Annotated in this window: 108 protein-coding genes, 1 tRNA gene and 1 riboswitch (2 of these 110 only partly in view); of the genes, 39 read left to right on the top strand and 70 right to left on the bottom strand. The window is 73.1% G+C overall.

Features of this window, described 5'->3' with window-relative positions; genetic code table 11:
- From gltB to pyk, 3 genes are all read left to right on the top strand, one after another.
- Positions 1-264, top strand: the 3' end of a protein-coding gene (gene gltB / locus CTE05_RS05270) for a glutamate synthase large subunit (RefSeq protein ID WP_146845060.1). The gene continues 4,302 nt to the left of window position 1, outside the view; 264 of the gene's 4,566 nt are visible here — the last part of the coding sequence; its start codon lies off the left edge, out of view; the stop codon is at positions 262-264.
- The gene (locus CTE05_RS05265; protein ID WP_146845059.1) at positions 257-1,723 is read left to right on the top strand and encodes a glutamate synthase subunit beta; all 1,467 of its coding nucleotides are present in this window, start codon (positions 257-259) and stop codon (positions 1,721-1,723) included. Before gltB ends, CTE05_RS05265 begins: the two co-directional genes overlap by 8 nt.
- A gap of 95 nt (positions 1,724-1,818) precedes the next feature.
- Complete coding sequence (gene pyk / locus CTE05_RS05260) at positions 1,819-3,255, top strand: pyruvate kinase (protein ID WP_146845058.1); 1,437 nt, start codon at positions 1,819-1,821, stop codon at positions 3,253-3,255.
- Positions 3,256-3,324: 69 nt separating this feature from the next.
- On the opposite strand, the gene CTE05_RS05255 is transcribed toward pyk, so the two are convergent.
- The gene (locus CTE05_RS05255) at positions 3,325-4,014 is read right to left on the bottom strand and encodes a hypothetical protein (protein ID WP_146845057.1); all 690 of its coding nucleotides are present in this window, start codon (positions 4,012-4,014) and stop codon (positions 3,325-3,327) included.
- Between the two features lie 130 nt (positions 4,015-4,144).
- Here CTE05_RS05255 and CTE05_RS05250 point away from each other — a divergent pair, with 130 nt between their 5' ends.
- Positions 4,145-5,830, top strand: coding sequence for an MFS transporter (locus CTE05_RS05250; protein WP_146845056.1), 1,686 nt, complete (start codon positions 4,145-4,147; stop codon positions 5,828-5,830).
- On the opposite strand, the gene CTE05_RS05245 is transcribed toward CTE05_RS05250, so the two are convergent.
- Both CTE05_RS05245 and CTE05_RS05240 read right to left on the bottom strand, forming a co-directional pair.
- On the bottom strand, positions 5,756-6,859 hold the full coding sequence (locus tag CTE05_RS05245) for a class I SAM-dependent methyltransferase (RefSeq protein ID WP_146845055.1): 1,104 nt from the start codon (positions 6,857-6,859) through the stop codon (positions 5,756-5,758). The two genes, CTE05_RS05250 and CTE05_RS05245, sit on opposite strands and share 75 nt — an antisense overlap.
- Before the next feature lie 57 nt (positions 6,860-6,916).
- On the bottom strand, positions 6,917-7,663 hold the full coding sequence (locus CTE05_RS05240) for an alpha/beta hydrolase family protein (protein ID WP_222595412.1): 747 nt from the start codon (positions 7,661-7,663) through the stop codon (positions 6,917-6,919).
- Positions 7,664-7,701: 38 nt separating this feature from the next.
- Between CTE05_RS05240 and CTE05_RS05235 the strand changes: the two genes are divergently transcribed.
- Positions 7,702-8,286, top strand: coding sequence for a DinB family protein (locus CTE05_RS05235; RefSeq protein ID WP_146845053.1), 585 nt, complete (start codon positions 7,702-7,704; stop codon positions 8,284-8,286).
- Here CTE05_RS05235 and CTE05_RS05230 read toward each other — a convergent pair.
- The 5 genes from CTE05_RS05230 to CTE05_RS05210 form a co-directional block, all read right to left on the bottom strand.
- On the bottom strand, positions 8,273-8,599 hold the full coding sequence (locus tag CTE05_RS05230; protein WP_146845052.1) for a hypothetical protein: 327 nt from the start codon (positions 8,597-8,599) through the stop codon (positions 8,273-8,275). The two genes, CTE05_RS05235 and CTE05_RS05230, sit on opposite strands and share 14 nt — an antisense overlap.
- Before the next feature lie 101 nt (positions 8,600-8,700).
- Positions 8,701-9,363, bottom strand: coding sequence for a hypothetical protein (locus CTE05_RS05225; protein WP_146845051.1), 663 nt, complete (start codon positions 9,361-9,363; stop codon positions 8,701-8,703).
- A gap of 23 nt (positions 9,364-9,386) precedes the next feature.
- Positions 9,387-10,703, bottom strand: a complete 1,317-nt coding sequence (locus tag CTE05_RS05220; RefSeq protein ID WP_146845050.1) for an NAD(P)/FAD-dependent oxidoreductase — start codon at positions 10,701-10,703, stop codon at positions 9,387-9,389.
- A 48-nt stretch (positions 10,704-10,751) separates the two neighbouring features.
- On the bottom strand, positions 10,752-11,678 hold the full coding sequence (gene sigJ / locus CTE05_RS05215) for an RNA polymerase sigma factor SigJ (RefSeq protein WP_246123274.1): 927 nt from the start codon (positions 11,676-11,678) through the stop codon (positions 10,752-10,754).
- A gap of 16 nt (positions 11,679-11,694) precedes the next feature.
- Positions 11,695-12,435, bottom strand: a complete 741-nt coding sequence (locus tag CTE05_RS05210) for an SDR family oxidoreductase (protein WP_146845049.1) — start codon at positions 12,433-12,435, stop codon at positions 11,695-11,697.
- 151 nt (positions 12,436-12,586) lie between these two features.
- On the opposite strand from CTE05_RS05210, the gene CTE05_RS05205 reads away from it, so the two are divergent.
- On the top strand, positions 12,587-13,771 hold the full coding sequence (locus tag CTE05_RS05205) for a YibE/F family protein (protein WP_146845048.1): 1,185 nt from the start codon (positions 12,587-12,589) through the stop codon (positions 13,769-13,771).
- Here CTE05_RS05205 and CTE05_RS05200 read toward each other — a convergent pair.
- The 3 genes from CTE05_RS05200 to CTE05_RS05195 all read right to left on the bottom strand — a co-directional run bounded on the left by CTE05_RS05200 (position 13,748) and on the right by CTE05_RS05195 (position 16,031).
- The gene (locus CTE05_RS05200) at positions 13,748-15,004 is read right to left on the bottom strand and encodes a YibE/F family protein (RefSeq protein WP_246123272.1); all 1,257 of its coding nucleotides are present in this window, start codon (positions 15,002-15,004) and stop codon (positions 13,748-13,750) included. The two genes, CTE05_RS05205 and CTE05_RS05200, sit on opposite strands and share 24 nt — an antisense overlap.
- 63 nt (positions 15,005-15,067) lie before the next feature.
- A complete protein-coding gene (locus CTE05_RS20150; protein WP_186814742.1) occupies positions 15,068-15,214 on the bottom strand; it encodes a hypothetical protein in 147 nt (48 codons plus the stop codon).
- Between the two features lie 88 nt (positions 15,215-15,302).
- Positions 15,303-16,031 (bottom strand): DUF72 domain-containing protein, encoded by a 729-nt coding sequence (locus CTE05_RS05195; protein ID WP_146845047.1) that lies wholly within the window; start codon positions 16,029-16,031, stop codon positions 15,303-15,305.
- 101 nt (positions 16,032-16,132) lie between these two features.
- Between CTE05_RS05195 and CTE05_RS05190 the strand changes: the two genes are divergently transcribed.
- The 3 genes from CTE05_RS05190 to CTE05_RS05180 all read left to right on the top strand — a co-directional run bounded on the left by CTE05_RS05190 (position 16,133) and on the right by CTE05_RS05180 (position 17,640).
- Positions 16,133-16,396, top strand: a complete 264-nt coding sequence (locus CTE05_RS05190; RefSeq protein WP_146845046.1) for a GlsB/YeaQ/YmgE family stress response membrane protein — start codon at positions 16,133-16,135, stop codon at positions 16,394-16,396.
- Positions 16,397-16,601: 205 nt separating this feature from the next.
- Entirely contained in the window at positions 16,602-17,402 is an 801-nt protein-coding gene (locus tag CTE05_RS05185; protein WP_146845121.1) for an SDR family oxidoreductase, read from the top strand.
- A gap of 43 nt (positions 17,403-17,445) precedes the next feature.
- Positions 17,446-17,640 (top strand): hypothetical protein, encoded by a 195-nt coding sequence (locus CTE05_RS05180; protein ID WP_146845045.1) that lies wholly within the window; start codon positions 17,446-17,448, stop codon positions 17,638-17,640.
- Positions 17,641-17,650: 10 nt separating this feature from the next.
- Here the strand turns inward: CTE05_RS05180 and CTE05_RS05175 are convergent, their stop codons facing one another.
- Positions 17,651-18,325 (bottom strand): AIM24 family protein, encoded by a 675-nt coding sequence (locus CTE05_RS05175; RefSeq protein WP_146845044.1) that lies wholly within the window; start codon positions 18,323-18,325, stop codon positions 17,651-17,653.
- 35 nt (positions 18,326-18,360) lie between these two features.
- Between CTE05_RS05175 and CTE05_RS05170 the strand changes: the two genes are divergently transcribed.
- A complete protein-coding gene (locus CTE05_RS05170) occupies positions 18,361-19,494 on the top strand; it encodes an alpha/beta hydrolase (RefSeq protein WP_146845043.1) in 1,134 nt (377 codons plus the stop codon).
- Here CTE05_RS05170 and CTE05_RS05165 read toward each other — a convergent pair.
- The 10 genes from CTE05_RS05165 to CTE05_RS05120 all read right to left on the bottom strand — a co-directional run bounded on the left by CTE05_RS05165 (position 19,491) and on the right by CTE05_RS05120 (position 28,269).
- Positions 19,491-20,390 (bottom strand): ABC transporter permease, encoded by a 900-nt coding sequence (locus CTE05_RS05165; RefSeq protein ID WP_146845042.1) that lies wholly within the window; start codon positions 20,388-20,390, stop codon positions 19,491-19,493. The genes CTE05_RS05170 and CTE05_RS05165 overlap by 4 nt on opposite strands.
- Positions 20,380-21,171, bottom strand: a complete 792-nt coding sequence (locus CTE05_RS05160; protein ID WP_146845041.1) for an ABC transporter ATP-binding protein — start codon at positions 21,169-21,171, stop codon at positions 20,380-20,382. The genes CTE05_RS05165 and CTE05_RS05160 overlap by 11 nt, the downstream gene beginning before the upstream one ends.
- Positions 21,168-22,280 carry an ABC transporter substrate-binding protein gene (locus CTE05_RS05155; protein ID WP_146845040.1) on the bottom strand — a complete coding sequence of 371 codons (1,113 nt, stop codon included), beginning with the start codon at positions 22,278-22,280 and terminating at the stop codon, positions 21,168-21,170. The genes CTE05_RS05160 and CTE05_RS05155 overlap by 4 nt, the downstream gene beginning before the upstream one ends.
- A 420-nt stretch (positions 22,281-22,700) precedes the next feature.
- Complete coding sequence (locus CTE05_RS05150) at positions 22,701-23,684, bottom strand: manganese catalase family protein (RefSeq protein ID WP_146845039.1); 984 nt, start codon at positions 23,682-23,684, stop codon at positions 22,701-22,703.
- A gap of 14 nt (positions 23,685-23,698) precedes the next feature.
- Entirely contained in the window at positions 23,699-24,781 is a 1,083-nt protein-coding gene (locus tag CTE05_RS05145; protein ID WP_146845038.1) for a YihY/virulence factor BrkB family protein, read from the bottom strand.
- Positions 24,782-24,857: 76 nt separating this feature from the next.
- The gene (locus tag CTE05_RS05140; protein WP_146845037.1) at positions 24,858-25,463 is read right to left on the bottom strand and encodes a DUF3618 domain-containing protein; all 606 of its coding nucleotides are present in this window, start codon (positions 25,461-25,463) and stop codon (positions 24,858-24,860) included.
- On the bottom strand, positions 25,460-25,870 hold the full coding sequence (locus tag CTE05_RS05135; protein WP_146845036.1) for a phage holin family protein: 411 nt from the start codon (positions 25,868-25,870) through the stop codon (positions 25,460-25,462). The genes CTE05_RS05140 and CTE05_RS05135 overlap by 4 nt, the downstream gene beginning before the upstream one ends.
- Complete coding sequence (locus CTE05_RS05130) at positions 25,867-26,532, bottom strand: hypothetical protein (RefSeq protein ID WP_146845035.1); 666 nt, start codon at positions 26,530-26,532, stop codon at positions 25,867-25,869. Before CTE05_RS05130 ends, CTE05_RS05135 begins: the two co-directional genes overlap by 4 nt.
- A gap of 305 nt (positions 26,533-26,837) precedes the next feature.
- Complete coding sequence (locus CTE05_RS05125; protein ID WP_146845034.1) at positions 26,838-27,572, bottom strand: GAF and ANTAR domain-containing protein; 735 nt, start codon at positions 27,570-27,572, stop codon at positions 26,838-26,840.
- 16 nt (positions 27,573-27,588) lie between these two features.
- A complete protein-coding gene (locus CTE05_RS05120) occupies positions 27,589-28,269 on the bottom strand; it encodes a GAF and ANTAR domain-containing protein (RefSeq protein ID WP_146845033.1) in 681 nt (226 codons plus the stop codon).
- A 133-nt stretch (positions 28,270-28,402) separates the two neighbouring features.
- On the opposite strand from CTE05_RS05120, the gene CTE05_RS05115 reads away from it, so the two are divergent.
- On the top strand, positions 28,403-28,915 hold the full coding sequence (locus tag CTE05_RS05115) for a metallophosphoesterase family protein (protein ID WP_146845032.1): 513 nt from the start codon (positions 28,403-28,405) through the stop codon (positions 28,913-28,915).
- Here CTE05_RS05115 and CTE05_RS05110 read toward each other — a convergent pair.
- The 3 genes from CTE05_RS05110 to CTE05_RS05100 are packed head-to-tail and all read right to left on the bottom strand — an operon-like array spanning position 28,910 to position 30,653.
- Complete coding sequence (locus tag CTE05_RS05110; RefSeq protein ID WP_146845031.1) at positions 28,910-29,650, bottom strand: GAF and ANTAR domain-containing protein; 741 nt, start codon at positions 29,648-29,650, stop codon at positions 28,910-28,912. The genes CTE05_RS05115 and CTE05_RS05110 overlap by 6 nt on opposite strands.
- Before the next feature lie 53 nt (positions 29,651-29,703).
- The gene (locus CTE05_RS05105) at positions 29,704-30,375 is read right to left on the bottom strand and encodes a GAF domain-containing protein (protein WP_146845030.1); all 672 of its coding nucleotides are present in this window, start codon (positions 30,373-30,375) and stop codon (positions 29,704-29,706) included.
- Positions 30,372-30,653 (bottom strand): hypothetical protein, encoded by a 282-nt coding sequence (locus tag CTE05_RS05100; RefSeq protein WP_146845029.1) that lies wholly within the window; start codon positions 30,651-30,653, stop codon positions 30,372-30,374. Before CTE05_RS05100 ends, CTE05_RS05105 begins: the two co-directional genes overlap by 4 nt.
- Positions 30,654-30,814: 161 nt before the next feature.
- Here CTE05_RS05100 and CTE05_RS05095 point away from each other — a divergent pair, with 161 nt between their 5' ends.
- From CTE05_RS05095 to CTE05_RS05070, 6 genes are all read left to right on the top strand, one after another.
- On the top strand, positions 30,815-31,888 hold the full coding sequence (locus CTE05_RS05095; RefSeq protein WP_246123270.1) for a fatty acid desaturase family protein: 1,074 nt from the start codon (positions 30,815-30,817) through the stop codon (positions 31,886-31,888).
- Between the two features lie 89 nt (positions 31,889-31,977).
- The gene (locus tag CTE05_RS05090; RefSeq protein WP_146845027.1) at positions 31,978-33,174 is read left to right on the top strand and encodes a zinc-dependent alcohol dehydrogenase; all 1,197 of its coding nucleotides are present in this window, start codon (positions 31,978-31,980) and stop codon (positions 33,172-33,174) included.
- Positions 33,175-33,274: 100 nt separating this feature from the next.
- The gene (locus CTE05_RS05085) at positions 33,275-34,294 is read left to right on the top strand and encodes an iron-containing redox enzyme family protein (RefSeq protein ID WP_146845026.1); all 1,020 of its coding nucleotides are present in this window, start codon (positions 33,275-33,277) and stop codon (positions 34,292-34,294) included.
- Positions 34,291-34,500, top strand: a complete 210-nt coding sequence (locus CTE05_RS05080; protein WP_146845025.1) for a CDGSH iron-sulfur domain-containing protein — start codon at positions 34,291-34,293, stop codon at positions 34,498-34,500. Before CTE05_RS05085 ends, CTE05_RS05080 begins: the two co-directional genes overlap by 4 nt.
- Positions 34,497-35,036 (top strand): DUF2238 domain-containing protein, encoded by a 540-nt coding sequence (locus CTE05_RS05075; protein ID WP_146845024.1) that lies wholly within the window; start codon positions 34,497-34,499, stop codon positions 35,034-35,036. Before CTE05_RS05080 ends, CTE05_RS05075 begins: the two co-directional genes overlap by 4 nt.
- On the top strand, positions 35,033-35,773 hold the full coding sequence (locus CTE05_RS05070; RefSeq protein ID WP_146845023.1) for a glycosyltransferase family 2 protein: 741 nt from the start codon (positions 35,033-35,035) through the stop codon (positions 35,771-35,773). Before CTE05_RS05075 ends, CTE05_RS05070 begins: the two co-directional genes overlap by 4 nt.
- Here CTE05_RS05070 and CTE05_RS05065 read toward each other — a convergent pair.
- Complete coding sequence (locus tag CTE05_RS05065) at positions 35,718-36,227, bottom strand: GNAT family N-acetyltransferase (protein WP_371863349.1); 510 nt, start codon at positions 36,225-36,227, stop codon at positions 35,718-35,720. The genes CTE05_RS05070 and CTE05_RS05065 overlap by 56 nt on opposite strands.
- Positions 36,228-36,339: 112 nt before the next feature.
- A riboswitch (SAM riboswitch) is annotated at positions 36,340-36,459 on the top strand.
- 269 nt (positions 36,460-36,728) lie between these two features.
- Here CTE05_RS05065 and CTE05_RS05060 point away from each other — a divergent pair.
- Positions 36,729-37,883 (top strand): LLM class flavin-dependent oxidoreductase, encoded by a 1,155-nt coding sequence (locus tag CTE05_RS05060; protein WP_146845021.1) that lies wholly within the window; start codon positions 36,729-36,731, stop codon positions 37,881-37,883.
- Between the two features lie 120 nt (positions 37,884-38,003).
- Here CTE05_RS05060 and CTE05_RS05055 read toward each other — a convergent pair whose 3' ends face one another.
- The 11 genes from CTE05_RS05055 to CTE05_RS05005 all read right to left on the bottom strand — a co-directional run bounded on the left by CTE05_RS05055 (position 38,004) and on the right by CTE05_RS05005 (position 49,890).
- A complete protein-coding gene (locus CTE05_RS05055; RefSeq protein ID WP_146845020.1) occupies positions 38,004-38,546 on the bottom strand; it encodes a flavin reductase family protein in 543 nt (180 codons plus the stop codon).
- Positions 38,543-39,109, bottom strand: coding sequence for an NADPH-dependent FMN reductase (locus CTE05_RS05050; RefSeq protein WP_146845019.1), 567 nt, complete (start codon positions 39,107-39,109; stop codon positions 38,543-38,545). The genes CTE05_RS05055 and CTE05_RS05050 overlap by 4 nt, the downstream gene beginning before the upstream one ends.
- Positions 39,110-39,318: 209 nt before the next feature.
- Positions 39,319-40,707 (bottom strand): UDP-glucose dehydrogenase family protein, encoded by a 1,389-nt coding sequence (locus CTE05_RS05045; RefSeq protein WP_146845018.1) that lies wholly within the window; start codon positions 40,705-40,707, stop codon positions 39,319-39,321.
- Entirely contained in the window at positions 40,707-42,257 is a 1,551-nt protein-coding gene (locus CTE05_RS05040; RefSeq protein WP_146845017.1) for a glycoside hydrolase family 26 protein, read from the bottom strand. Before CTE05_RS05040 ends, CTE05_RS05045 begins: the two co-directional genes overlap by 1 nt.
- Positions 42,250-43,773 (bottom strand): glycosyltransferase, encoded by a 1,524-nt coding sequence (locus tag CTE05_RS05035; protein WP_146845016.1) that lies wholly within the window; start codon positions 43,771-43,773, stop codon positions 42,250-42,252. The genes CTE05_RS05040 and CTE05_RS05035 overlap by 8 nt, the downstream gene beginning before the upstream one ends.
- 423 nt (positions 43,774-44,196) lie before the next feature.
- On the bottom strand, positions 44,197-45,984 hold the full coding sequence (gene ggt / locus CTE05_RS05030) for a gamma-glutamyltransferase (protein ID WP_146845015.1): 1,788 nt from the start codon (positions 45,982-45,984) through the stop codon (positions 44,197-44,199).
- 69 nt (positions 45,985-46,053) lie between these two features.
- A complete protein-coding gene (locus CTE05_RS05025; protein WP_146845014.1) occupies positions 46,054-46,488 on the bottom strand; it encodes a rhodanese-like domain-containing protein in 435 nt (144 codons plus the stop codon).
- A complete protein-coding gene (locus tag CTE05_RS05020) occupies positions 46,485-46,982 on the bottom strand; it encodes a cysteine dioxygenase (RefSeq protein WP_146845013.1) in 498 nt (165 codons plus the stop codon). The genes CTE05_RS05025 and CTE05_RS05020 overlap by 4 nt, the downstream gene beginning before the upstream one ends.
- A gap of 275 nt (positions 46,983-47,257) precedes the next feature.
- On the bottom strand, positions 47,258-48,334 hold the full coding sequence (locus tag CTE05_RS05015) for a DNA polymerase IV (protein WP_146845012.1): 1,077 nt from the start codon (positions 48,332-48,334) through the stop codon (positions 47,258-47,260).
- 23 nt (positions 48,335-48,357) lie between these two features.
- Entirely contained in the window at positions 48,358-49,245 is an 888-nt protein-coding gene (locus tag CTE05_RS05010; protein WP_146845011.1) for a phosphotransferase family protein, read from the bottom strand.
- 69 nt (positions 49,246-49,314) lie between these two features.
- The gene (locus CTE05_RS05005) at positions 49,315-49,890 is read right to left on the bottom strand and encodes a DJ-1/PfpI/YhbO family deglycase/protease (protein ID WP_146845010.1); all 576 of its coding nucleotides are present in this window, start codon (positions 49,888-49,890) and stop codon (positions 49,315-49,317) included.
- 260 nt (positions 49,891-50,150) lie between these two features.
- On the opposite strand from CTE05_RS05005, the gene CTE05_RS05000 reads away from it, so the two are divergent.
- Positions 50,151-50,591, top strand: coding sequence for an Hsp20/alpha crystallin family protein (locus tag CTE05_RS05000; protein WP_146845009.1), 441 nt, complete (start codon positions 50,151-50,153; stop codon positions 50,589-50,591).
- 107 nt (positions 50,592-50,698) lie between these two features.
- Here the strand turns inward: CTE05_RS05000 and CTE05_RS04995 are convergent, their stop codons facing one another.
- Positions 50,699-51,775 carry a DNA polymerase ligase N-terminal domain-containing protein gene (locus CTE05_RS04995; RefSeq protein ID WP_146845008.1) on the bottom strand — a complete coding sequence of 359 codons (1,077 nt, stop codon included), beginning with the start codon at positions 51,773-51,775 and terminating at the stop codon, positions 50,699-50,701.
- A gap of 79 nt (positions 51,776-51,854) precedes the next feature.
- On the opposite strand from CTE05_RS04995, the gene CTE05_RS04990 reads away from it, so the two are divergent.
- Both CTE05_RS04990 and CTE05_RS04985 read left to right on the top strand, forming a co-directional pair.
- A complete protein-coding gene (locus CTE05_RS04990) occupies positions 51,855-52,292 on the top strand; it encodes an SRPBCC family protein (protein ID WP_146845007.1) in 438 nt (145 codons plus the stop codon).
- 80 nt (positions 52,293-52,372) lie between these two features.
- Positions 52,373-52,561, top strand: a complete 189-nt coding sequence (locus CTE05_RS04985; RefSeq protein WP_146845006.1) for a hypothetical protein — start codon at positions 52,373-52,375, stop codon at positions 52,559-52,561.
- 86 nt (positions 52,562-52,647) lie between these two features.
- On the opposite strand, the gene CTE05_RS04980 is transcribed toward CTE05_RS04985, so the two are convergent.
- Positions 52,648-52,830 (bottom strand): DUF1918 domain-containing protein, encoded by a 183-nt coding sequence (locus tag CTE05_RS04980; RefSeq protein WP_146845005.1) that lies wholly within the window; start codon positions 52,828-52,830, stop codon positions 52,648-52,650.
- Between the two features lie 153 nt (positions 52,831-52,983).
- On the opposite strand from CTE05_RS04980, the gene CTE05_RS04975 reads away from it, so the two are divergent.
- Together CTE05_RS04975 and CTE05_RS04970 are read left to right on the top strand one after the other, a co-directional pair.
- Positions 52,984-53,169 carry a hypothetical protein gene (locus tag CTE05_RS04975; RefSeq protein ID WP_146845004.1) on the top strand — a complete coding sequence of 62 codons (186 nt, stop codon included), beginning with the start codon at positions 52,984-52,986 and terminating at the stop codon, positions 53,167-53,169.
- A gap of 71 nt (positions 53,170-53,240) precedes the next feature.
- Entirely contained in the window at positions 53,241-53,447 is a 207-nt protein-coding gene (locus CTE05_RS04970) for a dodecin family protein (RefSeq protein ID WP_056587849.1), read from the top strand.
- A gap of 8 nt (positions 53,448-53,455) precedes the next feature.
- On the opposite strand, the gene CTE05_RS04965 is transcribed toward CTE05_RS04970, so the two are convergent.
- On the bottom strand, positions 53,456-55,903 hold the full coding sequence (locus CTE05_RS04965; protein ID WP_146845003.1) for a lysylphosphatidylglycerol synthase transmembrane domain-containing protein: 2,448 nt from the start codon (positions 55,901-55,903) through the stop codon (positions 53,456-53,458).
- 249 nt (positions 55,904-56,152) lie between these two features.
- Here CTE05_RS04965 and CTE05_RS04960 point away from each other — a divergent pair, with 249 nt between their 5' ends.
- The gene (locus tag CTE05_RS04960; protein ID WP_146845002.1) at positions 56,153-56,725 is read left to right on the top strand and encodes an NADPH-dependent FMN reductase; all 573 of its coding nucleotides are present in this window, start codon (positions 56,153-56,155) and stop codon (positions 56,723-56,725) included.
- Positions 56,726-56,731: 6 nt separating this feature from the next.
- Here CTE05_RS04960 and CTE05_RS04955 read toward each other — a convergent pair whose 3' ends face one another.
- Entirely contained in the window at positions 56,732-57,172 is a 441-nt protein-coding gene (locus tag CTE05_RS04955; protein WP_146845001.1) for a DUF1579 family protein, read from the bottom strand.
- Between the two features lie 130 nt (positions 57,173-57,302).
- Here CTE05_RS04955 and CTE05_RS04950 point away from each other — a divergent pair, with 130 nt between their 5' ends.
- Genes CTE05_RS04950 through CTE05_RS04920 form a run of 7 tightly spaced genes read left to right on the top strand, consistent with a single transcriptional unit; the run spans position 57,303 to position 65,327 of the window.
- Positions 57,303-58,841, top strand: a complete 1,539-nt coding sequence (locus CTE05_RS04950) for a phage tail sheath family protein (protein WP_146845000.1) — start codon at positions 57,303-57,305, stop codon at positions 58,839-58,841.
- Between the two features lie 10 nt (positions 58,842-58,851).
- Positions 58,852-59,373: a phage tail protein gene (locus CTE05_RS04945; protein ID WP_056027931.1), complete on the top strand. Its 522-nt coding sequence runs from the start codon at positions 58,852-58,854 to the stop codon at positions 59,371-59,373.
- The gene (locus CTE05_RS04940; RefSeq protein ID WP_146844999.1) at positions 59,373-60,125 is read left to right on the top strand and encodes a hypothetical protein; all 753 of its coding nucleotides are present in this window, start codon (positions 59,373-59,375) and stop codon (positions 60,123-60,125) included. The genes CTE05_RS04945 and CTE05_RS04940 overlap by 1 nt, the downstream gene beginning before the upstream one ends.
- Before the next feature lie 6 nt (positions 60,126-60,131).
- Positions 60,132-61,079 carry a hypothetical protein gene (locus CTE05_RS04935; RefSeq protein ID WP_146844998.1) on the top strand — a complete coding sequence of 316 codons (948 nt, stop codon included), beginning with the start codon at positions 60,132-60,134 and terminating at the stop codon, positions 61,077-61,079.
- Entirely contained in the window at positions 61,076-62,350 is a 1,275-nt protein-coding gene (locus CTE05_RS04930) for a Pvc16 family protein (protein ID WP_186814741.1), read from the top strand. The genes CTE05_RS04935 and CTE05_RS04930 overlap by 4 nt, the downstream gene beginning before the upstream one ends.
- Positions 62,351-62,352: 2 nt before the next feature.
- A complete protein-coding gene (locus tag CTE05_RS04925; RefSeq protein WP_146844996.1) occupies positions 62,353-64,287 on the top strand; it encodes an ATP-binding protein in 1,935 nt (644 codons plus the stop codon).
- Positions 64,284-65,327, top strand: coding sequence for an eCIS core domain-containing protein (locus CTE05_RS04920; RefSeq protein WP_186814740.1), 1,044 nt, complete (start codon positions 64,284-64,286; stop codon positions 65,325-65,327). Before CTE05_RS04925 ends, CTE05_RS04920 begins: the two co-directional genes overlap by 4 nt.
- 10 nt (positions 65,328-65,337) lie before the next feature.
- Here the strand turns inward: CTE05_RS04920 and CTE05_RS04915 are convergent, their stop codons facing one another.
- From CTE05_RS04915 to CTE05_RS04865, 11 genes are read right to left on the bottom strand one after another with little or no spacing between them, the layout of a single operon-like run.
- Entirely contained in the window at positions 65,338-66,498 is a 1,161-nt protein-coding gene (locus CTE05_RS04915; protein WP_146844994.1) for an eCIS core domain-containing protein, read from the bottom strand.
- The gene (locus CTE05_RS04910; RefSeq protein ID WP_146844993.1) at positions 66,495-69,572 is read right to left on the bottom strand and encodes a DUF6519 domain-containing protein; all 3,078 of its coding nucleotides are present in this window, start codon (positions 69,570-69,572) and stop codon (positions 66,495-66,497) included. The genes CTE05_RS04915 and CTE05_RS04910 overlap by 4 nt, the downstream gene beginning before the upstream one ends.
- A 1-nt stretch (position 69,573) precedes the next feature.
- The gene (locus CTE05_RS04905; RefSeq protein WP_146844992.1) at positions 69,574-71,802 is read right to left on the bottom strand and encodes a phage tail protein; all 2,229 of its coding nucleotides are present in this window, start codon (positions 71,800-71,802) and stop codon (positions 69,574-69,576) included.
- Positions 71,799-74,315, bottom strand: a complete 2,517-nt coding sequence (locus tag CTE05_RS04900; protein WP_146844991.1) for a baseplate J/gp47 family protein — start codon at positions 74,313-74,315, stop codon at positions 71,799-71,801. Before CTE05_RS04900 ends, CTE05_RS04905 begins: the two co-directional genes overlap by 4 nt.
- Entirely contained in the window at positions 74,312-76,885 is a 2,574-nt protein-coding gene (locus tag CTE05_RS04895) for a baseplate J/gp47 family protein (RefSeq protein ID WP_146844990.1), read from the bottom strand. The genes CTE05_RS04900 and CTE05_RS04895 overlap by 4 nt, the downstream gene beginning before the upstream one ends.
- Complete coding sequence (locus CTE05_RS04890; protein ID WP_146844989.1) at positions 76,882-77,301, bottom strand: GPW/gp25 family protein; 420 nt, start codon at positions 77,299-77,301, stop codon at positions 76,882-76,884. The genes CTE05_RS04895 and CTE05_RS04890 overlap by 4 nt, the downstream gene beginning before the upstream one ends.
- The gene (locus CTE05_RS04885) at positions 77,298-77,615 is read right to left on the bottom strand and encodes a hypothetical protein (protein ID WP_146844988.1); all 318 of its coding nucleotides are present in this window, start codon (positions 77,613-77,615) and stop codon (positions 77,298-77,300) included. The genes CTE05_RS04890 and CTE05_RS04885 overlap by 4 nt, the downstream gene beginning before the upstream one ends.
- The gene (locus CTE05_RS04880; protein ID WP_146844987.1) at positions 77,615-78,136 is read right to left on the bottom strand and encodes a phage baseplate assembly protein V; all 522 of its coding nucleotides are present in this window, start codon (positions 78,134-78,136) and stop codon (positions 77,615-77,617) included. The genes CTE05_RS04885 and CTE05_RS04880 overlap by 1 nt, the downstream gene beginning before the upstream one ends.
- Before the next feature lie 10 nt (positions 78,137-78,146).
- Complete coding sequence (locus CTE05_RS04875) at positions 78,147-79,289, bottom strand: hypothetical protein (protein WP_146844986.1); 1,143 nt, start codon at positions 79,287-79,289, stop codon at positions 78,147-78,149.
- On the bottom strand, positions 79,286-79,591 hold the full coding sequence (locus tag CTE05_RS04870) for a LysM domain-containing protein (protein WP_146844985.1): 306 nt from the start codon (positions 79,589-79,591) through the stop codon (positions 79,286-79,288). The genes CTE05_RS04875 and CTE05_RS04870 overlap by 4 nt, the downstream gene beginning before the upstream one ends.
- A gap of 1 nt (position 79,592) precedes the next feature.
- A complete protein-coding gene (locus tag CTE05_RS04865; protein WP_146844984.1) occupies positions 79,593-80,264 on the bottom strand; it encodes a hypothetical protein in 672 nt (223 codons plus the stop codon).
- Between the two features lie 228 nt (positions 80,265-80,492).
- Between CTE05_RS04865 and CTE05_RS04860 the strand changes: the two genes are divergently transcribed.
- A complete protein-coding gene (locus CTE05_RS04860) occupies positions 80,493-81,215 on the top strand; it encodes an AfsR/SARP family transcriptional regulator (RefSeq protein WP_222595411.1) in 723 nt (240 codons plus the stop codon).
- Positions 81,216-81,223: 8 nt separating this feature from the next.
- Here CTE05_RS04860 and CTE05_RS04855 read toward each other — a convergent pair whose 3' ends face one another.
- From CTE05_RS04855 to CTE05_RS04815, 9 genes are read right to left on the bottom strand one after another with little or no spacing between them, the layout of a single operon-like run.
- Complete coding sequence (locus CTE05_RS04855; RefSeq protein ID WP_146844982.1) at positions 81,224-81,451, bottom strand: hypothetical protein; 228 nt, start codon at positions 81,449-81,451, stop codon at positions 81,224-81,226.
- A gap of 9 nt (positions 81,452-81,460) precedes the next feature.
- A complete protein-coding gene (locus tag CTE05_RS04850; protein WP_186814738.1) occupies positions 81,461-83,182 on the bottom strand; it encodes an eCIS core domain-containing protein in 1,722 nt (573 codons plus the stop codon).
- A gap of 45 nt (positions 83,183-83,227) precedes the next feature.
- Positions 83,228-84,019, bottom strand: coding sequence for an HpcH/HpaI aldolase family protein (locus tag CTE05_RS04845; protein ID WP_146844980.1), 792 nt, complete (start codon positions 84,017-84,019; stop codon positions 83,228-83,230).
- Entirely contained in the window at positions 84,004-84,789 is a 786-nt protein-coding gene (locus tag CTE05_RS04840) for a 2-keto-4-pentenoate hydratase (protein ID WP_146844979.1), read from the bottom strand. Before CTE05_RS04840 ends, CTE05_RS04845 begins: the two co-directional genes overlap by 16 nt.
- A complete protein-coding gene (gene hpaD / locus CTE05_RS04835) occupies positions 84,786-85,943 on the bottom strand; it encodes a 3,4-dihydroxyphenylacetate 2,3-dioxygenase (RefSeq protein WP_146844978.1) in 1,158 nt (385 codons plus the stop codon). Before hpaD ends, CTE05_RS04840 begins: the two co-directional genes overlap by 4 nt.
- A 1-nt stretch (position 85,944) precedes the next feature.
- Positions 85,945-87,429, bottom strand: coding sequence for a 5-carboxymethyl-2-hydroxymuconate semialdehyde dehydrogenase (gene hpaE / locus CTE05_RS04830; RefSeq protein WP_146844977.1), 1,485 nt, complete (start codon positions 87,427-87,429; stop codon positions 85,945-85,947).
- Positions 87,419-88,108 (bottom strand): GntR family transcriptional regulator, encoded by a 690-nt coding sequence (locus CTE05_RS04825; RefSeq protein ID WP_146844976.1) that lies wholly within the window; start codon positions 88,106-88,108, stop codon positions 87,419-87,421. The genes hpaE and CTE05_RS04825 overlap by 11 nt, the downstream gene beginning before the upstream one ends.
- Entirely contained in the window at positions 88,090-89,550 is a 1,461-nt protein-coding gene (locus tag CTE05_RS04820; RefSeq protein ID WP_146844975.1) for a fumarylacetoacetate hydrolase family protein, read from the bottom strand. The genes CTE05_RS04825 and CTE05_RS04820 overlap by 19 nt, the downstream gene beginning before the upstream one ends.
- A 34-nt stretch (positions 89,551-89,584) precedes the next feature.
- Positions 89,585-91,231, bottom strand: a complete 1,647-nt coding sequence (locus CTE05_RS04815) for a thiamine pyrophosphate-binding protein (RefSeq protein WP_146844974.1) — start codon at positions 91,229-91,231, stop codon at positions 89,585-89,587.
- Between the two features lie 101 nt (positions 91,232-91,332).
- Between CTE05_RS04815 and CTE05_RS04810 the strand changes: the two genes are divergently transcribed.
- Positions 91,333-93,156, top strand: coding sequence for an FAD-binding monooxygenase (locus CTE05_RS04810; protein WP_146844973.1), 1,824 nt, complete (start codon positions 91,333-91,335; stop codon positions 93,154-93,156).
- Here CTE05_RS04810 and CTE05_RS04805 read toward each other — a convergent pair.
- Together CTE05_RS04805 and CTE05_RS04800 are read right to left on the bottom strand one after the other, a co-directional pair.
- Positions 93,153-94,040 (bottom strand): phenylalanine 4-monooxygenase, encoded by an 888-nt coding sequence (locus CTE05_RS04805; RefSeq protein WP_146844972.1) that lies wholly within the window; start codon positions 94,038-94,040, stop codon positions 93,153-93,155. The two genes, CTE05_RS04810 and CTE05_RS04805, sit on opposite strands and share 4 nt — an antisense overlap.
- A 49-nt stretch (positions 94,041-94,089) precedes the next feature.
- Entirely contained in the window at positions 94,090-95,016 is a 927-nt protein-coding gene (locus tag CTE05_RS04800; RefSeq protein ID WP_146844971.1) for a hypothetical protein, read from the bottom strand.
- A 357-nt stretch (positions 95,017-95,373) separates the two neighbouring features.
- On the opposite strand from CTE05_RS04800, the gene CTE05_RS04795 reads away from it, so the two are divergent.
- Both CTE05_RS04795 and CTE05_RS04790 read left to right on the top strand, forming a co-directional pair.
- Entirely contained in the window at positions 95,374-97,026 is a 1,653-nt protein-coding gene (locus CTE05_RS04795; RefSeq protein WP_146844970.1) for a glycoside hydrolase family 27 protein, read from the top strand.
- The gene (locus CTE05_RS04790) at positions 97,023-98,819 is read left to right on the top strand and encodes a family 43 glycosylhydrolase (protein WP_246123268.1); all 1,797 of its coding nucleotides are present in this window, start codon (positions 97,023-97,025) and stop codon (positions 98,817-98,819) included. The genes CTE05_RS04795 and CTE05_RS04790 overlap by 4 nt, the downstream gene beginning before the upstream one ends.
- A gap of 57 nt (positions 98,820-98,876) precedes the next feature.
- On the opposite strand, the gene CTE05_RS04785 is transcribed toward CTE05_RS04790, so the two are convergent.
- The 5 genes from CTE05_RS04785 to CTE05_RS04765 all read right to left on the bottom strand — a co-directional run bounded on the left by CTE05_RS04785 (position 98,877) and on the right by CTE05_RS04765 (position 103,726).
- Positions 98,877-100,145, bottom strand: coding sequence for a glycoside hydrolase family 16 protein (locus tag CTE05_RS04785; RefSeq protein ID WP_146844969.1), 1,269 nt, complete (start codon positions 100,143-100,145; stop codon positions 98,877-98,879).
- A gap of 187 nt (positions 100,146-100,332) precedes the next feature.
- Complete coding sequence (locus tag CTE05_RS04780; protein ID WP_146844968.1) at positions 100,333-101,076, bottom strand: hypothetical protein; 744 nt, start codon at positions 101,074-101,076, stop codon at positions 100,333-100,335.
- An 83-nt stretch (positions 101,077-101,159) separates the two neighbouring features.
- Entirely contained in the window at positions 101,160-102,509 is a 1,350-nt protein-coding gene (locus CTE05_RS04775) for a permease prefix domain 1-containing protein (protein ID WP_146844967.1), read from the bottom strand.
- Complete coding sequence (locus CTE05_RS04770) at positions 102,509-102,871, bottom strand: PadR family transcriptional regulator (RefSeq protein ID WP_146844966.1); 363 nt, start codon at positions 102,869-102,871, stop codon at positions 102,509-102,511. Before CTE05_RS04770 ends, CTE05_RS04775 begins: the two co-directional genes overlap by 1 nt.
- 72 nt (positions 102,872-102,943) lie before the next feature.
- Positions 102,944-103,726 (bottom strand): DUF899 family protein, encoded by a 783-nt coding sequence (locus CTE05_RS04765; RefSeq protein WP_146844965.1) that lies wholly within the window; start codon positions 103,724-103,726, stop codon positions 102,944-102,946.
- Between the two features lie 421 nt (positions 103,727-104,147).
- Between CTE05_RS04765 and CTE05_RS04760 the strand changes: the two genes are divergently transcribed.
- The 3 genes from CTE05_RS04760 to CTE05_RS04750 are packed head-to-tail and all read left to right on the top strand — an operon-like array spanning position 104,148 to position 109,392.
- Positions 104,148-104,480, top strand: coding sequence for a CU044_2847 family protein (locus tag CTE05_RS04760; RefSeq protein ID WP_146844964.1), 333 nt, complete (start codon positions 104,148-104,150; stop codon positions 104,478-104,480).
- Positions 104,477-106,318, top strand: a complete 1,842-nt coding sequence (locus tag CTE05_RS04755; protein ID WP_146844963.1) for a trypsin-like peptidase domain-containing protein — start codon at positions 104,477-104,479, stop codon at positions 106,316-106,318. The genes CTE05_RS04760 and CTE05_RS04755 overlap by 4 nt, the downstream gene beginning before the upstream one ends.
- Positions 106,315-109,392, top strand: coding sequence for a hypothetical protein (locus CTE05_RS04750; protein ID WP_146844962.1), 3,078 nt, complete (start codon positions 106,315-106,317; stop codon positions 109,390-109,392). The genes CTE05_RS04755 and CTE05_RS04750 overlap by 4 nt, the downstream gene beginning before the upstream one ends.
- A gap of 181 nt (positions 109,393-109,573) precedes the next feature.
- Here the strand turns inward: CTE05_RS04750 and CTE05_RS04745 are convergent.
- Positions 109,574-109,647 (bottom strand) — tRNA-Leu (locus CTE05_RS04745).
- A gap of 28 nt (positions 109,648-109,675) precedes the next feature.
- Positions 109,676-110,638 carry an SMP-30/gluconolactonase/LRE family protein gene (locus CTE05_RS04740; RefSeq protein WP_146844961.1) on the bottom strand — a complete coding sequence of 321 codons (963 nt, stop codon included), beginning with the start codon at positions 110,636-110,638 and terminating at the stop codon, positions 109,676-109,678.
- Positions 110,639-110,750: 112 nt separating this feature from the next.
- On the opposite strand from CTE05_RS04740, the gene CTE05_RS04735 reads away from it, so the two are divergent.
- Positions 110,751-111,000: the beginning of an ANTAR domain-containing response regulator gene (locus CTE05_RS04735; RefSeq protein WP_146844960.1), read on the top strand. 440 nt of this gene lie beyond the right edge of the window; the window shows 250 of its 690 coding nt (coding positions 1-250); its start codon is at positions 110,751-110,753; its stop codon lies off the right edge, out of view.

The following is a 111,000-nucleotide window of genomic DNA, read 5'->3' as shown; positions in this document are numbered from 1 at the left end:
AGCAACGAGCTCGCGCTCGACCCGCTCGACGACGAGGACGCCGCGCTGGTGCAGAGCCTCCTGCGCGCGCACCTCGACGAGACCGGCTCGCCGGTCGCCGCCCAGCTCCTCGAGGACTTCCCCTCGACCCGGGCGCGCTTCACGCGCCTGCTGCCCACCGAGTACGCCCGCGTCCGCCGCGCGCTCGCGCAGGCCGAGGCCGACGGCCTCGACCCTGCCGCGCCCGGCGTGTGGGACCAGATCCTGGAGGTGGCCCGTGGCTGACCCCCGCGGCTTCCTGAAGGTGCGGGACCGTGAGCTCCCGCCCAACCGCCCTGTCGAGGTCCGGCTGCGCGACTGGAAGGACGTCCACGAGCACCTGCAGGACGGCCAGCCGTACCTCAAGGAGCAGGCCGGCCGCTGCATGGACTGCGGCATCCCGTTCTGCCACAACGGCTGCCCGCTCGGAAACCTCATCCCTGAGTGGAACGACCTGGTGTGGCGCGGCCAGTGGTCCGACGCGATCGACCGGCTGCACGCGACCAACAACTTCCCGGAGTTCACGGGGCGCATCTGCCCGGCGCCGTGCGAGTCGAGCTGCGTGCTGGGCATCAACCAGCCGCCGGTGACGATCAAGAACGTCGAGGTCTCGATCATCGACGAGGCGTTCGAGCGCGGCTACGTGACCCCGCAGGTCCCGCAGCGCCTCACCGGTCACACGGTCGCCGTCGTCGGCTCGGGACCGGCCGGGCTGGCGGCCGCGCAGCAGCTGACACGGGCAGGGCACACGGTCGCGGTGTACGAGCGGGACGACGCCATCGGTGGTCTCCTGCGGTACGGCGTGCCGGACTTCAAGCTCGAGAAGGTCCACATCGACCGCCGCCTCGCGCAGATGGAGGCCGAGGGCACGCGGTTCCGGCCGGGCGTCGAGGTCGGTCGCGACGTCACCTGGCCGCAGCTGCAGGCGCGGTACGACGCGATCGTGATCGCCACGGGAGCGACCGTGCCGCGCGAGCTGCGCGTGCCGGGCAAGGAGCTGGGCGGCGTCCACGTCGCCATGGAGTTCCTGCACCAGGCCAACGCCGTCGCGGCGGGCAAGCCGGTCGCGGACCAGATCACGGCCACCGGCAAGCACGTCATCATCATCGGCGGCGGCGACACCGGCTCGGACTGCCTCGGCACCGCGCTGCGGCAGGGGGCGGCCTCGGTGACGACGCTCGCCATCGGCAAGCGCCCGCCGCTGGAGCGTCCTGAGCACCAGCCCTGGCCGACGGACCCGATCCTGTTCGAGGTGTCGTCCTCGCACGCCGAGGGCGGCGACCGCGACTACCTGGCCTCGACCGTCGAGTTCCTCGGCGACGAGTCCGGCCGCGTGCGTGCGCTGACGCTGGCGACGACGGAGTACCTGTCCGACGGTCGCCGGGTGCCGACACCGGGTACGGAGCGCGAGATCCCGGCGGACCTGGTCCTCGTGGCGATGGGCTTCACCGGCCCCGAGGTGGACCCGCTCACGGAGCAGATCGGCATCGAGCTGACCTCCCGCGGTCTCGTCGCACGCTCCGACGACTACGCGACGACCGTCCCCGGCGTGTTCGTCGCGGGCGACGCCGGCCGCGGGCAGTCGCTCATCGTGTGGGCGATCGCCGAGGGCCGCGCCGCGGCGGCATCCGTCGACACGTACCTCTCGGGCAGCACGGAGCTGCCTGCCCCCGTCACCGCCAGCACCGTGGCGCTGCGCCCCTGAACCCCCCTGGCCACCGGTCCCGCACCGTCCGACCGTGCTGGTCGGACGGGACCTTCGGCCCGACCTTGATCCAACGGAAGGCATAGGCTCGCTTCATGCGTAGAGCAAAGATCGTCTGCACCATCGGCCCCGCTACGGAGTCCGCGGAGCAGATCCAGGCCCTCGTCGACGCCGGGATGGACGTGGCACGGCTCAACCGCAGCCACGGCGACACCGAGGTGCACAAGCGGGTGTACGACAACGTCCGAGCCGCCGCACAGGCGTCCGGGCGGTCCGTCGCGGTCCTCGTCGACCTGCAGGGCCCGAAGATCCGCCTCGGCCGGTTCGTCGACGGCAAGCACGACCTCGCCGTGGGTGACGTCTTCACCATCACCACGGACGACGTCGAGGGCACCAAGGAGCTCGTCTCGACGACCCACAAGGGTCTGACCAACGACGCGCGCGTCGGCGACCCGATCCTCATCGACGACGGCAAGGTCCTCGTCCGCGTGACGGCCGTCGAGGGCACGCGCGTCGTGACCCGCGTCGAGGTCCCGGGCCCGGTGTCGAACAACAAGGGCCTCAACCTGCCCGGCGTGGCCGTGTCGGTCCCCGCGATGAGCGACAAGGACGAGGAGGACCTGCGCTGGGCCCTCAACGTCGGCGCCGACATCATCGCGCTGTCGTTCGTGCGCTCCGCCGACGACTACACCGACGTGCGCCGGATCATGGAGGAGGAGAACCGGGTCGTCCCGGTCATCGCCAAGATCGAGAAGCCGCAGGCCGTCGAGAACCTCGCCGAGATCATCGCGGCGTTCGACGGCATCATGGTGGCCCGTGGCGACCTGGGCGTCGAGCTGCCGCTCGAGCAGGTGCCGCTGGTGCAGAAGCGCGCGGTCGAGCTGGCCCGTCGCAACGCCAAGCCGGTCATCGTGGCGACGCAGGTGCTCGAGTCCATGACGACCAACCCGCGCCCGACGCGCGCCGAGACCTCGGACTGCGCGAACGCGGTGCTCGACGGTGCCGACGCGGTCATGCTCTCGGGCGAGACGAGCGTGGGCGACTACCCGATCGAGACCGTGCGCACGATGGCGCGGATCATCGAGGCGACCGAGGAGCTGGGCCGCGAGCGCATCGCGCCCCTGGGCTCGACGCCGCACACCCGCGGTGGTGCCATCACCCGGGCGGCGGCGGAGATCGGCGAGACGCTCGACGTCAAGTACCTGGTGACGTTCACGCAGTCGGGTGACTCCGCGCGGCGCATGTCGCGGCTGCGCTCCGAGATCCCGCTCCTGGCGTTCACCCCGATCGACCAGGTCCGCAACATCCTGTCGCTCAGCTGGGGCGTCCAGACGTACCGCGTCCCGGCGGTCGAGAACACCGACGCGATGGTGAGCCAGGTCGACTCGACGCTGCGCGCCAACGGTCTGGCGGAGGTCGGCGACTACGTCGTCGTCGTCGCCGGGGCGCCGGTGGGCGTGGTCGGCTCGACGAACTCGATCGTCGTCCACAAGATCGGTGACGAGGAGAACGCGAGCGGCCGCGTCGCCTGACGCTCTCTGTCTCGTCGCACGACCCGTTCGGCCCCGCGCCCTGTACGCGGGGCCGAACGTCGTCCGCGGTCAGATCTGGACGGGGAACGTGAGCACGACGCCCACCGTCGTGAGCAGGACGACGCCCCCGATCGCGATCATCGTCGCGCGCCGGCGCGGGGAGCCCAGCTTCGACCCGATGCCGGAGAAGAAGAGCACCGACGCGCACAGGACGGTCGCCAGCACGTAGCGGTCCTTGCGCTCGATGGCGAGCCGGGCCTCGGCCGCGGACCGCTCGGACTCCTTCTCGAGCCGGACCGACTCGGTGGTCGATGCGAGCACGTACTCGTCCATCGCGAACGGGCTGGGAGGGGCGTCGGGGTCGGTCAGCGGGTCCTCGGCCAACCATGCGTGCACGGCGGGCTGGAACTCGGGCCGGAACCGTTCGAACAGGAACCCCGAGTACAGCGCGGGATCGGGCACGTACGGTTCGGGCAGGAGGGCGTCGCCCTCGTCGTGCAGCGCGGCGAGCCAGTCGGTGAAGAGCAGCACGTCGATGGTCGTCTGCTGGCCGGCGAGCGTCGCGGCCTGGTTGGACTGGGCGCGCTCGCGCGACGCGGCGCTGTACTCGATGGCCTGGACGCCGCCCCACTGGCTGCTCTGGAACGCCGACCAGGCGGTCAGCACCGTGGCGACGGCCAGCAGGATGGTGGCGATCAGGTCGAGATGGCGGTACCACCCGGACTCCGAGACCTGTGCAGGCCCAGCCGTCTCGCCCACTGCCCACCCCCGTCGCGTTTTCTCGGCAGCGTAGCGCCAGGTCCGTAGCGCGGACCGGGCCGGTGGTGGTACCTCTGAGGTCCAGTCGTCCGGGCACGGAGGACGTCCTGCAGACGGGGAGCGGTGCCCGATGACCCAGAAGGCCGGAGCGGCAGGGCTGGTCCTGTTCACCCTCGCCACGGCGCAGTTCCTCATGACCCTCGACAGCTCGGTCATGAACGTGTCGATCGCCCAGGTCGCCGCGGACGTCGGGACGACGGTCACGGGTATCCAGACGGCGATCACCCTCTACACCCTGGTCATGGCCAGCATGATGATCACGGGCGGGAAGATCGGGAGCCTCATCGGCCGTCGTCGTGCGTTCGCCATCGGGTGCGTGATCTACGCGTGCGGGTCGTTCGTCACGTCGATCGCGCAGAGCCTGACCGTGCTGATCATCGGCTGGTCGGTGCTCGAAGGCCTCGGGGCGGCGTTGATCATGCCGGCGATCGTCGCGCTGGTGGCCTCGAACTTCGCCTCGAAGGACCGGCCGCGCGCCTACGGCCTCGTGGCCTCCGCCGGGGCCATCGCGGTGGCGGCCGGACCGCTGATCGGCGGGTTCGTCACGACGTACTGGACCTGGCGGTACGTGTTCGCCGGCGAGGTCGTGCTCGTCATCGGGATCCTGCTGCTCACCCGCAGGCTGGCCGACGCCGAGCCGGAGGCGCGGTTCCGTCTCGACCACGTGGGCTCCGTCCTGTCCGCCGTGGGGCTCGGGCTGGCCGTGTTCGGTGTGCTGCGCTCGGGGGAGTGGGGGTGGGTGCTCACCCGTCCGGGCGGTCCGTCGTGGCTCGGGCTGTCCCCGACGATCTGGTTGATCCTGGCCGGCATGGTGGTGCTGCGGCTGTTCTTCTCGTGGGAGAACCGGATGGTCGCTGCGGGACGGGAACCGCTCGTGCGCCCGGCGATGCTCCGCAACGCCCGGCTGGCCGGTGGTCTGACGATGTTCTTCTTCCAGTTCATGATCCAGGCCGGGCTGTTCTTCGTCGTTCCGCTGTTCCTGTCGATCGCGCTGGGCCTCACGGCGCTGCAGACGGGCGTCCGGCTGCTCCCGTTGTCGGTCTCGCTGCTCATCGCTGCCGTGGGCGTCCCGCGGTTCTTCCCGAACGCCTCCCCCCGCGAGGTGGTCCGTTGGGGGCTGACGAGCATGCTGCTCGGCATCGTCGCGCTCATGGGTGCGCTCGAGGTGGGGGCGGGCGCGGAGATCGTCGCCGTCCCGCTGCTGCTGGCCGGGTTCGGGGTCGGGGCGCTGTCGTCGCAGCTGGGGGCGGTCACCGTCTCGGCGGTGGCGGACAAGGACGCGGGCGACGTGGGCGGCGTGCAGAACACGATGACCAACCTGGGGGCGTCGCTGGGGACGGCGGTCGCCGGGTCGATCCTCGTCGCGACGCTGACGTCGACCCTGCTCGTCGGCCTCGGGTCGAACCCGGAGGTGAGCGCCGAGGTGGCGGAGACCGCTCAGGTGCAGCTGGCGTCGGGCGTGCCGTTCGTCTCCGACGCGCAGCTGGTGACGGCGCTCGAGGACGCCGGGCTCCCGGCGGACGAGGTCGCGGCGATCGCCGACGAGAACGAGTCCGCCCGGATCGACGCGCTGCGGGCGAGCCTGGCCGTGCTCGCCCTGATCGCGGCGCTGGCGCTCTTCTTCTCCCGGCTGCTGCCGACGGCTCCGGTGGGGTCGGAGCCGGTGGGCGGGACGAGGGCGTCAGAGGTGGAGCCGGTAGAACCGGAACATCTCGTGGTCGACCGGAAGGACCTCGACGCGCGAGAAGCCGGCTGACTCGGCGTACCCGGCGAGCACGTCCGGGCGCATGACGGTCCCCGTCCCGACGCCGCCGGGTGTCGACAGGCCGTCGGGCAGGCAGCACACGATCGAGTACCCGTACAGCAGCCGCTCCACAGGGTCGGCGGGTGCCGCGAAGGACTCCGCGGTGCGCTCGTCCATCACCAGCACGTAGCCGTCGTCGTGCACGATGGTCCGCATCGCCGCGAGGACACCGACCGGGTCCGGCATGTCGTGGACGCACTCGTAGGCCATCACGACGTCGAACGCGCCGGCGTGGCTCTCGCGCAGGTCGGCGGCGTCGACGACCGAGAACGTGGCGCGGCCGTCGAGCCCACGGTCGGCGGCGTGCCGACGAGCCGCCGCCACCGAGGGCTCGTCGACGTCGAACCCCTCGAACGTCGACGTCGGGAACGCGGACGCCAGGCCGATCGACGACCAGCCCTCGCCGGCGCCGATGTCCGCGACCCGCGCACCACCCTGCAGGGCGGTGTGCAGCTCGGGGATCGTGGGGACGATCTGCTGGGGGAGCTCGTCCAGGAAGAGCGGGCGGTTGAGCGCGCCCTGTGCCGTGCGAGCGTCGTCCCCGAACTGGGACCAGCTCACGCCGCCGCCGGAACGCGAGGCGGCGGCGAGGTCGTCGATCCGGCGGCACGCCGCGATGACGAAGCCGGCCACCGGGGCGACGTGCAGCGCACTGTCCGGGTCGGTGAGCACGGGGACCGCGCCCGCCGCCACCTGGTACCGGCGCTCGGTCGCGTCGGCGGCGTCGTCCGCGAGCAACCACCCACCGACGGCCTGCTGCTCCAGCCACTCGCGCGCGTAGCGCTCGTGGGTGCCGGTCCGGGCGGCCAGCTCGACGGACGTGAGGGGCCCGTCGTCGACGAGCGCCTGGTACCAGCCGAGATTGCGGCCGAGATGGATCGCGACCAGGTCCATCCCGCCGAGCGTCGCGGCCAGCAGCCGGTCGGCGAAGGCCGCGGGCTCCGCGTCGGCTGACGGGGTCTCGAAGAGGTCGGTGCTCATGGGTTCCTCCTGGAGGGGCGCGGACTCCTCGAGTCTGGACCTGTGCACGGTGTCGCGTCAGCCCACACTTTCCCTCAGCGCGGTCAGGACGACCGGCCAGGCCGCGGACTCCGGGTCGATGAGCTCGAAGTGCCCGGTGCCGGAGACCTCGATCAGGGACGCGCCGGTGCGGTCGCGGTAGCTGCGGGACACCTCGATCGGCACGAGGTCGTCGAGCACACCGTGCACGACGACGGTGGTCGCGGCCGGGGCGCCGAGCACGGCGGGATCGGTGGCGGCGAACCGGTCGGGCACCGCCGTCGGGCTGCCGCCGAGCAGCTCGCGGACCGCCCCTCCGCTCAGGCCGAGCCGGTCCACCTCCGCCAGGTCGGCTGCAGGTGCCAGGGCCACGACGCCGCGGACGGCGGGTGCGCGTCCGGCGCGGCCGGGAGCGCCCGGCGGGAGCCGGTCCCGCACGGCGGCCCAGAGGGCCAGGTGCCCGCCGGCGGAGTGCCCGAGGTAGGCGACGCTGCCCAGGTCGACCCGGTCGACGAGCGCGGTCTGGACGGCCTCGATCGCATCGCCGACGTCACTGAACGTCGCCGGCCAGCCGCCACCACCGCCGACCCGGCGGTACTCGACGTTCGCGACGGCGAAGCCCTCCGCCGTCAGAGCGTCGGCCACGACGCGCAGGTGCGCCCGGTCGTACGCGACACGCCAGAAGCCCCCGTGCAGCAGCACGACGAGCGGAGGCCGCCCCGCGCCCTGCGGGAACGTCACGTCGACGACCTGGTCGGGGTGGGTGCCGTAGCGCAGGGTCTCCACGTCCGGACTGTACGCAGCGCGCACGGCATAGTGGCGGGATGGACGAGAAGGTCACCCTGCTCCGCCAGCTGCGCGCCCTGCGCACGAGCATGCTGGGCAAGCTCGGCGGCCTGGGCGAGTACGAGATCCGCCGACCGATGACCCCGACGGGCACCAACCTGCTCGGGCTGGTCAAGCACGTCGCCAGCGTCGAGCTGGGCTACTTCGGCGAGGTGTTCGGGCGGCCGAGCGGTCGAGAGCTGCCCTGGCACGCCGACGACGCGGAGGTGAACGCGGACATGTGGGCGACCGCCGAGGAGACGCGCGAGCAGATCGTCGAGCTCCACGAGTTCTCGGCTGCGCACTCCGACGCGACGATCGAGGCGCTCCCACTGGACGCGCCGGGCCAGGTGCCGTGGTGGCCGGAGGACCGCCGGGACGTGACCCTGCACCAGATCCTGGTGCACATGTGCGTCGAGCGTGCCCGGCACGCGGGCCACGCCGACATCGTGCGCGAGCTCGTCGACGGCGCGGTGGGCAGCCGCCAGGACGACCCGAACATCCCCACGATCGACTGGCCGGCCTACCGCGAGCAGCTCGAGGCGGCCGCACGGCAGGCCGCGACCACCGCTACGCGTCCGTGAAGTCGCAGCTGATGACGAACCGGACGGGCTTGTCGAACGTGTAGGTGCGGTCGCCCTCGTTCGCGTCGCCCAGGTCGCTGACGAAGTACGTCTTCCCGGTCCGGATCACGACGAACGCGACCGGCGACGGCTTGGTGTACGTGCGCACCCCGTGGCCGACGGTGGTCTTGGTGCAGTCGTAGACGCCGCCGTACTCCCACGTGGCCGGGTCGGCCTGCGGGTCGGTCCGGCACGCGGCGGCCGGTCCTGCGGAGGCGAGGAGAGCGGCGCCTGCGAGCGCGGCGGCGGTGAGCGACATGCGGAGACGTGCCATGAGTTCCCCCTGCTGGACAGCGGACACCGCGCTGGTCGCGGTGTCCGGTTTGTCCATGTTAGGGGTCGTGCGGACGCGGAGAGAAGGCTGGACCTGCAGGTTCACCCGGCGGACGTGGGGCGGGCACGGCCCGGCGTCAGCAGGATGGCCACGCTGAGCACGAGCACCCAGACCGGGAACAGCAGCTGCGCCCACTTGTGCTCGCCGGCGACGAGGAGGAGCACCAGCGCCACCGCGTAGCCGCTGAACGGCACCCAGCGGGGGACAGCCGCGGTGCGGAGCGCGACGGTGCTCACCGAGAGCGTGAAGACGGCCGCCATCCGCATCGCGTACACGGAGACCAGCGCCTCCGTGGTGCCCCGGCCGAACGTCCAGACCCCGGCGTCGAGGTCGTCGCCGGACACCATCGCGACCAGGCTCGTCGCGGTGACCGCGCCCTGGAACAGCATCGCGAGGAACAGCAGGCCGCTGCCCAGGAAGACGGTCGAGAAGAGGCGGTCCTCGACCTCGCCTAGCTGGTCGCGCACCACGCCGATGAACCACAGGAACGCGATCCCCGCGAAGGGCACGAGGTTGAGGGCGAGGTGGACCAGGCGCCGTCGGCCGGCGTCGAGCTCGATCCCGCCGACGGTCTCGCCGGCGACTGCGAGGCGCATCATCACGAGCGCGGCGATGAGCAGGACCGCGAACACGATGCCGGCCACCGCGGCGGACCGGCGGCTGCGCCAGCGGCGGGCGACGAGGCCCGTGGCCTCTGTGGTCACGGGCCCATCCTGGCAGGGTGGGTCTACCGGGGCGCCCCGCCGCGCACGAACGCCTCCCGCGGGTGCTGCACGCTCGCCAGCGAGACGATGTCCCGCCCGAAGAGCCCGGCGGCCAGCCAGACGGCCAGCACCCGGATCTTGCGCTCCCACGTCGGGACCGCCAGCACGTGGTACCCGCGGTGCATCACCCACGCCGGGAAGCCCGTGACGACGAGGCGGCGGTACTGGAAGACGCCCTGCCCCAGGCCGAGGGTCGCCACGACACCGAGGCTCTGGTGCACGTACTCCTTCGGGGTCCCACCGCGCAGCACCGCCGTGATGTTCGCGGCGAGGTGCCTGCCTTGCCGCACGGCGTGCTGGGCGTTCGGCACGGTGCGGGCGCCCGGGGTGCCGACGGCGATGTCCGGGACCGCGGCGTCGTCCCCGGCGGCCCAGGCGTCGGGCACGAACGCCTCCGCCGTGCCGATCCGCAGGTCCGCTCGTACGCGGAGGAACCCGCGGTCGTCGACCGGGAGGTCCGTGTGCTGGGCGACCACCGGGTTCGCGGCGTTGCCCGCGGCCCACACGATCAGCTCGGAGTCGAACTCCTGGCCGGTCGAGAGCACGACGTGGCCGCCCACGGCGGAGACGAGCTGCGTGTTCAGGTGCACGTGCGCGCCACGCTCCTCGAGCGCCTTCACGACCCAGCGTCCGGGCTCGTCGGTGACCTCCGGCAGGATGCGCCCCGCCGCCTCGACGAGGTGGAAGCTCAGGTCGGCGAGCGAGAGCTCGGGATAGGACCGCAGCAGCGACGTGGCCAGCGACAGCAGCTCGCCGAACCCTTCGACGCCGGAGAAGCCGCCACCCACGAACGTGACGGTCAGGAGGCGCTGCCGCTCCGGTCCCGGCGGCAGGACGGAGGCGCGGTCGAACGACGTGAGGAGCTTGTCGCGGATGGCGACGGCCTCCTCGACGTGCTTCATCCCGATCGCCTGCTCGGCGACGCCCGGGATCGGGAACGTGCGGGTGACCGCCCCGGCGGTGATCACGATGACGTCGTAGCCGAGCTCGACGTCGTCGCCGTCGGCGGGGCGGACCTGCAGCGCCCGGCGGGCGTGCTCGACCCGGGTCACCTCGCCGGCGACCACCCGGGTACGGCGCAGGTGCTTGCGCAGCGAGACGGCGGCGTGCCGCGCCTCGACCGACCCGGCCATCACCTCGGGCAGGAACGGCTGGTACGTCATGTACGGGCGCGGGTCGATGACGGTGATCTCCGCCTCGTCCGGCCGCAGCCTCTTCTCCAGGTTCCAGGCGGCGTAGAAGCCCGCGTACCCGCCGCCGACGATCACGATCCTCTGCATCTGTGTCACACCTTCTCGACCGCGCAGGTCGCCGGAACGTGACACCCGTCAGACGGCGGGAGCGAACTGCCGCATCTTGCTCGGGGCGACCTGGATGTAGACGTGCTCGATCCCGCGGTCGGACCCGTCCAGCACGACGACCGCCTGCGGCTCTCCGGTGCTGGACGTGACGAGGAGCGCGGTGCCCCCGTTGGCCTCCACGATGCGCAGCGTCGAGTCCTGCCAGTACTTGCGCAGGACGTTGTCCAGGAACGTGAGGGTGCGCGCGGCGCCCACGAGCTCGACGCGGGACGCGTGCACCTCTCCGCCGCCGTCGGGCCGCACGACGACGTCGTCGACGAGCAGGCGTTCGAGGCCGTCGAGGTCCCCGACCTGCGCCGCGGCCACGAACGACTCCAGCAGCCGGCGCTGCTGCGCGGGTGGCGCGGGCGCCGACCGCTCGGACGCCAGGTGCTCGCGCGCCCGCCGCGCGACCTGCCGCGCGTTGGCCTCGGTGGTGTCCAGGACCTCGGCGATCTCCCGGTAGGAGTAGCCGAACGCCTCGTGCAGCACGTACGCCGCACGCTCGGGCGCCGTGAGCTTCTCCAGCAGGAGCAGCACCGCCATCTCGAGCGCCTCCGCCCGCTCGGCCCCCAGCGCGGGGTCCGCGCTGGTGTCCACCGGCTCGGGCAGCCACGGGCCGACGTACGTCTCGCGCCGCGTGTGCGCGGACGTCGTCGCGTTGATGGCGAGGCGGGTCGTCGTGGTGGTGAGGAAGGCCGCGGGGTTGCGCACCACGCGGCGGTCCGTGCCCTGCCAGCGCAGCCACGCGTCCTGCACCACGTCCTCGGCCTCCGCGACGCTGCCCAGCATCCGGTAGGCGATGCCGAACAGGCGGGGACGGACGTCCTCGAAGGCGGCCAGGTCCGAGTCGGGGACGTTGGCGTTCCACCCCGCGGCCGGCGCGCTCGGGTTGTCGGCGGTGTCGCTGGTCACGGTCACAACATAGGGGTCAGCGCGCCGACCAGCCCTCGAAGGTGGTGGTCCCCAGGGTCGCCTCGCCCAGCGGGACCAGGGTGTCCTCCTCCAGCAGGGCACCGAAGTACGTCGCGGCAGGGTCGGTGACGACCTGGCGGGCGTCGTCGCGCGCGGCCAGGAAGCGTCGGGCCAGGTCGTCGAGGCGGAACCGTTCCGGACCGGCGATGTCGACCCGTGCGGTGGTCGACGCACCCACGGCGACGTCCCGGAGCGCCGCGGCGACGTCGTCCGCGGCCATCGGCTGGATGAGCACGTGCGCCAGCCGCACCGTCGAGCCGTCGGTCGCGGAGTCGACGATGCCGCCGACGAACTCGAAGAACTGCGTCGCGTGCACCAGCGAGTACGGGATCGCGGAGCCCTCGATGAGCTGCTCCTGCGCGATCTTCGCGCGGAAGTAGCCGCTCTCGGGCAGGCGCTGCGTGCCGACGACGGAGAGGGCCACGTGGTGGCCGACACCCGCCTCGGCCTCGGCGGCGAGCAGGTTCCGGGTCGAGGTCTCGAAGAACGACAGGACCGCGGCCGCCTCGAAGGACGGGGAGTTCGACACGTCGACGACGACGTCGGCGCCGGTGAGCACCTCGGCCAGCCCGTCGCCCGTCAGCGTGTTGACGCCCGTGCCGGGCGACGCGGCGACGGCCTCGTGGCCGTCGGCGGCCAGCAGCGCGACCAGCTTCGAGCCGATGAGCCCCGTGCCTCCGATGACGACGATCTTCATGGGTGTACCTCCGGTGTCGGTGACCAGCGACGCGCTGGACACCACCCTCGACCGTGCAGCGGGGGCAGACGTGACACGGACGCCTCGACCGTTCTGCGATGCCCGGCGTGTCCGGTGCGGTCGCATGCGTCGTCGCGCCGATCCTGGTCCGATGAGTGCGCACCTCCACGACGTCACCCCCGCCTCGCCGCAGGTCCGTCGGCACGCGCGCCGGGTCTTCGCCGCGATCCTGGTGCCCGCCCTGCTGGCCACCCTGGTGGGCGCGTGGGTGCTGTGGCCGACGGGGGAGCGGCCGGTCCTGGAGACCGCCCCGCCGGGGATGACGTTCCCCACGGTGACGGTCGCCGAGGTGTTCCCGGACCGCGAGGACCCGCTGCGGCAGGTCCGCGGAACCATGGCGGACGGGTCGAGCGCCTGGGTCCAGGTCCCGCCCGAGTACCTGTCCGAGGTCCATCCGGGCGACCGGATCATCACGGCGGACCTGGGCTCGATGGGGACGCCGGAGACGGGCCTGATCTTCACCGACTTCGTCCGCGGGCCGCCGCTGGCCCTGCTCGCCGCCGTGTTCGCGGTCCTGGTGGTGGCGGTCGCCCGGTGGCGGGGCTTCGCGGCCCTGATCGGGCTCGGCATCTCGATGGCCGTCATCGGGGCGTTCATGCTGCCTGCGCTGCTCGAGGGCAAGCCTGCGCTGCCGGTGGCCCTGGTGACCTCGTCGGCCATCATGTTCGTCGTCCTCTACCTCGCGCACGGCTTCTCCCTGCGCACGTCCACCGCGCTCGTCGGCACCCTGCTCGGGCTGCTCGCGACAGGGTTCCTCGCGACGTGGGCGAGCGGTGCGGCACACCTGACGGGGCTGTCGGGGGAGTTCGCCCTCGACCTGCTGTCGTACGCGCCGCAGGCACGGATGAGCGCGGTGCTGCTGTGCGGGATGGTGATCGCCGGTCTCGGCGTGCTCAACGACGTGACGATCACGCAGGCGTCCGCGGTCTGGGAGCTGTACGGCAGCTCGCCGGACGCCGGCTGGCGCGAGCTGTTCGGCCGCGGGATGCGGATCGGCCGGGACCACATCGCGTCGACCGTCTACACGATCGTGTTCGCGTACGTCGGCGCGACCCTGCCGCTGGTCCTCCTGGTCAGCATCTCCGACCGCGCGATGCTGGACGCCCTGACCAGCGGAGAGCTCGCCGAGGAGGTCGCACGGACGCTGGTCGGGTCGATCGGGCTCGTGCTGGCCATCCCGCTCACCACGGCGATTGCGGCGTGGGTCGTGCGGGCCAACCGGGCTGCGCCGGTGACGCAGCAGGAGCGCGGGCTAGTGGACGTGGCTGTGCCCTGAGGCACGGCTCAGCCGCGCGGGCTCCTGCCCGTGCGCGACGACCGCAGCGATCGCCGTGGTGAACGGGATCGCGAGGATGAGGCCGATGGCGCCGGCCAGCGTGCGGACGATCTCCTGGGCGAACTGGCCGCTCGTGAGCGTCTGGCCCAGGGGCAGCTCGTAGATCTGCAGGAGCAGCAGGACCGGGAGCGAGGCGCCGGCGTAGGCGAACGCGATGGTGTAGATCGTCGACGCGATGTGGTCCCGGCCGATCCGCATGCCGCCCGTGAACAGGCCGCGCCACGACGCGTGCGGGTCCATGGCGCGCAGCTCCCAGACCGCCGAGGCCTGGGTGATGGTGACGTCGTTGAGCACGCCGAGCCCGGCGAGCACCACGCCGCACAGGAAGACGCCCCGCAGAGCCGCCGCGCCGTTGTCGCCGAGGAGGGTTGCGAGCCGGTAGTCCTCCTCGGTCGTCGCCCCCGTCAGGTGTGCCGCGTCGGCGCCGAGGGCCCCGAGCGCACCGACGAGCAGGAGCCCGGTGAGGGTGCCGAGCAGGGCCGTGCTGGTGCGCAGGGAGAAGCCGTGCGCCAGGTACAGGACCACGGCCATGATCACCGCCGACCCGCACAGCGCGAGGACGACCGCGTTCTCCCCGGCGATGAGCCCGGGCAGGACGTACTGCCACAGCACCACGAACGCGAGGCCCAGACCGACGATCGCCCGCAGCCCGCGCCACCCGGCGACCAGGGCTGTGATCAGCACGAACGCCAGCGCCAGGGTGGCGAGAGGGACACCTCGGGCGAAGTCCGACCAGGCCCAGGTCTCGGGGGCGCCGTCCGCCGCCGGGTAGTGCTGCACGACGATGCGGGTCCCCTCGGGGACGTCGGCGGCCGTGAGCGTCGCGGTGGCCCACACCTCGATGTCGGTGCCGGACTGCGCCCCGGACGTCACGGTCGCCAGCACCAGGAGGCACGGGACCTGGTCCGGCTGCGAGCCGTCCGGGAGGCGGTCCTCGACGGTCGACTCGCACTGCTCGGTCCGGGTCCCGGTGACCGTCGCCGTCACGTGCTCGACGCCCACGTCCACGAGACCGGCCCGCTGACCGGACCCGCCGTCGTCGTGGGGCCACGTCAGGATCATGCCGACGACCGCGGCCAGCAGCAGGGGCCCGAGGACGAGGCCGAGCACGAGGGTGGCCCGGGACGATCGGCGGCGGCGAGGGCGGGTGGTCTGCTCGTCCGGTGCGGTCACGGGGTCGATTGTGCATGAGCGAGGCGCCGAGCCGGTCGGCTGCGGCGCCTTGCTGTACGGGTCCTAGCGGGGGTCGACGTTCTGCTCGTCGATCCCGTCGGCCTTGATCTTCTCGGCGTCGGTCAGCTCGGCCTCGGCCTCGGACTTCACGTCGCGGACCACCGGGGTGCTGTCTCCGGTGTCGTGGACGATCCTGTCGTCGCTGTGCATCTCGACCTCCTCGTCGTTCAGCTCTCGTGCGAGAGGCGAGCGTAGGTCCGCTACGGCGTGCGCGCGCGCCGAGCCGCGGAGGGCCAGGTCAGGCGCCGAGGAGCCAGCGCAGCGTGCGGGCGTTGCGCACGGCGTTCCCGCCGCCGTCGTTGTTGAAGTAGACGAGCACGTCGTGCCCGTCGCCCGACCACTCGCGCACCCGGTCAGCCCACCAGCGCAGGTCGTCGTCGGAGTACGAGCCGCCGTAGAGGTGGTCGTGGTCCGGACCGTGCAGGCGCACGTAGACGGTCGGCGCGGTCGCGCGCAGCACGCACGGCAGGTGGGCGCCGCTCATCACGACGTTCGCGGCACCGTGCCGCTCCAGGAGCGCGAACACGTCGTCGTGCTGCCACGACGGGTGCCGCAGCTCGACGGCCACCCGGACCCAGCCGGGCAGCGAGCCGAGGAACCAGCCGAGCCGGGCGTCGTCGCGAGCCTGGTCGGGCCGCAGCTGGACGAGGAGCACCTCGCGCCGGTCACCGAGCTCGTGCCACGAGCGAGCCATGCGGTCCGACCAGGCCTCGGGGGAGTACAGACGCTTGGCGTGGGTCAGCCCGCGCGACGCCTTCACGGACATGCCGAACCCGTCGGGCAGCCTCCGTCGCCACCCGGCGAACGTCGAGTCCTTCGGCCAGCGGTAGAAGCTCGCGTTGAGCTCGACCGTGTCGAACTCCGCGACGTACCTCCCCAGGCGCTCCCCTGGGGGCAGGCCGGGCGGGTAGAGGACGTGCTCCCAGTGGTCGTAGGACCAGCCGGACGTGCCGATGCGGATGCTCACACCGGGCGAACCTCTCGTTTCAGCGCGCGAACCGGACGAAACGCCCCTAGATTCACTCGTCGCCGTACCCGGCGTACTTCTTCACCGTGAGGAGCACCATCATGACCCCCGCAGGCATCATCTCCGCGATCATCATCGGCGCCATCATCGGCGTCCTCGGCCGCCTGCTCGTCCGCGGCAAGCAGAACATCTCGATCCTGGTCACGATCATCGTGGGCATCGTCGCCGCGCTCCTCGGTACCTGGCTCGCGGGCCTCGTCGGCGTCCAGACGACCGACGGCATCGACTGGATCGAGCTGCTCTTCCAGGTGGTCCTCGCCGCGATCGGCGTCGCGATCGTCGCCGGCTCGGGCCGCCGTCGCTGACGCGACGTCGTACGTCGGGAGCGGCCCACCCCCGGGTGGGCCGCTCTCGTCGCGTCAGGATGCAGAGCGCGCCTCGGGGGCACACCATGAAGCGCAGCCGAAGCAGCCCGGCGCACGCACGGATGGACCCGCAGGAGCAGACGTGAGCGAGCAGGACGAGCAGTTCCCGGCGCAGCAGCAGCAGCCCCCGGGCCTGACGGATCCGATGACCCCGACGCCGGACCACGGGGAGTCGAGCTACGAGGGGCACGGCCTCCTGACCGGTCGACGGGCGCTGATCACCGGCGGTGACTCGGGCATCGGCCGGGCCGTCGCCATCGCCTACGCCCGCGAGGGGGCCGACGTCGCGATCGTGTACCTGCCCGAGGAGCAGGCGGACGCCGACGAGACCTCGCGGTGGGTCGAGGAGGCCGGGCGACGGTGCGTGCAGATCCCGACCGACCTGACCGACGAGCAGGCCGCGCGCGGTGCTGTGCGGACGGCCGTGTCCGGTCTGGGCGGGCTGGACATCCTGGTCAACAACGCCGGCTTCCAGATGGCGCGCCGCGAGTCCGTCGCGGACATCACGTCCGAGGACCTGGACCGCACCTTCAAGACGAACCTGTACGCGCTGTTCTGGGTGACCCAGACCGCCCTGGAGCACCTGGGTGAGGGCAGCGTCATCCTCAACAACTCCTCGATCCAGGCGTACCAGCCGTCCGAGACGCTGCTGGACTACGCGTCGACCAAGGCGGCGATCAACAACGTCACCGTCAACCTGGCCTCGGAGCTCGGGTCGCGCGGCATCCGCGTCAACGCCGTCGCGCCGGGCCCGATCTGGACACCGCTGCAGCCCGCGACGCAGTTCACGGAGAAGGTCGAGAAGTTCGGCTCGGACGCCCCGCTGGGCCGCGCCGGCCAGCCGGCCGAGGTCGCGCCGGCGTTCGTGTTCCTGGCGGCCGACTCGACCGCGTCCTACGTGTCGGGGACCGTCCTCGGCGTCACCGGAGGCAAGCCGGTGTTCTGATCGCCTGACCCGTCCCCCCGCCCCGTCCACCAGGAGGTCCGTCATGAGCAGCCCGATCCCCGACCCCGGCCAGGTGCCGGACGAGCCGAACTTCACCGACGTGCCCGGCGACGACGCGACGCCGATCGACGAGCCGACGCCGCCGGACGTGCCGGGCCCCCACGACGTCCAGGCGCCCCGGGACACGCCCGACAGCATCGCCGCCGGCGACGTCGGCTCGATCGAGCCGCCGGACTGAGGACGAGCCGCTAGCCCTGGCTGCCCGGCAGCGGGTGTCCCTCGGAAGCCTGGACGACGACGAAGCCCTGGCCCGTGAGCCCGAGCTGGTAGGCCTCGCCGGAGCCACGACCGATGACCGCACCCAGCTTCGCGGTCTTGCGCACCGTGGACTGCAGCGAGGTCGACCACAGGACCGCCGCCTGCATGTCCACGTAGGTCGGCACGTCGACCTGCAGGACCACGGGCGTGCCGTAGGCGGTCACGGCCAGCGCGCCGGTGCCGGTGAACGTGGTGTTGAACAGACCGCCGCTGAGCATCGACGCGCCCTCGACGCGGTTGATGTCCCAGGTGAGGGTGCTCTCGAACGCGAGGATGCTGGAGCCGCTGACGGTCACGCTCTCGCCCTCGAGATGGATGATGAAGATCTCGTCGGCGTCCTGCGCGAGGAACACGTCGCCGCTGCCGGAGACCTTCATCAGCGACATGCCCTCGCCGGTGAACGCCTTCTTGAACATCTTGGCGACGCCGCCGCTGCCCTGGTAGTTGAAGTCGACGTCGCCCTGGTAGGCCACCATCGACCCCTGCTTGGCGTAGAAGAAGCCGCCCGTACCGGCGAGGTCGACCTTGAGCATCCGCTCGTTCTGGAGCACGAAGCTGCCGGGCTCGGTGGACCGTTCGGCGTTCTGCATGAGTGAGCTGCGCATCGACGCATGCTAGCCGCCGGGGCCAGACTGGGCGGGTGGTCGACAGTCCCGTCCCACCGCCGGCCAGCTGCCCGATCGGGTGGCAGCCGCAGGCGCTCGCGCCGGTCTTCTGGGGTGTCCGCTCGCTCGGGCCGGCCGACGGTGCTCCCGTGGACCTGCGCATCTTCTTCCCGAGCCTGGACGGCGCCGTGGAGAGTGCCCCGCTGCTGGAGGGTTGCGGCCGGTACCCGCTCGTCCTGCTCGCGCACGGGCACTGCCCGCAGGACGCGGACCACTACCTGCGCTGGTTCCTGGTCCCGGCGATGCTGGCGCGCAGCGGCTACGTGGTCGTCGTGCCGCGGCTGGCGGGGATCGAGGGCGGGAACAACCCGTCGGTCCCGGAGCACCCGGACGAGGCGACGCTCGACGCCGTGCTGACCTGGGCGCGCACCGGGTGGGAGCACGCGGAGGTCCTCCTGCCGCCGCCGGCCACCGGCGTGATCGGGCACAGCTTCGGCGCGATGCTCGGTGCGCGCTTCTGCGTCGGCCGCGAGGTCGGCGGCTTCGTCGGGCTGAGCGGAGGGTGGCAGGACTGGTTCGGCGGCGAGCCGTTCCCGCTCCCGCTGCTCGACCTGCCGACCCTGCTGATGTGGGGGTTGGGCTTCGACCTGTTCAGCCAGCTCACCGAGGCGCAGTGGCAGGCCGTGCGCCGGCCCCGGCACCGAGTGGTGTTCGACGAGGGTGAGCACTGGGACTACCTCAGCGCGCAGCTCGACCTCCCGTGCAGGCCCGGCGGCGGAGCGTGCCCGCAGGTCGCGAGCGCGACCGCGGACCTCGTGACCATGTTCTTCGCCCGGTACCTGCCGCCGGAGCTGGCGACGAACCTGGCCGTCGACGTGCCGTCCTCGCTGGTGCCGCCGGAGCTGGACCTGACACCGGAGCAGGAGTTCTTCGCCGGTGGCTTCCTCGGCGGCTTCCACCGGCTGGGGACCGACCCGCGGTGCGGCGTGACGGTGTCGTCGGACAGCGAGCGCCTGCTCGCCAACCGCCGCACCCGCGAGACGCACTCCCTGGACCACCCGTGCGTGTGGGTGGCCAGGATCGCGGCGCGCAACCGGTGGCCGGTCGGCGCGCGCCCGGCCGGGTACCACTGGTGCGACGTGTGCTTCCCCAGCCGGGCGGACGGCTAGCGGGTCGACACCTGCCCGGTGAGGCCGCGGGAGTGCAGGACGTGGCGCTCCAGCGGTGCGAAGACGACGAGCTCGATGACGATGCCGACCAGGAAGATGAGCCCGATCGACGCGATCACGAGCGACATGTCGCTGGTGACCCGGCCGAGGTCGAGGATCTGGCCGAGCCCCGTCCCGAGCCCGGTCTGCACGATGAGCTCGGCGGCCATGAGGGAACGCCACGCGAACGCCCAGCCCTGCTTGAGGCCCCCGAGGAAGCCGGGCAGCGCGGCGGGCAGCAGGACGAAGCGGATCCGCGTCCACCCCGTGGCGCCGAGCACCTGGCCGACACGCAGGTAGAGCGGCGGCACCTGGTCGGTGCCGGCGAGCAGCCCGTTGACGATGGACGGCACCGCACCGAGCAGGATGACCGCGTACATGGTGGCGTCGGTGAGCTGGAACCAGATGATCGCGGCGGGCACCCAGGCGACCGACGGCAGCGACTGCAGGCCGGTGATGATCGGGCCGAACGCGCGGCGCAGGAGCGGGGACGCGGCGAGCGCGACCCCGATCGCCACCCCGACGACGACCGACATCGAGAAGCCGACCGCCGCGCGCTGCACGCTCAGGGTGACCGCGCGCCAGGCCGAGCCGTCCTGGATGGTGCCCAGCAGCGTCTGCCACGTGTCCGCGGGGCTCGGGAGCGCGTACGGCGGCTTGAGCTCGAGCTGGTAGGCGACCTGCCACACGACGAGCAGGGCGCCCAGGGCGGCGAGCACGGGCCAGACAGCACGCCACGCGGCCCGCCAGGCTGAGCTGCGGGGTGCGGCCACCGGCGTCTCCAGCGCGTCGAGCCCCGCTGCGAGGTCGCCGTCCGTGGTCCGGCGCGGGACCGGGGTGGTCGTGTCAGTGGCCATGGCGGGCGATCTCCTGTCGCAGGTCCTCGGTGATCTCGGCACTGAGCCGGGACACGTCGGGGTCTTCGATGCGGCGCGGCTGCGGGATGTCCACCGCCCACTCGCGGGCCACCCGGCCGGGTCGTGAGGAGAGCAGGACGACCCGCTGCCCGAGCCGCACCGCCTCGCGCACGTTGTGCGTGACGAAGATGACGGCTCGCCCGGTCTCGGTCCAGATCCGCGTGAGCTCCTCGTGGAGCACGTCCCGGGTGATGGCGTCGAGCGCGGCGAAGGGCTCGTCCATGAGCAGCAGGTCGCCCTCCTGGGCCAGTGCCCGGGCGAGCGCGACGCGCTGCCGCATGCCGCCCGACAGCTCGTGCACGCGCTTGGGGCCCGAGCCCTCCAGCCGGACGAGGGTGAGCAGACGCTGGGCCTCCTCGCGCCGCTCCGCGCGGGCGAGCCCGCGCAGGCGCAGCGCGAGCTCGACGTTCCCCGCGGCCGTGAGCCACGGGTAGAGCGCGGGCTCCTGGAACATGAGAGCCGGCCTCCCGCCGGGCACCTCGACGGTGCCCGAGACCGGCTCGTCGAGGCCGGCGACCAGCGACAGGAGGGTCGACTTGCCGCACCCCGACGCCCCGAGCAGGCAGACGAACTCGCCCGGGGCCACGGTCAGGTCGATGCGGTCGAGCACCGGGGGGCGGGACGCCTCGCCGAAGTGGTGCGTCACCCCGGTCAGGCGCGCCGCGACGGCGGCCGGGGCGGTGGAGCCCTGGCCGCCGACCGCCGTCACGGTGGTGGTCATGTGCCCGACACCCCGAGGCCGCCGTCGGAGACCGGCTCCTGGTCGTTCTCGGCGAGCACCTCGTTGAGCAGGGTCAGGTCGTAGATGCCCTGCAGGTCGGTCTTCTTGGACGTGCCCGCCGCGACGGCGTGGTCGGCGGACGTCTGCAGGCTCGACGCGACGGGGTCGAGCGTGATGCGCAGGTTGCCCCAGGCGCGGTCGAGCACCTCGGCCGACAGCGGCTTGCCGCTGAGCTTCTCGATCACCGTGTTCGAGAGGGTCTTGGCCTCGTCCGGGTTCGCCGCGATCCACTCGGACGTCGCGTACTCGGCCTCGAGCAGCTTCTTCACGGTGCCCGGGTACTTCGACAGGTAGTCCGTGGCGACGATCAGGTGGGTCGTGACGAAGTCGCCCTCGGGCCAGAGGTCCTTCTCGTCGAGCAGGACGTGCGCGCCGGCGTCCACGACGAGCCGCGACGCCCACGGCTCGGGCAGCCACGCGCCGTCGAGCTGGCCGGCCTTGAACAGGTCGAGCGTCTGCGAGTTCTCCTGCGGTGCGATGGTCACGTCGCTGGCGCCGCCGGTCAGCGACGTCTCCAGCCCCTCCTCGGCGAGCCAGGCGCGCAGAGCGACGTCCTGGGTGTTGCCCAGCTGGGGGGTCGCGAGCGTGGTGCCGACGAGGTCCTCGGGCGAGTCGATCCCGTCGCGCACGACCAGCTGCGCGCCGCCGGAGGTCGCACCGGAGACGATCCGGACCGCCTCGCCGTTCGACTGCGCGAACGCGTTGATGGCCGGGTTGGGGCCGATGAACGTGGCGTCGATCGCGCCACCGAAGAGGGCCTCGACCGCGGCGGGGCCCGCGTTGAAGATCGAGGTGGTGAGCGTCGTGTCGCCCAGGGCGTCCTGGTAGGTGCCGTCGTCGACGCCGACGAGCGCGACGGCGTGGGTCAGGTTGGCGAAGTAGCCGAGGCGGAGCTCGGGGGCCTCCGCGAGCGCCTCGGGTGCGGCGGACTCCTCGGCGGTGGAGCCCGCGGCGGGCTCCTCGGCTGCCGAGGAGGAGCACGCGCCGAGGGAGGCGAGGAGGCCGGCGGCGAGGAGGGCGGCGGTCAGGCGGGCGGGACGGGCGGTCATGTCAGGTCCTTGGGGGTCGCGAGGGATGGGCGGTGGTCGTCACGACGACATCGCTGCGCGGGCCTGACGAGGGAGAGCGGGGTGGGCGCCATGGGGGCGGTTCCTCCGTGGGGGACGGGGGTGGCGCACGCGTCATGCCGCGGCCGTCGAGGTGGTCGACGGTGGCCGGGCGTCGGACGCGCGGCCGGGGGGGGACGGGCCGCGTTCAGACGTTCCGCGGACAGCAGGGGCGCGCGGAAGCCACGACGGCGTGACAGCTCGTCGAGGCGGCGCGGCGGGTCTGCATGGGACGAGGATGGCCGTCTGCGGGCGCCGGCGACAGCACCGTCTCTTAATGTGGACACGGCGGGTCGGAATACGAGACTTAACGACACCGCGGCCGTGCCCGGACCTCAGGGCCCGGGCACGACCGCGGTGCGGCTACTTCGTCGTGGTGCCCGAGCCCGTCGACGGCGGGACCGGCCCGTACAGCGGCGGTGCCGGCTCGGCCATCTCCAGGTCGGCCGTGGCCTGGATGAGCGCGAGCAGGTCGGTGTCGAGGCCGGGGGAGAACTCCTCGAACCGCTCGTCGGCGATCTGCGACGGCACGCCTGCGGGTGCCTGCTCGGTCCCGTCGAGCTCCGTGCCGTCCTTCGACGGGGACATCCCCTGGAAGATCCGGCCCGCCTCGGAGGACGCCGTCAGGTCGAACGTGTACTGCTTGCTCTGCAGCCCGAGGTCGACGAGCTTCTTGACCTCCGGGAACCTCTCCGCGTTCGTCTTCGGGATCGGCAGCAGCGACGCCCAGTTCACACCGAGCGTCTCCAGGGCCCGCGCGTAGGCGTTCTCGTGGGCCTGGTCCCGCACGATCAGGTACGAGATCGTCGAGCGCGCCGTCTTGTTGGCGGTCATCTCGTAGATGCGGCACTTCTGCAGCCTGCCCGTGGACTCGAGCATGAGGTTGTAGAGCAGGTCGAGCACCAGGTTGCCGGAGTTGTAGACGTACGACCCCGACCACGGGTTGCCTGCCGCGTCGACGGGCAGCGCACCCTGGGCGGCGACCAGGTAGTGGTGGATGTTCCCCTGGTCCAGCGCCGACTCCAGCGGCGTGGCGCCACCGGACCCGGGCTTGTCCAGCGGGTCCGTCTTCTTGCCGTTGTACCGCGGGGAGCCGTCGAGCAGGCGCGCGATGGTGGTGCCGATGAGCTCGACGTGACTGATCTCCTCCGTGCCGATGCCCTGGAGGAGGTCGCGGTAGGGCTTGCCGGTCTTCCCCCGGAAGTTGATGCTCTGGAACAGGTACTGCATCATCGTGCGCATCTCGCCGAACTGACCGCCGAGCCCCTCCTGCAGGGCGTTCGCTGCTGCCGGGTCCGGCTCGTCCGCCTCGATGTCGTTGATCAGTCGCTGTACGTGCAGGTACATGGCGTTCCCTTCGGTCAGGCGTCGTCGTTCGAGTTGTCGGCCCCGCGCGACTGGCGCAGTGCACGGCCGAGCCGTACGTCCTCCTCCTGCTTGGCCTGCTTCTTCTCGCTCGCACGGGTGTCCCGCGGCGGGAGCTGGATGGTCTTCTCGGCCTCGATGCCGCCCTGCAGCTGCCGACCGCGCTCGACCTCGGCGTCCAGCTCCGCGCCGAACAGCAGCGCGAGGTTGGTGATCCACAGCCAGAGCAGGAAGACGATCACGCCGGCCAGCGAGCCGTACGTGTCGCCGTAGCTGCCGAAGTTCGCGACGTAGAAGCCGAAGCCGATCGACGCGAGCACCCACACGACGAGCGCGACGACCGCGCCGAGGCTGATCCAGCGGAACCTCGGCTGCCGCACGTTCGGCGTCGCGTAGTAGAGGATCGCGATCGCGACGACCACGAGCGCGACGATCACGGGCCACTTCACGACGTTCCAGACGGTCACCGTCACGTCGCTGAGCCCGACGGCGTCGCCGATCGCGCGGGCGACTCCGCCCGAGAGCACCACCGCCGTGACGATCACGACCGCGATGAGCACGAGGGCCACCGTGACGACGAGCAGGACCGGCCGCAGCTTCCAGATCGGGCGGCCCTCGTCGATCTCGTAGACCCGGTTCATGCCCCGGCTGAACGCGGCGACGTACCCGGACGCCGACCACAGGGCCAGGACCAGGCCGAGGACCAGGGCGAGCCCGGCGGCGGGCGCCTCGGTCAGCTGCGTGACGATCGGCTCCAGCGTGTCGTCGACCGAGGAGACGCCGACGTCCGAGGCGATCGTCAGGACGTCCGCGACCATCTTCTCCGGGTCGCCCACGAGGCCGAGCACCGAGACCACCGCCAGCAGGGCGGGCGCGATCGCGAGGACGGCGTAGTAGGTCAGGGCCGCGGCCAGGTCGGTGCACTGGTCCTTGCCGAACTCCCGCAGCGTCTTGCGCAGCACGTACAGCCATGACCGCTTCGTCATGTCGTCGGGGGAGTCGGGCTTGCGCGGGTCGTCCGGCGCCGGGGCGGCGGCCTTCTCGGTGCTGCGGGTGCTGTGCGTGTCGTGCGAGGTCATGCGGTCGGTCCCCCCGGGGTGGTCGGTCGCGGTCCGGTATCGCGTGGCGGGGCACCCTGCCCCGCCACGCGAGCCGTCAGATGCCGGACTGGTTGCTGCCTGCGGCGTGGGCGCCGCGGACGTCGTCCGCCGCCTGCGTCGCCTCCGAACGCAGGTCGGCCGCCGCGGACCGGCCCTCGTCCTTGAGCGTCGCGCCGGCTTCGGTGGCCCGGTCCTTGACCGCGGCGGCGGCCTCCTGGGCGGGCTCACGGAGGTTCTCCGCGAGGCCCTGGGCGGCGTCCTTCGCCTCCTGGACGAGCGGCGCCGCCTGCTCCTTGGCTGCCTGGGCGAGCTGCTGCTCCTGACGGGTGGCGGGCAGCAGCGAGGAGATCAGCCACCCCGCGCCGAACGCGACCAGGCCGGCGGCCAGCGGGTTGCCGCGGGCCTTGTCCTTCGCGGCGTGCGGCAGCCCCGCGGCCGTCTCGCCGACGCTGGACGCCGCCGAGCCGGCGGTGTCGGCACCGCTCGCCACGCCGCCCATCACCTTGTCCTTGACGTCCGAGACGGCGGAGCGGACCTTGTCGGCCTGCCGCTGCGCCACCTGGCTGGGGCTGACCTTGTCGGTCAGGGCGTCGACGTCCGAGCTCAGCTCGGCACGCGTGCGCTCGATGTCCTCGCGGATCTGGTCCGGGTCGGTGCTCATGAGTTCTTCTCCTCGTGGCCGTGCAGTGCGTTCGGGATCTTCTTGACGGTGTCGGTGGTCTGGGGGAGACCGCCCACCCGCTTGGTCTCGGCCCTGCCGCGGGCGGCGAGGACGGCGGCGACGATCGCCCACAGGACTGCGACCACGACGGCCGACCAGCCCAGCGAGTCCATCGCGTCGCCGAGCGCCCACCACAGGGCGAGCGACAGGAACAGCAGGACGAAGTGACCGGCCACGGCGGCGCCGGCGAACATCGACCCGCCCTTGGCCGCGGCCTTCGCCGACTGCGTCGCCTCGGCCTTGGCGAGCGCGACCTCCTGGCGCATCAGCGTCGACAGGTCACGGGTGACCTCGCCGAGCAGGTCGCCGACGGACGGGCTCGGCGGCGCGCCGAGCGGCTCGCTCATCGCTGGTCCCAGGCGGGCGTGCTGGGCACGGGCGACGCGAGGTCGTCGGTGAAGCGCGGACGCTCCTCGACGACGTCGGCGTACACCGGCAGGGACTCCGTCACCGAGGTGCGCACCGGGGCGGGGGCGGTCGTCGGCGCGGAGGGCTGCGTCGCGGCGGGCGCGTCCTTCAGGCCGCGGGTCAGGCGGCCGAGGACGACCCCGGCGCCGGCAGCGATCAGCAGGAACGTGCCGGGACGGCGGCGTGCGAAGCTGCGGACCTCGTCGAGCACCTCGTCGGGGCCGTGGCTGTCGAGCCAGCGACCGAGCGAGTCCACCCGCTGACCGACCTCACGGACGACGTCGGTGGCGAGGTTCTGCTCCGTCGGGGCCGACGCCATCTGCGAGAACTGGGTTCCCACGGTCGTCAGACCGGCGGCGATCCGGCTCTGCTGCGTCCCGGCCTGCTCGGCCACCTCGCTGCGGGCCTGCGACCACAGGTCGCCGAGCTGCCGCCTGGCCTCCTGCGTGACTGCGGCGGCCTCGCCCTTGGCCTCGTCGATCAGGTGGCCACCGGCGCCGGCGGCCTTGTCCTTGAGGGCGCCCGCCTGCTCCTTCGCGGCGTCCGCCGTGCTGGACGGCTCGGGGTCGTGCTGAGGGTAGGGGCTCGTGTACTCGGTCATGGTGGTGCCTCGTCTCGTGCTGGTGAGTTCTGGACGTCGTCACCCGGCCCGAGGCGCGCGAAGGCGCGTCGGGGGAGGGGGGAGTCGTGACGCGAGGCTGCTTTCGCGTGGTCGTCCGCATGGGTGCAGGGCGCGCCGTGGCGTCCTGTCGTCGTCTCGGTGCGGGAGCGCTGCGGCTCCGCACGGGGTCCCATGTCCGGCGACGTGTCCTGTCCCGGGCGACGGTGCGCGGGACCGGTGGTCCGGCCCAGCAGGAGGGACGCTATGTCCGATCCGCCGACCCCGCCACCCGAACGAGTGCGGTCCTACACGCGTTCCTGGAAGGTGCCGAGGGTCTGCGGCGGACGCCCGGTGACCGACTCGATGACCGAGGAGGCGACCCCGCGGAGCTTGACCTTGCGGTGCCGTGCGGCGCTGCGCAGGATCTCCATCGCCTCGCTCGCCGAGCACCGGTTCTCCGCCATGACGACACCGATCGCCTGGTCGATGACGGCGCGCGACTCGAGCGCGGCACGCAGGTCCGCGTTCATCTCGGCCTGGTCGGCGCTGCGCAGGAACAGCTCGACCGCGCGCGCGATCTCGTCGGCGTACATCTCGGCCACTGCCATCGCAGCCGCGTCCCAGGCTCGTGGGGCGGTGGCGTACAGGTTCAGCGCGATGTGGACGCCGGGTCGGACCTCCCGCGGCAGCGCGGCCGCCGACCCGTAGGCGTTCTCCAGCGCGGCCGCCCGCCACCGGGGCCACCGGGGCTCCTGCGAGACGTCGGGGACGTGCACGAGACGCCCGAGGTCGATCGCCGTGAGGCAGGGCCCGTCGTCCGCCGCGTACTCGACCTCGTCGCAGAGGGCCGCACGCTCGTCGCTCGCCGCCACGAGCGTGGGCCGACGGTCGCGCCGCAGCGTGATCGTCGCCGAGGTGGCCGTCCCGATGTGGTGCGCGGCCGCCCGTGCCACCCCCTCCACGAACTCGTCCACCGCCGGCGTGCTGAGGAGCAGGGTCTGGAGCTCGGTCATCGCCGTGACTCGGGTGGTGTCGTCCATCGGGGGCTCCTCGGGCTCACGGCCGGATCATCGAGCGTGCCAGGTCGGCGTCCTCGACCCCGGCTCGTCGCGCGGCGTCGTGGAGGAGCTCCCGCGCCTGCTCGATGTCGACGTGCCGCGACTGGGCCAGCACGCCGATCGCGCGCTCGACGACGACCAGGTCCTCCAGCCGGGCGGGGGACGCGACGGCGTGGTCACGGGAACGGAACGGCAGGTCCGCGTTGGTGATGGCCACGCCGGCACTCGCCCCGACGATCTGCGCGAGACGCACCTCGTGCCCGACGAACGCACCCGGTTCCGCGGCGTAGAAGTTGACGGTCCCGACGAGCTCGCCGTCCTCGAGCACGGGCAGCGACAACGACGAGCGCACTCCCCGGGCGGCGGCCGTCTGCGCGAACCGCTGCCACCGGACCTCGTCGAGGACGTCCGGCAGCTCCACGACCGACCCGGCGCGCGCCGCCTCGAGGCACGGACCGTCGTCGACGTACTGGGCGGCGTCGAGCACGGCCGCGTCCGACGACGTGGCCACGACCGTGAAGGTCAGGTCCTCGGCCGCCAGGCAGTAGCTGAAGCCCAGGCACGACGGGACCTCGGCAAGGACGCGCTCGCTCGCGCCCGCCACGGCGGCCTCCAGGTCGACGTCCGTCGACTCCGCGAGCCGTCGCAGCACCGCCGCCGTCTCGGGAAGGATCTCCATCTCACCTCGATCGCACCGCCGTCGGCCCGTGCGCGCCAGCGGAGCACGGTGTCCCGACCGTACGCCGCGGGCAGGGCGACCGCTCGGCCGCGAGCGGTTGCAGGGTACGGACCCCCGCGTACGGTCGGGACTCGTGCACGTCCTCCTGCTCGCCGACACCCACGTCCCTGCCCGGGCGCGCGACCTTCCCGCGGACGTCTGGGCCGCGGTGGACCGCGCGGACGTGGTGCTGCACGCCGGCGACTGGGTGTCCGAGGACCTGCTCGACCGCCTCGCGACCCGGTCCCGCCGGCTCGTCGCGTGCGTGGGCAACAACGACGGTGCGGGTCTGCGGGCCCGGCTCCCGCTGGTCGCGCACGTCGACCTCGCCGGGGTGCGCGTCGGCGTCGTGCACGAGACCGGTCCGGCCTCGGGTCGGGAACGCCGGTGCGACCAGGACCATCCCGACCTGGACCTGCTCGTGTTCGGCCACAGCCACATCCCGTGGGACACCACGACGCCGCGAGGGCTGCGCCTGCTCAACCCCGGCTCACCCACGGACCGCCGCCGTCAGCCCCACGCGACGTTCATGACGGCGACCCTGCGCGAGGGACGCGTCGAGGACGTCGTGCTGCACCGGCTGGAGCCGCGCACCGCTCGCTCATGAGCCCCGGTCGTGGAAGGTGTCGACGTCCCTCGGCGGCACCCCGGCGACGGACTGGACGAGGATCGTGGCGACGTCCCGCAGCTTGACGTTGCGGTGCTGCGACGCGGCGCGCAGCATCTCGATCGCACGGTCCTCGGTGCACCGGTTCTGCGCCATGATCACCCCGATCGCCTGGTCGATGACGGAGCGCGAGAGGATCGCGGCGCGCAGGTCCGCGTTGAGCTCCGCCTGGTCGGTGCCGCGCAGGTAGAGGTGCATCGCACGGGCGATCTCGTCCGCGTACAGGTGGGCCACCGCCAGGACCGGGCCGTCCCACGCCCCCGGCTCGCGAGCGTAGAGGTTCAGGGCGATCTCCACCCCAGGACGCACCGTCCGGGGGATGGCGAGGACGGATGCGAACCCGCGGTCCCGGGCGGCGACCAGCCAGGCCGACCACCGGTGCTCGACGGCGAGGTCGTCGGACGTCACGACCGTCCCGCCCCGGAGCGCGTCGAGGCACGGACCGCTGTCGGCGTCGTACTCCACCTGGTCGCACTCCGCGGTGCGGGTGTCGCTGGCGGCGACCGTGTTCGGGCGACCGTGCCGCTGCATCGAGACCGTCGCGGAGGTCGCCGGGCCGAAGTGGTGCGCGGCCGCCACGGCGACACCCTCCACGAACTCCTGGAGCGCCGGCGTCTCGAGCAGCAGGTCCTGGAGCTCGGCGATCAGAGCGGCACGGTCCAGCGGGTCAGTCATGGTCGTACTCCGTCACGCGTCCTGCCGGCGACGTGGTGCCGACGGCACCCACCTCACCGCTCCTGCGAGCGTAGGACCGTCCGCGCCGCCTGCACAGCGGTGATCCCGGTCCGCTCGGCGTCCTCGACGAGCATCCGCCGGGCGGCGTCGACCGGGACGCGCTCGGACGAGCCGATCGCGCCGACCGCGCGGTCGATCGTCTGCCGTTCGTCGAGGCGTGCCGGTGCGGACGACGCCTCCTGCAGCGAGCGGAACGCGAGGTCGGCGTTCGCGGTCCGGTCCGTCGCACTGCCCCCGACGGCATCGGCGACCCGCTCCTCGCGCCCGTCGAACGCGGCCGGCTCACCCGCGTAGACGCTGACGGTCCCGACGAGCGCCCCGTTCGCGACCACCGGCACCGTGAGGGTGCTGCGCACCCCGTGCTCGGCCGCGACCGTCGACTGCTCCCGCCAGAGCTGCTCGTCGAGCACGTCCACGACGGGCGCCCGGCCCTGCCTGCGCTCCTCCTGGGGCCGGCGGAGCGCCTCGAGCTCGTCCGTCTCGCGGCGCGTCGCGACGACCGTGAACGTGAGGTGCTCGTCGAGGAGGGAGTAGCTGACCCCCACGCAGGACGGCACGACCGCGCGCAGGATCTCGGCCGCCTCGACCATGGCCGCGACCAGGTCCTTCTCGGACGTCTCACCCAGCCGCACGAGGGCGTCGCGGGTCTCCGGGACCAGCTTCATGGGACCGGCTCGGGCTCCACCGCGACCCGCGCCCACCCCGCCACGGTCACGGTGCAGGTCGTCGTGGGGAGGCGGACGACCTCGGCCAGGAGCTCGCCGGCGAGGAACCCCGGTGACGCCCGCGACAGGTCGAGGTCGATGGTGCGGCACCCGTGGGCGGCGAGCGCCAGCATCCGGGTGTGCAGCTCGGCCAGGTGGGGGGCCCAGAGCTCGCCCTCCGCCTCGATCCGGGCGACGTCCTGGTCGTCCACGACGACGAGCACATGCGGCGAAGTCATCTCCACGCTCCCGCGCATCGAGCGACGGCCGCCTCCGGACCTCTCGGACGAGCCTACGCCCGGTTGCGGTCGGCCGGGGGAGGTCTACCGTGGAAGGAGGTCAGGACCGGGCCGCCCGTGCCGGCACCCTCATCGGTGCCGCGGGAGGCAGGAGCCCCATGATGACCACCATCCCCACCACGTCGCCGTCGACGCGCGCACCGTCCAGCGACTTCACGGAACTGATGCACGCCGTCCAGGGCAGCGGCCTCCTGCGCCGCCGGTACGCCCACTACTGGACGCGCTTCGTCGTGCTCACGGCGGTCCTCGGCGGGCTCGGCGTGACGTTCGTCGTCGTCGGGCACTCGTGGTGGCAGCTCGCGGTCGCCGCAGCGCTCGCGGTCGCGCTCGGCCAGGTGATGTTCCTGGGGCACGACGCCGCACACCGCCAGATCTTCCGCTCGGGCCGCTGGAACGACTGGGCGAGCCTGGTGCTGGCGAACCTGTACGCAGGCATGAGCTACGGCTGGTGGAACCGCAAGCACAGCCGGCACCACGCCAAGCCCAACACGCTCGGCGCGGACGGTGACATCGAGAGCGGGGCCATCGTCTTCACCACGGCCGACCTGACCAGCCCCCGCACCGGGCTCGCGGGCTGGTTCGCGCAGCGGCAGGGCTGGCTGTTCTTCCCGCTGCTGCTGCTCGAGGGCCTCAACCTGCACGCGTCCGGGGTGCGGACGGTGCTCGGCAAGGCACCGGTGAAGCGCCGCACCGTGGAGCTCAGCCTCCTGACCCTGCGCCTCGGCGGGTACCTGACCGTCGTCTTCTGGCTCTTGCCGTTCGGGATGGCGTGCGCGTTCCTGGGTGTCCAGCTGGGCCTGTTCGGGGTCTACATGGGCGCGACGTTCGCGCCCAACCACAAGGGGATGCCGATCGTCCCGGCGTCCCTGAAGCTCGGCTTCCTGCACCGTCAGGTGCTGCTCAGCCGCAACATCACCGGTGGTCGATGGGTCGACGTGTTCATGGGCGGGCTCAACCACCAGGTCGAGCACCACCTGTTCCCGAGCATGCCGAGCCCCGCGCTGCGGGCCGTGCGGCCGTTGGTGCGGCAGTTCTGCCTGACGCACGACATCGCCTACACCGAGACGTCCCTCGCCCGGTCCTACGGGATCGTCGTCCGGTACCTCAACCAGGTGGGGCTCGCGTCGCGCGACCCCTTCCAGTGCCCTCTGGTCGCCGCCCGGCTCGCCGCCTGAGCCACGGGCTGGAGTCGCGGGGTCGGCCGACGGAGCGCACGCTGGCCCGGGCGACACCGCACAGAACCATCGAGGGCAGGGGAACGAGCATGCGCGCACTGACATGGCAGGGCCGGGAGAACGTGAGCGTCGAGACGGTCCCGGACCCCACGATCCAGCACCCGACGGACGCGATCGTCCGGGTGACCTCGACGGCCATCTGCGGCTCCGACCTGCACCTGTACACCGTGCTCGGCATGTACCTCGACAAGGGCGACGTGCTCGGGCACGAGGCGATGGGCGTCGTCGAGGAGGTCGGTGCGGGCACCGGCTCGCTGGCGGTGGGCGATCGCGTCGTGATCCCGTTCAACATCTCGTGCGGGACGTGCTGGATGTGTGCCCACGGGCTGTTCGCCCAGTGCGAGACCACCCAGGTCCGCGACCAGGGCACCGGAGCCTCGCTGTTCGGGTTCAGCAAGCTGTACGGGCAGGTGCCCGGTGGCCAGGCGGAGTACCTGCGGGTGCCGCAGGCGCAGTTCGGGCCGATCGTCGTCCCGGCGGACGGCGCCCCGGACGAGCGCTACCTGTTCCTGTCCGACGTGCTGCCCACCGCGTGGCAGGCCGTCGAGTACGCGGACGTGCCGGCCGGGGGGACGGTCGCCGTGGTCGGGCTCGGACCGATCGGGCAGATGGCCGCGCGGATCGCTGCGCACCGCGGCGCGTCGCGGGTGATCGGGCTGGACCTCGTCCCCGAGCGGCTCGAGATGGCCCGTCGCCACGGCATCGAGGTCATCGACGTCGGCGCGGTCGACGACGTGGCCGGGGCGGTCCGTGAGCTCACCGGCGGGCGGGGTGTGGACTCCTCGATCGACGCCGTCGGCATGGAGGCGCACGGGTCGCCGGTGGCCGCGGGCGCACAGCGCTTCGCCGGCCTGCTGCCCGACAAGGTCGGGGCCGCGATGATCGAGAAGGCGGGCGTGGACCGGCTCGCGGCGCTGCTGAACGCGTTCGACGTGGTGCGGCGCGGCGGGACGGTCTCGATCGTGGGGGTGTACGGCGGCGCCGTCGACCCGATCCCGATGATGCAGCTCTTCGACAAGGGCCTGACGCTGCGCATGGGCCAGGCGAACGTCAAGCGGTGGATCGACGACCTGCTGCCGCTGGTGTCGGACGCGGCGGACCCGCTCGGTGTCCTGGACCTGCGGACCCACCGCATCGCGTTGGAGGAGGCCCCGGCCGCCTACGACATGTTCCAGAAGAAGGCCGACGGCTGCATCAAGGTCGTGCTGGACCCGGCTGCGGTGTGACGTTGTCGGCTCCGGTTGCGAACCGGGCGGCGCGTGCGACGGTGAGGTCGAGGTCTGCTCCAGAACCGGGCGGATGCACGTGCACGGACGGAGCTCGACCATGAAGCTGCCCAGCCCGCGAGGACCCCTCGGGGCGTCCCTGACGGACCTGCTGGTCCATCCGCCGCAGGGGACGGAGGCCGTCGACGACGAGGTGCTCACCCGCTGGCGCTCCGCCGCCGCGGCGTCCCCCGACCCGCTGACCGACGACGACCTGCAGCTCACGCTCTGGACCCTGTACGCGCTGCACTACCGGGGGTTCGAGGGGGTGGACGACGCCTGGGAGTGGGACCCGGACGTCCTGCGCCTGCGCCGCATGCTCGAGGAGCCGTTCGAGGCCGCCCTGCGGGAGCAGGTGCCCGTCCCCGCCCCGGCTGCGCCCGAGCGCGAGGCCGTCGCGTCGGCGCTGTTCGCGATGACCGCTCCCGGTCCGGGACCGAGCGTCGCCCGGTTCGTGAGCAGGTCGGCGGACGCGACCCAGGCGGAGGAGTTCCTCGTCCACCGGTCGCTGTACACGCTCATGGAGGCCGACCCCCACACCTGGGCGGTCCCACGGCTGTCGGGGGTGCCGAAGGCGGCGCTGGTCGAGGTGCAGGCCGACGAGTACGGCGGCGGCCGGCCGGAACGCATGCACAGCGCCCTGTTCGCCCGCACGATGCGCGGCGCGGGGCTCGTCGACGAGTACGGGTACTACGTGGACCGGCTGCCCGCCGTGACCGTCGCGGCGCTCAACCTCATGTCGCTGTTCGGCCTGCACCGCCGGTGGCGGGGCGCCATCGCCGGGCACCTCGCCGCGTTCGAGATGACGTCCTCGCTGCCGAACCGGCTCTACGGGGACGGGTTCCGGCGCCTCGGTCACGACGCAGGCACCACGGAGTACTTCGACGAGCACGTCGAGGCCGACGCCGTGCACGAGCAGATCGCCGGTCGCGACCTGGCCGGCGGGCTGGCCGAGCAGGAGCCGGAGCTGGTCGGCGACATCCTGTTCGGGGCGGCGGCCTGCCTGTACCTCGACGACCTCGTCGGGCAGCACCTGCTCGACGCCTGGTCGACCGGCACGTCCTCGCTGCGGTCGGCATGAACGAGCGCCCCCCGCAGCCGGTCACGATCGAGGCGTGCCCGAACGGGCCTTTGCTCGTGCGCGGCGACGTGCAGCTGGTCGACGGCCAGGGGGACCCGATCGAGCGGCGGCGGCGGACGATCGCGCTGTGCCGGTGCGGGTCGTCGGCCATCGCGCCGTTCTGCGACGGAAGCCACAAGGCGATCGGCTTCGTCACCTCACCATGACCGTGTCGTCGCCGCCCTCCCGCGTCCGGCTCGTGCCCGGCGACGTCGTCCGCGTGCTCGCGCTCGTGAGCGTGGTCGTCGGGACCTGGCGGGCCGGACCGGTCGCGGCGGCGCTGTTCCTGCTCGTGCTCGGCGGGACGGTGGTGCCACGCGCGATCGGCGCACCGCCCCTGCTCGACGTCGCGTACAGCGGCACCCTGCTGTTCGCGGCGTGGGCCGCGCAGCTCGACTGGTACGTGGCCGTGCCGTGGCTCGACGTGCTGGTGCACCTCGCCGCCACCGGGCTGATCGCGGTCGTCGCGCACCGCGCCCTGGTCGCCTGGGGCGTCGTGGGCGCGCGGCCGCCGACGGAGCGGGCCGTCCTCGTCGTCGGGCTCGGGGCCGTGCTGGCCGTGCTCTGGGAGCTGGGGGAGTGGGCCGGGAACGCGCTGTTCGACCGCCGCATCCAGGTGGGCTACCCGGACACGATGGGTGACCTCGCCGCCGGGCTGGTGGGCAGCGTCGTGGCGGCGCTCGTCGTGGCGCGGCGCCCGTGAGCGGCGAAGCCCTGCCCCGGGTGTCGGTGGTGATCCCGGCGCGCGACGACGCCGTCGCCCTGACGGAGTGTCTCGCGCGGCTCGGCCGCCAGACCGTCCGGCCGTGGGAGGTCGTGGTCGTGGACAACGGCTCGTCCGACGACACCGCCGCGGTCGCCGCCGCGTGGGGTGCCCGGGTCGTCGCCGAGCCGCAGGTCGGCATCCCCGCCGCCGCGGCTGCCGGGTACGACCTCGCGGACGGCGACGTGATCGCGCGGCTGGACGCCGACTCGCGGCCCGACGAGCAGTGGGTGGAGCGCATCGCGCGCTGCATGCAGGCGGACCCGACGCTCGACGCGGTCACCGGGTCGGGGCTGTTCTTCGACCTGCACCCGCTGCTGCGCGCACCCGTCTCGGGGGCGTACCTGGGCGCGTACTACGCGCTCACGCACCTGGCCCTCGGCCACACCACGCTGTGGGGCTCGTCGATGGCGATGCGCCGGGAGGCGTGGCTCGCGGTCCGCTCGCGCGTCAGCCGGGACGACCCGGAGGTGCACGACGACCTCGACCTCGCGTTCGCCCTGGGACCGGGCCGGCGGATCCGGTTCGACCGGTCGTTGCGGGTCGGCGTGTCGGCCCGGTCGCTGCGCGGCCACTCCCAGCGGGTCCGCCGGTTCGACCGGGCGTGGCGGACGCTGCGTCTCAACTGGCGGGTCGCGCCACCGTGGGACCGGTGGCGGGCTCGGCTGGTGCGTTGAGAGTCAGCCGGTAGAAGACGCTGTGCGGGTCGAGGGCGTAGTCCGCGAACGGCGGGCACTCGACGAACCCGGCGCGCTCGTACAGGCGGCGTGCCGCCGCGAAGTAGTCCTGCGTGCCGGTCTCCAGGTGGACGGTCCGCAGGCCCCGCTCCGCTGCGGCGGCGAGCACGTGTGCGAGGAGGGCCGCACCGACCCCCTGCCCGCGCGCGGCCGAGGTGGTCCGCATCGACTTGAGCTCGCCGTCCGACGGGCCGAGCGCCTTGAGCGCGGCGCACCCGAGCAACGCACCGGCGCTGTCGCGGGCGGTCCAGAACGTGATCGCCGGGGACGCGAGCGCGGTCGGGTCGAGGGCGTGCACGGACTCGGCGGGCGAGGTCGCGAACATGTCCGCGAGGTGCTCGCCGAGCAGGTCCAGCACGTCGGGGGCGGTCGGGTCGTCGGCGGCGATCGTCAGGGGCACGAGCGCATTCTCGCATCGGCTGACGGGACGATGCGTCCCACCATCTGGACTTTCTCCTCCCATCGTTGACTCGCCCGGCGTTTATGTTTACTTTCCCGACCTGTTAGATCATGAATTCCAGCGACAAGCCCCGGCTCGCTGGGTGGCAACCCTCCTGCGTGTGGGGTGCCCCGGGTGACGACCTGGTCCAGCACGAGCGCCCGCTCGTGCCCGACAACGACGCAGCGCCCGCCCGGCGGGCACGAAGGGACGCACGATGAGCACGGACGGACAGCCCGCGGCGATCGCCGGCGGCCTCGCTCGCCTGTCCTCCTGCTGTCCCGGCGCCGGCTCCGGCGCGCTCAGCACCTGTTGTCGCTGACCCGTCTCCCGGCCTGACCGGCCCCGACGAGCCCCGCGATCGACGGCACCGCCGTCTCGCGCACGCACCCCCACGCACCGACCGTCGCACCCCTGTGCGCGCGGTGCGTCCCGCGACTCCTGAACGGACCCTCCATGGCACGCCCCACCTCCCCCCGACCCCTGCACCTCGGCGTCGACCTCAGCGACGCCGGCGCCCACCCCGCCGCGTGGCGTACGCACGGATCCCAGGCCCAGCGCCTCTTCGACGCCGAGCGGCTCCAGCACCTGGTCGACACCGCCCAGCGCGGCACGCTCGACCTCGTCGTCATCGACGACTCGTTCTCGCTGCAGCCCACCCGCTCCACGACCCTGCGCGGCCGGCTGGACGCGGCCCTCGTCGCGGCACGGCTGGCCCCACGGTCGCGCGGCATCGGCCTGGTGCCGACCGTCGCGACGACGCACACCGAGCCGTTCCACGTGTCCAAGGCGATCGCGACGATCGACCACGTCAGCGGCGGGCGCGCGGGCTGGCAGGTCGGCTGGTCGGCCGACGAGCGGGACGCCACCCACTTCGGTCGCGGTCCCGCCCTGTCCGAGGCGGGTGCCGTCGCGGAGGCCGAGGAGGCCGTCGAGGTCGTCGCGGCGCTCTGGGACAGCTGGGAGGACGACGCGGAGATCCGTGACCAGGAGACGCACCGCTACGTCGACCGCGCCAAGCTGCACTACGTCGAGCACGACGGCGTGCACTTCGCGGTCAAGGGACCGTCGATCACTCCGCGACCCCCGCAGGGCCAGCCGCCGATCGTGGTGCGCGTCGGGTCCGACGAGTCGTTCGGGCTCGCGGCCCGGCACGCCGACGTGGTCCGGATCAGCGCCACCAGCCGCGACGAGGCGCTCGACCTGCGGCTGCGACTGCGCGCCGCTGCCGCCGCGGCCGGCCGCGAGCCCGGGGACCTGCGGGTGCTCGTCGACGCGTTCGTGGTGACCGGGCCGGACCAGGCGAGCGCGCGCACCCGCCTCGACCTGCTCACCGAGCTCGAGGGCGTCCGGTGGGACACCGACTCGCTCACGCACGTCGGCACGGCCCGCGAGCTGACCGACACGTTCCTGTCCTGGTGGGAGGTCGGCGCCGTCGACGGGTTCGTCGTCCGGCCCTCCTCGCTGCACACGGACCTCGACGCCCTCGTGGACGGCGTCGTCCCGATGCTGCGGACCGCGCGGGCGTTCCGCGAGCACTACAACGGTCCGACCCTGCGGGACCAGCTCGGGCTCAGCCGCCCGGTCAACCGCTACGCCGCGATCGCCTGAGCCCCGGGACGAGCACCCCCGCGCCGCGCTGGGTCGACCACGGTCGACGCAACGGTCGGAAGCCCCCCGCCGAAGCGAGGCGGGGGGCTTCTCCGTGGGTGCCGCCGCCGGGTGACCGGGTCAGATCGCCGTGTGCGACCCGATCCGGTGGTAGCTGCGGTCGTGGTACACCAGCGGCGTGGTGTCGGCCGAGGTGCCGTGCTCGAGCGCCCGCAGCGAGACGAGGTAACTGTCGCCGACCGGGGTGCGCTGCAGCACGCGCCCGCGCACCCAGGACACGGATCCCTCGATGACCGGCTCGCCGGTGCCCAGGTCGTACCAGCCGCCCGCCGCGAAGCGGTCGATGCCGCTCGTCGCGAAGCGAGCGGAGACGTCGTCCTGGTCCGCGGACAGGAAGCTCACCGTGAGGGTGCGCGCGCGGGACAGGGCGTCCCACGACGAGGACGTCGACGCGAGCGAGAACGCGAGCAGCGGGGGAGCGGCGGACACGGAGATCACCGAGGTCGCGGTGAAGCCGACCCGGCGCTCACCGTCCCGCAGCGCGACGACCGCGACACCGGCGGGGTGCTGTCGGAAGACCTCCTTGTACTGCTGCGGCGAGAGCTGGGGCTCGTCCTGGTCGCGCAGGAGGCGGTCCAACGCGTGCAGCGTCTCGGCGGTCATGCGCGGGCCTCCGCGAGCTCGGGAGCGGCCGCGACCTGGGCGCCCAGGGCGCGGCCGCCCTCCGACCACCAGCGCTCGACGACCGGGTCCAGGTCCGCCAGCTGCGACTCCACCACGGTGATCGCCCGCGTGGGCACGACGGCGCCGAGCTCGACGAGCAGGGGGCGCAGGTGCACCTCCCCGACGAGCGCGTGCGCGGGGTTGCCCGAGACGACGACGGGGACGGCGACCACCCCGGCGAGCCCGCCGGGGCCGTACAGGTCGAGGAACGCCTTGAGCAGGCCGGTGTACGACGCCTTGTAGACCGGGGTCGCGACGACGAGCACCGTGGCCTCGGCGACGGTCCGCAGCGCCACGTCGGCGCTGGGGTGCACGTCGGCGAGGATCTCGGCGGCGAACCCGGCGAGCTCGACGGTCTCGACCTGCGCCGTGGAGCCCAGGAGCCGCGCGGTCTCTTCACCGACCCGGACCGCGGCGACGGTGGTGCGCGAGCCTGCCCGCGGGTTGCCCGAGAGCACCACCACGCGCGCTCGGGGGTTCTCGGACGACGTCTGATGGGTCATGGCTGGGTCCTCGATCTCCGCTCCGGTGAACCCGCCGCACGGTCCGGGCGGGTTCGCTGGGACGGGTATAACAACAATCCCGACTGGTCCAGTCGGTTTTGGTTGTCTTCTCGCATGCCGGACAGGCGGGCTCGTCGAACCGGGTGCGGGACGCCGGACGGCCCCGACGAGAGTGCGTCGGGGCCGTCCGGTCGTGCAGCGGCGGTGCGTCAGGCGGCGGCCCGACCGAGCCCGCGGAAGGACCAGCCGGCCCCCCGCCACCGGGCCGCGTCCAGCTTGCCGCGCGCGTCGATCACGCTGGCCTGATGCGTCAGGCCCGCGAGCCGGGCTGGCTCGGCGTCGACGAACTCGTCCCACTCGGTCAGGACGAGCACGACGTCGGCCCCCTCGACGGCCTCGTCCACGCTCGTCGCGTACCCGAGGGTCGGGAAGCTGGACCGTGCGGTGTCGCCGGCCTGCGGGTCGTAGACCGTCACCTGCGCGCCGCGCAGGTGGAGTGCCGCCGCGACGTTGAGCGCCGGGGAGTCCCGCACGTCGTCCGTGTGCGGCTTGAAGGCGGCACCGAGGACGCCGACGCGCCGGTTCAGGACCGAGCCGCCGCAGGCCTCCAGGGCGAGGTCGATCACCCGCGAGCGCTGGCCCATGTTGATCTCGTCGACCTGCTGGAGCAGTGCCGACGCCTGGTGGGCGCCGAGCTCGTTGGACCGGTGCATGAGGGCACGGATGTCCTTGGGCAGGCACCCGCCACCGAACCCGAGACCGGCGTCCAGGAACTGGCGTCCGATCCGGACGTCGTGCCCGAGCGCGTCGGCCAGCACGGTGACGTCCGCGCCGGCGGCCTCGCAGACACCGGAGATCGCGTTGATGAACGAGATCTTGGTGGCCAGGAACGCGTTCGCGCTCACCTTGACGAGCTCGGCGGTCGGCAGGTCGCACACGACGACCGGCGAGCCCTCGGCGATCGGGCCGGCGTAGACGCGGCGCAGGAGCGCCTCGGAGTCGGGTGTCGTGCCGCCCAGGACGATGCGGTCGGGGTGCAGGGTGTCCTGGACCGCCTTGCCCTCGCGCAGGAACTCGGGGTTCCAGACGAGCTCGGTGCGCAGGCCCGCGGGCGCTGCGTCGGCGACCAGCTCGCGCAGCCGCGCACCGGTCCCGACGGGGACCGTGGACTTGCCGACGATGAGCGCGTCGTGCGTGAGGTGCCGGGCGATCGACGTGGTCGCGGCCTCGACGAACCGCAGGTCCGCGGCGTGGCTCGTCTTCGACTGCGGGGTGCCGACGCACACGAAGTGCACGTCCGCCCAGCCGACCGCCTCGGCGACGTCGGTGGTGAACCGCAGGCGTCCGGTGGCGAGCTGCTCGGTGAGGAGCTCGGGCAGCCCGGGCTCGTAGAACGGCACCTTGCCGGCGGTCAGCATCGCGACCTTGTTCGGGTCGGTGTCCACGCCGACGACCTCCATGCCCAGCTGGGCCATGGCCACGGCGTGCGTGGCGCCGAGGTAGCCGGTGCCGAGCACGGCGATCCGGGGCGCCGGTCCGTCGGGGTCGAAGGTCGAGCGGGGGAACAGGTCGGACAGGTCGGTCGTGCGGGTGCTCATCACGGCTCCTGGGTGGTGGTCGAGGTGGGGACGAAGCCCGCGGCCGGGTCGTGGACGCCGTCCACGAAGGCCTGGAGCGAGTCGGCGCGGGACTCGATGCGCCAGTCGTTGGTGACGACCTCGCCGCGGCTGGTGCTGGTGACGGTGTGGTTGAACCAGGCGAACCCGCGGATGTCCGCGTTCTCCGGTCGGGCCAGCGCGTCGAACAGGTCGGCGACCCAGGCGGGCTTGTCGCCGCCGACCTCCGACGCTCCGATCTCCGCGAGGAAGATCGGCTTGCGGGTGATGGACCGGAGCTGGTCGAGGGAGCGGCCGAACGTGTAGTCGAACGTCGGCGTCTGGTCGTCCTTGTACGGCGGCCGGAAGTAGCCGGACAGGCCCACCCAGTCCACGTACTCGTCCCCGGGGTACAGGCTGCGCATGTAGGAGGCGTCGTTCTTCGCGAAGTCCGCCAGGGAGTTCACGATGTTCGGTGCCCAGATCCACAGGACGTACTGGTTGGCGCCCTCGGCCTCGAAGATGTCGTGCACGTGCCGCCACATCGTCACGTAGTCGCCCGGACCGTTCCCGTTGAGCGGGTCACCGCTCCAGGTGCGCTCGCCCCAGGGGTACCAGTCGCCGTTCATCTCGTGGTCGAGCCGGATCGCCATGGGCAGACCCAGGGTGGCGATGTCCTTGGCGTACTGGTGCAGGTACTCGTCGTACGCCCCGCCGATGATCGTCGGCAGCGAGTAGGCCGCGTCCTCCGACACGTTGTTCGCGGCCTGGAGCGGCCGCGACTCCCACGTGAGCAGCGGGAGCATGCCCCGCTCCCAGGAACGTGTCACGGCGTCGGCCCGGAACGGTCCGTCCCAGCCCTGGAAGTACCCGGCGATGGTCGGCGTGGTGCCGAGCTTCGCGGCGACGCTGTCGACCTCGGCCCAGGTGAAGGGCGACTGCGGCGTGTACAGCCCGAGCTGGCGCTGCTCGGAAGCGACGAGCTCGGACAGCGCCGGTGCGGTCGGCTTGACGGCCGGTGCCGGGGACGCCGGCTGCGGGGCGTCGGCCCGGGCGTCCGCCCGTGCCCGCGCCGCGTCGGCCTCGGCCTGGTCCGCCCGGGAGGCGGCGGACCGCGCCTTGCCCCGGGCGGCTGCGGCCGCCTTCTCGGCGGCGATCTTGGCCTGGGTGCGGGCGGCGGCCTCAGCGCGCTCGGCCTCCGCCTTCTGCGCGCCCTCGGCCGCGGCCGCCTCCTGCTCCGCAGCGGCCTTGGCCTTGCCGGCCTCGGAGGCGGCCTTGCGCTCGGCCGCCGCCTTGGCCTGCGACCGTTCCAGGGAGTCGACCTCGTCCTCGCGCGCCTCGAGGGAGTTCTTGAGCTTCTCGTTCTCGGCGGCCAGCCGGAGCTCGGCGGGACTCGCCTTCGCGGACTCGGTGACGGCGACGGACGGCGACAGCCACACTCCCGCGGTCACCGCGACCAGGGCGATCGCGACGCCGGCAGCGGCGAGCCGCTTGCGGGGGGACGGGCGGATGGCGCGGGTCCACCAGTGGGTGTTCTCGATGTGCTCAGACATAGACGAGGGCCTCCAGGGCGAAGATGACCAGCGCGATCCCGTAGGGGATCGCCGCCAGCGGGTTCAGACGGCGACGTCGGGCGGGCGTCGCCGGGGCGGCGGGGGCGGGTGCCGCGGCGCGTCGGGCGCGCACGGGTGCGGGGGTCGCGGTCAGGACCGTGCCGTCGGGCGCGGTGCGCTGCGTGGGCACGACGCCCGTCGGCGCACGGTCGACCACGTCGGCCGGTCCGTCCGGTGCCTTCTCGAGCTCGGCGATCAGGTCGTCGCCGCCCCCGGAGTAGGCACCGGCACGCGTGCCCCAGCCGCTCGCGTGCGCCATGCGCAGGAAGCCGAGCAGCCGGATCGGCATGAGGAAGAGCGTCGAGACGATGATGAAGACCGGCAGCCGCAGGAAGTCGGACGGCTTCTCGTGCAGGTGCCGGATCTGGCGGATGGCCATCGACAGGACGGACGACACGATCATCGTCGCGACGACCCAGACCCAGCCGCTCAGGCCCGTGTAGGTCTCGAGGATCGCCTGGTAGAGGTTGATGCCCGTGCCGGAGACCGCCCGGTAGATCCAGCCCGCGATCGTGCCGAACAGCAGGAACGGCAGGATGATGTCGGCGACGAAGAAGATCGCCAGCACGGGCGCGTGCCCGACCATCCAGGGCAGCATGCGCAGGGTGTTGTACTGGCTCCCACGGGCCCAGCGCAGCTGCTGCTTGGCCAGCTTCTTCACCTGCAGCGGGGCGTCCGTGTAGACGAGGCTCGTGTACTGGTAGACCGAGCGGTAGCCCGCCTTGAGCGTGAGGTTGGTCAGCGTGCGGTCGTCGGAGACCTCGAGGAAGACGCCCAGGAACTTCTGGTGCATGAAGTCGTCCATGACCTGGACGAGGATGTGCCGGCGGAACGCGATGGTGCGCCCCGGGAGGCAGCCCACCTGGCCGAGCGCCGACTGCGCGGGCATCGAGTAGAGCGCCCGGGTGTTCTCCAACCAGTCGGCCCAGCGCGTGATCCAGGACCGCTCGGGGTCGAGGATGCGCTGCCGGGTGGTCACCCCGCCGACCGACGCGTCGGCGAACGGCTTGACCAGCTCGGGCAGCGTGCCGTCCGTCCAGACGGTGTCGGAGTCGACGAGCACGGTGATCTCGCCACGGGACAGCTCGGTGCCGATCTTGACGGCGTTGCGCTTGCCGGGGACGGGCGTGTGCACCCAGCGGACCAGCGGCGCGAACTCCTCGCTGACCTCCTGGAGGGCCGGGTTGACCGCTCCGTTGATGACGACGATGACCTCGTCGGGGCGCTGCTCGACGATGCGGGTCAGCACGTCGCGGAACAGGTCGAGCGGTTCGTCGACGACGGGGATGACCACGCTGGTGGTGCCGTGGTACTCGCCGGTGTAGGGCTTGTAGCGCCGTGACAACAGCACCTTGAGCAGCCACAACGCCCAGATGATGACGGAGAAGAATGCAAACAGATAGAACTCGGACTGGCCCTCGAACATTTGCCGGAGCTGCAGGACGAAAACGAACATGGCGGTACCCCGCTTTGTACGGTCAACGGAAACTCAAGGCTGACCGGCGTCGTCGGCGATACAGCGAGAACGTCGAAGAGGTCGCTCTGGTAGGCGCTTTCCTCGCGTCGGACAGTCACGGAGCATGCCTGAGCGGCGCCGGGTGACGTGGGCGTCTGCGCCTCGCGTGGAGGTGCACGGGGTGAACGGCTGCCGCTCGCCAACCTCGTCAGGAGGCCACGGGCTCGCTCGGTGAATCGAACGTACCAGGCGGTAACGGAGGAATCAGACGGACAAGCGTCCAGGTGTGACTGCGGTCACCGGCATTGTTGCTAGAACGTCCCAGAAAGGTCCGAATTGCCCCGGGCAATTTTACCGGAACTTTACATGCAATTCACGAGGGACCGAGCGCTCGGCCGCGCGCGAACCGGTGGCGCGGGGGCCTCATCGGCCGCGGGCGACCACCGCTGCGCTGCCCCCGCCGCGTCGGACCGGTTCCGCGACCGCCAGCAGCGAGCCGTCGTCCAGGAACTCGATCCCGGTCGCAGCCCCGATCTCCGGGTTGTCGACGAACGTGTGCCCGAGCGCCTGCAGCGCCGTGCGGTCGAAGCCGGGCTCGGCCTGGACCGCGACGGTGTTGCGCTGCGTCGCACGCGGCGCCGCGACCGCCGCAGGCAGGTCCATCCCGAGCTCCAGCCGGTTCACCAGGATCTGCAGGACGGTGGTGATGATCGTCGAGCCGCCGGGGGAGCCCAGCGCCAGGAACGGTGCACCGTCGGACAGGATGATCGTCGGTGCCATCGAGCTGCGCGGTCGCTTGCCGGGACCGGGCAGGTTCGGGTCGACCCCGCCCTGCGTGTCGGTGAAGTTGAAGTCGGTCAGCTCGTTGTTCAGCAGGAACCCGCGCCCCGGGACGACGATGCCGTTGCCCCCGAGGGACTCGATGGTGAGCGTGTACGCCACCACGTTGCCCCAGCGGTCCGCCGTCGTCAGGTGCGTCGTGGACTGCCCGTCGGTGCCCTCGGTACCCACGGCGGTCGTCTCGCACGCCGCGTAGTCGCCGTCGGGAGCTCCCGGTGCGACCGGCTTGGGGAGGGCGGTCGTGGGGTCGATGAGGCACGCGCGCTCCGCGGCGAACCCGTCGGACAGCAGCTCCTCCAGCGGCACGTCCACGAAGGCCGGGTCGCCGACGTAGCGGTTCCGGTCGGCGAACGCCAGGGCGCTGGCCTCCAGGTAGTGGTGGAGCGTCTGCGTCGTGTCGCCGAGGTCGGACGCCTCGAGGATGTTCAGTGCCTCGCCGACCGTCGAGCCCCCCGAGGACGGCGGTGCCATCCCGTAGACGTCGAGACCGCGGTAGGACACGAGGGTCGGGGGTCGCAGCGGCGACTGGTAGGACGCCAGGTCACCGAGCTGCAGGAGCCCCGGGCGCACGACGAGCGGGCTGCTGCGGCGGACCGGGGGGTCCTGGACGGTCCGGACGATCTCCTCGGCCAGCCGGCCGGTGTAGAGCGCGTCGACGCCCTTGCGGGCGAGCAGGTCGTAGGTCTCGGCCAGGTCGCGGTTGCGGAACACCGACCCGACGGCCGGCGGTGCGCCGCGGCGCAGGAACAGGTCCGACGAGGACCGGAAGGCGGAGAACCGTGCGAGGTTGGCGGTCGTCTGGTCCACGAACGTCTGGTCCACGACGAACCCGCGACGTGCGACGTCGGTCGCCCCGCGCAGGGCGCGGCGCAGGTCGAGGGAGCCCCACTGCTCCAGCGCCGTCGCCCACGTCCGTGGCGTGCCGGGCACCCCGACGGACAGGCCCGAGGTCACGGCGTCGGCGAACGGGATCGGCACGCCGTTCTCGACGAACGCGTCGCTGCGCATGGCGGCCGGCGCGGTCTCCCGGCCGTCGATGGTGTGGACCTGACCGCTCGCCGCGTCGTAGTAGACGAAGAACCCACCGCCGCCGATGCCGGACGAGAACGGCTCGGTGACCCCGAGCGTCGCCGCAGCCGCCACGGCGGCGTCGACGGCGTTCCCGCCCCGGCGCAGCACGTCGAGGCCGACCTTGGTCGCGTCGGCGTCCACCGTGGCGACGGCACCCCCGTACCCGGTGGCCACCGGCACCTTCCCGCCGTGGCCCGGGTGCGGCGGGTGCGCCGAGGCGGGTGCGACGCCCACCCCGATCGCGAGAGCGGCGGCGGCGACGAGCGCCACCAGCGGACCGGTCGGCCTGGACGGTCGCATGAGATCTCCTCGAGCGAGGGAGCGGGTGAGACCCGGTCTACCACTCGCCGGAGCGCGGCGCCCCTGGTGTCAGGTGCGGGCGTGCGCACCCGCCCCTACCGGCGTGCGACGGTCGGCGGCTCCGGTCACCGGCAGGCCCGCGGCGGCCCACGCGTGGAAACCGCCCACGACGTCCGTCGCACGGTGCAGCCCGAGGTCGGCCAGCGCGGCCGCCGCCAGGCTGGAGGTGTATCCCTCGGAGCAGAGCACGATCACCTGCAGGTCGTAGCCGGTCGCGGCCGGGATCCGGTGGTCGCTGGCCGGGTCCAGCCGCCACTCGAGGACGTTGCGCTCGATGACCACGGCCTGCGGGACCTCGCCCTCGGCCGCGCGCTGCGCCGCGGGCCGGATGTCGACCAGCAGCGCGCCCGCCTCCACGGCTTCCCACGCGCCGGTCGGCTCCAGCCGGTGCAGGCCCGATCGGGCCTCGGCGAGGACGTCGGCGATGGTCCGGCGGCGGGTCACTTCTCGGACTCCGGCTCGTCGGTGTCGACGGTGCGCGACGGGACGAGCGTCCCGTCCGGGGCCGTCGCCCAGTACGTCATCCGGGTCAGGGGCGGCGAGTAGGCGTGGATGCTCACCGCCGGCTCGGTCCCCGTGTTCAGCACGTCGTGGCGGTCGCCCGGGTCGACGGTCTGGGTGCGGTCCGCAGCGAACAGCTGGGGGACCAGCTCGCCGTCGCGGGTCGGCCGGACCTCCGTGAGCGTCCCGGCGACGATCGTGAAGGCTGCCGCGGAGTCGCCGTGGTCGTGCAGCTCGGTGCCCTGCGACGGCAGCCAGGTCAGCAGCCAGACATCAACCCCGGGAGGGCTGTCGAGGCGGGTCCACCAGCGGCCGCTCTCCTGGAACCGGACCAGGGGCTGCCAGAGGTCGGGCTGCGCGGCGAGCGACCGGGTCAGGGCGCTCAGCTCGTCGACGTCGAGCGCGGTCGTGGGACGGGGGGACAGCTCGATGCTCATGGTCGTGCCTCTCGGGTGCGTCTGCGGACCGACCCGGACGCGTCGAGGCGTGGGGTCGGACGGGCCTGCTGCCGGCGTGGACCGGGCGGGTACGTCAGTGCTGACAGCGGGCCGGACAGGAACGCAGCGCGAGGACGGCGCGACGGGACGGGAGCGTGGCGACGGTGGTCATCGGGTGCTCCTCCCAGGTCGGCTCGATCGCGGCGGGCACACCACAGCACGCCTCGACAGCGTGGTCAACAGTTCGCCCGGGACTCTCGCATGGTGGACGAGGTTCAGATCCGGCCGCGCACCGGGGTCCGGTCGGCCGGGTCCGCGTCGTCGGGCATCGCCATCTCGGCACGCACGCCGAGCAACCGGATCTCCCGGTCCTCGACCTTGTCCAGCAGCGCCAGCACCGCGTCCACGATCGTCGCCGGGTCCCGGGTGGCCTCCGGGAGCTTGCGGCTCGTGCTCGTCGTCACGAAGGGCGCGTACCGCACCTTGAGCGCCACCCGGACGACCGGGCGGTCGTCCTTCGCGGTGTCGCCGACGACCTCGTGCGCCATGGCGCGGACGGCATCGCGGACCTGCTCGGGGGACGTGAGGTTCTGCTGGAACGTCGTCTCGCGGCTGTGCCCGCGCGGCACCCAGGGCGCGTCGTCCACGGTGGCCGGCCCGAGGCCCTGACCGAGCTCGTGGTACCAGACGCCCATCTTCGGCCCGAACTCGCCGACCAGGGCGTCGACCGGGGCGTCGGCGAGCTCCTGCACGGTGGTGACGCCCAGCGCCGACAGCCGACCCGACACCTTCGCGCCGACCCCCCACAGGTCCCGGGTCGGGCGGGCACCCATCACCTCGAACCAGTTCCCGGCGGTGAGCCTGAAGACCCCCGCGGGCTTGCCGAACTCGGTGGCGATCTTCGCGCGGACCTTGTTGTCCCCGATGCCCACGGAGCAGTGCAGCCGCGTCTCGCGCAGGACGGCCTCCTGTGCGCGTCGGGCGAGCGCCTCCGGGTCGTCCGTCTGCGCCCCCAGGAACGCCTCGTCCCACCCGAGCACCTCGACGACGACGTCGAGCGAGCGCAGCGTCGCCATCACCCGCTCGGACACGGCCTCGTACTCGGGGGCGTCCACGGGCAGGAACACCGCGTCGGGAAGCTTGCGGGCGGCGATCCGCAGGGGCATCCCGGAACGGACGCCGAAGACCCGTGCCTCGTACGACGCGGTGGACACGACGCCCCGTTCGGTCGGGTCACCGCGGCCACCGACCACGACCGGCTTGCCGGCCAGCTCGGGCCGCCGCAGCACCTCGACGGCCGCGACGAACTGGTCGAGGTCGACGTGCAGCACCCACGCGGTCTGCGAGCCCATGGTCCGAGTCTGCCCGACAGGTCCTACGTGAGCCGTGCGACGAGGGACGCCGTGTCCTGCCGGTGCCGCGGTGTGTCGACGGGGTACTCCAGGCACCACAGCAGCTGGTAGACCATCGCGCGCCGCTCCCACCCGTCTGCCTCCGGGACGCCCGCACGGTAGACCGACCAGAAGTCCGGACCGGTCATGTCGTCCCAGAAGGCCATGCGGGCGACGTCCGACTCGGCGGATCCGGCCCACGCCTTGTCCCAGTCGAGGACGCCCGCCAGCACCCAGCCGCCCGGGCACGGCCGGAAGAGCAGGTTGGCGTGGTGGAGGTCGTCGTGCGTGAGCGTCGGCTGGGCCGGTGCGGCGAACAGGGCGGCATGGTCCCGGAGGACCGCGTGCGCCTGCTCCCGTCGTGCGCCGTCGGGGATCCTCAGGTCGACGCGGGCGTGCAGAGCGTCGACCAGGCTCCGGGGCGCGGGGTCGTCCAGGGCGCCGAACGACGGCAGGACGACGGACTGGAGGGCGAGCACGGCACCGGCGATGTCCGCCGACGCCCGGGCCTGCTCGGCGGGTCGCAGCCGCGGACGCACCCTGCGCCACTCGGTGCCCTGGACCTCCTCCTGGAACAGGTACTGGACCGAGGGCAGCTCGTCGTCGGTGCCGGCGGCGACGACCGTGCCGACCGGGACCCCCGCGCGCCGCGCGAGCTCCTGTGCCGCGGCGGACCGCGCGAGGTCGAGTGCCGGGCGGGCTGTGCTCGTCGCGATCTTGAGCACCAGTCGCGTGGCGCCGGCACGGACGAGCAGGACGGCGTGCGTGTCGCTCGAGGCCAGCAGGTCGAGCTCGGCGCGCCCGACGTGCCGGCGCGTGAGCAGACGGGCGTCCGACAGCCACGCGTCGGGACCGCCGTGGCTCTCGGGCATGGATCGGCCCCCTGCGGCTCGTCGGGTCGGCTCGTCGTCAGCATCCTCGCCAGAGCGACGGGGCGCGCGTCACCTCGCGGAGTCGTGGCTGCTCGCGAGCGCCTTCTCGAGGGCGGGCAGGAAGTCGTCCAGGTCGTCCGGGGTGCGCGACGTGACCAGGGTGAACGGACCGCTGTCGTCGATCGACACCGACTGGTCCACCCAGGTGGCTCCGGCGTTGCGCAGGTCGGTGCGCAGCGACGGGTACGACGTCACCGTCCTGCCCTCGACCACACCCGCCTCGACCAGCGCCCACGGGCCGTGGCAGATCGCGGCGATCGGCCTGCCGGACGACGCGAAGGCGCGGACCGTGGCGACCGCACCGTCCTCCAGGCGCAGCGCGTCGGCGTTCAGGGTGCCGCCGGGGATGAGGAGCAGGTCGAAGTCGGACCCCGCGTCACCGAACGTCGTGTCGGGCTGCACCGAGCGGCCGGGGTCCTTGTCCCCGACGAGGGTCTGGACCGCATCCCTCGCCGCCGCCGCGACGACCACCGTGGCGCCGCGCTCCCGGAGGTGCTCGACGGGCACGACGAGCTCGTCCTGCTCGACGCCGTAGTTGGTGACGATGGCCAGCACGCGGTAGCCGCTCAGTGTCGTCTCGCTCATGGGGGTCCTCCGTGGACTGCTCGACCAGTCGGCGCGGCTGCCTCACGCGACGTCCCGACGCTACGCCGGGGACCATCGGGACGCGCGCGCTGGACCCCTCCCCGCAGCGCGTTCGCCGCGCGCGAACAGCCCTCCAACACGGCTGGCACTCTCGACCTGAGAGTGCTAATTCTTTGTGCTGTAGCCAGTCCGGCCACGGAGGTCGGACAGCACCCGAGGCCCGGACGGTCCGGCGCCTCGCCGTGAAGGAGGTGACGGTCATGGCTACGCGATTCGACCCGTTCCAGGAGTTCGACCGCCTGTTCGCCCAGGTCGCGTCGGCGGAGCGCGCCGCAGCGACGATGCCGATGGACCTGTACCGCTCCGGTGACCACTACGTGCTGCACGTGGACCTGCCGGGCGCCGACCCGGGCACCATCGACGTGAACGTCGAGGACCGCACGCTCACCATCCGGGCGCAGCGCACCCCGCGCACCGAGCAGGACGTCCAGTGGCTCGCGAAGGAACGGCCGGTCGGCACCTACGCACGACAGCTCACGGTGGGCCGCGGCCTCGCCCTCGACGCGATCTCGGCCACCTACGCGGACGGCGTCCTCACCCTGAGCATCCCCGTCGCCGAGGAGGCCAAGCCGCGCCGCATCGAGGTGCAGCACGCCGGTGACGCCAACCAGATCACCGCGGAGGCACGCGCCGACGCGTGACGGACGACGGTGGGGGCGCGACCCGTGCGAGAGCACGTCGGGACACCCGGGACGCCCTGTGCGGGCGAGCCGGCCCTCGCGCCCCCGCCCCGTCCCCGGCGCGATCGTCAGGCGCGCACCGAGCGCCAGTCGGCGGAGCGGACTCCCGGCCGGTAGGGCGACGAGCGCCGCTTCGCCACGATCCCCTCGAACCCGTTCGCCACCGCGGCAGCCAGGACCGCCGCGCCCGGCCCGTCGAACGTCGGCGGCACCCGCCACGCGGTGCCCGACAGCTCCAGCCCGTCCAGCAGAGCACGCCGGTCGTCGTAGGCGCGCTCGACGGTCGGACGCCCCTCCAGGTGCAGCACGTCGTACACGAGATAGGTCACAGGGTGCGTCCGGGCGAGGCGCCGAGCGGCGCTGCCCGTGACGGCCTCGCGCTCCGCCAACCGTTCACGATCGAGCGCGACGAGCTCACCGTCGAGCGCGACGACCGTGGACCCGAGCTGTTCACCCAGGCCCGCGATCTCGGGGTAGGAGCCGGAGACGTCCTCGTCGCCGGACCGCAGCCGCACCCGCCCGCCGTCGACGAGTGCGATCGCGCGAACGCCGCCCCAGGCCATCTCGAAGGCCCACCCTCCGTCGTCCGGAGGCAGGTCGCCTCGCCGCGCGAGCATCGGGAGGAGGTCGGTGGGCAACGGCGTCCACTCCGGGTCCGTCGGCGGGTCCATGCGGTGGACCATCCAGCTCCGGCCGTCGTCCGCGCCGCCCTTCGACCGCGTCGCGAACAGCACGTACCGCCCCTGGACCCGCTCGCCGTGGAGAACGACCTGGACCTCGCGGTCCGTCCACTTGAGCTCCTCGTAGGTGCCGTGGTCCCAGACGGTGACCCGGCCGCCGCCGTACTCGCCTGCGCCGATCTCGCCCTCGAACGTCGCGTACTCGAGCGGGTGGTCCTCGGTGTGCACCGCGAGGTGGTTGACCTTCGGGTCGGGCGGCAGCCCCTTCGGCACCGCCCAGGACACCAGCACACCGTCCCGTTCGAGCCGGACGTCCCAGTGCAGCGCCCGCGCGTGGTGCTCCTGGACGACGAAGGTCCGGCCCTCGACCGCCGGCACGTCGGGGTCGGTGGCAGGGACGGGCTCGGGCGTGCGCGCGGGGTCGCGCTTCGCCCGGTACGCGGCGAGGCGCTCGTGGTCGGGCACGTGCCGAGTGTCCCGCCGACGTGCCGGCCGTGCGCGCCGGACGAGTTGCCGATCGGGCGCGCCTCGTTACCGTCGAGTGATGGCGACCGTCACGCGCGACCTCACGTGCCCACCGTCGGCCGTGCTGGACGTCCTGGCCGACGGCTGGAGCTACGCCACCTGGGTCGTCGGCACGTCCCGGATCCGCGCCGTCGACCCGACGTGGCCCGCCGCCGGCACCCGGATCGCGCACTCGGTCGGGATCTGGCCGGCGCTCCTCGACGACGAGTCGGTGGTCCGGGCGTGGGACCCGGAACGCGGGATCGACCTGCAGGCACGCGGGTGGCCCGCGGGCGAGGCCCGCGTCCGGATCGGGGTGCGGCCGCATCGCGACGGCTGCACCGTGACGATCTCGGAGGACGCCGTGCGGGGCCCGGGGACGTTGGTACCCAGACCGCTGCGCACGGCCGTCATCGTCCCGCGCAACACCGAGTCGCTGCGGCGGCTGGCGTTCCTCGCCGAGGGGCGCTCGGCCTAGCTCCGGTCCCGCCCGAGGTGCGGGGTCGGGGCGCGGGGCCGACGATGTAGGCCCGACCGACCTGACCACCGGAGGAACCGATGTGGGCTCTGCTGTTCCGACGCGTCCGAGTCATGCTCACGGTGATCGTGCTGCTCCCCGTCGTGGCGTCGATCTCCCGTCGGCTCGCCGAGGCGGTCGAGCGTCGCCAGGAGCACCCGACTCTCGTCTCCCGCGCTCTGCGGACCGTGGAGTCGTCGGCGAGGAGGGCCCGCTCGCTCCTGCGCTGAGCGCCGGGACGCCGCCGGGTCACCCGGGTTGACCATGAGCCGGTCACCGGACCCCGGGCGTCAGGTCCGGGCGAACCCTCGACCGGTCAGGTCGACGTCCGCACCACCGTCAGGTCCGGTCCCGGGTAGACGAGCGACTCGTGCCCGTCGTCGAACCGCACGACGTACGGACCGTCTGCGCCACGGGCCTCGATGACCGTGCCACCGCGGTCCGCCGTCCCGACGGTCCGGCCATGGATGACGACCTTGTCCCCGACCTCTGCGTGCATCGTCGATCACCTCATCGCTCAGGCTAGGCCGAGTCGGGCCGGCGCGCATCGTTCGGCCGGTGCGGCCTGTGCGCTCACTCGCACGGGGGAACGGGTGGGTGATCCTCGGCTCCCTGACTGTCCAACTCTCAACTACCGGGAGAGGCTCGCGAGATGTGCCTGAGGATCGAGATCACCGCCGCTGACATCGCCCACGCCCGCCGGGTGTGGGAGCTCGCGTCCACGGGGGAGGGCTCTGAGGAGCGGGTCCAGCAGCTGCATGCCGACTACGTCCGGCTCATCAGCACGCAGGCTCAGCAGATCGCCGACGACTTCCGCCGGGAGAACCGCGCGTCCTGACCCTGTGGTGGTGTCGGTCGGCCGCGACCAGTATGGAGTCGTCCGTTCCTGAGCGAGGAGAGGCCATCACCATGAGCGTGTACCGCGTGATCGACGTCATCGGGACGAGCACGTCGTCCTGGGAGGCCGCCGCGGCCGAGGCGATCAGCACGGCCGGGGGATCGCTGCACGACCTGCGGGTCGCCGAGGTGACCAAGCAGGACGTCGTCGTCGGGGAGGCCGGGGACCTGCTGTACCGGACGCGGCTCCAGCTGTCGTTCAAGTACAAGCCCGAGTAGGCCGTCCGTCAGACGTACTCGTTCCGGCGCAGCCAGCGCATCGCAGCCGCCCCCCAGATCGGGGGCAGGTAGAACGTCACCAGCCGGAACGTGATCGCCGTCGAGACGGCGATCGCGCTCGGCACCCCGATGGCCTGCAGGCCGACGGTGAAGCCCGCCTCGGCGACCCCCATGCCGCCGGGGACGGGCATCAGGCCGGAGAACAGCGCCACCGCGGTGTTGATGAGGATCAGCTGCGAGAAGTGCGCCGTCTGCCCGAACGCCTGCAGGCACAGGGCCAGGACGCCGGCCTGGAGCAGCTGCGCCCCGAGGTTGCCGCCCAGCATCGCGGCGACCTTCGCCGGCCTGCGCAGCACCCCGAGAGCGGAGTGGGCCGAGCGCGCCTGCTCGGCGATCGCGGCGCGGATCGCCGGGATCCGTGCGGTGACCCGGTGACGCAGCCGGGGGACCACCAGGGTGATGAGCGCGGTGAGGACCACGAGCGCGACCAGCACCACGAGGAGGGACGGGCTCGTCGAGCCGGAGTCGTCGCCGCTCGACCCGGTCTCCAGGCTCGAGGTGAACCCCGGCAGGCCGCTCACGACGATGATCAGGATGAGCGACGCCTGCACGACGAACCCCGTGACGCTGTCGATGAGCCCGAACGACAGGGCGGACCCCGCGGGGATCCCGAACTTCTGGAAGAAGCGGACCTCGAGCGCGAGGCGGGCGGCCGACGACGGGAGCACCAGCGAGATGAACTGGATGGCGTACTGCAGCATCAGGACCGGGACGTACCGCAGGCGGGCGAGGGCCGCGCCGAGGGTCGCGCCCGCGAGCGCCGTCTGGATGAACGGGGAGAGCAGCAGCGCGGCGACGAGCCACACCCAGTCCGCGGACGCCAGCGCGGCGGCGACGCTGGCGAGGTCGACTCCCGCGAGCATCGTGACCACGACGTAGACGACGAGCGCGGTCAGGACGAGGGTGCCGACGGACCTCGGCGTCACGCGGCGCAGGCGTTCCAAGGGCGGCTCCTCGACCCCCGCCGCGGCGACCGCCGCCGCGCGCAGCTCGTCGAGGGTCCACGTCCCGGTGCGCACGTCGGCACGCGTCCCCCGGCCGAGCGCTGCGGACTGCAGGTAGGGCAGCACGTCCGCGAGCCCGTCCGTGCCGATGGCGGTGACGGCGGCGGCGAGCGCCCGGTCCGGTCCGACGACCAGGGCCGTGCAGACGAGGAGCCGCGCCTGGTCGGTGAGCACGTCACCCTCGTCGGCGGCGCGGCCGGCCGCGTCGAAGTCGGCCAGCGCGGCGGTGCCGTCGAGCCGGACGACGACCCGGCTGCTGTCGATCCGCCCGTGCGCGATCCCGGCGCGGTGCAGCCCGACGACCGCACGCCACATGCCGGCGAGCAGCCCGTCGTCCAGGGCGTCGGCATCGAGGTCGCCCAGCGACGCGCGCGGGCTGGAGGTCACCAGCAGGGCGTCGCCCTGGTCCGCCACGCCGACAGCGACGACGTCGAGCGTCGGTACCCCGGCCTTCGACGCCAGCAGCGTGAAGAGGGCCTCGTGCTCGACCCGGGAGCGTCGTGTGCCCCAGAGCTGCGCGCGCTCGCCCCGGCGCGTCAGGGCCGTCCAGAGCGAGCCGACGAGCTGGCTGTCCCACGCGTCCCGCCCGTAGACCGTGACCCGCAGGTCGGTGTCCTGCTCCGTGCGCGCGACCAGCAGGTTCACGGCCGACGGGTCCGGCGACGCCCGGACCGAGGTGGTCGGCACGCCGAGGTCGGCGAGCGCGACCTGGACCTGCGCGTCGGTGAGGCGCCCCTGAGGCGAGCCGAGGACCAGGTGGGTGACGGCCGCGGCCGCGATCCCGACGGCGATGGCCGCGCTCGCCCCGATGAGGTTCGTCGCGTTCAGGCCGATCGCCGCCACGGCACCCAGACCGATGACGACGCGGCTCGCGTAGCGCCACGGCCGGGCGAGGTGCGGCGACGCGGTGACGATGATCGCCGTCAGGATGGCGACCCTGCTCGCGACGTAGACGACCGGTGGACCCGACGACACCAGACCGTCGACGATGGCGGACGGATGGGTCCCGGCGAGGGCCCCGACGCCGAGCGCGGCGCCGAAGGCGAGGGCGGACGCGGTCGCCTGGTCGACCAGGAGCCGGCGTCGACCCCGGCTCGCCGCAGCGAGCACGACCACCCCGACCGCCCACAGCGTCATGACGGCGTAGACGACGCTCCACAGCCAGCCGAACAGCGGCTGCAGCCACGCGAGCAGCGTGTCCAGGGCGTCGTCGGCGCCGGACGGTCCCGGCGCCGCCAGCGCGAGCACGCCGAGGGCGAGGACGGAGACGACGAGCAGGAGGATGTCGGTGGGCCGCCGCAGCCGCGGGGCGCCCGCTCCCGACGACCACACCCGAACGAGACCGTCGAGTCCGACCGCCCTCGTGCGGGTCCGTTCCGCTCGGTCAGCCATCGGGCCTCCTGGGCACAACGACGAGTGGGGAGCTGGCGCATGCCGGAGGTCAGCACCGTGCGGACCTGCGGTGAGCGTACCGCTGGCCTGACCAGCGAGTTCGTGATCTGGCGACGAATCGGGCGCTGGGCGCCGCGGCAGAGTTCGCACGACCTCGACGTCGGTCCTACCGTGGTCGGGTCAGCCGTTCTCCACGTCGACGTTCGACGGCCGGGCTCACGACCTGCGGTCGCCGGGATCGGAAGAGCCATGTCGCGCAGCTACACGGTCGGGTACTTCGTCGGAAGCCTCTCGTCCACGTCCATCAACCGCGTCCTGTCCCGGGCGCTGATCGCGCTCGCACCCGCCGACCTCGAGTTCGTCGAGCTGCCCATCGGGAACCTGCCCCTCTACAGCCCCGACTACGACGCCGACTACCCGCCGGAGGCCCGCGCGCTGAAGGAGGCTATCGCCGGCGTCGACGCGGTCCTGTTCGTGTCCCCGGAGTACAACCGGTCCATCCCGGGTGCCCTGAAGAACGCCATCGACTGGGCGTCGCGACCCTGGGGGCAGAACTCCTTCGACCACGTGCCGGCCGCCGTGATCGGGGCGTCCGTCGGGGCGATCGGGACCGCCGTGGGTCAGCAGAGCCTGCGCGCGGTGCTGAGCTTCTGCAACGCGCGCCAGATGACGTCGCCCGAGGCCTACATCCAGTACTCGCCCGACGTGTTCGCACCCGACGGCAGCGTCGGCGACGACGAGACGGCGGAGTTCCTGCGCACCTACATGCAGGAGTTCCACGACCACCTGGTGCGGGTGCTGACGGTCCTCCCGCGCGGCTGACGCGGTTCAGGGTGCCGGCTGGAGGGCGAGCTCGACGACCTGGTACGGCTCGTGACCGGGCACGACGTTGTGCATCGTGAGGACGGCGTCGCGCGGCCGGACGTGGATGTGCCAGCCCCAGTCCGGACCCGACTCCGCCGGGTAGGAGCCCCGGAGCCGCAGCTCGCCGTCCGCGACGCCGCCGGCGAAGGTCATCCACGTCGGCCCGGTGTGCCAGGAGTCCACCCACACGGCGGCGGCGTCCTCGTCGCCGCCCAGCAGCAGGAGCCCGTCCTGCGGGGCGTCCCCGTCCGCCCAGGTGTACGCGACCGAGACGAAGCGGGCCGCCGTCACGCCGATCGTGGCGGTCGCGGCCGAGGTCTGGTAGTCGTCGGTCGGCATGAGCCGGAGGCGGTTCGTGCCCTGCCAGCGGCCCAGCAGCGGGGTGAGGTGGTCGACGACGCTCATGCCTGACAGTAGCGAGACGGGCCACCCGGCCGCGCCCCGGCGTGGGCGTGACGGCGGGGTGACGCCGGGGTGACGCCCGGTCGCGAGTCTCGTCAGCGCGGGGACGTACCGCGTGACGAAGGAGCACTCCATGACCATCACACCCACCTACCCCGGGGTCTACATCACCGAGGTGCCGAGCGGGAACCGCACGATCACGGGTGTCGCGACCGCCATAGCGGCGTTCGTCGGTGTCGCGGCCCGTGGACCCGTCGACGAGCCCGTGCCCATCTCGAGCTTCGCCGAGTTCGAGCGAGTGTTCGGCGGCCTGTCCCGGGGTCGCGGCCTGGGCTACGCCGTGCGGGACTTCTACCTCAACGGAGGAGGCCCGGCGCTGATCGTCCGGGTCGTCGCGGCGGACGCCGCGGTGGCGACGTTCGACGTCGACGGCCTCGGGCTCGAGGCGAGCGGGCCGGGAGCCTGGGCCAACACCCTCCAGGTCGCGGTGTCCACCCTTCCCGCGGCGGAGGCCGCGGAGGTCGCGGACGCGCAGGGCGTGACGGCGGCGGACCTGTTCACCCTCGCGATCCACGACGGTGACCCGGCACTGACCGACCCGGTCGAGGTGTTCCGCAACGTCACCGTGGTCGACGGCCCCCAGCGCGTCGACCGCGTGCTCGACGCCTCGCAGCTGGTGACCGTGTCCGGCGCGCTCCCGGCGGACGCCCCCGCCGTGGCGAGCTACCCCGTCGACGTCGCGGGCGCGGACGGTGCGGCCGTCGACGCGGACGACTACGTGGGCGCCGGCTTCCAGGCCGCCAAGCGTGGGCTGTACGCGCTCGAGCTCGCCGACCTCGTCACGATCGTCGTCATCCCACCCCCGACCCCGACCGGCGACCTGCCGGACGGCGTGTGGGCGCCGGCCCTCGCGTACGCCCAGGAGCGCCGTGCGTTCCTCGTCATCGACCCGCCCGCGGCGCTCGCCGCCGAGGACGCCACGGACTTCGCCGCCGGCACCCTCGGCCTCGTCGGGACCGTGACGCGCAACGCGGCGCTGTACTTCCCGCGGATCCGGCACGCCGACCCGCTGCGCAACGGAGCGATCGACACGTTCGCCCCGGGCGGCGCGATCGCGGGCGTCATGGCACGTACGGACGGATCGCGCGGCGTGTGGAAGGCCCCCGCGGGCCTCGAGGCGGGCCTCACCGGAGTCGTCGACCTCGCCGTCAGCCTCACGAACGACCAGAACGGCACGCTCAACCGTGCGGGCGTCAACGCGCTGCGCACCTTCCGCGAGGCGGGCTCGGTGGTCTGGGGTGCACGGACGGTCCGCGGCGCCGACTCGCTCGCCGACGACTACAAGTACGTCCCGGTCCGCCGGCTCGCCCTCTTCCTGGAGGAGAGCCTGTACCGGGGCACCCAGTGGGTGGTCTTCGAGCCGAACGACGAGCCGCTGTGGGCCCAGATCCGCATGTCCGTCGGCGCGTTCCTCCAGGACCTCTTCCGCAAGGGCGCGTTCCAGGGTGCGACGCCGCGTGACGCGTACTTCGTCAAGTGCGACGCGGAGACCACCACGCAGTACGACATCGACCGCGGCATCGTCAACATCCAGGTCGGCTTCGCGCCGCTCAAGCCGGCCGAGTTCGTCCTCATCTCCATCCAGCAGAAGACAGCCGCGGCGGCGGCGTAGGAGGCCTCTCGTGGCTGAGTTCACTGTCAACGCCGGCCGTTTCGACCCGTACAAGAACTTCAAGTTCCGGGTGAAGTGGGACGGCAGGTACGTCGCGGGCGTCGCGAAGGTCGGCGCGCTCAAGAAGACCACCGAGGTGGTCAAGCACCGCGCGGGCGGCGACCCGTCGAGCTCGCGCAAGTCGCCCGGCCGCACCGAGTTCGAGGCGATCACGCTCGAACGCGGCGTCACGCACGACGTCGAGTTCGAGGCGTGGGCCAACAAGGTGTGGAACTTCGGCTCCGGCCTCGGCGCGGAGGTCTCGCTGAAGGACTTCCGCAAGGACGTGATCGTCGAGGTCTACAACGAGGCCGGCCAGCTCGCCCTCGCCTACCGCGTGTTCCGCTGCTGGGTCTCGGAGTTCCAGGCGCTGCCCGACCTCGACGCCAACGCCAACGCCGTCGCGATCCAGACGATCAAGCTCGAGAACGAGGGCTGGGAACGCGACTACGCCGTCACCGAGCCCACTGAGCCGACGTTCGTCGAGCCGTGATGCACGCGCGGGCGGTCGAGGTCGCGCCTGCGCACATGACGTCCGCGCACGCGACGCTCACGCTGTGGGAGGCGCTGACCTCGACCGTGCCCGCAGCGCGCGGCGCCGTCGTGCTGACCGCGCGCGGTGCCGCCCCGGACGTGGCCTCGGCGTGCGACGAACCCCTGGCCGCATCGGCCGCGGCCGCGCTCGACGAGCTCCGCGAGCGGAGCGGGCCGACGCTGGCCACCGTGCTCGAGTGCCCCGCCTGCAGCGAGGTGCTCGACGTCCCGCTCGACCTCCAGGCGCTGGCCTCCTCGGCGCGGAGCGTCGACGAGGAGACCGACCCGCCCGAACGCCGCGTCCCGTGGGGGGCGGGCGAGGTCGTCGTCCGCGCACCGACCACGACCGACCTGCTCGACGCGCTCACGGCACCCGACCCCGCCCGACACCTGCGGGAACGCTGTGAGACCTGGCCACCCGGCGCCCACACGACCGACGACGTCCTCGACGAGGTCGCGCGCGCGGCCGACGACCTCACGGGCCTCGCGGGTGCCACCGTGCGCTCGACGTGCCCCGGCTGCGACCACGACGTCACCGCCGACGTCGACGTCGTCGACCTGCTCACCGCACGGGTCACCGACCAGGCACGCGCGCTGCTCACCGAGGTCGCCGAGCTCGCCGCCGCGTACGGATGGTCGCAGGACGCCGTGCTCGCGATGTCGCCCGTGCGACGACGTGCCTACCTCGACCTCGCGCGAGCGGAGTGGTGAGCGACCGTGGGCGACGTCTTCGACCGGCTCGCAGCCCGCGCGGCGGGGAACGCGCCCGCGCTCGCCGTCCGGCGCGCGTCGCGGTTCGAGCCGGTGCGGGACCGGCAGGCTGCCGCCGGGTTCGCCGGGGTCGTCCCGCTCGAGGTGGAGCGCGTCGACGACGCGCCGCCCGACCACCGGGCACCGGCGGCGCGCCGGTCCGACCCGCCGGAGCCGCCCGTGCCGGCCGCACCGTCGCCGGCCCGGGAGGCCGCGCCGACGGTCGGCAGGCGGGCGCCGACACGGACGACCCGGCCCCTGCCCGAGCCTCCCGTCACCGACGACCCCCTGGGTGCGATGCCGCCGGCGGCCCGCACGCATGCGCTGCCCGCTGCGCGGACGCCCGCGCCGGAGCCCGTCGTGGAGCGCGCGCCGACGACCCCCTTCACCACCGGTCCTGAGCAGCCCCGGACCGAGACGGTCCCCGCGCCGGAGCGTGCCGTCGCCCCGCCGGTCCGGCCCGCCGCGGCGGCCACCGAGCCCCGGCCGGTGCCGGCCGAGCCCGACGACGACCCCGGCGAGACCTCCGCGACGACCCCGCGCGGACCCGCCGGAGCTCGTGACCAGACCGTGGAGATCCCGCCGCGCCCGGGCTCCCGGACCGTCCCGGCCGCCCTGCTCCTCGAGCGGCTCGCTCCCGCGCTCCTCGATGCCCGGGCGCTCACGCGCCGCGAGACCGAGCGGCTCGTGGTCGTCCCGACCACGACCCCGCGCCGGGCGCGGCCCGACGGGCGCGGCCAGGTCCGGCTGGACGACGTCCGGGTGGGCGCCGGTGAGGTGCACGTGCACGTCGACCGCATCGAGGTGAGCCGCGAGCCCGCACCCGTCCCGGCCCCGCCCCGGCCGGCCGCGCCCTCACCCGCGATCGACCACGCGGCGTACCTGGCGCGCGAGGACCGGAGGTGGGCGCGGTGAGCAACGTCCTGGCGATCGCCGCAGTGACGACGACCATCCGGCACGTGCTGCACGAGTCGCTGTCCTGGCTGCCGGACCCGGTGGGCGGCTCCGACGTCACCACGCTCCGGCCTGCCCAGCTCGCGGCCGACGACGGGCCCGGCACGGACTCCGCGGGACTCAACGTGTACCTCTACCAGGTCACGCCGAACCACGCGTGGAACCTGTCGGACCTGCCGACGCGCTCCTCGGGTGGCACGCTCACGCGCCGCCCCGTCGCGGCCATCGACCTGCACTACCTCGTCACGGCGTACGGCGACGAGTCCGCGCTCGAGCCGCAGCGGCTGCTCGCCCGCAGCGCGCTCGCGCTGTCCGTGACGCCGGTGCTCACCAAGGACGTCATCGAGCACGCGATCGACAAGTACGGGTCGGGATCGACGGCGTTCCTCGACCACGCCGACCTCGCCGACCAGGCCGAGCTGGTCAAGGTGTCCCCGACACCGCTGACGCTCGAGGAGATCTCCAAGCTCTGGGGCGTGCTCGGGGCGTCGTACCTGCTCTCGCAGACCTACACCGCGACCGTCGTGCTGCTCGAGGCGGACGTGCCGGTGCGCAGCGCGCTGCCGGTGCGGCTGCGCGACCTCGACGTGCGGACCTTCACGCAGGCGCGGCTCGAGCAGGTGGTCGTGGACGGGTCCGGTCCCGCGGTCGCCGGCTCGACGCTCCGGCTCCTCGGCGCCGGGCTGCTCGGGGCACGCACGACCGTCGTCACGATCGGGGGGCGCCGGCTGGCGCCGCAGGCCACGTCGACCGGCAACGAGCTCGTCGTCGCGCTCAGCGACCGCGTGCCCGCGGGCGCGCACCGGCTCCAGGTGGCGCACCTGCAGCCCGAGGACCCGGTCAGCGGCGAGCCGGAACGCGTGACCGGCCGGTCGAACGGCGTCGCCCTCACCGTGGTCCCGCGCATCACGAACGTGACGCGTCCCGCCGGCCTGGTACGGGTCCGGGTGGTGCCCGCGCTGCACGAGGGGCAGCGCGCGACCGTCACGTTCGGCCGGCTCACCGGAGGGCTGCCCGACGACCCCGGCGTCGTGACCGTGACCTTCCCGCCCGCCCCGGTGCTGGTCGAGCCCGCCGACCCGGCCGACCCCGTCCCGCCGTCGACCCTGGACGTCGTCGAGTCCGCGCTGACCGCCGGCACGTGGCTCGTGCGGGTGAGCATCGACGGGGCCGAGTCGATCCCGTCCGCCACCGGCGACGAGTACGACACCCCGGCGGTGACGGTGCCGTGACCGTGACCTCGACGGCGACCCCGGACGCCGGACGGCAGGAGCGATCCACGACGGCGGACCGCGACCTCGTCGTCGCCGAGCTCGACGTGCTGCGCGCGCTCGTCGTGGGTGGGGACCCGGCGCCCGCCCGCGCCCGGCTCGACGGGCTCCGCGCGCGCACCCCCGGCGACAGCCGGCTCGACGAGGTGGCGGCGGCGTTCGACCTGTCCTCGTTCGAGCGGGCGACGCTGCTGCTCGCCTCCGGACCGGACCTGGTGGGGGACGTCGGACGCGAGCTCGCGGAGCGCACCGGCCAGCCGTTCCTCACGTTCGCCGCTGCGCTCGCGATCCTGCCGGACCCGCACTGGGACGCCCTGACCCACACGGCGCCGCTGCGGTCGTGGTCGCTCCTGCGCCCGCAGGACGCGTCGGCGCTGCTGGCGACCCCGCTGCTGCCCGACGAACGCGTCGTGCACCACCTGGTCGGCGTCGAGACGAGCGACGAGCGGCTCGACGGCCTCAGCCGACCGCTCGAGACGCCGCCGGACCTGCCTCCGACGCACGCCGCCGTGGCCGCCGAGGTGGTGCGGCGGTGGGCGGCGGAAGGGCTCGTCGTGCTGCGCGGCCCGCAACCGCGCTCGACCCGGGAGATCGCGGCGGCCGCCTGCGCGACCGTCGGGCTCGAGCCCCGGCTCGTGGCCGCGTCCGACCTGCCGACCAGCGGGCCGGAGCTCGCCGCGCTCGTGCGGCGCATGGCCCGCGAGTCGCTGCTCGGCCGCGTCGGGTGGGTGCTGGACCTCGAGCAGGCCCCGCCCGGGCTCGTGCCCGCGGTCGGCCGCGTCGTCCCGACGAGCGAGGTCCCGTTGGTCATGACGGTCTCGGACCGGCCGGGCGGAGCCGTGGCCGGTGGTCTGGACGGGCTCGCGGTGCCGGTGCTGCGGGTCCCGCGGCTCGGCGCGGGGGAGCGCGCCGGGACGTACGCGCGGGCCCTGCGGCGCGCGGGCGTGCACGTCCCCGAGCCGGAGGTGGCAGCGGCCGCGGGGACGTTCGACCTGGCGCTGCCCGACGTGCGCGTCGCCGCCGACGAGGTCGCACACGGGGTGTCCTTGTGGACCGCGTGCCGCCGCCGCCCGCGTGCCGACGTCGGAGGGCTGGCCCGGGTGCGGAGCACGACGGTCGGCTGGGACCGGCTGGTGCTGCCCGACGAGCAGCTCGCGCAGCTGCGCGCCCTGGTGGCCGCCGCCCGGCACCGGACGACCGTGCTCGACGCGTGGGGGTTCGCCGCGGCGAGCGAGCGCGGTCGCGGTACGGCGGCGCTGTTCGCCGGGGACTCCGGCACGGGCAAGACGTTCGCGGCGGAGGTGGTCGCCCACGACCTCGCCCTGGACCTCGTGCACGTGGACCTCAGCCAGGTCGTCGACAAGTACCTGGGGGAGACCGAGAAGCGTCTCGCGCAGCTGTTCGACGCCGCAGAGGACGGCGGCATGGTGCTGCTGTTCGACGAGGCGGACGCCTTGTTCGGCAAGCGCTCGGAGGTCAAGGACAGCCACGACCGGTACGCGAACGTCGAGGTCGGCTACCTGCTGCAACGGCTCGAGGCGTTCGGCGGGCTCGCGGTCCTGACGACGAACGCCCGCTCCGCGCTGGACGTCGCGTTCACCCGCCGGCTGTCGACGATCGTGACCTTCCCGTACCCGGACCGCCCTGCACGGCTGCGCATGTGGCAGCAGTCGTTGCCGCCGGCCCTGCCCACCGCTGACCTCGACCTGGGCCGGCTGGCCGAGGCGGACCTGTCCGGCGGAGCGATCGCCGCAGCCGCGCTGCAGGCCGCGTACCTCGCGGCGGACGACGGAGGCGTCCTGACCATGTCGCACCTGGCGCAGGCCGTGCGCTGGGAGCTCGCGAAGAACGGTCGCGTCGCGAACCGCGGCGCAACAGGACCGCGGCGCCCGGCGTGACCTCGCCGGGGAGGGAGCAGCGCCGCAGCGTCGAGGAGGTCGCGGCGGACACGGTGACGGGCGCCCGTCCGGGCGCGCTGCCGCACCGCGCACGGCTCGAGCGCGCGTTCGTCGGGCACGACCTGTCGTCGATCCGGGTGGCGGACACCGGTGGTGGCGCGGACGGCCGGCGACGCGTGCAGGCGCACGCGTTCGCCTACGGCGAGGCGGTCTCCCTGCCGGCCGACGCCTCGCCCGGTCTGGTGGCGCACGAGGTCGTGCACGTGCTGCAGAACCGGTCCGGCACGGTCCGCGACGGGGCGGCTGCCGAGGCGGAGGCGGGCCGCCTCTCCGCGCGGGCGGTGGGCGGGCACGCCGTCGGGCACGAGCTGGCACCGGCCCGTCGGGGCACGGGTGCGCTCGTCCTGCACCGTGCCCCCAACCAGGCGGGGACGACCGACCCGTCGCACGTGCTCGACTGGGTCTCGGCGCACGAGGGCGACGGCAGCGTCGTCGCCGTGCTGAACGCGCTCAGCGACGCGCACGCGGGCAACACCGACCGGTACTTCTACACCGACACCTACGGGTGGGTGGACATCCGGCACTTCGCCGCAGCGGCGCGCATGGCGGTCTCCGCCGGGAGCGTCGTCGCCGAAGGGCTCGGGCTGGGCAACGAGGTCGTGCAGTGGCTGAGCGAGTGGGGCGACTCCTACCGCAGCGGGTTCTCGCCCGAGGACGTCCCGAGCAACGCCGCAGGTGGTGAGTTCGGTGACGACTTCGTCGGCAGCGTCGAGGGCGAGTCGCTCCATGACGCGCTGCAACGGTGGATGACGCACGCGGGAGCCCGCCCGGCGTCCGACGCGGCCGCCCACCGCGACGCGCTGCCGGCGACCGATCCCGCCGAGCGCGGGGGCGCGGCCCGCGGCTCCTCGAACGCGTCGCGCACGCAGTCCACCGCGTCGGGTGCGGCGCAGGCGAGCGTCGACGCCGCGGAGCAGGGCTTCATGTCCCTGTTCGACTGGCGCAACTACGCGCGGATGTACGGGCTGCAGGTGCCGTAGACCACTGTCGTCAGAACACCTTCTTGAGGGCGTCGCCCACCGTGGGCAGCTTGAGCAGGTCGATGTTCAGCATGATGCGGGTGTCGGGGACCTTCGGTGCCTCGCCGAAGTCGAACCGGCTCCGCCCGAGGCCCGGCAGGTCGGGCGCGGCGAACGCCGGCTGGAGCTGGAGCAGCGACGGGAAGGTCCCGCCCGAGACGCTCAGCCCCGGCAGCAGACCGAGCTTCGCCGTGCCGCCGGCCAGCGACAGGCGCTCGGCGGCCGGGTCCCACGACCAGGCCAGGTCCGCCGTCAGGCTCAGACCCTTCCAGCCGTGGGAGAGCGTGATCAGGTCGCCCAGGTCGAAGGCCGTCCTGAACCGCAGGTTCGGGTTCGTCGCGTCGGGCAGCTGGAAGTCGAGCTTCGTGAGAGTCGCGTACGGGACGAGCGACAGGGGCGTCGCGAGGTTGAACCCCTGGAGCTTCTGGCGACCCGACGGGTCGGCCAGCAGGGAGCCGATGCCCAGACCGTAGGTCGCCGCACCGAACCCGATCAGCGCCCCCTTCTCACCGCCCGACAGGGCGCCGAACGGGCGCGTGACCGCCTCGGTGGCAGGTTCGATGATCTCCTTCTTGATCTTCGGGTCGTCCTTCACCTTGTCGACGAACGTCGACAGCCCCTTGACGACCTCGTCGCCCGCCCCGGGCTCCTTCTCGACCTCGTCCTCGCACTGCGCACCGTCCGGAGGGTGTTCGTGCACGACGAACCGGCCCCCGGCGAGCACGGCCGCGGCAGCGGTGTCCGCCTCACGCTCCGACGGGTGGCCGCTCCCGGTGGCCCGCGCGGCGGGCGACCGGGCGGCGCCGGCCGGACCTGCCGCCTGCTGCGCGACGTGCGCGAGCTCGTGCGCCACGAGCCGGCGACCGTCGGCGGTCCCGGGCCGGTACGCACCGGGGGCGAACACCACGTCGGTCCCGACGGTGAACGCTCGTGCCCGCAGCCCCCGGGCGGCGGTGCCGGCTCGGTCGTCGGCGTGCACCCGCACGGTCGAGAAGTCGTGCGAGAACCCGGCCTCCATCGCACGGCGCGTGGTGGTGTCGAGGGCTGTTCCGTCGGCAGCGGCGAACCCCGCGTGGCGGTCGGGTCCCGGCGTCCCGGGCGCGTGCTCGGCCACCGCCCGGGGGCTGCTCATCCGCTCGCTCCCCGGGCGACCCGGACGACCAGGTGCTCACCCCCGAGCAGCGTCTCGCCGGCCGGCACGTCGGTGCCGAGGACCGTCCCGCCCCGCACGCCGGCGGCGTCCTCCTCGACGAACGTCACCTCGACACCGACCTCGGCGGCGCGCCGCGTGACGAACCCCCGGGTGCGACCCAGCAGGTCGTCGACGACGAGCCGCGGCAGCGGGTCCACCGGCTGGATGGTGCGACCGGGCGGGCGCAGCAGCCGTCGCGGGTCGATGTCGAGACTGCCGAGGTCGATCCGGCCGGGGCGGAACAGGTCTCGGCGAGGCGGCGGGGCGTCGCGCTGCTCGTCGAACCAGAACCACGTCTCGAACCGTCCGCCCGTGACCTCGTCGGTGGTGGGCAGCTCCAGGGCCGTGCGCCGGTCGGACATGACCGTGGTGGCGTGCCCGTTGAGGTGCAGCGCCGGGTCCTCCCCGAGGATCGCCCACCCGTCGAGCTGCAGCCGCAGGAGCAGCGGCAGCGGCGGCTCACCGAGCTGCTGCTCCGCCGCGAGCAGGCGCAGCTGCCGGATCACCCGCTGGAACAGCTCGTCGAGCGGTCGCTGCGGCGTCCAGATGATGAGTGCGCCGTCCGCGTTGAGGTTCCCCGCGATCTCCACGGTCCGCCGCGCCCACGCCGGCGGCGCGGCCCACACCTCGGACTCGGGCGTGACAGGCCACGGGAGCTCGAGCAGCACCCGCCCGACGGGCTTTCCCTGGACGCTCTGCTGGAGCACGGGGGCATCGAGCAGCACCGCGATCCCGGGGAACTGGCCCCCCAGCTCCTCGAAGCTGTACACCTCGTCGTTCTCGAGGTCCTCACCGGAGAAGAACCGCACCGCGGTGACGTGGACGCCGGCGGTCCGCCCACCGGGCGGGTCGAGCTGCGCGGTGACCCGGATGGGCGCCTCGTCGGGCTGGACGGGCCCCGGCACCGTCTCGAGCACGATCGTCAGGACGTCGCTGGTCGCCCCGGCGCCCGTGTCGCGCTGGAGGAACCCGGGTTGCCACACGAAGGCCGCGACACCCTGCTCGTCGGTCTCCGTCGCGACGCGCTGGTCGGCGCCGGGGGTGTTCGCGAGCGTCGGGGGGACGGGCGAGCCGTCCGCCACCCCGAGCACCAGGCCGGTGCGCGCGACGGCGGCCGAGACGGTCGCCCCGCGGACCGGGCCGCACGGCGAGTCGACCGCGACGCGCACCAGCTGGGGCACGGTCGAGCCGCGTGCGGCGACCTCCTGCCCGTCGCCGCCGACCAGCGCGACGCTCGGGGTCTCGACGAGACGAGCGAGCGCGTCCTGCACGGTCCGTTCCTCCGCGAACCCCCGGCACACCGGGTCCCACTGGACCTGGCTCGCCACGGACAGCCGCCCGGTCACGACCACCGCGACGTCCTCGACGTCCAGCGTGTCCGTCAGGCGCTGGGCCGTGAGCGTCTGCGTGGTCGCACCGCCGGGGTCGAGCGTCCACAGCACCTCGGCCAGACCGTCGGCGTCGGTCGCGACGACGAGCGGGTTGCCCGCGCCCCCGCCTGCCGTGCGCAGCGAGCCACCGGCCGCGGTGAACCGCACGTCCTCGTCGGCGACGGGGATGGCGCCGCGCCGGACGACGACGCGGACGGGCTGGGGGAGCTCGTCGCCCGGCATGGCCTCCTGGCCGTCACCGCCGACGAGGTCGATCGACGTCATCGCCGTCAGCGGCGGGAACAGGGACCGGCAGTCGGCGACGAGCCGCCAGCCGTCCGCGTCGCGCTCCAGGATGCCGAGCTGCGCGCGGTGCGTGCTCGGGCCGTGCGGTGCCAGGGCCAGGGGTGCGTCCGGCAGGCCGGGCCACTCGATGGTGCCCTGACGGGCGGTCACGCCGTACGCGAGCCGGACCGTGCGCGCGGGGACGAGCCAGTGGTCGCCGACGGCGGGGGTGCCACCGGCCGGGAAGGTGACGGTGATCCCGCCCTCCAGCGGCTGCGGTGCGGCGCTCAGCGGTGTCGGGCCCCCGTCCCAGCGGCGCACGACGGGCGTCCCACCGAGCGCGGACACGCTGGTGACGGCCGTGTCGAGCCACGCGACGTGCACCACGTTCTCGGCCACCGAGTCGACCGTCGAGCCGACCCGGGCGAGGAACCCCGGCCGGTGCTGCAGCTGCAGAGCGACGCTGGTGACCTCCACGAGGTCCCCCGGGAGGATGGACAGCTCCTCGTCGCGCCCCACGCGGTCCAGCTCGAGCGCGTGGTCCATGCCGGTGACGACGGAGGGCTCGACGGAGACCAGCTTGGCGACGACGGAGCCGTTCTCGCGCGACCACACGAACCGTGCGCCACCGTCGACGTCGTGCACCTCGACCCGGTACAGCTGGTTCTCGAGCAGCTCGTACCCGCTGCCCGCGGTGATCGAGCAGGGGTCGGTCTGGGCCTGCGCGTCGGCGACCCCGGCGACCATGAGCCGTGGGACGCGCAGCGGGAGGGCCCCGGCGACCTGCGAGCAGACCTCGTCCCCGAGGAGGGCCTCCAGGCGCACCTGCCACACGGTCTGCGCGCGCGCGGCGGTGTCGGGACCGCCGAGGGCCGACTCCAGCAGCTCGGGCCGCTCGTCGGCGGTGACCAGGCGGTCGAACACGTCGAGGAAGACCGCGTACCGACCGTTCGCCCCCGGCTGGCCGACGGCCGGCTCGTCCGAGACCTGCGGGAGGAACGGCTGCTCGGTCAGCGGCCAGGCGGTCGCGGGTCCGGGCGGCTCCGACGACTCGACCAGCTCGCCGTCGACGTAGTAGCGCCCGGGCGTCACCCCGAGGTCCTCCCAGGGGAACGGACCGTCGTCGGCCACCTCACCGGTGGTCAGCGACACGATGGCGAACGGCCCGGGGGAGCCGTCGCCGGGGTCCACGCCGCCGGCCGGACCGACGATGTCCGCGGTGCGCACCTCGTCGTGGTGCGCGGTGATGTCGGCCTGCTCGTTCCACTCGGCGTCCAGCAGGACGCGGCCTTGCTGCATGACGACGGACCGGAACCCCAGTGCGGGGTCGAAGGTGCGGCGGGTGAGGTCTGCGTGCATGTCAGCTCCCGAACAGTCCGATCTGCATCCCCGCCGGCACGTAGGGCTCGACGAGACGACGTGCTGCGTCCGCCCGCAGGGGACGGCGCAGGTGGTGGTGGACGCCCATCTCGGCGCCGTCCTCGCCGCCGCGGCGCACCGAGGAGGGCGCGGCGGGCGACAGCGACGGGTAGAAGGGCGAGCCGAGGCTCGTGGCGCCCGGACCTCCGGCGAGGAACGACGGCCAGTCCCCGCCGGGGGCGTCGGGCTGCGGCACGCACCGGAACCGGCGCGGTGTCCGTGAACCCGGGGCGAGGTAGCTGAACCGCGCGCAGCCACGCTGCCGGTCGACCACCGTGACGAGCTCGGTGCACAGGCTCGACGTCACGTCGAGGATGCGCGCGTCGAGCGTGCCGAACAGCGTCGTCCCGTCGACGGTGACGTGCGTGCCCGGGGCCGTGACCGCCGGGGCCTGCGGTGCGGGGTCGGCGAGCGCGTCCGTCAGTGCCGGGTCGACGACGCAGTCCCGCACGGACAGCGTCGGCACCGTCCCGACCAGCTCGATCCCGCCGACGAGGCTGCGCCGTACCGTCACGGCCAGCTCGCGGTTGCCGTCGTCGGCGGTGCCCTCGACGACGACGCGTCCTGCGACGGTGCACTGGCTCAGCGTGAGCGACCGCAGGTCGCCGGCCCGCACGACCACGTCCCCGTCGACGACGAGACCGTCCAGGAGCAGGGCGGACCCGGTGGCTCCCGTGACGACGACGTCCCCGACGATGCGCGGGCGCAGACCGTCGGGGGAGTACACGCCCGGCACGGGGGCCTCGACGTCGCCGTTGAGCAGCTGCCGCCCGCGCCACGTCGCCGCCACGAGCACGAGCCGCGACTCCGCGGGGACCTCGACGTCCAGCGCCCCGGCGTACGCCTCGCTGTCCGCGACGGACAGCACCTGGGTGCCGCCGGTGAGGTCGGGGGTGGACGCCGCCCACCGCGCCGCGATCTCGGCGAGCCCGTCGACGACGGTGGTCTGCAGCCCGCCGGCCGGTGGTCCCGTCCGGACCAGGACCTGGGACTCGACCCGGTCGCCACCCTCGTCGGTGTCGCCCGTGAACGGGTCGTCGGCCAGGGCCTCGGCGTGCCCGGGACTGCGGTCGTAGGTGCCGGCACCGACGTCCGCGACCGCGCCGTACGCGTAGCGCACGAGCACCGAGCCCGGGTTGGTCGCGACGCCGTCGAGGTAGGTGCGCACCCGACCGCAGACCGGGTCCACCGTGACCTGCCAGCCGAGCGCCGGGTCGCCGGACGGGTCGACCGTCGTGAGCTCCTCGAGGCCGCGCACCCGCACCCGCCACGGCTCGAGGGGGTCGCCCCCGTCGATGCGCACCGCGACCGGGAGGTCCGTGGGGTCACCCTCCAGCCCGAGCGCCCGCTCCGCGCGCAGCAGCGCGAGCAGGCGGCGCGGCCGCAGCGGCACGGGCAGGTCGCTCTCGACGGCGAGGTGCTCGATCGCGGCCTCCGTCGCGGGCACCGCGAACCAGGGCTCGCGCACGCCGAGGGGGTGCGTCGCCCAGCCGTCGTCGGGGTCGCCCAGGGCGCGTGCGGCGATGTCGACCGCCTCGTACACCTGCACGGGGAACACGAACACCGCGACGTTCTCGATGCCGTACCGGCCTCGTCCGCCGTGACGCCCGGGGTCGACGCGCCGCACGTGGGCCGTGTGCGCGAACCTGGTCAGCGCCCCCTGGGCGAGCCGGGGGGAGCCGAGCTCGGCGCTCGCGGCGTCGCGCAGGCTCGCCCACGTCGGTCGCTCCGGCCGGACGTGGTTGACGTGCGTCGTGGTGCCGAGCAAGCGGTACGTCTCGACGGCCTTCGTCGGCCAGCCCGTCACGTCCCGGACGACCTGCTCGATGACCGCGACGGTGCCCTTGCGCTGCCGGTAGGAGACGGTGTTGGCGACGACGCCGCGCCGCGAGACGCCCGCCCCGGTGCCCGACCCCAGGTCGCCCGGGAGCCCCTCGAGTCCGACGAGGTCCGCGAGGTACGGAAGCACCCACTCCGGCGCCGTCTCGACGAACCACGAGTCGTACAGCGACTGCAGGTCGTCCTCGACGGTCGCGAGCTCGGTGGCCACGGCGCCCAGCAGCGCGTGCAGCAGACCGCCGGACTCGGCGTCGCGCTGCAGGACGTGCGCCGGGAGCAGCGACTCGAGGTACGCGGTGCGCTCGTCGCGCCGCAGGTCGGAGACGGTCATGCGAGCACCTCCACGAGGGCTGTGACGTGCAGGGCCTGCGCGGGCAGGAGCTGCCTGTCGGCGTCGGGCGACGGCCGGTCCCAGCGGGCCGGTGCGGCGACGAGCAGGTCGGCGGTCGAGTCGGCGAGGCCCGGCGCGGAGAGGGTGGGCATCGTCACCGACTCGACGCCCTCGACGGTCGCGGCCGTCACGAGCACCGACGACGCCGCGAGCGACGTCGCCAGGTCCATCGCGGCGTACGCGGTGAGCAGCGTGGCCTGGACCGCGGCGAGCACGGGCGCGACCTCGTAGCGCGGGTCCACGTGGATGCCCAGCTGCGCGACCGCGGGGACGACCTCGCCCGGCAGCACCACACGCTGCCCCCGCTGCTCGCGGGCCGCGTCGAGCGTCTGCTGCAGGTCGGCGAGCAGGTCCGTCGTGGCCGGGTCACCCGTGACGCCCAGCACCGAGACCACGATCGTCCGTGTCCGCCCGTCCCACACGAGGTGTGCGCTCGCCCGGCCGACCCGTGCGTAGCTGCGCGCGAAGTCGGCGTAGTCCGCGACGGACACCGCGCGGTCGAGCGTGCGGATCCGTTGCGGGGCGTTGGTGCGGGCACCGTCCAGGTCCTCCGGCGGTGCCCAGTCGTGCGTCGCGGCGGGGTTCGTGATCGTCGCGATGCCACGCGGCCGGCGCACCGGCAGCATCACCGCACCCGCCTCCGCGATGCCGGCTGCCCCGATCCCCGCGCGGTACGTCGCGCGCACGTTCTCCGCCCCCGACGGCAGCCGGGAGCCGTGCAGGCCGTCGCCGAACACGACCGTCGAGACACCGTCCTCGGACTGCCGCACGACGTACACCTGGTCGGTCGGCCCCGCGTCGAGCAGCGACTCGACCTGCGCCCACGCGACGTCCTCGACCCGCACCTCGAGCTCGGCCTCGACCCCGGCAGCGTTCGTCGTCGTGGACACGTAGGTCAGCGGAGCCTTGCGCAGCGTGAACCGGGGGAACGCGACGGCGCCGTCGCCGCTGCCGAGCACCTGCTCGGTCGTCTCGCCGTGCGTCGCGTCGGCGACGTTCGCGTGCAGGACCACCGAGCCGGCGCGGTACTGGTGCTCCAGCGGTGGGTCGAGGGTCAGGCGCTGCGCGCCACCCGCGGGCACCGAGTCGCCGGAGCGCTGCTGGACCGCGACCACCGTGGCTGCCTCGACGACCTCCTCGTCGTCCGGGGTGACGCCGACCACGAGCACCCGCAGGTCCTCCTCGAGCGGGGGGTCCGTCGGGAGCACGTCGAGCGTCGTCGCGGGTGCACCCACCGCGTCCGGGTCCGGCATCCACGCCGTCGGGAGCTCCTCGCTCACGGCGTGCACGAGCGTGCTCTCCCGGTCGAAGCCCGCGACCCGCTTGTCGTCGTCGACGTCGACGCGCGTCACCTTGTTCGCGACCCCGAACCGGCGCGCGCCACCGGCGGAGACGCCCGTGACCTCGAACGCCTCCACCTGGTCGCCGCTCTCGAGCGCGAGCCACGAGCCAGGGACCAGGTCGGGCACGTCGCCGTCGATCTCGAGCTCGCTCAGTGCCCAGCCGGGCCACAGCTCGTCGGGGACGCCGCTCGTCACGAACGCGATGCGCTTGTCCTCGTTCTGCAGAAGCTCCGTGCGGGGGGCGTTGTGGCCGAACAGGTTGAGCCGCCGGGTCAGGCGCAGCACCCGCACGTCGCCGAGCGTGCGCCCGCCGGCGAACGTCACCGGTGCGTGGAGCGTCACGCGGGTCCAGCCCGTCGCCCACGGAGGGTCCACGTCGACCGCGGTGACGCGCCGCAGCGCCCACTGCGCGTCGGCACCGCCGGGACGCGCCCGGCGCGGTGGGCCGGCCGCGGCCGGCCCGACGAGGAGCAGCCGGTCGTCGACCTCGACCAGCGGCGCCGTCGAGTCCAGCCAGACCTCGTCGGTCCCTGTGGGGAACGCCTGACGGACCCGGTCGAGCCCGGGAACGGCGTTCCACGCGACGCGCGCGACGATGTCCGCGGTGGTCTCGAACGTCTGCGGGAGCTTGCCGGGCGGAGGGACCGACTGCACGGGTGTCCCCGCGGGGACGTCCACCATCAGCGGCGCGGTCGGTGCGGTCTCCACCGCGAACGCCAGCTCGACGCGCGCCGCGGCACCCGGCCGCAGCTCGTAGCCGAGGGTGCGCGCGAGCTGGCGCACGCTCGCCGTCTCGGTCGCCGTCCGCAGGAAGCCCTCCTGCGCGATCCGCTCCGTGTAGAACGACACGACGTCCGTGACGACCGCCCACGTGTCGAGCAGCGCGACGGTCGGGTCCGCGGCCGGCTGCGTCGCCAGGGAGCGCACCGCGAGGTCCTGCGCGGGCTCCGCCAGGTGCTCGCGCATCCGGGCCAGCGCCGTCCCGTGCGGCGCCACCCGCCACCGCAGGGCACGCTGACCGGGCAGGTTCCCCTCGGGCGCGGTAGGCCCGCGGCCCGCGCACGCACCGCCGCACGCACCGCCGCAGCCGCAGCCCGTCCGGGTCGTCATGTCCCGCCTCCCAGCCTGATGTCGACCCGGCCGGCCTCCGGGTCGTTCGGGTCCGAGTCGCACTGCAGCAGCTCGCGCGGCGACATGAGCAGCTCGCCCGCCGCCAGGGTCGCCGCCGCCTGCGCGGCGCCGGCGTCCGCCCGCGCGAAGCGCGTGACCTCGACCCACGCGACACCGTCGACCGTCATCGCGGCACCCACCACGTCCGACAGCCGCAGGGGGTCGCCGAACGTGAATCGGTCCGGGTGGAAGAACGCGCGCTGCCCGTCGCGGCGCGTCCCCGAGCCGAGGACGTCGCGCAGCCCTGCCTCGACGTCGGCCGCGTCGTGCTCGGGTCGCACGCACGCGAACAGCGCGATCGTCAGCGGCACGAGCACGGGCCGCTCGAGCTCGACGTCGATGCCCGCCATGCGGCGCACCTCCAGCGAGGCGACGAGCTCGTCGTCCAGCGTGTCGTCGTCCGCGAGCGCCGCGACCGGGTCGACGGTGACCTCCTGGGCGTACCAGGACCCCGTCCAGCGTCGACGGGCGACGGCACGCTGCACGCCCGGGTGCTGCTCGGCGACCGTCGCGTAGTCCGGCGAGGTCACCGCACGCAGCTGGGTGCGCAGCGCCGCGGGGGCCAGCTGACGCACCTGCTCGAGGCGTTCCGGGTCGGTCCCGCCCGTCGCGGGCAGCGGGTTCCAGACCTCGACCCCCGCGGGCGGGGCGAGGCGGTCCGCCCGGGGCAGCAGCCGGACCAGCCGGTCCGGGGCGAGGCCGCCGAGGGCGCCCGTGCCGATCCGGTACGACGCGAGCGGCGTCGAGCCGACGGACGGTTCCCGGCCCGTCAGCCCGTCGCCGAAGCGCAGCCGGGACACCCCGCCGGGTTCCGGCTCGACGACGACGTGCGTCGCCAGGCGCCCGCTCGCGAGCAGGTCGGGCCGGGGCAGCCACGTGCGCTGCCCGTCGTACAGGGACAGGGCCGCCCCGGCGCGCCGCGGGTCGGGCCGCAGCAGCGCACCGGCGGCGCCGGTCGTCGGGAACGTCGGGTCCGTGTACGTCAGGTCGGGGCGCTGCAGGCGCGGGCGGAACGCGCCGTCGGCCGGCACCGTCGGCGGCACGAGGGTCTCGTCGAGGAGGGTCGCGCCGTGGTCGGCGACGACGACGTTCGCGAGCGCGAGGGCCCTGGCGTCGTCGGTCCCGGGCGTGGTCACCTGCAACGGAGCGGGCAGGGCGTCGGCCGCGTGCCACCGCAGCTCCCAGACGCGCACGGCCGGGTTCAGCGGGTCGTCGTGCCCCCGCGCGTCCTGCACCAGCCGCACGGGGAACCGGCGCCCCGGGTCACCCTCCCGGGCGACGCCGTTGACCGGGGTGTCGACGAGGACGAGCACGTCGCCCGCGCGCAGCCGAGGATCGTCCGCGGCTCCCGTGCCGCTCGCCACGAACGCCGCGGTCGTGCCCGCCGGCAGGCAGTGGTCCGGGTCGCCCCAGGCGTACAGGGGCAGCGCGTTGCGTGCCGGGGTGATCTCGACCGCGGCGACCGTCTCGAACACCGTGCCGCCCAGGTCGGTCGCGTCGACCGGCACCCCGATGTCCTGGCCGGCCCGCGCCGGCAGGTCCGTCACCGGGGTCCGCTCCGGCACCGTCAGGGCGCCCGCAGCGGTCGTGAACGCCAGGAGGGTGCGCGCCGAGCAGCCCTCGTGCACCGCGTAGCCCAGGAGCCGCGCGTGCCGCCGCACCGACGTCCGGCGCCGCGCGGTCCCCAGGTACGCCTCCACGGCCACCGCGTCCTGCCAGTACGCGAGCCGGTCGCCCACCGCGGCGAACAGCTCCACGAGCATGACCGCGGGGTCCGCCGGGTTGCGGTCCGTCCAGTCCGGCAGCAGCGTCGCCAGCCGGTCGAGCAGCCGGGTGCGCAACGCCTCGTAGTCGCGGGCCAGGTAGTCGCCGGGCAGCAGGTCGACCTCGCCCTCCGACGGGGCGCACTCCTCCCGGCAGTCCAGGTCGGTCGGGCAGTCCACCGAGAACGCGAACGGGGCGGTCGACAGCGGCAGGTCCACGCCGTCCGGAGCGCCGAGGCCTCCCGGTCCTGCGAGCCGCAGCGTGTACGTCGACCGGTCGCCCCACGACGACGTGCGCACGACGAGCACCCGACGCGCCAGGTCGTCGTGGTCCGGGTCCGCCGGGTCGGGCAGCGCCTGCGCGACGAGCGTCTGGTCGGCCTCGCTCACACCCGCCGGCAGAGGCCCGACGGGGTCGCTCGCCGTCCCGACGATCGCGTCCGCGCGGTAGGCCCACACGGCGTGCACCGGGTTGAGCGCGGGGTCGGGCCGCACGCCACCGACGACGTGCACCGTGTCCGCCGTCCACGTCGTCGGGACCGGCCCGTTGAGCAGGTGCACGAGCAGGGTGCTCTGCTGCGGTGCGTCGGGCACCTGGTCGGATGCGCCGTCGTGGTTGGAGAGCACCTCGACGTGGTCGATCCCGTCGATGCCGTCGGGCTCGCCGATCCCGGGCCGCCCGCGCACGAGGGCACGGCGCGCCTCGAGGTCGATCGGGGCCGCGAACGGGAGGCTGCCGGCCGTCACGGCGTCACCCCGGCGGTCGGTCCACCGGTCACAGTGACCGTCCTGCGCTGGTCGGGGTGCGACGCGTACAGCGGGGAGTAGACGACGACCACCTCGAGCGCCGAGTCCACCGCCGTGACCTGCACGTCCTCGACCCGCACCAGGTCGGCGAGCCACTGCTGCAGGGCCCCCTGCACGAGGGCCCGCGTCGTCTCCGCGAGCGCGTCGTCGAGCGGCGCGAACACCAGGCGGGCCACCCCGCTGCCGAAGTCCGGGCGGTTGACCCGCTCACCCGGGCCCGTGAACAGCACCTGCTCGACGAGGCCCGCGACGTAGACGGAGTCGTCGACCAGCGCGGTGCGCCCCCGCGCGTCCAGGCGCAGCGGGAACGCCACGTGACGCGGCGGGACCGACCGGCGCGGCGAGGCGGTGCTCATGTGGCACTCACCCGGGTCTGCGTGGCCGTGCACGTCATGGGGACCCCCGTGGGCAGGCAGGAGCCCGAGCCGCTCTGGATCGCGAGCGGCTGCTGCATGGAGGTGACCCGCGTCGTGCCGCTGCTCCACTGGGCGCTCACGTCGGGACCGCCCGACTGCGGCGGGTACGAGCAGCCCGACACCGTGTACGGCGTGGCCAGCAGGATGACGCCCTGCCCACCCGCGGTGACGCGCGGCGACGCGCTCGCCGGCTTGGCCTGACCCTGGTGGGCGCACGTCACCGTGGCGGACTGCGTCACGAGGTTGCCGGGCATCACTTCACCTCCAGGGCGCCGTCGTTGATCGACACCGACGACATCGAGACCGCGATCTTGTTGCTGCCCATCGCGACGGTGAACCCGCTGCTGGTCGCCTCGACGGTGATCGTGGTCGAGACCGCGGGAGACCCGACGGAGACCTTCACGCCGCCCGCCCCGGACAGGTCGGACAGCTCGACGGAGATCGCGTCGGTCTTGAGCATCTTCACGTCGGCGACCGCGGGCGAGGCGGGCACCTGGCCCGTGCCCCAGAAGCAGCCCGCGAGGATGGGCGAGTTCGGGTCGCCGCCCTCGAACTCGACCCACACGTTCGCGCCGACGGGCGGGACCAGGAACAGCCCCACCTTGTCCCCGGCGTACGGCGTGCAGGGCATGGCCCAGCTCATCCGTCCCTGCCCGAGCACCGCAGGGCACTCCACCTGCACGCGCCCGAGCTGCATGACGTCGGTGTTGCTCGCGACCGTCCCGCGGTACTTGCCGTAGAACCGCGCGGGACCCGGGGGAGCGAAGTCGTTCATCGTCGCCCCGTCACACCATGACCACAGGAGTGATGGCGCCGCTGCCCTCGCGCTGCAGCGTGAACGACGCGGTGTAGGCGCCGCGGCTGACGTGGTGCACGACCTGCTGCACGTACCAGAGGCCGTCGGCGGACCAGCCCGCCCCCCGCATCCCGACGAGCGTGCGGGGCCGCAGCACCGTGCCGTACGCGCCGCCGTCCAGCGTGCCCGACGCCGTCACCGCGTCGACGCTCGCGTCGAGCACGCCCTGCGCCCGCGCGAACGCCGCGGCGGCGCTGATCCCGGTGCCGCGGAACTGCCTCGACCGCAACGACGCCTGGTGCTCGACCCACACCGGCAGCGCGCTCAGCGGCGGACGCGTCGGCGCGACCGTCCGCACCGGCATCGTCTGCCCCGTGCGCGCGTCCTGCACCTGGCCCTCGACGTTCTCCGGTCGCTGCACGTCCGTCATGAAGGACACCTGGCCCTGCACGTTCGTCGCCGGCCCGAGGTCCACGGAGATCGCCGGCTGCGGCAGTCCCGCCCGCACCGCCGGCCCCCAGTAGAGCGAGCTCATGCCGCGGACCGGTCCCGGGATCATGTAGCAGACGAAGCCGTGCCACTGGGCGAGGTCCGAGATGTGCCGCCAGTCCGTCGCCTGCTGCGTGGGCGTGCGCTCCATCGGCAGCGGCGGGTCCATCGTGGGCGGGGGGATCACGGTCGGGACGATGCCGTGCTGTGCGTACCGCGCGGCGATCGCGAGCACCTGCAACGAGTCCTCGAGGGCCACGTGCTCGTCCGAGACCTCCCTGCGGTCCAGCAGGACCGACAGGTCCCGACCGGTGAGGGTCAGCTCTGCACGCTGCTGCTCGCCGCCGGGGACGAGGGTCGTCTCGGTGACGATCCCGTCGACCAGCACCTTCGGCAGCACCCCCATCGTCAGCTCGACGACGACCCGGGCGTTGGCGCGCAGCGGTGACGTCGTCAGGACGGGGGAGTCGAGGGCCGCCGTCGGGCCCGAGCGGCCCGCGTCCAGCACGATGCTGAACACCGTCGGGCGCGAGTCCGACTCGGTGACCTGGACGGACCGCACGCGCTGCGCGACGTCCGGCGGCACCGGCAGCGGGACCGTCGGGCCGGCCGACAGCGCCATGTGCACCCCCAGCAGGCTCACGACGACGCCGCCCTCGGCAGCGGCACGACGAGCTCCGTGCCGACGGCCTCCGCGTCGACGAGGGCGTCCGGGTCGAGCGCGTCGTTCGCGTCGCACACGCGCCAGAAGCCCAGCGGGTCGCCCGTGTACCGCGCACTGACCAGGTCCAGCCGGTCGCCGGGCGTGACGAGGTGCACCGCGAGCGTCGCCTGCGCCGCCGGGTCGGGCGGGTAGCGCCGACGCAGGTACCGCACCAGGCGGCGCGCACCGTCGGCGGTCGTGACCTCCAGGACCGTCGTCTCGACCTCGTCGTACCGTGCCACGTCACCCTCCTACCGAGACGGAGACGCCGGCTGAGCCCGCCACCGCGGCCGCGATCCCCGCGAGCCCGCCGACGGTCGCGCGGACCTCCTGCTGGACCTGGTGCACCAGGGACATCGCGAACCCGACGTCCGTGGGCGAGAAGTCGTCGTAGGTCAGGACCGTCAGGGACAGGTCCACCGCGGCCCGGATGGGGTTGAGGAGCGTGTCGAACGCCTGCTCGCGGATGGTCAGCGAGTCGACCCGGACGGGCACGACCCGCCCCGGACCCCAGACGAGGACCGTGAGGGGCGCGGTCGGCGGGAGCACCTCGATCACCCCGGCCGCGGTCAGCGCGGTGCGCGCGATGACCTGCGCCGTCGTCGGGTACAGCTGCATCTCCAGCACCGCGAGCCGACCCGCGACACCCATGACCTGCGTGATCGCGTCGCCCGCCTCGAGGCCGTCGGTGGCGTCGAGCTCGACCGTCATCGTGACCGTCTCGGTCGCCGCACCCCACACCCGCAGCGAGTCCGACGCGGACGCCGTGCCCGCCGTCGGCCCACGCGGGCGCAACGACCGGGTGACCTCGTCGGGGTTGTACTGGAACACCGCGATCCGGGCCAGGGGTGCCGTCGGCTCGACCGCGACGATCGCCCCGGCCATGACGCGCGGTGACCCCGGGAAGCTGCTCATCCCGCGATCGTGGACGGGCGTCGTCACGCCTGTGTCACGCGCCTGTCACGCCCGACCGGCGACCGCCGGATGTATCTGCGCGGAGCGCGAGCGTCCCTCTCCTTGCAGGACGAACCGCACCAAGCGGATCATTCGGACAGTGACCGGCCATCGCGCGACGGGGCACCTCGGCGCCCCGGTAGGGGGTCCTCGATGTCGCTGCAGTCAGCCACGCTCCGGCCGCCCCTCGTGGACGGTCCCCAGGTCTCGATCCGGCTGCTCGGGGCGTTCGCCATGAACGTCGACAGCGCCCCGGTCGAGCTCCCCGCAGGGGTCCAGCGCCTGGTCGCGCTCCTCGCGCTGCGCGGCCGGACGGGACGCAGCCGGCTGGCCGGGCTGCTGTGGCCGGACACCGAGGAACGTCGCGCGCTCGCGAGCCTGCGCACCGGGATCTGGCGCGTCAACCAGGCCGCTCCCGGGCTCGTCGTCTCCGCGCACGGGACGATCGAGCTCGGGCTGACGCCCGCGGTCGACGTGCAGCAGCTGATCGACCACTCGCGCGCGCTCCTGCGCGGTGCCCCCGACGACGACGCCCCCGCCGACCCGGGCGACGGCGAGCTCCTGCCCGACTGGGACGACGCGTGGCTCGACGCCGAGCGCGAACGCCTGCACCAGCTGCGCCTGCACGTGCTGGAGGCCACCGCCCGCCTGCTCGCGGACCACGGGCGGTTCGGGCTGGCGCTCGAGTTCGCCCTCGCCGCGCTGCGCGCCGACGAGCTGCGCGAGAGCGCGCACCGCGCGGTCATCGAGATCCATCTCGCGGAGGGCAACATCGTCGAGGCGCGCCGCGCGTACGACGCGTGCAGCCGCACGATGCGCGACGAGCTCGGCATCGACCCGTCGCCGAGCCTGGTCGCCCTCGTCCGCCCGGGCGGCCACGCGCCGCTGCACGTCGTGACCGCCTCCACCTGAGCGGCCTGCTAGTCCTCGTCGCGCCCCAGGAGGATCGCGACCGACGGGTCGTCGTCGACAGGAGGGAGCCGACCGACCAGTGTCGTGTGCGACGCGACGTCCAGGACCCCCCACTCCAGGAGTCCCGCCAGGTAGGCACGCCACGCGATGACGTACTCGCGCGGGAGCACGCCCGCGAAGTGTGACTCGTCGGCGTTGATCCGCGCGGCGAGCTCGTCCTGTGTGCTCTGGTCCATCCGCCGTTCCTAGAGCCGGGGGACGACGAGGTCGAAGTCCCTGCCGATGACGCGGATCTGCTGTATCCGGCCCAGCGTATCGGCGCCAAAAGCCCTCCGGACCGCGCGCTCCGCGAGCTCCCGGGTGATCCCGGCCTGACCTCGCACGTCCGCGATGATGTGCGGCGCCTGTCCCGCGCCCTCCAGGATGCGGCGTCCGAGTGCCCCCGACAGGTCGCGCGACGTGAGGCTGGTGATGGTCTTCAGCTCGGTACGCACTCCGTCGACGATGAAGTCGGCGGTGCGGACCCCGTGGCGGGTCGACTCGGCCAGGACCCGCACGTTGCGTCCTTCCCTGATCAGGCGTCCCACGATCACGGACTCCTGCGCGGACAGCGTTCGGCCGCCCTCGATGACGAGGCGGCCCGTCCGGGCTGCGCTCCCGCCGGCGCCGACCCCGGGGAGGAACCGAGCGCCGATGTACCAGAACGCGAGGTCGGTGAAGGCGCTGGCCGTCGCCGCGGCGTCGTCGCGAGCTGCGTCCAGGGCGGGCTGGTAGACGCTGAAGATCCGTGGAGCGGTCTGCGGGTTCAAGAGCGTCGGCCACACGACGTGGGCATCGCGGTAGAAGGCGACGACGGTCAACCCGCCAGGTCGGAAGGCATCGGCTCGAGCCGCAACCTCGGCGTCGGCGTCCTGCCGGGTAGCCCTGGGCGGGATGAGCGGCAGGACGTCGAGGTCGGACGGGTCGAGGTCGCGCAGGAGAGTGCGCAGGATGGTCCCGTCGTCCAGAGTGATGACTGCCTGTCCTGCCACGAGGTTGATGGCGAGGGCAGCTGCCCGCTCGTCGACGTAGGCCCTGACGTCGGCGGTCGAGAAGCCGGGGAAGGGCCAGGTGTTTCGTTGCGGTGCGGTGTCGAAGAACGATGCCCATGCGGGGAGCAGCCGCCCGGTGTCGATGAGGACCACCATCGACTCGTCGGGCGAGTGCGACACCGGGGCGTCGGGGTCGCCGTACAGCTCGGTCGCGATCGCCCTGTCCGTGTATGGGCCGAGGAACCGGGCGCGCGGCGGGTCGCCGTCCAGCGAGTCGAAGCGGACGCCCTCCCCGAACTCGCGCCGCTGGACGCGCAGGTCGAGGCCGTGGGTCTGCTGCACCACGTGCGCGAGCTCGTGGGCGAGCAGCTCCTGCCCCTGCGGGCTCGCCGGGTGGTGGCCCCGGCCCAGGGCGACCCGCGAGCCCACGGTGTAGGCCTCCGCCCGGAGGTCTTCTGCGGAGCGGTCGGCGGCGGCACCCCAGTAGACGCGAACCGCGCCGAGCCCGTGACCGAGACGGGGTTCGAGCCTTGCGCGTGCCGCTGGATCGAGCGGATGGCCGGGGCCGCTCAGAGCCGCGTGGACCGAGGGCGGGGCGCTCCCCTCCGGGGGTCGGGCACGACCGGCAGGTCGCCGGGCGTAGGTGGTGCCGGACAGGGAGTCGGCCGCTGCTTCGAGGGGGTCGTCGGTCCGTCCGACGGAGAGGAGGGTGGGGAGCGGGGTCGGCGGTACGGGCCGCTCCGACCGCGGGTCGTGCACGGCGACCTGGCCGAGATCGTGCTGCGGGGACGGTCCCGGGGCAGGAGACGTGTCCGGTGAGGACGTCGTGCGTCTCGCCGGGGTGATCGCGTGGTCGCCACGAGCGGTCGCCGCAGGTTCTGTTCGCGCGGCCGCGGTCGGAGCGCCGGCGACGGACGTGATGCGCGACGACGTCATGGGGGCAGCGTCGGTCAGCGGCATCACGGTGGCATCACCCGGCCGTCACCTCGGGGTGCTGCCGGGGCGACCGACGCTCGCGGCGAGCTCCTCCGACCCCTGGGCGAGCAGCGTCACGTCGGCCCCGACGAGCACGAAGGAGGCTCCGGCGTCGAGGTAGGCGCGCGCCAGGGCGGGATCGAAGGCGTTGACGCCGACCGGCTTGCCCTCTGCGCGCACGGCCTCGACCGTGCGGTGGACGGCGGCGACCACCTCCGGGTGGGTCTGCCGGCCGAGGAGGCCCATGGAGGCGGCGAGGTCGGACGGCCCGACGAAGACGCCGTCGATCCCGTCGACGGCTGCGATGTCCCCGGCGGCGGCCACGCCCTCGACGGTCTCGACCTGCACGAGCAGCGACACGTGGTCGTCGGCGTGCTCCAGGTACCCGTCGACCCGGTTCCACCGGGCGGACCGGGAGAGCGCCGACCCGACGCCCCGACGTCCGCGCGGGGGGTAGCGCACCGCCGCGACGGCGGCCTCGGCCTCGGCGGCGGAGGACACCATGGGGACGAGGAGGTTCTGCGCCCCGAGGTCGAGGACCTGCTTGATGGTGACGACGTCGCCGGTCGGCACCCGCACGATGGGCGTGACCGGGTAGCCGGCCACGGCCTGGAGCTGTGCGAGGACCGACTCGAGGCCGTTGGGCGAGTGCTCCATGTCGACGAGCAGCCAGTCCAGCCCGGAGCCCGCGCAGATCTCTGCGACCAGCGGGCTGCCCGTGCACACCCACATGCCGGTGAGCGGCCCGTCGGTTGCCGCGAGGGCGTGGCGGAAGGTCGGCCTCAGGTGAACTGGCATGTGATCGTCCCCAGGTCGCGGTAGTCGGCCAGCACGGTGTCGCCGGGGTGCACCCACAGCGGACGGGTGAACGAGCCGGCGAGCACGAGCTCGCCGGCCTCGAGCCGGTCGCCGTGCTGGGCCAGCTTGTTCGCCAGCCAGACGACGCCCATCGCGGGGTGGTCGAGGACCGCGCCGGCGACGCCGGACTCCTCGACCGTCCCGTTCCGGTACAGCAGGGCGGCGACCCAGCGCAGGTCGACGTCGTCGGGTCGCACGGGGGTGTCGCCGAGGACCATCGCGCCCATCGCGGCGTTGTCGCTGATGGTGTCGACGATCGTGCGGCCCTCCAGCGCGATGCGGGAGGACAGGATCTCGAGGGCCGGCACCACGTGCTCGGTCGCGCGCAGCACGTCGGCGAGGGTCGCGTCGGGACCGTCGACGGGCTCGGCCAGCCGGAACGCGAGCTCGACCTCGATGCGCACGTTCGAGAACCGGCCGTGCTCGATGACCGAGCCGGTCGGGTAGACCATGTCGGCGAAGATCGCGCCGTAGTCGGGCTCGTCGATCCCCGTCGCCACCTGCATGACCTTCGACGTCAGGCCGATCTTGCGGCCGACGGGTCGCCGGCCGGCGGCCACCCCCCGCCGTCGCCACTCACGCTGCACCGCGTACGCGTCGTCGACGGTCATGCCGGGGTGGCGCGCGGTCAGGAGGGGCACCGTGGTGCGGTCGCGCTCCGCGACCGCCAGCTCGTCCGCGATCGCCGTGACGGTGTCGGCAGGAATCACAGCTGGTGCCCCAGCTTGTACTCGCCCTGCTTCCAGCTCGGGAGCTCCTCGGGGTCGTCGCCCTTGCGTGTGTAGGAGAACCCGTCGGCCCCGATGGTGACCTCCATCTCGCTGGTGTCCGTGCGTGCGACCACCGGCTGCGGGACGCCGTCGAGGTCGAGCACCAGGGACGCCTCGGTGTACCAGGACGGGACCACCGGGTTGCCCCACCAGTCGCGCCGCTGGTTGTCGTGCACGTCCCAGGTCACCACCGGGTTGTCGGGGTCGCCGGTGTAGTAGTCCTGCGTGTAGATCTCGATGCGGTGCCCGTCGGGGTCGCGCAGGTAGAGGTAGAAGGCGTTGGACACGCCGTGGCGGCCGGGGCCGCGCTCGATGCAGTCGGACCGGCGCAGGGCACCGAGCTTGTCGCAGATCGCCAGGATGTTGTGCTTCTCGTGGGTCGCGAACGCGACGTGGTGCAGCCGCGGACCGTTGCCGCCCGTCATCGCGGTGTCGTGGACGGTCGGCTTGCGGCGCATCCACGCGGCGTAGGTGGTGCCGGCCTCGTCCTGGATGTCCTCAGTCACCCGGAACCCGAGGTCCTCCAGGTGCGCCACAGCCCGGGGCACGTCGGGCGTGACCTGGTTGAAGTGGTCGAGGCGCACGAGCGTGCCCGGGGTGTGCAGGTCGTAGCGCCACGCGAGCCGTTCGACGTGCTGGACGTCGTGGAAGAACTCGTAGGGGAACCCGAGCGGGTCCACGACGCGCACCGAGTCGCCGAACCCCGTCGCGAAGCCGTCCGCCCTCCGGTCGACCCGGCAGCCGAGCTCGCCGTAGAACGCGACCGCCCTGTCGAGGTCGGCGGGGGAGCGGACCCGGAAGGAGAGTGCCGCGACCGCGGCGACGGGGCCTGCGCGCAGGACGAGGTTGTGGTGGATGAACTCCTCGAAGCTGCGCAGGTAGACGGTGTCCTCGTCCTCCTCGGTCACGACGAGCCCGAGGACGTCGACGTAGAACCTGCGCGACGCCGCCAGGTCCGTGACGACGAGCTCCATGGACGCGGCGCGCAGGATGTCCGGCGGGGGGCTCGACGGCGTCGGGACGGGGTCGGTCGCGCGGATGGGGTCCTCGTCGGTCACGACGGGCTCGGGTCCGCCGGGGGTGATCGCGCTCACGTCAGACTCCCTTGCCGAACGTCGGGTGGTGCACGTCGCCGAGCGTGACGTGCACGGCCTGCTGGTGCGTGTAGAAGTCGATCGAGCGGTACCCGCCCTCGTGACCGAGACCCGAGGCCTTGACGCCGCCGAACGGGGTGCGCAGGTCACGGACGTTGTTGCTGTTCAGCCACACCATGCCCGCGTCGACGGCCTGGGCGAAGGTGTGCGCCCGCCGCAGGTCGTTGGTCCAGACGTAGGCGGCGAGCCCGTACTTCACACCGTTCGCCAGCGCGAGCGCCTCCTCGTCGGTGTCGAACGGGGTGATCGCGACGACCGGGCCGAAGATCTCCTCCTGGAAGATCCGGGCGTCGGACGGGACGTCCGCGAACACGGTGGGTGCGACGTAGTTGCCGGTCGGAAAGCCGTCGGGTCGCCCGCCGCCCGCGACGAGACGACCCTCGGTGCGGCCGAGCTCGATGTAGCCCATGACCTTCTCGTAGTGCTCCGGGTGCACGAGCGCGCCGACCTCGGTGCCCGGCTCGTGCGGGGGACCGACGACGACGCGCGACGCCTGAGCCGCGTAGCGCTCGACGAACTCGTCGTAGATCTCGCGCTGCACGAGGATCCGGCTGCCCGCCGTGCAGCGCTCGCCGTTGAGCGAGAACACCCCGAAGATCGTCGCGTCGATCGCCGCGTCCAGGTCGGCGTCGGCGAAGACCACGGCGGGGGACTTGCCCCCGAGCTCCATGGAGAGGCCCTTCAGGTGGGGCGCCGCGTTGGCAAAGATCAGCTGCCCGGTCCGGCTCTCGCCCGTGAACGAGATCAGCGGGACGCCCGGGTGCTTCACGAGCGCGTCGCCGGCCTCCTCGCCGATCCCGTGGACGAGGTTGAACACGCCGACGGGCAGGCCGGCCTCCTCGAAGATCCCGGCCCACAGCGACGCCGACAGCGGCGTGAACTCCGCCGGCTTGAGGACGACGGTGTTCCCGGTCGCCAGCGCGGGGCCGAGCTTCCACGACTCGAGCATGAACGGCGTGTTCCACGGCGTGATGAGGCCTGCGACGCCGATGGGCTTGCGGTTGACGTAGTTGAGCTGCCGGCCGGGCACCTTGAAGGCGTCGTCGGTCTGGGCGACGACGAGGTCGGCGAAGAACCGGAAGTTCTCGGCGGCGCGGCGTGCCTGGCCCAGCGCCTGCGTGATGGGCAGGCCCGAGTCGAAGCTTTCGAGCTCGGCGAGCCGGGCGTCCCGTGATTCCACGAGGTCGGCGACGCGGTGCAGGACCCGCGAGCGCTCGCGCGGCAGCATCCGCGGCCACGGACCGTCGTCGAACGCGTGCCGCGCCGCCGTGACCGCCCGGTCGACGTCCGCGGCCTTGCCCGCGGCGGCGTGCAGGTACGTCTCGTTCGAGACCGGGTCGAGGACCTCGAAGGTCGCGCCGTCCGCGGAGTCGACGTGCTCGCCCCCGATGTAGTGCCGGAGGTGGTCGGGAAGATCACTGGGCATGGGTCGCCTCGGGGTGCTCGTGGCTGAGGTAGGCGGCAAGGGTGGCCGAGCGGTGCCCGCGCGCCGCCCGCTCGATGTCCGCCAGGGGGGCGCCGGCCTCGATGAGACCGAGGAGCGCCTCGTGCTCCCGGACCGACTCCTGGGCGCGGCCGGGTACGAAGCTGAACGTCGACTCGCGCAGGTGACCGAGCCGCACCCACTCCGACTCCACGGTCGCGAGGAGCCGCGGGTTCGGGCAGGCGGCGAAGAGCACCGAGTGGAACTGCTGGTTCAACGAGGTGAAGCGGCGGGGGTCGAAGTCGTCCAGCGACTCGACGAGAAGGGTGTTGAGCTCACGCGCCTGCCGGAGGTCGTCGGCCGTCAGGTGCCGGGCCGCGAGCGCGGTGGCGGCGCCCTCGAGGATGGCCAGCGTCTCCATGCTGTGCCGGTACTGCGAGTCGTCGATCATCGAGACGCGTGCGCCGACGTTCCGCTCGAAGGTCACGAGCCCTTCGGCCTCGAGCCGCCGGATCGCCTCGCGCACGGGCACGACGCTCATGCCGAGGTCGTTCGCGACGGACGCCAGGACCAGGCGGTGTCCCGGTGCGAGCTCCTCGCCGGCGATCCGCTCCTTGAGCACGTGGTACGCGCGCTGCGACTTGCTCCGCGTCGCCGTCTCGCTCACCGGGTCGCGCGCCATGCGTCGAACCTCGCTCTCCACTGCGCGTCCATGGGGAAGAGACCGTCGATCGCGTGACCGGCGGCGACCTGCTCCGCGATCCAGCCGTCCTCCTCCTCCTGGGCGAGGGCGGCGTCCACGACCTCCTCGACCAGTCCGGGCGGGATGACGACGACCCCGTCGCCGTCCCCGACGATCACGTCCCCCGGCTCGACGGTCGTGCCGCCGCACGCGACGGCGACGTCGACGTCCCACGGCACGTGCCGGCGACCCAGCACGGCGGGGTGCGCGCCCGCGGAGTAGACGGGGATGCCCACGGCGGCCACGGCGGCGTGGTCCCGGACACCGCCGTCGGTCACGATGCCGGCCGCGCCGCGCGCGTGGGCGCGCAGGGCGAGGATGTCGCCGAGCGTGCCGGAGCCGGTCTCACCACGCGCCTCGATCACGATGACCTCGCCCTCACCGACGGTGTCGAAGGCGCGCTTCTGTGCGTTGTAGCCGCCGCCGTGGCGGGAGAACAGGTCCTCCCGGGCCGGCACGAACCGCAGCGTGCGCGCCGTGCCGACCAGCTTGGCGTCGGCGTGCATCGGCCGGACGCCGTCGACGGTCACCTGGTCGAGACCACGCTTGCGCAGCTGCGCACTCAGCGCGGCGACCGGCGCTCGCCGCAGCTTCTCCCGCAGCTCGGCCGAGAGGCGGGGCCCGGGTTCCACGCCCCACGCCTCCGCGCGCTGGACGTCGTCGACGGCGGGCTGCGACCCGAGCGTGCCGTCGAACCCGTGCTCACCCTGGACGACGGTCGTGACGAGGCGGCCCGACGTCGGCGCACCGGGTGCACCGGGGGCGTCAACCTCGACCTCGACGACGTCGCCGGGGACGACGACCGACGAGCCGGCAGGGGTGCCGGTGAGGATCACGTCGCCCGGTTCGAGCGTCAGGTGCTGGGAGAGGTCGGCGACGAGCCGGGGGAGCGTGAACAGCAGGCCGGCGGTCGTGTCGTCCTGGCGGAGCTCCCCGTTGACCCAGGCGCGCACGCGCAACCCGCCCGGGTCGACGGTGCGGGCATCGACGAGGTGGGGGCCGAGGGGCGTGAACCCGTCGCCACCCTTGGAGCGGACGTTGGAGCCCTTGTCGTTGGCGCGCAGGTCGTACAGCCCGAGGTCGTTCGCCGCCGTGACCCAGGCGACGTGGTCCCACGCACGGTCCAGGGGCACGCGCCGGGCGGTGGTGCCGATGACGAGTGCGATCTCGCCCTCGAAGGCGAGCAGCTCGGTGCCGTGCGGTCGTTCCACGGTGCCGCCCGATGCCGCGACGGAGCTGGACGGCTTGAAGAAGTACGACGGGTGCGCCGGGCGGCGGCCGCGCTGGTCGGCGCGCGAGGCGTAGCTGAGGTGGATCGCGACGATCTTCCCCGGCCGCCCGGGCAGGCCGGAGAACCTCGGGTCCGTGCTGTCGTCGGTCATGAGCTCCCTCACGTGCGTGGTCCGTCGGTCGTGGTCAGCCGCTCGCCTGCGAGATCTCCTCCCAGAACGGTGCGACGACGCTGCCGGAGACGCGCAGGTCGAGGAGCAGGAACGGTCGCTCGTCGGCCGGTCGGGCGCGCCACGCGGTGAGCACCTCGAGATCCTCGACGGTCCGGACGGCCACCCCCTGCGCGCCGAGCGCGGTGGCCACGCCGGCGAAGTCGACGTCCGGGATGAGCATCGGCTCCTGCGCCAGGCCCTTGCGCCCGTAGAGGTGCATCTCCGCGCTGTATGCCCCGTCGTTCCACACGACCGCGATCCCGCGGCCGCCGGCGACCCGCACCGCCGACTCCAGGTCGGACAGGGCCATGAGGCCGCCGCCGTCTCCGGTGGTCAGGACCACGGTGGCCTCGGGCCGCGCGAGCGTCGCGCCCAGCACGCTGGGGAAGCCGAGGCCGATCGCCTGGAACGCGGTGCCGACCATCACCATCCGGTCGGGCGAGGCCACCGGCCAGTACATGTTGGACCAGCCGAGGAAGTGGCCGCCGTCCGAGACGGCGACGCGGTCCTCGGGCAGCAGCTCCGCGAGGCGTGCCGCTGCGGAGCGAGGATCGAGCCGCCCGTCGGCGGCGATCCCGTCCCCGGGCTCGTGCCGTCGCGCCGTCGAGAGGTCGACGGACTCGCGCCACCCGCTGGGCGTGGCGCCGTCCAGCTCCTTGAGGACGGCCTCCGCGACGACCGTGGCGTCCCCGCGCACGTAGCCGCCGACATGCGGGTGCGTCGCCGCGGGTGCGACGTCGACCTGGAACACGCGGCACCCGGGGGCGAAGAGGTCGCCGAAGCGCATCGTGAACTGGTTGAGGGAGGCACCGACGACGACCGCGACGTCGGCCTCGCGGACCAGCGCCATCGCGCCCTCGGTCCCGAACCCGCCGGCGACGCCCAGGTCGAACTCGGGCCGGGGGAAGATCCCGCGCCCGAGAGCGGTCGTCACGGTCAGCGCACCTGTCGCGTCGGCGACCGCCCCGAGCGCCTCGCCGGCCCCCGCCACCCAGGCGCCCCGGCCCGCCAGCAGCAGCGGTCGGCGGGCGTTCGCGAGGGCGGCGGCGATCTCGCGGACGACTCCGTCGGCGAACGCGCCGCGCACGGCGAGCGGTGCGGGCAGGCGCGGGGCGGGCGTCTCGGGCACCGGGCCCGTGTCGAGGGTGGCGACGTCGTAGGGGATCGCGAGGACGGTGGGGACCCGGTAGGTCAGCGCATGCTCGACGGCGATGACGGTCGTGGCGGCGGCGTCCGCGCGGCCCACGGTGTAGGTGCGGGCGCCGACGGCGGAGGCCATCGCGATCTGGTCGACGTCCCAGGGGCGCGGTCCCGACGTCGGTTCGTCCCCGACGACGAGGACGAGCGGCACGTGCGCCTGCACGGCCTCGGCGAGGGCGGTCAGGGTGTTCGTGAACCCGGCGCCGTAGGTCGTGGTCGCCGCGGCGAGCCGGCCGGACGCCCGGTGGAACGCGTCGGCGGCGACGACGGCACCGGCCTCGTGCCGCACGGCCGTGAAGCGGGCGCCGGTCTGCCGCGTCAGGGCGTCCAGGAAGTACGCGTTGCCGTTGCCCATGACGCCGAAGACGTGGTCGACGTGGGCGGCGAGCGTGACCGCGACGTGCGCGGAGACCGTCGGCATGGAAGGGGCCTCTCGGACCGGTTCGACCGCGTCGTTGCGGCTCGGTAGGGATAATATACGATCCGCACCACCTCGACATCGGCGTCAGGGGAGTCGGTCCCATGCAGTTCCACCACCACGGCTACGTCTCTGGCGACCCGCGCGTCCAGCCGGCGGCCGGTGTCGGCCTCGACCGCCCCGCCGAGCTGCCCGACGAGGTGGACGTCCTCATCGTCGGCACCGGGCCGGCGGGGATGATCGCGGCCGCGCAGCTCTCGCAGTTCCCCGAGGTCACCACCCGCATCGTCGAACGCCGTCCGGGCCGCCTCCCGATCGGTCAGGCGGACGGGATCCAGGCGCGCAGCGTCGAGACGTTCCAGGCGTTCGGGTTCGCAGGCCGGATCGCCGAGGAGGCGTACCGCATCACCGAGATGTGCTTCTGGCACCCGGACCCCGCCGACCCGTCGCGCATCGTCCGCGGCGAACGACCGGCCGACGACCCCGGCGGGATCAGCGAGTTCCCGCACCTCATCGTCAACCAGGCACGCGTGCTCGACTACTTCGCCGAGTTCATGGCGAACTCGCCCAGCAGGATGGCCCCGGACTACGGGTACGAGTTCGAGGGCCTGGTGCGCGCCGACGACCACGTCGACGTCACCCTCGTGCGGGCGGGGGAGCAGAAGGTGGTGCGGGCCAAGTACGTGCTGGGCGCGGACGGTGCCCGCAGCAAGGTCCGCTCGGCGATCGGCTGCACCATGGAGGGCAACTCCGCGTTCCACGCGTGGGGGGTCATGGACGTCCTCGCCGTCACCGACTTCCCGGACATCCGGCTCAAGTGCGCGATCCAGTCCGGCGCGGGCGGCAGCATCCTGCTCATCCCGCGCGAGGGCGGCCACCTGTTCCGCATGTACGTCGACCTCGGCGAGACCGACCCCGACGCACCCCACGCGGTGCGCGGCACGACGATCGAGCAGATCATCGCCAAGGCGAACGCGATCCTGCACCCGTACACGCTCGACGTGCGCGACGTCGCGTGGCACAGCGTGTACGAGGTGGGGCACCGGCTGACCGACCGGTTCGACGACGTCACCGCCGCAGAGGCGGGCACCCGTACGCCGCGCGTCTTCATCGCCGGCGATGCCTGCCACACGCACAGCGCCAAGGCCGGCCAGGGCATGAACGTCTCGATGCAGGACGGGTTCAACCTGGCCTGGAAGCTCGGGTACGTGCTCACCGGCCGCAGCCCCGAGAGCCTGCTCGCCACGTACTCGGCCGAGCGCCAGGTGGTCGCGCAGAACCTCATCGACTTCGACAAGGAGTGGTCCTCGCTCATGGCGAAGACCCCGGAGGAGCTGGGGGACCCGGGCAGGCTCGCCGAGTTCTACGTGCGGACCACCGAGTTCCTCTTCGGGTTCATGACGCAGTACCCGCCGTCGATGATCGTCGCGGAGCCCGCCCACCAGGACGTCGCGACGGGGTTCCCCGTGGGGAAGCGGTTCAAGTCCGTGCCCGTCGTCCGGGTCGCCGACGCGAACCCCCTGCACCTCGGCCACCAGCACCGCGCGGACGGCCGCTGGCGCGTGTACGCGTTCGGCGACGCGGACGCGACCGCGCTCCGGGCGTGGGCCGCGTGGCTCGCGGGCTCACCGCTCGGCGCGCTCTCGCCCGGCGTCCTCGACGTCAAGGTCGTCCACCAGCAGCGGCACGTCGACGTCGACCTCGCGGCCGTCCCGCAGGTCTTCCTCCCGCGGACCGGGCCGCTCGACCTCGTCGACTACGAGAACGTCTTCGCGACCCATCCGGACGAGGACATCTTCGAGCAGCGCGGCGTCGACCGTGGGGGCTGCGTCGTCGTCGTCCGGCCCGACCAGTACGTCGCGGCGGTCCTGCCCTTCGGCGCGACGGACGAGCTCGCCGCGTTCTTCCGCCGGCACCTGCTCGTCTAGACCGAGTTCCGCGCGAGCCGGGCCGCCTGCTCGTCGTCGAAGTCCGCGAAGAACCCGGCGACCCGGTCGGTGAGCTCGCTCATGCCGTCGCACGCGAACAGGATCGGCTGGTAGTGGCTGATGTCGTACGCCAGCGTGGCCATCTGGTCGAAGTCCACGGGCCGGATGTCGGCGCCCCGGAACTCCTCGATCTCGCCGTAGGAGGAGAGCAGCCCGGCGCCGTAGGCACGCAGCTCGCCCTCCTCGTACATGACGCCGAACTCGATGGTGAACCAGAAGACGTCCGCCACGTACTGCAGGCCCTCGGCCGTCTCGCACCGGCGCGCTGCCTCCCCGGCGCGACGCTTGACCTCGGCGATCGCCGGGTTCGCGAGCAGATTGCAGTGCCCGACGACCTCGTGGATGATGTCCGGCTCCGGCGTGTAGAGCGGCTGCGACGGGTGGCGCAGGTACTGCGTCGAGTGGAACACCCCGTCCGCGAGCGACCCGTAGAACACGTCGAGCGGCACCAGCCCGGCCGCCGGGTGGAGCCGGAACCCGCTGATCGGGTCGAGCCCCGCGCTGACCTCGTCGAGCTGAGGCACGTGGTCGGTGGGCAGGCCGAGGGCTTCCTTGCCCTCCAGGTAGCCGCGGATCGCGAGCCGCTCGTGCTTCGGCGCGAGCTCGCGGCACACCGTCTCCCAGATCGCGTTCTCGGAGTCGGTGTAGTCGACGCGCGGCACCGGCTCGCCGGGCTGCCACGCGAGGGCCGGCGCGGCGATCTCGTTCCGGCGACGCCGGTAGGCGTCGTCGTTCGCGCCGGGGTGGTCGTCCGCGAGGTGCACGGTCGCCTTGCCGTCCTCGTCGGCGGTGACGGGGGCGTACAGCTGTCCTTCTTCGAACATGCGATCCGTTCTACGCCACCGGGGCCCGCAATGCATCCCCCGCACGGGGTCAGGAGCCTGCGGTGGCGCCCGTGACTGCCGCGCGCCTCTCCTCGTCGGTCGGCGGCTCCCACTTCTGCAGGGTCTGGATGAGCCAGAACGCGACGAACAGCCCCAGCTCCCACAGCTCCGCGATGATGACGGCGTACTCCGACGTGAAGACCAGCTTGGCGACGACGGCGATGACGATCCCACCGACCACCATGAGCCAGAAGATCCACTGGTAGGTGCGTGTCCCGTCGCCGAACCGGCCGGCGTCCTTGCGCGCCGGGCGCAGGGAGCCGGTGCGAGCGGGCCAGGCGTAGCTCGCGACCGCGGTCGCCATGCTGGCCACGAGCAGCAGCGCCGCCGCGAGGTGGACGTTGTCGAAGGTCGTCCCCTCCACGGCGCGCCACACGAGCAGGACGACGAACCCCACCGCGAGGACGGTGGAGATCCGGAAGAACCACCGGGTCACGGTGTTCTTGCGCAGCTCCCGGTACGGCCAGTGACCGGTCCTCGCCTCCACGACGAGGAACGCGGCGGTGACGAGGAGGACGGCTGCGATCGTGACGCGCAGGGACGCGACGACGTCGGCCCGCTCCTGCTCCGTCTCGAGCTTCGCGAGGGACTGCGCGAGCCGCGTGGGGACGAACGCGACGAACAGCGCGTAGAAGCCGGCGAGGTTGAGGGCGTAGTCCTCGAGGGCCTCACCGCGATAGGCGACGAGGCACACCGCGATCCCGACCATGCAACCGACGAAGACGTCCCGCATCGGGCCCAGGTAGTAGGCGCTGATGGAGCCCTCGATGGAGTCGAGACCGAACGCGAACGCCGCGCCGACGAGGCCGGTGAGCAGGAGCACGGGGAGCGCGACGAGCATCGTGCGCAGGTGGCGGTACGTCTCGTGGGCGAAGTACGGGTCGTCCGAGGCCGTGAGCTGTTCGTGGAGCGCCATGCAGGTGATGCTTCCGCTGGTCGGTGTGCCCGTCCAGGCGAGAAGGGTCCGGCAGCCCTGGGCGGTCGAGTTCCGTGCCACTTCGCCGTCCGAAACGTTTTAACGGTAAATGTGAGCGATAACATCGGCCCGTCGCGCTGGCAGCGTCGCCACCACCGGACACGACGGTGCGCGCGACGACGGCGACGACCGCAACCCGGCCCGCGCCGGCAGGGAAGGGCCATGCCTCGCCTGAGGAGGGCACCCGCACGCCAGGCGAGGTCGGGCGCACCGGCCTCGACGGGCGTCGGCCCGCGCAGGACGCGCCGTGCCGGCGAGCGCCGGCACCGCTCACGTCCCCGGAGCAAGGAGATGCACGTGCGTAGACCCACGAGATGGCTCGCGGCCGTCCTCGGCGCCCTGGCGCTCACGCTCGCCACGGTGACGACCGACGCGGTCGTCGCTCCGCGACCGGCCCAGGCGCTCGACAACGGCGTCGCCCGGACACCGCCGATGGGATGGAACACCTGGAACACGTTCGGCTGCAACATCAACGAGACCCTCATCCGGCAGATGGCCGACGCGATCGTGAGCACCGGGCTGCGCGACCTCGGGTACAAGTACGTCGTCGTCGACGACTGCTGGTTCAACCCGAACCGCGATGCCCAGGGCAACCTCCAGGGAGACCCGCAGCGGTTCCCGAGCGGCATGAAGGCGCTCGGTGACTACCTGCACGCCCGGGGCCTGCTGTTCGGCATCTACCAGGGCCCGCTGGACCAGACCTGCGCGCAGTACTTCGACAGCTACCCGGGCTCCACGGGCAGCCTCGGCCACGAGTACCAGGACGCCCGGCAGTTCGCCGCCTGGGGGGTGGACTACCTCAAGTACGACTGGTGCTCACCGACCGGCACCATCTCCGAGCAGGTGGCCAGGTTCGCCATCATGCGCGACGCGCTGGCCTCCACGGGCCGGCCGATCGTCTACAGCATCAACTCGAACAGCATCCACTCCAAGACCGGCCCGCAGCGCAGCTGGAGCGACGTGGCCAACCTCTGGCGGACGACGGAGGACATCACCAACGCGTGGGACACGGGTCAGACCAACGGCTACCCGATGGGGATCCAGAACATCGTGAACGTCACGGTGCCGCTGGCGGGCTACGCGGGGCCGGGCGGGTTCAACGACCCGGACATGCTCGAGGTCGGCAACGGTGGCATGAACGAGACCGAGATGCGCAGCCACTTCGCGCTGTGGGCCGTCATGGCCGCGCCGCTCATGATGGGCAACGACGTGCGGTCGGCCAGCACGGCGACGCTCGACATCCTCAGGAACGGCAACCTGATCGCGATCAACCAGGACACGCTCGGCCGGCAGGCGGTCCAGGTGTCCCACGACGGCACGCGCCGGGTGCTGGCCAAGCGGCTGGCCAACGGTGACGTCGCGGTCGCTCTGTTCAACCAGGGCAGCTCCACCACCACGGTCTCCACCACCGCGGCGGCGATCGGCAAGAGCGGCAGCTCGTTCACGCTGCGGGACGCGTGGACCAACGGCACCTCGACCAGCACGGGGACCATCTCGGCGAGCGTCCCCGCGCACGGCACCGTGGTCTACCGGGTCAGCGGAGGCACCACCACCGACCCGTCGACCCCCAGCACGTTCCGCCTGCGCAGCGCGTCCGCGGGGCGGTGCGTCGACGTCGAGCGCGCCAGCAGCACGAACGGGACCGGCACGGTGATCTGGGACTGCCACACCAACGCCAACCAACAGCTCACGCAGGACGGTCAGACGCTGCGCGTCCTGGGCAAGTGCCTCGACGTCCCGCTGAACGCCGCCAACGGAACCCGGGTGCAGGTCTGGGACTGCAACGGGGGCACCAACCAGCAGTGGACGTTCAACGCCAACGGCACGGTGAGCAACGGCCGCTTCCCGGCCCTGTGCCTGGACGTGAACAACAGCGGCACCGCGAACGGCACGCCCGTGATCCTGTGGTCGTGCCACGGCAACACCAACCAGCGGTGGAGCAGGTCGTGACCGCCGGACCCTCGAGGCTGCGGTCGGCCGTCGTCGTGCTCGTCGCTCTGGTCTGCGCCGTGACGCTGGCGCCGGCCCCCGCGCAGGCGGACAACCCGATCGTCCAGCACCTCTACACGGCCGACCCGGCGCCGCTGGTGGTCGACGGCCGGGTGTACCTCTACACGGGGCACGACGAGGACGCGTCGACCTACTTCACCATGCGCGACTGGCGGGTCTTCTCCTCGGCCGACATGGTCAACTGGACCGACCACGGCTCGCCGATGTCGCTCGCGACGTTCTCCTGGGCGGACGCCAACGCCTGGGCGGGCCAGGTCGTCGCACGCAACGGGAAGTACTACTGGTACGTCCCGGTGCGGCAGCGCTCGAACGGGCAGATGGTCATCGGGGTCGGCGTCTCCGAGAGCCCGACGGGCCCGTTCCGGGACGCGATCGGCCGGCCGCTGGTGGGCAACGGCGAGATCGACCCGACCGTCCTCATCGACGACGGCGGGCAGGCGTACCTCTACTGGGGCAACCCCAACCTCTGGTACGTGCGGCTCAACGCCGACATGATCTCGTTCTCCGGCAGCCCGACGCAGATCCCGCTCACCACCGCGGGGTTCGGCACCCGCACGGGCAACGCCAGCCGCCCGACGCTCTACGAGGAAGGGCCCTGGGTCTACAAGCGTGGCGGGCTCTACTACAACGTGTTCGCCGCCCGGTGCTGCTCCGAGTTCCTGGCCTACTCCACTGCCCCCGGTCCGACCGGACCGTGGACGTACCGGGGGACGATCATGCCCACGCAGGGCAGCAGCTTCACCAACCACGCCGGCGTCATCGACTTCAAGGGAGCCTCGTACTTCTTCTACCACAACGGGGCTCTGCCGGGTGGTGGCGGCTACACGCGGTCGGTGGCCGTCGAGAAGTTCAGCTACAACGCCGACGGCAGCATCCCGACGATCACCATGACGACGACCGGGGCACCCCAGGTGGGCACGCTCGACCCGTACGTCCGGCAGGAGGCCGAGACGATCGCCTGGGGCTCCGGCATCGAGACGGAGCCGTCCAGCGAGGGCGGGATGAACATCGGGTGGATCGAGAACGGGGACTACGTCAAGGTCAAGGGCGTCGCGTTCGGCACCGGGGCCACCTCGTTCTCCGCCCGGGTGGCCTCCGCGACTGCGGGGGGTCGGATCGAGGTGCGGCTGGACGGCACCGGTGGCCCGCTCGCCGGCACCTGCACGGTCGGGGGCACCGGAGGCTGGCAGAGCTGGACGACCACCACCTGCCCGGTGAGCGGAGCCACGGGCACGCACGACCTGTACCTGCGCTTCGTCGGGGGCAGCGGCAACCTGTTCAACGTCAACTGGTGGCAGTTCGGCGGAGGAGGCAGCGGCCCGACGGCGTACCGGATCACCAACCGCAACAGCGGCCAGGTCGTCGACGTCCAGCAGCCCAACCTCGACAACCTCGCGGTGATCGGCCAGTGGACGAGCAACGGTGCGGCGTGGCAGCAGTGGCGCTTCCTCGACGCCGGCAGCGGCAACGTGCGGCTGCAGAGCGTGCACAGCGGCAAGTGTGTCGACGTCACAGGCGCCTCCACGGCCGACGGTGCGGCGATCATCCAGTACACCTGCCACGACGGCCTCAACCAGGTGTTCAGCTGGCGCTCGACGGGCGACGGCTACTTCCAGCTGGTGAACGTCAACAGCAACAAGTGCGTCGCCGTGGTCAACGGCTCGACCGCTGCGGGAGCCGCACTCGAGCAGCGGACCTGCACCACGGCGACCAGCATGCAGTGGTCCCGCTGAGCTGACGCTCGGGGGCGACGGCGCTTGACCGTCGCCCCCGAGCCGCCGGTCAGGGCGTCAGAGGTACCACTGCTGGTTCGCGCCACCGTGGCAGTCCCACAGGTTCACGCGCTGCCCGTCGTGCACGGGCGTGCCACCCACCGCGTCGAGGCAGCGCCCCGACTGCGGGTTCTTCAGCGCGCGCGTCCCCGAGTCGTACGTCCACTTCTGGGCGCCCGTGCCGTTGCACGTCCACAGCTGCACGACGGTCCCGTTGGCCGTCCCGCCGCCACTCACGTCGAGGCACTTGCCCAGCGCGCGGACCGTGCCGTCGGACCCGCGGGTCCACTGCTGGGCGGCGTTGCCGTTGCAGCCGACCACCTGGATCGGGTTGCCGTCGTGGGTCTGCGCCCACGGCACGTCGAGGCACAGCTGGTTCGCGACGCGGACGGTGCCCGTGCCTGTCGGGAGCGACCCGCCGCCACCGCCGCCACCGGAGCCCGAGCCGTTGTCGTACACGCGGACGTAGTCGACCTTCATCTGCTGCGGGAACTGGGTCGAGCCGTCGGGGTAGCCGGGCCACTGGCCCCCGACCGCCACGTTGAGGATGAGGAAGTACGCCTTGTCGAACACCCACGCGTTGCCGCCGACGCTTGCTCGCGTGACCTGGTGGAACACGTTCCCGTCGACGGACCACGTGATCGAGCCGGGCTTCCAGTCCACCGCGTAGGTGTGGAAGGTGTCCGCGAAGGACCAGTTCTGCGGGTGCTGGTACGCGCCCGTGATGCCGCCGCCGCCCGAGTAGCCGGGGCCGTGCACCGTGCCGTAGATGCGGTGCGGTTCCTTGCCGACGTTCTCCATGATGTCGATCTCGCCCGACGACGGCCATGAGTTCTGGGGGAAGTCACCGCCGAGCATCCAGAACGCCGGCCAGATGCCCTGGCCGCGCGGGATCTGGATGCGGGCCTCGACGCGGCCGTACTTCACCTCGAACTTGTCGTTGCTCTGCAGCCGCGCCGACGTGTACGACCCGTCTCCCTCGCGCCGGGCGGTGATGACGAGGTTGCCCTGCCCGTCGAGCGCGGAGTTGTTGCGCGACGTCGTGTAGTTCTGCAGCTCCGCGTTGCCCCAGCCGCCGGCCCCGGTGTCGTAGCTCCACACCGAGGAGTCGGGGGCACTGCCGGCGGAGCCGTTGAACTCCTGCGACCAGATGACGTCCCCGACTGCTGCCTCGGCGGGGGAGGAGGTCGAGGCCACCAGACCGGCAGCGACCAGGGCGGCGGCGCCGAGAGCGGCGGCGAGTCCGTGTGCTCGGCGGGTGGCGGTGCGTGGGCGTACGGGATGCATCGTTGCCTCCTGGAACCTCGGCGAACGGACGGGGCCGGGGGTCGGCGCCGCCCGATGACACGTGTCACGACGCTGCGCACGTGCGGGGCGACCTGTCCGTTTTGCGGCACAGTAACGGGCAGTGTTACTGACTGGCAAGTAACTGTTACGGGACAGCGTTGTCCCTCGGGGCCGCAGAACAGCTGGGTCAGCCGGAGGTCTCGCCCTGGCTGGCCGGGCCGCGCGAGCCGCGCCAGCGTCGGCGCAGGAGGGCGACGGCCAGCACCACGGCCGCTCCGATCGCGAGAGCGGTGGTGCTGCCCCGCGGCTGGAGGATCGCCGAGTCCGGCACCAGGACCTGCGCGCCGCCGCCCGTGGCGTCGATCCCCGTGAGCTGCGCCGTGAGCGACGTGCCGTACTCCTCGACCACGACCTGCGAGCCGTCCAGCCCTCGCAGCTCGTCGCCATGGAGCGTGAACCACAGGTTCGCCTCGGGGAAGTGCACCAGCGGGTCGGCAGGGGCGGCCGCGAGCCGTTCGCCCAGGTGCGGGTCCCACTCGACGGCAGCGACCTCGGGGTCCGCTGCTCCGTCCGGGTACCAGACCAGAGCCGTCCCGATGCTGCGCCCGTCGCCGTCGAACGCCGGGGCGATCCAGGTCCCGTCCGGCTCGACGACGTCTCCCCGGGCGTCGCCGCGCATGTACGTCTGAGTGAACCGGTGGACGGTGCGGGGCGTGCCGAACGTGACCTGCTCGGGCGCCGCGCCGTCGGTCGTGAACGCGGCCGCCGCCCCCTCGTCGAAGAGCTCCAGGACCTCGTCCGGCGGCGGCGCGTCGCCCGCCCCGGCAGCGGTCGCAGCAGAGGGGGTCAGGAGGACGACGAGCGACGCGCCGACGACGAGCCGCCAGGGCGCGCGCGTCCGCAGCCGGACTCGTCGTGACTCCTGCCGCATCGACTTCCTTGTCGCGTCGGATCGTGCTCCAGGCCCGCGGGGTGCGTGCCTCGCCGGACGGTACCGCGCTCGACCGTCGCGGGTCAGGCGAAGTCGAACAACGGCGGGAACACGATCACGACGAACCCGGCCCAGGCGGCGTAGACCGGCAGGTACCGCGTCTGCCAGCGCTCGAGCTCCGAGAACGTCCCCCGACCACGTAGGAACCGGGCGCTGCGCCACGCCGAGACGCCGAGGTGCACGAGCAGCAGCAGGTTGAGACCGAGCGCGGCGACCTTGTTGGGGCTCGTGCCGAACTCGGCGATCCGGGTGAGCATCGCGGTCAGCATCACGGCGTCGACCGCGAGGGCGGCACCCACCATGACGAGCTGGAGCCAGTCGGCGAGCGCGGGCGGCGCGAGCGGGTCGCGGGCGGAGATCGAGTAGAGGAGCAGCGCGAGGACCAGCACGAGGATCGCGTCCATGAGGATGAGCAGGTCGCGGTCCACCTCCACGAGGCCGCCGGAGGAGATCAGCACCCCGAGGACGGCCACGAGCATCACGACGGTCAGCGGCGTGAAGATCCGTGTCAGCACGGGGGCGATGTTCTCGACGACGTCCTGCTTCGCCTCGACGAGCCAGGCGGCGACGACCAGGGCGCCGGGGACCGCGAACGGCATCACCCAGCCCGTGATCACCGGCTCGGGGTCGACGCCCACGAGCTGCAGCACCGCGGCGGTGAGGCCCAGGAGGACCCCGCCACCCAGCGCGAGCAAGGTGTAGTAGACGGCGAGCTCGCCCGTGAACCGCACGAAGTCCATGCGTCGGGCGTCGGAGCGCCACGAGCCGGCGACGTACGCGAGCCCCACCAGCAGCCACAGGACGACGGGCGCGTGGAGGATCGCCAGCACCTCGGTCGACCCCTCGGGGACGAACGGGTACACGTTGAGGACGACGGCGAGCACCACGAACGGCACGGCGATCGCCGCCACGGTGCGCACCCCGGCCCGGCGCTTCCACCCCAGGTACGCGGCGAGGAACGGGACGACGAGCAGGCCGACGTTGCGCGCGAGCGCGAGGTCGTCGTCGAACCAGGCGATCCCGGCCCGCACCGCGACACCTGCACCGGCCGCGAGCGCGAGCACGACCGCGAGCTCGCGCCACCGCGGCGCCGGCGAGCCGGGGGAGTCGTCGGGGACGAGCGCCAGCTGCTTCCACAGCCGGTCCGAGTGCTCCCGGGCGTACTCGCGGGAGACCGCGTCCAGGTTGCCGAGACGCTTGATCGCGACGAGGAACGCCTCGTCGTCGTCGAGCCCCGTCGCGCGCAGGTCGGTGACCTGGCCCCGCAGGTGGTCCTCGAGCTCGTCGACGTCGGCCGACGAGATGACCTGCCGTCGGTGCACGTAGCCGCGCCACCGGTCGATCTGCGCCTCGAGCTCGTCGTCCGCCGCCATCACGCCCACCCCTCCACGACGGGGGCGGGCCGCGGCGCGGACTCCCAGACCTGCCGGAGCGCGTCGGCGACGACGTCCCACTGCGCGTGCCGCTCGGCGAGCGCGGCCCGCCCGGTCGACGTGATGGCGTAGTGCTTGCGGCGCCGGCCCGCCTCGGACGTCCCCCAGGACGACGAGACGTGGCCGAGCCGTTCGAGCCGGTGCAGGAGCGGGTAGAGCATCCCGTCCGTCCACTGCATGCGCCCGCCGGAGAGCTCGCCGACCCGCTTGAGGATCGCGTACCCGTAGAGGTCGCCGTCCGCGAGGATCCCGAGGACGAGCGGGGTCGCCGAGGCAGCGACCAGGTCCTTGTCGATGCGCACGACGGCTCCTCTACCTTGATGTGCTAGGTATCAAACCCTAGCGCCTCTAGGTATGCCACGGGCCTGCCGCGCTCAGTGATGATGGGCGTGGCGGCCCAGCGTCTCCACGGGAGCTGCTCCGGGACGGGTCCACTGCGGCACGGGCCGGCTCGTCTGCGCCCACCCGGCCCTCCCGTCCGCGTCGGACCGCCAGTACCAGCACGCCTCGCGCCCCTCGGGCCCGCCCCCGGGGTTGTCCTCCCACGCCTCGCCGCGTCCGTGCGGCGTCATGTCGAGCAGGCCGAAGGACCCGATCGCCGCCTCCACGCCGCGCCCCGTCGTGGAGTAGGCCAGGAAGACGCGGTCGCCGTCGCGCAGGAAGGAGGCGAACGATCCCATGTCGTCCCCGACGGGCGGTTCGACGTCGCGCACCGAGTACCACGGCTGGGTGTAGCCCATGAACTCGACGAACGGGGCGACCTCGTCCCAGCTGCCCGTCGTGAGGATGGCGAAGGAGACGCCGCGGGCGTTCAGGTAGACGGCGTCCTTGAGCTGCCACGCCGTCACCGTGCACCCCTCGCACTGCCCCTGGTGAGGAGCGCCGTCGTGCCACATGTGCTTGTAGACGACGAGCTCGTCGCGCACGTCGAACAGGTCGACGAACGGGACCGGCCCGTCCGGCCCGACGACCTCGACGGTCCCGTCGATCTCGACCCGCGGCAGCCGGCGCCGGGCCGCCGCGAGCCTGTCACCAGCGCGAGTGTGAGCCTTCTCCTGCACGAGCAGCTCGTCGCGGGCGGCCTGCCAGGTGGCGAGGTCGGTCACCGGGGGAGGGGCGGGCAGCGTGCTCGTCGGGTCAGCGGGGTGGGTGGTCATCGTGTCCTCCGTCGTGTCTCACCGGTGGCGTCGCCCTGCGATCGGCGACGTCCAACCGGACGACGCGCGGGGGAACGCCAGATCGACACACGGCCGGAAGCTGCTGCCGAGCGCGGACCGCTCTGCGCCGCCCGTCGGTCACCGCCCGCGTCCGGCACGGAGGCCGCCCGTCTCCGGGGCGGGGCAGGCCGCCTCGTGGTGCACGCCCCTCCACGGCATCACGTATCGCGGCGCGATCCTTCTTGGTGCTCCTGGCGCGGCCGACACGACGGTCAGCTCGTCGTCCGGCAGGAACAGGGCCGATTCTTGCGCCGGATCGCAACAATCGCGAGGGACCGCAATTCGTACTTTTCCACCCGTGACCACCTGAGATGGCCCGAGTAGCGTTCGAGCGAGGGAACCTTCCGAAAGGGGCATTCGGGTGGAACGCGTCGTCAGCACGGAGGTCGCGGGCGGTGGGCCCGTCTTCAAGATCGAGATCGCCCAGCAGGACGACCTCGAGCAGGATGTCACCGGGCTGGGCACGGTTCTCCCCTTCGACGACCTGACCTCGTCGGTCACCGAGGTGGCGAAGGCCATGACAGATGCCCTGCGCCGCGCCCGGCCGGACGAGGCCGAGGTCACGTTCGGTCTCGACGTCGCGGTCGAGACCGGCAAGCTCACGTCGTTGATCGTCAAGGGTTCGGGGACCGCCACCTTCCAGGTCCGGCTGCTCTGGAAGGACACGGATCCCGCCCCCCGGGACGTGCTGTGAACGACGAGCTCGCGAAGCTCCTCGAGCTGGCGACGGTCCGCATCGACGTCGACCACGCGGTGGCCGGGACGGGCTTCCTCGTCGCCCCCGGCAAGGTCCTGACGTGCTATCACGTCGTCAAGCGCGCCCTGGGCCGGCCCGGCGCACAGGAGATCATCGATGTCGTCGACCCTCGCACCGGCACGTCGCAGCACCCGCTCACCGCACCGAAGGTCGACGCCCAGAACGACCTCGCGCTGCTGACCATCGAGGCGAAGGGGCGTCAGTCGGCCGTCGTGGTCCTCGGCGACGTGCCGCGCATCGGGGACGCCTTGTTCGCGTACGGCTACCCTCCGGTCAAGCCAGGCGGCACACCGGGTACGTACGAGTACGAGGGCACCGAGGGTGGTCCGCCCCGACTGCTCAAGATGAAGGTCGGTCAGGTTCGGGAAGGTCTTTCCGGTTCGCCTCTGCTCGACCTGCGCACCGGGACCGTCGTCGGCGTCGTCCGCAAGTCCCGGAGCGTCGACTCCGACCTCGGTGGGCTGGCCGTCCCTATCGACGTCGCCTTCGCGGTGTTCGAGCGGCTCAAGGGCGAGAACGCGGACGCCGCACGGGCCGACGGGCGCTGGCGCGACAGCATGACCGAGACGCAGCGCGCCGGTCTGGACGAGCAGGCGCCGCCAGCAGGACCGTCCCGGGACCTCCTGGTGGTCATCGGTCAGCAGAACGAGCGGTGGACCGTCTCCCTCACGTCCGCGTCGCTCGACGGGGACTGGGGTGCTGAGGTCCGGATCGACCTCAACGTGCTGCGCCCGGACGTCGCACGCCTGTTCCGGATGCTCAAGGCCACCGACCCCACCCGGCTCACGAAGGCGCAGCAGTCGCTCGTCGTCGGCCAGGCGTTGGCGAAGACGTTGTGGTCCGACGACGTGCAGCAGCGACTGCGCGGCCTGCTCGGCGCGGACGACCGCGTGCTCGACCTCCTCCTGCACTTCCGCGACGACGTCGACGAGGATCTGCTCTACCTGCCGTGGGAGACGCTCTACCTGCCCGTCGACCCGGTGTCGGGCGGGGTCCCCGTGCTGGCAGCGGGCGTGCGCTTCGCGAGCGACGACGCGACGACCTTGGTCCGGATCCTGCACGTCGAGCCCGCGCAGGCGTTCGCGGCGCCGGAGCCTCTGCGCGTCGTGGTGTTCCGCTCTCCAGGCGAGTCGCCTGAACAGCGCCAGACGCTCGCGGCCGAGGCAGACGAGATCGCGAGGCGCGCAAAGCAGGCGGGCGAGACCACGGTCGTGCCGACCTCGGCCACGGAGGGTGACCACCCCACGGAATCCGCGCTGCGCGACCTGCTCCGGACGGGGCCGACGGTGCTGCACTACGTCGCACGAGCCCGCTACCAGAGCCTGGACGACGAGCGCGGGAAGGTCGACGCCGTCGACATCGACGACTACCCCGCCGATCCGTTCGTGAGCTTGGGCGCGGCTGAGTTCGCGCAGATCTTCACGGAGCACAAACCGCCTCCGGCGCTCGTCATCCTGCAGCCGGTGCGGGTGTCGGACACCGAGCTGCCTCCGGACCTCACCGTCTTCGCGCGCGCGTTGCTGGAGTGCGGCGTCCACGCGGTCCTGGCTTTCCCGTTGCCGGTCGACGCGGCCGCGGCCCACGACTTCTTCGAGGTCTTCTACCGCGAGGTCGGAGCCGGACAGCCCGTGCACCTCGCTGTGCAGCGGGGCCGAGCACGTCTCGAGCAGGCACGCCGGCCGTGGGCCTTCCCGGTCCTCGTCGCACAGTCGCCCGGACCGATCACGCTCACCCGGCCCGCTGACCTGAAGAGCCTCGGCAAGGCCGGGCCATGACCACGGACCACGACGCAGCGGTGGCGCCCGACCCCCTGGACGCGGTCCGGGAGGGGCTCGAGCAGATCAGGTCCGCGGTCACGGACGTGGTCGCCGCGCCCCTGGACCGGCTCCTCGACGTCGCCGACGCGGACGGCGCGCTCCCGAGGTTGCGCAACGCCATCGACGAGGCCCGAGGACTCCTCGACGCCCTGGCTGCCCGGTGCGACACGGCGAGCGAGCTCGCGGCGCTCCGCCGACGGTACGAGCACGATGGCCTGGCCTCCGTCGCGCGCAGGCTGCGCCGGGCTGCCGGCGCCGACCCCCGGCGGGCCGACCGGCTGCTCGTCGCCGAGTGGGTCTCGACCCTGTCCGCCGCGGGAACGCCCACCGCTGGGGAGCTGCTCGACCTCGTCGGCGAGCCCGGGCACGACTCGTCCCAGACCGCCGAACCCGCCCCCGACGAGCGCAGCGCCCAGGTCCTCGCTCTGCTGCGCCGACTCACACACCACCTGGACACCGGTGACTCGGACGCCTCAGGCGACGACATCGTGGAGCTGCTCTCGGTGCTCGGCGGCAGCACCCGGAAGACCGGATCGTCGGCGAACATCGAGGACGAGCTCGCGCTCCTGCTCGCTCTCACCCACGAGGCCTCGCTGCGGATGGCCGAGGCCGAGGCCGTGCTGCTGAGGCGTCTGGACGTGCACGACGACTCGCGCCTGCGAGTCGAGATGTCTGCGGCGCTGCTGCGCCGGGGGGAGATCGACCAGGCCCGGTCGCATGCACGGATCGCCGCGGAGGACGAGTACCAGCCCGGCGACGGGCCGATCGCGCTCGCTGCCGTCGCCGAGGCCGCCGGCGACCTGGCGGTCGCAGCAGAGCAGTACTGCGCCGGCTTCGCGCGGTGGGGCATACGCCGCCTGGCGTGGCCGGAGCGGGTCACCCTGCGTCTCGCCACCGGGCTGTACCTGCGGGAGCTCGCCGCAGCGCAGCTGCACGCGGGCCTCGTCGAGGAGGCTCTGCGCTCCTGCGACGACGCGCTCGCCCGGGGTGTCAGCGGACCGGAGCCGTACCCCGAGAGCGCCGTGTACCTGACGCGTGCCCAGGCGCTCCAGTCCCTCGATGCCGATGTCGACGCGATCAGAGAGTCGCTCTACGAGGTCGCCAAGCGCGGCGCCTGGAGCGTGGACCCCAGTGCGTGGGACGACGACGCGGAGCAGACGCTCGCTCTGCTGCGTGGGCTCGTGGACGGCACACCCGACCTGCCGCTGGCCGGCTGGTATCTCGCCGAGATGCTGCGGCTGCGCGCGTGGCGGGGTGGCGGGCCACCGGCCCACGAGTGGATGGTCGAGGCAGAGCAGCACTGGTCCGCGTGGCTGGCCCGTACCGCTGCGCCCTCGGAGAACGAGTCGTGGGTCTACTGGAGCGGTGCCAACATCCTCGAGGACCTCGACGCGAGCGCGCCCGACGAGGACCAGGGACTGAGCGTCTTCGCGGTCCGGCCGGTCAGCTCGTCGCTCTGGGAGGCCGTCGTCCGGATCGAGAAGGCGCTGTGTCTCGAGCCCGGATCGCCGGGCTCCTGGGCGACGGACGCCCGGCTCCTGCAGACTGTCGGGCTCACCGACGCCGCCCGGCAGTCGCGCGCCAAGGCGCTCGAGCTCGATCCGCACGACTCCGAGGCCCGCTGGGAGTACGTGGTCGACCTCGCGCGCGACAACCGACCGCGCGAGGCGCTCCGGGTGCTTGCGGCGGAAGGAGTCGGCGACGACGCCCAGAGTCAGTTCGTGCGCGCGTGGGCGGAGCTGCGCGACGAGGGCAACGAGGCGGCGGCACACGATCTCACGGTGCCCGGACCGACGCCGTGGAACCCAACGTCCGCCCAGGTCGTCCGGCACGCCGTGCACACCCGCCGGGGCGAGCTGGAGGAGGCCCGGGCCGACCTCGAGCAGATAGCGGCGTCGGACCCCGCGGACCGTGCCGCCGCGCTGCGCCGCGTGAACGCACTGGCGCTGCTGGGTCGGCTGGACGAGGCCGCCGCGCTCCTGCCCGAGCTCAGCGAGCACCTCGTCGACGTGGAGCACGTGCTGCCGGTCGTCGTCGTCGAGGCCTGCCTCGGACGTACCGACGACGCCCTACGTCACGCAGCGAGCGTGGTGGGCCTGGCAGCCAGTGACGGCGAGCTGCGCGAGGCCGAGTACCACTGGTCCGACGCCGAGGCGTGGCTGCGCACCGACCCGGCCCGGGCCGCGGCTGCGGACGTGCTGGCTCAGGCACGTGCGCTCGTCGCCGGCGCGGCGCCGGGCCGCAAGACCGACGGGGATGCCGAAGCCGGCGAGATCGTCGAGCGCTACGCGCACGACCCGTGGGCGGTCCTCGCGCTCGGGGTGGTGCACGCGCGACGCCTGCGGGAGCGCGGGGACCTCGCGGAGGCATACACCGCCTACCAGCAGCTCGTCGGGACAGCGTTCGATCCAGAGGCGACGATCGCGCTGCACGATGTGGCGCGGTCCCAGCTGGCGGACGCCGTCGCGGGCGGTCGCGCCGAGGAGGCCGTGCGGCTGCACGAGGTGCTCGACGCCGCCGGCTGGTCGCCGTACCTCACACCGGCGATGGTGGCCGCCGAGGCGCACGAGAATGCCGGAGCGCCTCATGCGGCGCTCGAGGTGTTGCGTGCTGCCGCAGCAACGCCCGACCCCGATCCCGCGATCCGGGCGCAGGTCGAGCTGTGGCTCGGCATGCGGGAGGCCAGCACGGACCCCGCCGAGGGCCTTCGCCGCATGCAGAAGGCGGCCGAGGCGGCGTCGCTCGTCGCGGACTCCGACCTCGCCGCGCGCATCGACGCGCGGCTGGGGGTGCTCACCTCGGCACTCGGCGGGGGTAGCGAGGAGGTGGCCGGATACTTCTTGAGGGCACTGGAGGGCCTGTCCCCGGCGGACGACGCGCCGTTCGCCCTCGAGTTCGAGATCCGGCGCGCGGCCTCGTTCGTTCGTGGCGCGGCGTCCGGCCCGCTGTACAGGGCCTACCGGGCGGCGTGCCGGGAGGCCGGCGTGGACGCCGTGCCGTGGGGGATGACACCGGCGCCCGAGCCCTACTGAGCCCAGGAGTCGGCGAGCCCGCCCGGGAGTCCCGGTGCGCCCACCTGACAGGTCGTGCTCGACGTGCCGGCGACCGGGCCTGCGTCGAGGGCCGCAGCGCGACGGCGGCGGTGCCGATGTACGGCTGGCGGACAAGATCGGGGTTGCGTGCCGACACAGGCTTCGACCTTCGAGAACACGGTGCCCCGAGTGGGATTCGAACCCACACTGGATCGGGTTTGAGCCGAACGCCTCTGCCGGTTGGGCTATCGGGGCCGTGCAGCAGGATAGCCCGGCGTGGACGTCACCTCGGCGCGCGGACGCGGCTCACGGTGAACGGTCCGGGTGTCTCGCCGGAGGAACGCTCCCCGAACTGGCTGTTCACGACGAGCAGCGACCGTCCGACGAGGGCAGCGGTGGTCGGGTCGTCGAAACCGGGGTCGGTGGTGCGGGAGAGGACGGTGCCGGCCGTCAGCCTGCGGTCGAGAGCGATCGTGACGATGTACCCGACGTCTCCCTGACGCTCGACGGCGTAGAGGGTGCGCCCGGCGAGGACGAGCCCGTCGCCGGCGACGGTGACGCCGTCGATGCGGGTGACGCTCCGGTCGCGCAGGCCTACGCGGTACAGCGTCGCGGTGTTCGACTGCGCGACGACGGCGTACCGGCCGTCGTGCGAGACCACGATGCCGTTGACGTTGAACCCGGGCTGGTACGTCAGGGCGGTCCCGGTGAAGTCGAGGAAGGTGGGCAGGGTCTCGACGGACGCCGTGCGACGCTCCGCCCGGTCGATCCGGTAGAGCGCCGGACGCAGGGAGTCGGTGACGTAGACGTCACCGCGCGGGCTGATGGCGATGTCGTTGAGGAAGGTCGGTGCGCCGGTCTGCTCGACCTCCCAGGTGCCGGTGAGCTCTCGGGTGCGCACGTCGTAGGCGAAGACGCGGCCGGTGGCGCCACCGGCGACGAACAGGGTGCGCCCGTCGATCTTCATCCCGACCGCGGACGTGCGGCCGTCGGCGCCGCCGGGCAGGAAGGGTGTCGCGGTGGGGGAGCGCAGGTCGCCCCGGTACACGGTGCCGTCGGTGGTGCTGCCGACGTAGAAGGTGTCTCCGCGGGCGGCGATGCCTTCGGGGAAGATCGCCGCGGCGGCGGTGCCGGCGGGATCCAGCAGGTACTCCGTCGGCGTGTCGTGGGCGTTCGCCGTGGGGACGGCGAGCCCGAGCAGGAGCAGTGCGGCGAGGGCCGCTCGGACGGATCGGTGGCTGCGCATCGTCGGGCCTCCTCGGACGGTCCACTCGAGGCTACGTCCGAAAGCGCCCGCGTGGGCTGCCTCACAGGGCAACCACCGCGAAGGGAGCGGGCACGGCCACTACTCTGTGCACGTGAGCACCGACGCGACCCCCGAACCCACCGAGGCGACGGCCCCCGACGCCCTGGACCTGAGCACTCCGGCTCCGACGGGCGAGCCGACGACCCCTGCCCCGGCTCGTGCGGCGCGGCGTGCTGTCGTCGCGGAGGACGAGGCGCTGATCCGCATGGACGTCGTCGAGACGCTGCGGGACGCGGGCTTCGACGTCGTCGGGGAGGCCGGTGACGGCGAGCAGGCCGTGCAGCTCGTCACGGACCTGAAGC

The sequence above is a fragment of the Cellulomonas terrae genome (assembly GCF_007990265.1).
Classification (GTDB): domain Bacteria; phylum Actinomycetota; class Actinomycetes; order Actinomycetales; family Cellulomonadaceae; genus Cellulomonas; species Cellulomonas terrae.
Note: the sequence above shows the minus strand (reverse complement) of the source record. Positions and strands in the feature narration are given on the sequence as shown.

What these genes read in the sequence shown, in the direction of transcription:
- pyk (WP_146845058.1), top strand. Translation starts at nt 1,819, where the DNA reads ATGCGTAGAGCAAAGATCGTCTGCACCATCGGCCCCGCTACGGAGTCC.
- CTE05_RS05250 (WP_146845056.1), top strand. Translation starts at nt 4,145, where the DNA reads ATGACCCAGAAGGCCGGAGCGGCAGGGCTGGTCCTGTTCACCCTCGCC.
- CTE05_RS05245 (WP_146845055.1), bottom strand. Translation starts at nt 6,859, where the DNA reads ATGAGCACCGACCTCTTCGAGACCCCGTCAGCCGACGCGGAGCCCGCG.
- CTE05_RS05235 (WP_146845053.1), top strand. Translation starts at nt 7,702, where the DNA reads ATGGACGAGAAGGTCACCCTGCTCCGCCAGCTGCGCGCCCTGCGCACG.
- CTE05_RS05230 (WP_146845052.1), bottom strand. Translation starts at nt 8,599, where the DNA reads ATGGCACGTCTCCGCATGTCGCTCACCGCCGCCGCGCTCGCAGGCGCC.
- CTE05_RS05220 (WP_146845050.1), bottom strand. Translation starts at nt 10,703, where the DNA reads ATGCAGAGGATCGTGATCGTCGGCGGCGGGTACGCGGGCTTCTACGCC.
- CTE05_RS05210 (WP_146845049.1), bottom strand. Translation starts at nt 12,435, where the DNA reads ATGAAGATCGTCGTCATCGGAGGCACGGGGCTCATCGGCTCGAAGCTG.
- CTE05_RS05205 (WP_146845048.1), top strand. Translation starts at nt 12,587, where the DNA reads ATGAGTGCGCACCTCCACGACGTCACCCCCGCCTCGCCGCAGGTCCGT.
- CTE05_RS20150 (WP_186814742.1), bottom strand. Translation starts at nt 15,214, where the DNA reads ATGCACAGCGACGACAGGATCGTCCACGACACCGGAGACAGCACCCCG.
- CTE05_RS05190 (WP_146845046.1), top strand. Translation starts at nt 16,133, where the DNA reads ATGACCCCCGCAGGCATCATCTCCGCGATCATCATCGGCGCCATCATC.
- CTE05_RS05185 (WP_146845121.1), top strand. Translation starts at nt 16,602, where the DNA reads ATGACCCCGACGCCGGACCACGGGGAGTCGAGCTACGAGGGGCACGGC.
- CTE05_RS05180 (WP_146845045.1), top strand. Translation starts at nt 17,446, where the DNA reads ATGAGCAGCCCGATCCCCGACCCCGGCCAGGTGCCGGACGAGCCGAAC.
- CTE05_RS05175 (WP_146845044.1), bottom strand. Translation starts at nt 18,325, where the DNA reads ATGCGCAGCTCACTCATGCAGAACGCCGAACGGTCCACCGAGCCCGGC.
- CTE05_RS05165 (WP_146845042.1), bottom strand. Translation starts at nt 20,390, where the DNA reads ATGGCCACTGACACGACCACCCCGGTCCCGCGCCGGACCACGGACGGC.
- CTE05_RS05160 (WP_146845041.1), bottom strand. Translation starts at nt 21,171, where the DNA reads ATGACCACCACCGTGACGGCGGTCGGCGGCCAGGGCTCCACCGCCCCG.
- CTE05_RS05155 (WP_146845040.1), bottom strand. Translation starts at nt 22,280, where the DNA reads ATGACCGCCCGTCCCGCCCGCCTGACCGCCGCCCTCCTCGCCGCCGGC.
- CTE05_RS05150 (WP_146845039.1), bottom strand. Translation starts at nt 23,684, where the DNA reads ATGTACCTGCACGTACAGCGACTGATCAACGACATCGAGGCGGACGAG.
- CTE05_RS05145 (WP_146845038.1), bottom strand. Translation starts at nt 24,781, where the DNA reads ATGACCTCGCACGACACGCACAGCACCCGCAGCACCGAGAAGGCCGCC.
- CTE05_RS05140 (WP_146845037.1), bottom strand. Translation starts at nt 25,463, where the DNA reads ATGAGCACCGACCCGGACCAGATCCGCGAGGACATCGAGCGCACGCGT.
- CTE05_RS05135 (WP_146845036.1), bottom strand. Translation starts at nt 25,870, where the DNA reads ATGAGCGAGCCGCTCGGCGCGCCGCCGAGCCCGTCCGTCGGCGACCTG.
- CTE05_RS05130 (WP_146845035.1), bottom strand. Translation starts at nt 26,532, where the DNA reads ATGACCGAGTACACGAGCCCCTACCCTCAGCACGACCCCGAGCCGTCC.
- CTE05_RS05125 (WP_146845034.1), bottom strand. Translation starts at nt 27,572, where the DNA reads ATGGACGACACCACCCGAGTCACGGCGATGACCGAGCTCCAGACCCTG.
- CTE05_RS05120 (WP_146845033.1), bottom strand. Translation starts at nt 28,269, where the DNA reads ATGGAGATCCTTCCCGAGACGGCGGCGGTGCTGCGACGGCTCGCGGAG.
- CTE05_RS05110 (WP_146845031.1), bottom strand. Translation starts at nt 29,650, where the DNA reads ATGACTGACCCGCTGGACCGTGCCGCTCTGATCGCCGAGCTCCAGGAC.
- CTE05_RS05105 (WP_146845030.1), bottom strand. Translation starts at nt 30,375, where the DNA reads ATGAAGCTGGTCCCGGAGACCCGCGACGCCCTCGTGCGGCTGGGTGAG.
- CTE05_RS05100 (WP_146845029.1), bottom strand. Translation starts at nt 30,653, where the DNA reads ATGACTTCGCCGCATGTGCTCGTCGTCGTGGACGACCAGGACGTCGCC.
- CTE05_RS05095 (WP_246123270.1), top strand. Translation starts at nt 30,815, where the DNA reads ATGACCACCATCCCCACCACGTCGCCGTCGACGCGCGCACCGTCCAGC.
- CTE05_RS05090 (WP_146845027.1), top strand. Translation starts at nt 31,978, where the DNA reads ATGCGCGCACTGACATGGCAGGGCCGGGAGAACGTGAGCGTCGAGACG.
- CTE05_RS05085 (WP_146845026.1), top strand. Translation starts at nt 33,275, where the DNA reads ATGAAGCTGCCCAGCCCGCGAGGACCCCTCGGGGCGTCCCTGACGGAC.
- CTE05_RS05080 (WP_146845025.1), top strand. Translation starts at nt 34,291, where the DNA reads ATGAACGAGCGCCCCCCGCAGCCGGTCACGATCGAGGCGTGCCCGAAC.
- CTE05_RS05075 (WP_146845024.1), top strand. Translation starts at nt 34,497, where the DNA reads ATGACCGTGTCGTCGCCGCCCTCCCGCGTCCGGCTCGTGCCCGGCGAC.
- CTE05_RS05060 (WP_146845021.1), top strand. Translation starts at nt 36,729, where the DNA reads ATGGCACGCCCCACCTCCCCCCGACCCCTGCACCTCGGCGTCGACCTC.
- CTE05_RS05055 (WP_146845020.1), bottom strand. Translation starts at nt 38,546, where the DNA reads ATGACCGCCGAGACGCTGCACGCGTTGGACCGCCTCCTGCGCGACCAG.
- CTE05_RS05050 (WP_146845019.1), bottom strand. Translation starts at nt 39,109, where the DNA reads ATGACCCATCAGACGTCGTCCGAGAACCCCCGAGCGCGCGTGGTGGTG.
- CTE05_RS05045 (WP_146845018.1), bottom strand. Translation starts at nt 40,707, where the DNA reads ATGAGCACCCGCACGACCGACCTGTCCGACCTGTTCCCCCGCTCGACC.
- CTE05_RS05040 (WP_146845017.1), bottom strand. Translation starts at nt 42,257, where the DNA reads ATGTCTGAGCACATCGAGAACACCCACTGGTGGACCCGCGCCATCCGC.
- CTE05_RS05035 (WP_146845016.1), bottom strand. Translation starts at nt 43,773, where the DNA reads ATGTTCGTTTTCGTCCTGCAGCTCCGGCAAATGTTCGAGGGCCAGTCC.
- ggt (WP_146845015.1), bottom strand. Translation starts at nt 45,984, where the DNA reads ATGCGACCGTCCAGGCCGACCGGTCCGCTGGTGGCGCTCGTCGCCGCC.
- CTE05_RS05020 (WP_146845013.1), bottom strand. Translation starts at nt 46,982, where the DNA reads ATGAGCATCGAGCTGTCCCCCCGTCCCACGACCGCGCTCGACGTCGAC.
- CTE05_RS05015 (WP_146845012.1), bottom strand. Translation starts at nt 48,334, where the DNA reads ATGGGCTCGCAGACCGCGTGGGTGCTGCACGTCGACCTCGACCAGTTC.
- CTE05_RS05010 (WP_146845011.1), bottom strand. Translation starts at nt 49,245, where the DNA reads ATGCCCGAGAGCCACGGCGGTCCCGACGCGTGGCTGTCGGACGCCCGT.
- CTE05_RS05005 (WP_146845010.1), bottom strand. Translation starts at nt 49,890, where the DNA reads ATGAGCGAGACGACACTGAGCGGCTACCGCGTGCTGGCCATCGTCACC.
- CTE05_RS05000 (WP_146845009.1), top strand. Translation starts at nt 50,151, where the DNA reads ATGGCTACGCGATTCGACCCGTTCCAGGAGTTCGACCGCCTGTTCGCC.
- CTE05_RS04990 (WP_146845007.1), top strand. Translation starts at nt 51,855, where the DNA reads ATGGCGACCGTCACGCGCGACCTCACGTGCCCACCGTCGGCCGTGCTG.
- CTE05_RS04985 (WP_146845006.1), top strand. Translation starts at nt 52,373, where the DNA reads ATGTGGGCTCTGCTGTTCCGACGCGTCCGAGTCATGCTCACGGTGATC.
- CTE05_RS04980 (WP_146845005.1), bottom strand. Translation starts at nt 52,830, where the DNA reads ATGCACGCAGAGGTCGGGGACAAGGTCGTCATCCATGGCCGGACCGTC.
- CTE05_RS04975 (WP_146845004.1), top strand. Translation starts at nt 52,984, where the DNA reads ATGTGCCTGAGGATCGAGATCACCGCCGCTGACATCGCCCACGCCCGC.
- CTE05_RS04970 (WP_056587849.1), top strand. Translation starts at nt 53,241, where the DNA reads ATGAGCGTGTACCGCGTGATCGACGTCATCGGGACGAGCACGTCGTCC.
- CTE05_RS04965 (WP_146845003.1), bottom strand. Translation starts at nt 55,903, where the DNA reads ATGGCTGACCGAGCGGAACGGACCCGCACGAGGGCGGTCGGACTCGAC.
- CTE05_RS04960 (WP_146845002.1), top strand. Translation starts at nt 56,153, where the DNA reads ATGTCGCGCAGCTACACGGTCGGGTACTTCGTCGGAAGCCTCTCGTCC.
- CTE05_RS04955 (WP_146845001.1), bottom strand. Translation starts at nt 57,172, where the DNA reads ATGAGCGTCGTCGACCACCTCACCCCGCTGCTGGGCCGCTGGCAGGGC.
- CTE05_RS04950 (WP_146845000.1), top strand. Translation starts at nt 57,303, where the DNA reads ATGACCATCACACCCACCTACCCCGGGGTCTACATCACCGAGGTGCCG.
- CTE05_RS04940 (WP_146844999.1), top strand. Translation starts at nt 59,373, where the DNA reads ATGCACGCGCGGGCGGTCGAGGTCGCGCCTGCGCACATGACGTCCGCG.
- CTE05_RS04915 (WP_146844994.1), bottom strand. Translation starts at nt 66,498, where the DNA reads ATGAGCAGCCCCCGGGCGGTGGCCGAGCACGCGCCCGGGACGCCGGGA.
- CTE05_RS04910 (WP_146844993.1), bottom strand. Translation starts at nt 69,572, where the DNA reads ATGCACGCAGACCTCACCCGCCGCACCTTCGACCCCGCACTGGGGTTC.
- CTE05_RS04905 (WP_146844992.1), bottom strand. Translation starts at nt 71,802, where the DNA reads ATGACCGTCTCCGACCTGCGGCGCGACGAGCGCACCGCGTACCTCGAG.
- CTE05_RS04900 (WP_146844991.1), bottom strand. Translation starts at nt 74,315, where the DNA reads ATGACGACCCGGACGGGCTGCGGCTGCGGCGGTGCGTGCGGCGGTGCG.
- CTE05_RS04890 (WP_146844989.1), bottom strand. Translation starts at nt 77,301, where the DNA reads ATGAGCACCGCCTCGCCGCGCCGGTCGGTCCCGCCGCGTCACGTGGCG.
- CTE05_RS04885 (WP_146844988.1), bottom strand. Translation starts at nt 77,615, where the DNA reads ATGCCCGGCAACCTCGTGACGCAGTCCGCCACGGTGACGTGCGCCCAC.
- CTE05_RS04880 (WP_146844987.1), bottom strand. Translation starts at nt 78,136, where the DNA reads ATGAACGACTTCGCTCCCCCGGGTCCCGCGCGGTTCTACGGCAAGTAC.
- CTE05_RS04865 (WP_146844984.1), bottom strand. Translation starts at nt 80,264, where the DNA reads ATGAGCAGCTTCCCGGGGTCACCGCGCGTCATGGCCGGGGCGATCGTC.
- CTE05_RS04855 (WP_146844982.1), bottom strand. Translation starts at nt 81,451, where the DNA reads ATGGACCAGAGCACACAGGACGAGCTCGCCGCGCGGATCAACGCCGAC.
- CTE05_RS04850 (WP_186814738.1), bottom strand. Translation starts at nt 83,182, where the DNA reads ATGACGTCGTCGCGCATCACGTCCGTCGCCGGCGCTCCGACCGCGGCC.
- CTE05_RS04845 (WP_146844980.1), bottom strand. Translation starts at nt 84,019, where the DNA reads ATGCCAGTTCACCTGAGGCCGACCTTCCGCCACGCCCTCGCGGCAACC.
- hpaE (WP_146844977.1), bottom strand. Translation starts at nt 87,429, where the DNA reads ATGCCCAGTGATCTTCCCGACCACCTCCGGCACTACATCGGGGGCGAG.
- CTE05_RS04825 (WP_146844976.1), bottom strand. Translation starts at nt 88,108, where the DNA reads ATGGCGCGCGACCCGGTGAGCGAGACGGCGACGCGGAGCAAGTCGCAG.
- CTE05_RS04820 (WP_146844975.1), bottom strand. Translation starts at nt 89,550, where the DNA reads ATGACCGACGACAGCACGGACCCGAGGTTCTCCGGCCTGCCCGGGCGG.
- CTE05_RS04815 (WP_146844974.1), bottom strand. Translation starts at nt 91,231, where the DNA reads ATGCCGACGGTCTCCGCGCACGTCGCGGTCACGCTCGCCGCCCACGTC.
- CTE05_RS04810 (WP_146844973.1), top strand. Translation starts at nt 91,333, where the DNA reads ATGCAGTTCCACCACCACGGCTACGTCTCTGGCGACCCGCGCGTCCAG.
- CTE05_RS04805 (WP_146844972.1), bottom strand. Translation starts at nt 94,040, where the DNA reads ATGTTCGAAGAAGGACAGCTGTACGCCCCCGTCACCGCCGACGAGGAC.
- CTE05_RS04800 (WP_146844971.1), bottom strand. Translation starts at nt 95,016, where the DNA reads ATGGCGCTCCACGAACAGCTCACGGCCTCGGACGACCCGTACTTCGCC.
- CTE05_RS04785 (WP_146844969.1), bottom strand. Translation starts at nt 100,145, where the DNA reads ATGCATCCCGTACGCCCACGCACCGCCACCCGCCGAGCACACGGACTC.
- CTE05_RS04780 (WP_146844968.1), bottom strand. Translation starts at nt 101,076, where the DNA reads ATGCGGCAGGAGTCACGACGAGTCCGGCTGCGGACGCGCGCGCCCTGG.
- CTE05_RS04775 (WP_146844967.1), bottom strand. Translation starts at nt 102,509, where the DNA reads ATGGCGGCGGACGACGAGCTCGAGGCGCAGATCGACCGGTGGCGCGGC.
- CTE05_RS04765 (WP_146844965.1), bottom strand. Translation starts at nt 103,726, where the DNA reads ATGACCACCCACCCCGCTGACCCGACGAGCACGCTGCCCGCCCCTCCC.
- CTE05_RS04750 (WP_146844962.1), top strand. Translation starts at nt 106,315, where the DNA reads ATGACCACGGACCACGACGCAGCGGTGGCGCCCGACCCCCTGGACGCG.
- CTE05_RS04740 (WP_146844961.1), bottom strand. Translation starts at nt 110,638, where the DNA reads ATGCGCAGCCACCGATCCGTCCGAGCGGCCCTCGCCGCACTGCTCCTG.